Below are 99,892 nucleotides of genomic sequence, written 5' to 3'. Positions count from 1 at the left end.
CCGAGCATGCGCATCAGCCTGCGAAGGCTGACGATGCGGCGAAGGTGGCCCAACCCGCCGCCGCCGAAAAGCCTGCCGAGCCCGCGAAGGACGCTGCGAAAGCCGACGAGGCGAAAAAGCCTGTGGCCGAGGCGGTAAAGGCGGAAGAGCCGAAGAAGCCCGAGCATGCGCATCAGCCTGCGAAGGCTGACGATGCAGCGAAGGTGGCCCAGCCCGCCGCCGCTGAAAAGCCTGCCGAGCCCGCGAAGGAAGCCGTGAAAGCCGACGAGGCGAAAAAGCCTGTGGCCGAGGCGGTCAAGGCGGAAGAGCCGAAGAAGCCCGCTTCCGAAGCTGCCAAGGCTGAAGGCGAAAAGAAGGAAAAGCCTGCGGAGCCAGCCAAGGCCAAGGAAGCCGCGAAAGCCGCGCCCGAGAAGAAGGTGAAAGCAGAAGACGGCGAGAAGAAGCAGAAGGCCAAGGCTGCCGCGAAGGAAGAAGAAAACGCCAAGCCGAAGAAGCGCAAGGGCGAAGACGAGGCGGGCTCCGGTCCGGCAAAGGTCAGCGTCGAAAAGCCGAAGCGCGGTCAGTTCGCCAGCGAGCGTGAAGCGGCGGCCAAGTGCCCCGGTTCGGTTGTGTGGGTGGACAAGAGCGGGTTCAACCACTACCCGGGCACGAAGGAATATGGCCGCAAGCCCGGTGGTTTTGGCTGCGAAAGCGGGCTGTAATCGAACGCTGCCCCAAGGCGGCATTTCATTCTGGAGCGGCGGATTTGAAATCGGCCTCGCTTTTTGACGAGCGCATTGCCGATTTCAAATTCACGAGCCGCTCCAAACTTTAATTTCCGGAGCGCCTTATGAACTTTAAATGCGACCAAAGCCGCCGATTCACCCTTGGTCGCATTTGAAGTCCGGCGCCCTCGTCGGCGATGCCGATACGGATTCGATCAATCCGCGATCAGACGGCTTCGTTTGGGTGCGGGTTGATCGCCTCATCCTGATGAAAGGCAGTTCCGGGCAGCATTCGGCACTCGTTGGGGCGACGGTCGGCGGCTGGGACGGAAGAAATCTGGAAGCCTGTCAGCAAGTCAATCGCTGACGGCAAACCGGATGAAGTGGTTGCTCCTGCGGACAGACAGTTCGCAACACGGCTGCGGCAAGCGTGACGGCTGCGCAGAATGTGAGCGCGCCGGCAGCCGCGATGCCACGCTTGAAAAAAGCTCCAAAACGGCAAACCGCGTCCGCAACAAGTCGTCGAACTTATTTGCGACGTCCGAGCGATGTCGACACGCGCCGCCCCCGTATCCCGAAATCGGCGCGATGAGCGCCGCTTCGCATGCCTTACGGTTCGCTCCACGAAACTGAACGATGCCACCCTGGAGTGAGATTATGTAAGCGTCATGGGAGGCAGACCTATTCCACGATTCTGCCGGAATGCGCGGAAGCCGGGGACTATCGCTGCTCGCCCTCGCAAGGCGCGCTTTTCTCGGAGATGTCAGGGGGATGGATGGTGCTGCAAGAGAGGATTGAACTCTCGACCTCTCCCTTACCAAGGGAGTGCTCTACCACTGAGCTACTGCAGCGATGCGGCGGAAACTGCCACAGCCGCCGCCAAGGTGCAAGACCTCATAAGCGATCATCTCAGGCAATTCGACGCGATATCGTTCAATGAGCGGTTTCAGCGGCTTAAAAGACGCGCAGGAACCGCTATGACGGCGTTGCAGCTCCGCTCGCCTCGGCCGCTTGACGCCTTGCGCCTTATCAGCCGGCGAAAAACAGCGCTGTCATCAGCAGGAGCGGTGGAATCATGAAGGCCCCCGACCACACCATGAAGCCGAAGAAACTCGGCATCTTGACGCCTTGATGCTCGGCGATGGCGCGAACCATGAAGTTCGGCGCGTTGCCGATATAGGTGAGCGCGCCCATGAAGACCGCGCCCGCCGAGATGGCGGCCAGCGTCGAAGCGAGCGGACCGGAGAGCGCCGCCGCGTCGCCGCCCGCCGCGTTGAAGAAGACGAGATAGGCCGGCGCATTGTCGAGGAAGCTCGAAAGCAGCCCGGTCAGCCAGAAATAGGCGATGTGATTCGGAGCGTCGGCGGTGCCGAGGGCGGCGAACAACGGCGCAGCCGCACCGTGCTCGCCCGCCTTCAGGATGGCAATCGCCGGCACGATGGTCACGAAGATCGCAGCGAACAGTTTCGCCACCTCGATAACGGGGCCCCAGCTGAATTCGTTCTGTCGGCGCGCCTTGAGCGGGGTCAGCGCCAACGACAAGAAGGCGAGGGCGACAAGCGCCGCGTCGCGCACAAGGCTTTCGCCGCGCACCTCGACACCCGCGATGTCGACAGGTCCGATAAAGGTCGTGCCGCTTGCCGCAACCGCGAACACCACGCCCGCGATCAGCGGCAGGTTCACCACGCCCCAGATCTTCAGGCCCTCGCCGCCGAGCCGGTGCTCGCGCGGCGTCTCGGTTTTGTAATAGCGGCGGTCGATCAGATAGAACCAGCCGAGAAGAATGGCCGCGAGCAGAAGCGTATGCGGCCACAGATGCTGGAACGGCCAGGAAAACGGCACGCCCTTCAGATAGCCGAGGAAGAGCGGGGGATCGCCGAGCGGGGTCAACGCGCCTCCGACGTTGCAGACGAGGAAGATGAAGAAGATCACGAGATGAGCCTGATGCGTCCGGCTGCGATTCGCGCGCATCAGCGGGCGGATGAAGATCATCGCAGCGCCGGTCGTTCCGACGAAACTTGCGATGCCCGTTCCGGCGGCCATGATCGCCGTGTTCTGGCCGGGCGACCCGCTGAGGCTGCCGCCGAGCCAGATGCCGCCCGCGATGATGTAAAGCGAGCCGATCAGCACGATAAAGGGGATGTATTCCAGCAGCGCCACATCGAGCAGTTGATGCAGCGTTGCGGATAAACCGAAGGCGCCTGCAAACGGCACGAGGAAGAGAAGCCCCCAGACGAGCGCGACCAGTCCCTGCCGCCGATGCCAGAAATGCGGCGCGATCATCGGCAGGAGCGCAAGCGACAGGAGCACGCCAGCGAAAGGCAGACACCACAGGAGGCTCAGGCCAGCGCCATCCGGCGAAGGTCCGGCGGCCATGGCAGGCGTCGAGCCTGTCAGCACGGCGAGGGCCGCGATACCAAGACGGAGAGATCTGAAGGACATGATCATTGCGGTGATTCTCGGAGGCCGGACGGATGACGCCGTTGTGAGCGGAAGGGCAGGGTGACTGCGGGGGCGCCCTCTTCAAAAAGGCTACCGGCCTCCACATAACACATTCAAGAAGAATGCGAGAGGAGGTCGGGTCAATGACCGAGCGCATGATAAAGAGCGATGCGGAGTGGCGAGCGAAACTGACGCCCGAGCAATACAAGGTCACGCGTCAGCACGGGACGGAACGAGCGGCGTCCAGCCCGCTGAACGACGAAAAGCGCGAAGGCGTGTTCGCCTGCGTCTGCTGTGGCGCGCCGTTGTTCGCCTCGGATGCGAAGTATGATTCGGGGTCCGGCTGGCCGAGCTTCACGAGCCCCGTGGATAAGGATGCCATCACGACGCACGAGGATCATTCCTTCATGATGAACCGCACGGAGGTGCGTTGCGCACGCTGCGACGCTCATCTTGGGCACGTGTTTCCGGACGGGCCGCGTCCCGCGGGCTTGCGCTACTGCATGAACGGGGTGGCGCTCGATTTCAGGCCGTCCTCGGCGAAGTAGGCGGCGGCGATCCCCGCGCTGCATCTAACCGGCAGCGCGGGTTGCAATTTATCCGTGTACGTCCGGATCAGCCCGAGGACCCCACGCCGCAAACGCGCCTGCGCCGAATTTTCCACACCGGCCGCCGCACACCCGATCCATTCGGACGCGGCTTCGCTGCCGATACAAAAAATCATGTTTTTCAATGATGTGTAAAATCCGGGGAGAGACGTTTCTCGTCGTTTGTGGACACGTAGCCGCAACTGCCCGACAATTGTCCCCAGCTTGTAGACAGCGGCGACAGGCGGCTTGTTAAGCTCGCGGCTATGCCACAAGATGGGCACCAGTTCGGGTTGAAAGCAACAAGCACAAGGCACTTTGCAACCGTGCGACAGTGCCGTTCCCGAATGCGAAAGCCTCCTACTGCCGCTTAGCGGGGAGCATCCTCGCGACTGGGATGCGGCGGCAGTCTTTTCGCTGGCGGTCTATCGGAAGATCGGTCCTGTGCCGCATCCGTGGACGCATGCAGCGCGCCAGTGGATGGAGCGTTTTTGAGCAAGGTGCATACTGGATCGTGCATGAAAACGCGTTCAGGGCAGCAAGCTTGGGGGGGCCGTCGTCACGCGATGGCCCCCAAAGTCCGATCATGCGCGAACTGACAGGCAAGGAACAAATCCTGGGGTGGCGGAAGCGCGATGCGATGTATTTCTTCGGCCCGGCCTCTCCAGCACGCCCGCGTCGAATTTCCGGTCTGCGCATTGACGCGGCTCCCATAGCCCGGCGAAGATGGACGAGAGAGGCGCGCCCTCCAAATCTCCGCGTCTCGTTGCCATCTCCAGCAAGCCGGCAAGCGAACGAAGTGCAGCCGAACTCCCACCGGTGACAGTCATGGCCAAACCGCGCTCATCATCATCCGCACCGTACGAAGGCGCAACGCTGTTTGAAAGCGTGCCGCCGTCGCCCGCCGTGCTGGCGTCGCGACCGCTTCCCGACCGGCTGCGTCCGGCTTCGCTCGGCGAGGTGATCGGGCAGGAGCATCTCCTCGGCGAGGGTGGCCCGCTGCGCCGCATCGCGGATGGCGAAGCTCCGCGATCCATGATCTTCTGGGGGCCGCCCGGCACCGGCAAGACCACCGTCGCGCGGCTCATGGCGAAGGGTGCGGGCGCGCATTTCGAGCAGATCTCCGCGATCTTTTCCGGCGTGGCGGACCTGCGCAAGGTGTTCGACGCCGCGAAGGATCGCCAGCGCTTCGGTCAGGGCACGATCCTTTTCGTGGACGAAATCCACCGCTTCAACCGCTCGCAGCAGGACTCGTTTCTGCCCTTCGTCGAGGACGGGACCATCATCCTGATCGGCGCGACGACGGAAAACCCCTCCTTCGAACTCAACGGCGCTCTTCTGTCGCGCGCCAAGGTGCTCGTCTTCAGGCGTCTGACGGATGAGAACATCGGGCAGCTTCTCGCGCGCGCGGAAAGCGTGCTCGGCAAGACACTGCCGCTGACGGCGGACGCGCGGGCCGCGCTGATCGGCATGGCGGACGGCGACGGGCGCACCGCGCTCAATCTCACGGAAGACGTGTTCGCCATCGGCCGCGATCCGTCGCAACCCATCGACGCGCCCGAACTGACCGAAATCGTGCAGCGCCGCGCGCCGCTTTACGACAAGAACCGCGACGGCCATTACGATCTCATCAGCGCGCTGCACAAGGCGGTGCGTGGCTCCGATCCCGACGCGGCGCTCTACTGGTTCTGCCGCATGATCGACGGCGGCGAGGCCCCGCTGTATCTCGCGCGGCGCATGGTTCGCATGGCGGTGGAGGATATTGGGCTTGCCGATCACAACGCGCTCGTGCAGGCCATCGCCGCGAAGGACGCTTACGACTTCCTCGGTAGCCCCGAAGGCGAACTCGCGCTCGCGCAATGCGTCGTCTATCTCGCCACCGCGCCGAAATCGAACGCGGCCTACAAGGCCTATGGCGCGGCGATGCGCTATGCGAAGGAAAGCGGCTCGCTGCCGCCACCGAAGCACATCCTCAACGCGCCGACGAAGCTCATGAAGAGCGAAGGATATGGCGCGGGCTATGTCTACGATCATGAGACGGAAGAAGGCGTCTCGGGTCAGAATTACTTCCCGGACGGGCTGGAGCGCGCCGAGTTTTACCATCCGAGGGGGCGCGGCTACGAGGTCCGTATCGAGGAACGGCTGCGCGCATGGGCCGAGATTCGGCGCGACGTGGCGCGGCGGGGCGGTCGATAGAGCGCAAGCGGTTTTACGTACGGCGCCCCAGCAGCATGCGGCTCACGTGGCTGCCCCGATGGAGCTGGCGGGGAAGCCTCCGGCGAGACTTCATGGACCGATGAGCATGCGCTGATCGGCTCCTCCGCGCGAAAGGCCTCGCTTCAGGCGTTCGATTCGCTCGCTTCGCCGCCTCCAGAGACCGGCGACTGCGGCCCCAGCCGCTCGCTATAAAGCGCGGCGGCTTCCTCGGGAGGCCCGCGCCGCTCGCCGATGCCGCGTATCTCGATCACGCGAACACGCCCGAACAGACTCGCCGTCAGCACGTCGCCGCACTTGATGCAGGTGGCGGCTTTCACGACGCGTTGACGGTTGACCCGGATGCAGCCCTCCTCGATGAGCTTCGCGGCGAGGCTGCGCGATTTCACGAACCGCGCATGCCAGAGCCACTTGTCGAGGCGCTGCTCGTCCGGTGCTGTCAAGCGGTCTGATCCTCGGTCTGTTTTTCGAGGCGCTCCTTGAGCTGGCTCAGTGCCGCGAAGGGTGAATCGGGATCGACCGCACCGGAAGCCCGTTTTGGTGCCGCGCTGGCGGCGATGGGCTGCCTGCCCTGCGGACGTGGAGGCCGCGCATCGCGATTGCGGTCGTTCGGCCGGTCGGAGCGCTGATGCTGAGGCCGGTTCGGCTGGCCGCCGCCCGAACGGCGTTCGGCATTGTCGGGGCGTGGTCCGTCGCCCTGACGTTCGCCTTGCGGGCGATCGCGATTGCCATCGGAGCGCGGCTGGTGGCGGTTACGGTCGCCCCGCTCGCGGTTCTGATCGCGCGGGCCGCCGCGGTCGCGCGAGAAATCGCGGCGCGGCTCTCTGCGGTCGCCACCCGCGGCAGCGCTCTCATTCTGTCCTGCCTGGGCCTCCGCGCCAGCGGCGGCTGCCGGCTGGTGTGGGGTATCGGAACGGTGACGCGGGCCGCGTTCTCCGGGCTGCCGCTGACCGCCGCGCTCGCCCTGTGGGCGATCGCCATGGCCTGCGCCGCCATGGCGGCGATGCTGCGGGCGACGGTCTCCCTGTCCTTCGCCGCGCTCGAATTTCGGCTTCGGCCGACGGAAACGCCAGACTTCCTCAAACTCCGGCTCGGCGTTTTCGGCGGCAGCGGAGGTCGCTTCCGAAACAGCGGGCTCGTCCGCCGACGCCTCGGCGTGCGGCTCGGCCACGCCCCGCGCGACGGTTGCGGCTGCTTCGGCAGCTTCTTCCTGCGCAGGTTCGATGGAAACGCCGTCCTGGTGTTCGGCCTGCGAGAAAGCTTGCGGCGCGCCTTCCGGCGCGAGTTCGCCTTCCGGTCCGGCGGTCTGGGCTTCGGCTGCTGCTTCCGTCACGACCGACGGTTCGGCGCCCGTTGCGGCCTGCGCGACGTCAGTGGCCGGGGCCTTCTTGACGGGGCGCTTCTCGCGGCGGAATCCGAGCGATTCGAGGATCGCCCCCAGTTCTTCGGCCGAACAGCCCATGATGGACATCATCTCGGGCCGGATGCGGAAAGCGCCGCCGCCCGCCGCGCCAGCCGGCGGCTCGGCGCTGGTGTCGGTCGGCTTCCACGTGGTGAGCGGCCGGATGATGTCGGCGAGCCGTTCCAGCATGTCGATGCGCACGGCGCGCGGTCCGCATACGTGGAAACCCGCCGCGCGATAGAACGCCTCCGGCAACTCGGCGGTCTTCGGCACCGACGTCAAACCCTGGCGTGGAGCCTCGCCGATGGATGCCGGCGTCAAATTATGCTCGGCGCCACTTTTCAGGAGCCAGAACAGCAGCAGCAGATCCGCCGAGGCAGGCTTCAAAAGCAGCGGGAAATAGATGTGATGCGCGCCGAAACGGACGCCATATTTGCGAAGCTGGGCGCGGCCATCTTGGTCGAGCGACTTGATTTCCTCGGCCACGGTATCGCGCTTGAGGATGCCGAAACTTTCGCGCAGGCGAAACGCGATACCGCGCGCAAGGCCGGTGATTTCCTCGGCCTTGGCGATCTCGACGAGCGGCTTGAGACGCACCTCGATATAGTGCTGGAGCCACGTATCGACGCGCTTGCCGATATTTTCCTTGTCGATGGCGGCGAGATGCTCGTCCGAGTTCAGCACGAAGGCCGGCTTAAGCGGATCTTCGCTCGCGGCGAGCTTGCCGATCTCCTGGTTTTCCCAGACGATCCGCCCCTCGCGTGTCAGCGTGAAACCCGTATCGGGTGCCGATGCGAGACGATCCGCGCGGGCGGCAAGTTCATGCACCAGCACCTTCGCTGCGGCGTTGCGCGCGGCCTTGCCGTTGATGCCGGACGTGGCTTCGAGGTCGGGCGTGAAGCAGAATCCTTCGAGCTTGCCGACGTAATGCTTCTCCACGACGACGCGGCCGTCCTTCTCGATCTCGGCGAAGAGGCTGTCCTTGTCGCGCATGCTCTTCATGAGCACGCTCGTTCGCTTGTCCACGAAGCGCTGCGTCAACTGCTCGTGCAGCGCGTCGGAGAGCCTGTCCTCGATCTCGCGCGTCTTGCCCTGCCAGTGCTCGGGGTCCTTGAGCCACTCGGAGCGGTTCGAGACGAACGTCCAGGTGCGGATGTGCGCGATGCGGTTCGACAGCGTGTCGATGTCGCCGTCGGTGCGGTCGGCCTGTTCGACCTGCTGGGCGAACCAGTCTTCCGGAATCAGGCCCTCGCCTGTCATGATGTGCTTGTACAGGATGGCGACGAGATCGCCGTGCTGGTTCGGGCCGACCTTGCGGTAGTCCGGCACCTGGCAGACATCCCAAAGCCGCTTCACCGCGCCGGGGCCGGTCGCGAGTTCCGCGATGCGAGGATCGCTGGCGGCGAGATCGAGCGCTTCGACATCATCTGCCGTGCGCACGCGCGTAAGACGCGGATGGTCCGGCAACTGGCGCAGACTGTCCTTCAGACGATCGACGCTGTCGAAATCGAGGCGCGTATTGCGCCACTGCAGCAGCTTCACCGGCTCGAAATCGTGATTTTCGAGCTTGTTGACGACATCCTGATCGAAGGGGTCCACATCGGCGGTCACGCCGAAAGTGCCGTCGTTCAGATGGCGGCCCGCGCGGCCCGCGATCTGGCCGATCTCGGCGGGCGTAAGGTCACGGTGATTCCGCCCGTCGAACTTGCGGGTTCCGGCGAAAGCGACATGATCGACGTCGAGATTGAGGCCCATGCCGATGGCGTCGGTCGCGACGATGAAATCCACATCGCCGTTCTGATAGAGCGCGACCTGCGCGTTGCGCGTACGGGGCGAAAGCGCGCCGAGCACGACGGCAGCGCCGCCGCGCTGGCGGCGGATCAGTTCGGCAATGGCGTAAACGTCGTTCGCGGAGAACGCCACGATGGCGGAGCGGCTTTGCAGCCGCGTGATCTTCTTCTGGCCGGAGTAGGTCAGCTTAGACAGACGGGGGCGCGCGATGAAGTTCGCGCCGGGGATCAGTTCGCGGATCGCATCCGTCATGGTCGAGGCGCCGAGCAGCAGCGTCTCGCTTGTCCCGCGTGCGTGGAACAGGCGGTCGGTGAAGACGTGGCCCCGGTCCGGATCGGCCGCAAGCTGAATTTCGTCGACGGCCAGGAAGTCGACCTCCACATCGCGCGGCATTGCCTCGACGGTGCAGACGTAATAACGCGGACGTTCGGGCTTGATCTTCTCTTCGCCCGTGATGAGCGCAACGTCGCGCGGGCCGATCTGCGCGACGATCTTGTCGTACACTTCGCGGGCGAGAAGCCTGAGAGGCAGGCCGATCAGTCCGCTTTCGTGTCCGAGCATGCGCTCGATGGCCAAGTGCGTCTTGCCGGTATTGGTCGGACCCAGCACCGCCGTAACATGACGGGACTGGGATGGCTTGATGGAAGCCGTCTGCGTTGATGCGCTCATGAGCGGACTTTCTGATAAACCGCACGCTGTTGGTGGTTATGTATCAGGCTTCGGCGCGATGCGTGTGCGAAGAGGTGCGCCTGCGGCAATAAAGCGAGCCCGCCGTGATTTCGTCGGCAGCTCAGCCTATCGTCGCGAATGGTAGCCCGTGTCTTTCCCCTCTTCACTCGGCGAGTGCATGACGCCCCCCGACCGTTTCCACGTTGAATGTCGCTGTCACAAGGGAAGCGGTGCCTGCGGGGGTCGGCACATGCACATAGTAGGGTACTATTAAACCTGCTTCCGGCAACGGTACAAGCCAAACTTCTATACCGGTATTTCCGGTTGCATAATCATTTTCGCCGGGTTTGCCCAGCTTGTAGCCCGCAATCGGAACATAACGCACGCTGCAGACATAGGCCGGCCCCCTGAGTTTGCCGGCTCCCGAGACCGATCGCGTCCCCTTCGGCGACAGCACAAGGTCATAACGGATCTTGCCGTCGAAGATCGGCAGGCGCTTGTTGCAGGCACCTTCGCCCGTATTTTTCGCGAGCCGCGCCTGCGAAAGAAGGACGAGCGCGCTCAAGGGATCGACCACGTTCTGCAGATGCGCCGCCGTGATCGGGGCATTGCGCGGGCCCGGCCGCGCGGGCGGGTTGATCAGAATGTCGCGCACCATCCTCTGCTGGAAGCGCAATTCCACCGTCTCCCCGCGATTGCCCGTCTGGTAGCGGAAAATGTAGTTTTGCGGAACAGGTCCGTTGGCCGTCATGAGCCCGCTGCTCGATGTCACGCCCTGCCAGCTCACGCTGCCGAACAAGACGCTGATATTGGCGTCGGCCTGCAAGGAATATTGGCGGTTCGTGATCGACGAGCGGATGCGGAAATCGCCGATATGCGCGCCGATCCAGTGGATGCGGTAGAGGGCGTTGATGGTGGAACTGCGCACGGCGAGGTCGCCATTGCCGCCGTCGATTCTGGGCGTGAGGCTCTTCGGCTGGTCGGCAGCCTTCTCGGCGGCACGTTCGCGCTCTGCCGAAGACTTCTCCGCGGCTTTATCTGCGGGGCGCGCTTCCTTGCCGTCGCCGCCGGTCTTGGCATTGCCGGAAGCGCTCGTCTGGGTCTGGGAAGGTCGCTTCGCTTCCGGGGCGTCGGCTGCCTTGGGAAGCGGCTTGTCGCTGTCGGACCTTGCATCAGGCGCCGCCTCGGCCTTTTTTTCCGGTGGCTGAGAGGCTTCGACTTTTTCCGCACGCTGCGGAGCTTCGGCTTTCTGTTCCGGTGAGGGGGAAGCCTCGGCCTTCTCCACGGGCTTGACAGCCTCTGAATGCGGGGGAGCCTCGGTTCTTTTTTCCTCCGCCTTCTTTTCCGACGGGGCATCGCTCGCGGGGACGCTGCCTTGCGGCGTCTCCTCCGCGCGCGCCCTGACTATGGAAGCAGAGGCGAAAAGCAGAAGCAAAAGGAAGAAAACAGCAGCGGGGCCCGCCCTATCGCTGCCAAGCAACGGTCGCTTTGCCATTAAGGAGGCTCTTCCTTTCGCAGGCATCGTTTGCCACTCCTTTGCCGGTAGTGGCGGATTTCGTCAATTATGTGTTGCAGAAGGCAACGGGGCGTTAACGCCCCGATCAGGTGACAGATAAACCCGCGAGATGAGGCGAAGCTTGCGTTTCCTTCGCGGGATCAGGATGCCCCGCCGATGAGCGCAAGCGCCGCCTTGGGATCGAGCCGCCCGTCGTAAAGCGCACGGCCCGCGATAGCGCCCGCGATGATGGCATGGGCCGGGGACAGAAGCCTTTCGATGTCGGCGATGCCGGCAAGTCCGCCGGACGCGATCACGGGAATGTGCACGGCGCGGGCCAGTTCGGCGGTCGCTTCGAGATTGAGGCCGGTCAGCATGCCGTCCCGCGCGATGTCGGTGTAGATGATCGCGGCGACGCCCACGTCGGCAAGGCGCTGCGCAAGGTCCACAGCCGAAAGCTCGGACGTTTCGGCCCAGCCCTGTACCGCAACGCGGCCATCCTTCGCATCGATGCCGACCGCGATCTTTCCCGGAAAGCGGGCGCACGCTTCCTTCACGAGATGAGGATCGCGCACGGCGGCCGTGCCGAGGATCACCCGCGACACGCCCCGGTCGATCCAGTGCGACACGCCTTCGAGCGTGCGTATACCGCCGCCGAGCTGCACCGGGATCGTGACCGCCGCGAGGATGTGCGTCACGGCGTCGGCGTTGACCGAGCGGCCTTCAAACGCGCCGTTCAGGTCCACGACATGCAACGCGGAGAAGCCTTGCGCCTGGAACTGCCTCGCCTGATCCGCCGGGTCGTCGTTGAACACCGTGGCCTGATCCATCAGACCTTGTTTCAAGCGCACGCATTGCCCGTCTTTGAGATCGATGGCGGGATAGAGAATCATTCAAGTTGTCCCCAGGATTAAACACACGTGGATCAACACCACGAGCGCAGGCTGTTTTCTTTGACCGGACGCGTCGGCTTTCCTTTAGTATCAGTCCGAGAGGCCCCGTTCAAACCGAGTTATGCGAAGAGTGTGCGATGCGCCGTTATCTCGTCTGCTGGGAGTTTCACCGTGAGAAGCGCGCCGCGAAGGCAGCCGATACCCTCCGCAGGCTCGCAACGGAATGGGAACACCCGATGACGGGGGTCTGGTTCATCCGCACCGAGGCAACGGCTGACGAAATTCGCGCGGCCCTGATGCAGGACCTTACATTCCGGGACCGCCTGCTTGTCTGCGAGACGGGCGAAGAGGCCGTGGCGTTCAATACGAGCGACGCGTTTGGCGAGAAGGTCTCGCAGATCGCCGACGCGCGATCGAAAAGCCAGATCCTCAAGGCCATCTTCAGCCGCAACGGGCAGACTTCGCGTCACCTCAAGGCCGCCACCGCAAGAAATTTGAAATCAGCCTGAGGCCGAGCTTCTGGCTTTTCTCCGGGTGGAACTGGCTGCCCGCGATGTTGTCGCGAGCGACGAGCGCCGTGATCGGGCCGGCGTAATCCGTGCGCGCCACCACGTCGGCCGTATCCGTCGGCTTGAAGTGATAGGAATGCACGAAATAGGCGTGCCAGCCCTCCTCGCCGCCGGGAATGCCGTCCAGCAGCGGATGCGGGCGCGCCATGTCGAGCGTGTTCCAGCCCATATGCGGGATCTTGAGGCGCGCGTCGGACGGCGCGATGAGGGCCACCTCGCCGCCGATCCAGCCAAGCCCCCTGTGCTCGCCATGCTCAAGCCCGCGATCCGCCAGCATCTGCATGCCGACGCAGATGCCAAAGAACGGTCGTCCGCGGTCGAACACGGCTTCCTTCAACGCCTCGATCATGCCGGGCGTTTCCGAGAGCCCGCGATAACAGTCCCCGAACGCACCGACGCCCGGCAGCACCACGCGGTCGGCGCGGCGCACGGCTTCGGGGTCCGAGGTTACGCGGATGTCGGTGTCGAAGCCGCCTTCGCGCGCCGCGCGCTCGAACGCCTTGGCCGCTGAGTGAAGGTTTCCCGACTGGTAATCGACGATTGCGACGCTCATGTCAGGCCGTCGCCTCCGGCCAGGTGCCCACGGAGTGCGGCGTCTGCCATGCGCCCTTGACCGGGCCGGAAGCCCTTCCGCCGCCGATCCCGGCCACGGGAGGCATCCATGCCGCGAAGAAGCGGTGCTCGCATTCCTCGCGGTCGCGCCCGGCAACGGATGAAATGAAGGTGTACCCCTTACGCTGGAGCCGCCAGCGGATGAGGTCGTTGCCCTCGAAGCCGATGATGAGCGCCACAAGCAGATTGACGATTCCCGCGGTCTGTTCGCCTGCGCCGAATTGGATCAGGATTGCATAAAGCCCCGCCGCCAGCGCCGCCACGGCGATGGCTTCCAGCCAGAGGCGATTCCAGAGCAGCCAGAACGGGCCGAACAGAAAGCCCCAGAACGTGAAGCCCTCACGCACGAAGGCAACGTGTTCGGAGCGCTCCTCGACATTGCCGGTGGAGTGCGGCGGCTCGTGCACAGTGTAAATGATCATGGGCGGTTCCAGCCAGGCGTCACCCGCCGAGCTGCCCTTTCGTCGATGGAATTTCGCCGCGCGCGGCCTCGTCGATCAGAATGGCCTCGCGCAGCGCCCGCGCCAAGCCTTTGAAGCAGCTTTCGGCGATATGATGCGCATTTTCGCCGTAGAGCGTCTCGATGTGAAGCGTGATCCCGGCATTCTGTGCCAGCGCCTGAAAGAACTCGCGGAAAAGCTCCGTGTCCATCTGGCCGATCTTCTCGGTCGGAAACGTCACGCGCCAGATCAGGTAGGGGCGGCCCGAAATATCGAGCGCCACGCGCGTCAGCGTTTCGTCCATGGGCAGATAGGCGTGCGCGTAGCGGCCGATGCCGCGCTTGTCGCCCAGCGCCTGCGCGATGGCTTGCCCCAGCGCGATGCCGACGTCTTCAACCGTGTGATGCTGGTCGACATGCAGGTCGCCCTCGGCCGAGAGGGTGATGTCGATGCGGGAGTGCTTAGAAAGCTGCTCCAGCATGTGGTCGAAAAAGCCGACACCCGTCGCTATTGAAAAAGCGCCGGTTCCGTCCAGATTCACCTCGACAGCGATCCCGGTTTCCTTTGTCTTCCGTTCGATCCGCGCTTTTCTCACAGCTCAGTCCTCGTTGGCCACGCAAGCCGCTTCTTGACGGTTTTAGCGCGCGCGCCATATCCGCTTCGATAAAGCAGGTACGACAAATGACGCATTTTGCGCAATCCCCTCACGACCCCACAGGCTGGCACGGCACCACAATTCTTACCGTTCGCAAGGGCGGCCGGGTGGTCGTAGCCGGTGACGGACAGGTGTCCCTCGGCCAGACGGTTATCAAGGCCAACGCGAAGAAGGTCCGAACCCTCGGCAAGGGCAATGTGATCTCAGGCTTCGCGGGAGCGACCGCCGACGCGTTCACGCTGTTCGAGCGCCTCGAATCCAAGCTTGAAATGTATCCCGACCAGCTTGTCCGCGCTTGCGTCGATCTCGCGAAGGATTGGCGCACCGACCGCTATCTGCGCCGCCTCGAAGCCATGATGATCGTCGCCGACAAGAACGCGACGCTGGTGCTCACCGGCACGGGCGATGTGCTGGAACCCGAGCGCGCCGTCATGGGCATCGGCTCCGGCGGCAATTATGCGCTCGCCGCCGCCCGCGCGCTCCTCGACACTGACCTCTCCGCGGAGGACATCGCGCGCAGATCCATGGCCATCGCCGCCGACATCTGCGTTTACACGAACAACAACATCATCGTCGAAAGCCTGCCGTCCAATGTCTGAAGTCAATTTTTCCCCGCGCGAGATCGTCTCCGAACTCGACCGCCACATCGTCGGCCAGAACGACGCGAAACGCGCCGTCGCCATCGCCTTGCGCAATCGCTGGCGCAGGCAGCAGCTCAAGGACGACATGCGCGAGGAGGTGCTCCCGAAGAACATCCTCATGATCGGCCCGACGGGCGTCGGCAAGACGGAGATTTCGCGCCGCCTCGCCAAGCTCGCCAATGCGCCGTTCCTCAAGGTCGAAGCCACGAAATTCACCGAAGTCGGGTATGTCGGCCGGGACGTGGACCAGATCATCCGCGACCTCGTCGAAAGCGCGATCAGCCTCGTGCGCGAGACGAAGCGCAAGGAAGTGCGCGCAAAGGCCCATCTTCTGGCGGAAGACCGGGTGCTCACCGCGCTCGTCGGGCCGCATGCCAGCCCCGCCACCAAAGACGCGTTCCGCAAGAAGCTGCGCGATGGCGAACTCGACGAAAAGGAAATCGAGATCCAGGTGGCCGATACGGGTGGCCCGATGGGCGGCTTCGAGATCCCGGGCATGCCCGGCTCGTCCATAAGCATGATGAATCTCAACGATGTGCTCGGCAAGGCGTTCGGCCAGCGCACCAAGACGCGCCGTCTTTCCGTGCGCGATTCTTACGAGGTGCTGATCAACGACGAAAGCGACAAGCTGCTCGACAACGAGGCCGTGGTTCAGGATGCGATCACGGCGGTGGAGGAAAACGGCATCGTCTTCCTCGACGAGATAGACAAGATCACCGCGCGGTCCGAACGCATGGGCGCCGACGTCAGCCGCGAGGGCGTGCAGCGCGACCTGTTGCCGCTGATCGAGGGAACGACCGTCAGCACCAAATACGGCCCGGTGAAAACCGACCATATCCTGTTCATCGCGTCGGGTGCGTTCCATGTGGCGAAGCCGTCGGACATGTTGCCCGAGTTGCAGGGCCGTCTGCCGATCCGCGTCGAGCTTCAGGCGCTGACGGGCGACGATTTCCGCCGCATCCTGCGCGAGCCGAAATCGAGCCTCATCAAGCAATCCATCGCGCTCATGGCAACCGAGGGCGTGGAACTTGAGTTCAGCGAGGACGCCATCGACGCCATCGCCGATGTGGCAGTGGAAGTGAACGCGAATGTCGAAAATATCGGCGCGCGCCGTCTCTCTACTGTCATGGAGCGCGTGCTGGATGAAATCAGCTTCGAGGCGGCAGACAAGGCGCGGACGAAGTTCGTCATCGACGCGGCATATGTCAAGGCGCAGGTCGGAGATCTCGCGAAGAACGCGGACCTGTCGAAATTCATTCTTTAGAGTTTGCGCGAGAAGAGCGCCGCAAGTCTTGCGCACGTTTCATTCAGCATTCGAGCGAGCGCTCGAATGCTCCAAAGGTAGAATAACGCCGAGCGCAGATGCGCTAAAGGGAGACGCCGCAATGACAAACCTGACGCCCGAGGGCGAACGCCTCGTCGCCGCCATCGCCGACCGCTATCAGATCGCCATCGACTCCGTGAAGATCATGTTCGACGCCGTCATTCGCGGCGGCGGAAGCATGGCGCAGTTCAACTTGTCCGAGTTCGGCGGCGGCGGCCAGTGGATGCGGGGCGGCATGACCATGGTAGGCGACATGTTCAACAATTCCGCCAAGGTTACGGTCGACAATCTCTGCAATGAGTTGTCTAACCTGATGTTCCAGCCGGGTATCTTCGCGCCGCAACCGCAGCAGCAACCTTACGCCAACCAGAATCACTCGAATCAGCAGCAGCAACAATCGGGCGGTTTTCCGGGGCAGCAACAGCAGTCGGGCGATTACGGACAGTCGCAATATCAGGGCGGCGGCTTCGGCCAATCCTCGTCGGGCGGCTGGTGGCCGTCGGAGCTTGGCAACCCGTCGTCGACGGGCGGGCAGAACACGACGCGTTATGCCTATTTCCCCCACGCAAATCGCCTCGCCATCGATTACGGAAATGGGCGCGTCGAAATTTACGACACCACGGGCTACTCGGTCTATGGCTTCGGGCAGCAGCAGGGCGGCGGCGAGAGCATGACGTTTTCGAGCCAGAACGGCACCGTGCGCATCGACACGCTGCCGCGCGTCGGCGGCGCTGCCGGGCAAAACGCGCCCGCTGCCGTGTCGCATGGCGGCGAACACGCGTCGCCCGCAGCGGTAACGACCTCCGGCGCGACCACGGTCAGCGAGCTGCAAAATGCGGGGCTGGCCCTTCTCGAACAGCTCGGCGGCTTGCGCGACAAGGGATATATTTCCGAAGAAGAGTTTGCTGCGAAGAAAGCGGAAATTCTGAAGCGGCTGTAGCGGGCCGCAACGTCGCAGGCGTGTTCGGACGCCGTCAATAAATCGATTCCACGAGGCGCGGCGCATCGGCGTGGCGCCTTTTTTGCATCCGCTGCACACGCGGAACGCGACTGATTCGAACGGTCGCCCCATCGCTTGTGCGTCCCGGTTTGGATGCGATGCGTATTATATTTGGCGGAATTTCAGCCGTTTGGCTGATAAAAAAATCCGTCTAATGAAAAAAGAAGAGCCATGTCATTGTTAAAAGCCCACTTTTTACGTAAAATTAAACACAACCATAGATTGCTAAGGGAGAAGCCGGCCGCGGGGGCCGGTTCAAACCGAAAGCAAAAACAATGGCCTCTCTCTCTCCCAACACTATTGCGATCAACACGATCGCCCATAATCTCGCCAATGCAGCCGATGCCGTTGCAGCTCTGGACGTTGCGATTTCCGAAGAGCTGCGCGCGCTGATCCGCCTTGCGAATGCCGAAGTCGCCCGTGTGCGCAAGGCCGCCCGGAAGGCCGCCGCCACGGCCAAACGCGCCGCCGCCGCTGCCGCCTCGATCGCTGTCGAGCCGAAGCAACCCGCGCGCCGTGGCCGCAAGCCGAAGGCGAAGGTCGAAGCCGCCGCCGTCGTCGAATTTCCGGCTGTTATCGACGTCGTGGCTGAAGCGGTCGAAACTCCGGCTGAAAAAGTCAAGTCTGCGCCGATCGAAATCCCGTCGGAAGCGCTTGAAATTTCCGCCGTTCTCGCCACCGCCGCGCCGAAGGCACGGGGTCGCCGCCGCAAGACCGTCGCCAACGGCGTGACCGCCCATTAAGACCTGTCGTCATCAAGCAGAGGTTCAGACAGCCACCGGGTGCAGTCCGGGCCGCAAGTTCAGAGCGAGTGCTGCGTAACGGAATGGAGTTACACCGCGTGATGAAGCGTCCAGTGTTTTCCGCATGCGACGAGGAGCAGGGGAGCGCGCCCCCGCGCACCGCAGACGGCGGAAGGTCCAGTGCAACAAGCCGGTAGCAGGCGTCGACGGTTTCGTCGTCGCCCGAGCGCCGGCTTCTTTGTCGTGATGCGATCCGGGCGCGGAAATATGTTTAGGGCCTATCCCTCTGATTGATAGGGGAAAACAGCTTCACCTAACGGCGCAAACCGAGAGCGCCGATGGCGAAAGCCAGCCAGGCGCCGATGAGGGCCGCGCCGCCAGCGGGAACCACGCCGAACGGCGTCGCGAAGATCTCCGTATGGCGCGCATAGATGCCGCCCGAGAACAAGACGATCCCGACGACGAACAGCAGCGCCGCGAGGTTCAGGAAGATCGTGCCGACACGCGTCCGCCAGCCCTGCGAGATGAAGAGCACGACGCCGACGCCGAGCAGCGCAAGCGAATGCAGCGTGTGATAAAGCGCCGCCGAAGCGAACGCCTGACGCGACGCATCGGCCGTCACCTCGTGCGCGCCGATGGCTCCGGCCGCGACCGAGAGCGCGCCAAGAACCGCCGCGATGAAAATCCAGAAACGCCCCATGTCTTTACCCCCGAATATCCGCCGGTCGGCTTCATCCTCCGGCTCAAAACAACACGAGATACGCGGACAGGCCGCGCGAGAAAATTCCGTCAGCCAGCGGACGCGTGGCATCGCGCCCGATCCTGGAAGCCTGACCCTTGCCGCACCGTCCTACGCCAACGCGGCCCTTCCGTCATCCCCAATCGAGGGAAGCGATTAACGGGCCACGAACGGTGTCAGGCGCTCCTTCTCACGGCCGCGCCATCGAAAAGCACCACGCTGTCCGTGCGTGCGACCGCCGCCACCCCGTCTTTCAGAAGCTTGAAATTGATGGAATCGAGCAACGCCTCGAACGACGCATCTACAATATTGGGCGAGACGCCCACCGTGAACCAGCGCACGCCCGATGATTTTTCCCGGCACTCGATGAGCACGCGCGTGATCGCGTCCGTGCCGCCGGTCAGGATACGCACGCGGAAATCCACAAGTTCGAGATCCTGTATGCTCGGCTGATAGGCGCCGAGATCCTTTCTCAACGCCTGGTCGAGCGCATGCACCGGGCCATTGCCTTCGCCGGCATTCATGAGAACGTCGTCGCCGATACGCACCTTGACGACCGCCTCGGACACCGTGACAAGCTCGCCCTTCGCGTTGTGGCGGCGTTCCACCATGACGCGGAACTGATCCACGTCGAAGAAATCGGGCACCTCGCCAAGCGCCCGCCGCGCGAGAAGCTCGAAAGAGGCGTCGGCCGCTTCATAGGCGTATCCTTGCGCCTCGCGCGTCTTCACATCGTCGAGGAGCGCGGCGAGGCGCGGATCGTCCTTGTCGACCTCCATGCCGATGCGCGCGAGTTCCGCCAGGATGTTCGACCGTCCCGCCTGATTGGAGACGAGCAGCTTCCGCGCGTTGCCGACACTCTCCGGCGGCACGTGCTCGTAGGATTTCGGCTCCTTGTTCACCGCCGAGGCGTGAATGCCGCCCTTGTGCGCGAAGGCCGATTCGCCGACATAGGGCGCGTGGCGGTTCGGCTGGCGGTTCATGAGTTCGTCGAACTGGCGCGACACGGAGGTGAGCGTCTTCAGCGCGGAGGGCGTGACACGCGTCTCGAACGCGCCCCCGAAATCGTCTTTCAGCAGCAGCGTCGGGATGATGGAGGTCAGGTTCGCGTTGCCGCAGCGCTCGCCGAGGCCGTTCAACGTGCCCTGCACCTGACACGCGCCCGATAGCACGGCGGAAAGCGAATTCGCCACACCCTGCTCGGTGTCGTTATGCGCGTGGATGCCGATGTGGTCGCCGGGGAGCACGCTTGTCACCGCCGCCACGATCTTCGCGACCTCGTGCGGAAGCGTGCCGCCGTTCGTGTCGCACAGCACCACCCAGCGCGCGCCCGCCTCGTACGCCGCCTTCGCGCAGGCGAGCGCATAATCCGGGTTTGCCTTGTAGCCGTCGAAGAAGTGCTCGCAGTCGATGATGGACTCGCGCCCGCGCTCGACCACCGCGGCAACCGATGCGCGGATGGCGTCGAGATTTTCATCGAGCGTGATGCCGAGTTGCAGGTCGACATGAAAATCCCAGGACTTCGCGACGAGACAGACCGCGTCCGCCTTCGCCGAAAGAAGCTGCTGAAAGCCCGGGTCGTTCGAGGTGGAGCGGCCCGCGCGCTTCGTCATGCCGAAGGCGACGAGCTTCGCGTTGAGCTTCGGGGGCGCCTCGAAAAAGGCCGTGTCCACCGGGTTCGCGCCGGGATAGCCGCCCTCGATATAGTCGATGCCGAGCGCGTCGAGGCGCTTCGCGATGAGATGCTTGTCTTCGAGCGAGAAATCGACGCCGAGGGTTTGCGCACCATCGCGCAGCGTGGTGTCGAAGAGATACAGCCGCTTTTTCATAACTTGCCCAATCAAAAAGAATGCGCTCCGCGCCTGCCGGGAGCGCTGAAAATCGCGCGCGCTTTGCAAGCTTCGCCCCGTTTCCGGTCGGCAGGTTTTGCTACCGCGCGATTTCCCAGGTCGTCTCGATTTCGCCTGTCGCCGGGTTCTTCGCGTCCTTCAACGCGACGCCCATCGCGGCCAGCTCGTTGCGGATGCGGTCAGCCTCCGCCCAGTCCTTCGATTTGCGGGCCGCCAGCCGCGCGGTAATTCGCGCCTCGATCGCGTTTTCGTTCACCGCCTTCAAACGCGGATCTTCCGCAGGTTCGCCGAGGCCGAGCAGATCGAGCGCGCGAAATTTGTCGCCCGGCTCCATCTGGTGGATCGCCGAGATGGCGAGCGGCGTGTTGAGGTCGTCGGCGAGTGCATCGAGAAACGCGCTGTCGTCGAAATCGCCATCGCTCACCACGCCGTCTTCGTCAATGGCCGCGCGCCAGCGCCTGAGCAGCGAATCGCTTTCCGCGAGACCCTTCGCCGTCCAGTCCATCGGCTGTCGGTAATGCGTGCGCAGCATGTTGAGACGGATCACATCGCCCGGCCAATCCTTCAGCAGGTCGCGGATGGTGATGAAATTGCCGAGCGACTTCGACATCTTCTGTCCCTCGACCTGAAGATGGCCGTTGTGCACCCAGTAGTTCGCCATGACTTCGGTATCGTGCGCGCAGGTCGATTGCGCCAGCTCGTTCTCGTGATGCGGGAAGAGCAGGTCGATACCGCCGCCATGGATGTCGAACACGGTGCCGAGGTGCTTTTCGGCCATGGCGGAGCATTCGAGATGCCAGCCGGGACGGCCGAAGCCCCACGGGCTTTCCCATCCGGGTTCCGCGCCCGTGCTCGGCTTCCAAAGCACGAAGTCCATCGCGTCGCGCTTGTAAGGCGCGACCTCTACGCGCGCGCCCGCCCGCATGTCGTCGACGGACCGGCGGGAAAGCTCGCCATAATCGTCGTCGGACGGCACGTTGAACAGCACATGACCTTCCGCTGCGTAGGCGTGGCCGCGTTCCACCAGACGTTCGACGAGCGCAATCATCTCCGCGATATGCTCCGTTGCGCGCGGCTCGATGGTGGGCGGCAACGCGCCGATGGCGGCCACGTCTGCGTGAAACTGCGCGGCGGTGCGCTCGGTCAGTTCGCGGATCGATATGCCCTCGGCTGCCGCCCGCGCGTTGATCTTGTCGTCGACGTCGGTGATGTTGCGCGCATAGATGACGTGCTCGGCGCCGTAGATATGCCGCAGCAGTCGGAACAGCACGTCGAACACGATCACGGGGCGCGCATTGCCGATATGCGCGAAATCGTAGACGGTCGGACCGCAGACATACATCCGCACGGCCTTCCCGTCGATGGGCCGGAAAATTTCCTTGCGTCGTGTCCGCGTATTGTAAAGCTTAAGCTTCATAAGCCCTGGCCCTTGCTGGCGGGGCTTGTCTCTGAAACAAAAATCCTGTGCCGCGCCAGCGTTTTTCTAGCTCGCGTTGATAATGCACCGGCTGCAGATCGAAACATTTTGTCTCATGATCAGAACATCGCCGCAAATTTGTGCGAGGTCAAGCCGGACAGTGCGTGACTCGCCGATTTTGCAGTGAAATTTCGCGTGAGTGTTAAGGGCTGGTTTGCGAACGGCGGCAATCGGGGCTAATAGTTCGAGGCAGGGGCCGCCCGGCCCCGATCGGCGGCAGGTGATATGACGACTTTCTTTCGCAGTGTGAGCCTTGTTTGCGCGTTGGCGGCGACGCTCGCCTTCGGTGTCACGGAGAGCGCGGCGCAGTGGGGCAGTTCAGGCCGTTACGATTCGTCGCCTTACGGGCAGCAGCAGCCGGTTTATGGGCAGGGGCAGGCACCTTACGGGCAGACACCCTACGGGCAGGGCCAGCAGCAGGCGCCTTACGGTCAGCCCTATGGGGCGCCGCCTTACGGCAATCAGAACCCGCGCTGCCGCGACCTTGAAGCGCAGCTCTCTGGCGGTGGCGCAAGCACGGGGCAGGACCAATTGCCGAGGATCGACGCCGACATGCGCACGGCCGATATGATATTCCGCCGCGCGCAGGCCGACGCCGACCGCTCCGACTGCTATGAGGACATGTTCCTGTTCGGCAAGACGCTGCGCCGCACGCCGCGCTGCCTCGACCTCGACCGCCAGGTGCAGGATGCGAAGGCCAATCTCACGCAGTTGAAATCGCGCCGCGACGCCATCGTGCGCGGCAGCGCGCCGCGCGCCCGCCATGACGACATCGTGGCCGAACTCGCCCGCAACCGTTGCGGGGATCAGTATTCGCGCGAATACGACGCGCAGCGCAGGCGCGACAGCTCGATCTTCTCGTTCTTCAGCAATGAGGAAGATTCCGAGCCCGCCGCGCCGCGTTCGCCGTGGACCACGACGCCGACCTATGGCAGCGCGTCCACCTACCGGACGCTCTGCGTGCGTGAATGCGACGGCTTCTATTATCCGATCTCCACCGCCACGACCGAAAGCCAGTTTCAGGCCGACGCGGAGCGCTGCCAGTCGCAATGCGCGTCTCCGGCAGAACTTTATTATCACCGCTCCGATCAGGACGTGGATCAGATGGTTTCGCTCTCGGGGCGGCTCTACGTGACGCAGCCTTTCGCCTTCCGGAACCGCAAGGTCTACGTGAAGGGATGCTCGTGCAAGGCGAGCGAATATTCGCGCGAGGAAATCGCGAAGTTCGAGGAATCGCAGCGGACATCGAAGCGCGCGGATGCGAGCGGCAACAAGGCGAGCAAGGCTGCCGCTGCGGCGGCTGCTGCTCCTTCTCCGGCGGCGCCTGCGACGACCACGGCACCAAGCGCAGGCGGCGATCCGAACTTCGCTCAGCGCATCTCGCAGGCGGTGCAGAATGCGCCCGCTACGCCGCCCGCGAACGCCGGATCGACGCAAACCCTGCCGTCGACATCGTCGAGCGTCGCAACCGATGGCGATCTGACCGTGACCCCCATTCCGCGGAACCGCTGACCGCGCGAAATTCGCGCGCGTTGCCTGTTCGGAGCGTGCTCAGGCCGCCTGCCAACAGGTATGCCTGAAGTGGATATCGGCGCGGCCAGCAATGCACGGCGTGAGGTGTCAGCGCGGTGCGAAAAGAGCCGAATGCCACGCTTGTGGCTGTTATTCTTCTTCCTCGCCGAGCCCATCGCGGGCCTTCCCGCGATAGCCGGTCGCGAGCACATATAGCTCGGGGCTTTCGGCGCGGCTCGCCTTCGGCTTGATATGGCGCACGGTCGCGAAATCGCGCTTCAGCACATCGAGCAGGCTTTTCTCGCTGCCGCCCTGGAACACCTTTGCGAGGAAAAAGCCGCCCGGAGCCATCACGCGCACGGCGAAGGCCAGCGCTTCCTCGGCAAGCCCCATGATGCGCAGATGGTCGGTCTGACGGTGGCCTGTGGTCGGCGCGGCCATGTCGGACAGCACCGCGTTCGGATGGCGTCCCGCCAGCACGTCGAGCAGGCGGTCGTCGGCGGCGGGATCAGTGAAATCCTGCTGGAGAATGGTCACGCCGGGAATGGCATCGAAGTCGAGATAGTCGAGCGCGACAACCGCGCCCCGCCCCTCGGCCGCCTTCACGCGCTCTGCGGCAACCTGGCTCCAGCCGCCGGGCGCGGCACCGAGGTCGACGACGAGGTCGCCTGGTTTCAGAAGACCGTATTTGTCGGCGATCTCCTCCAGCTTGTACGCGGCACGGCTCCGGTAGCCGTCGCGCTTCGCCGCGGCGACATATGGGTCGTTCAACTGCCGCTCAAGCCATTGCCGCTGCGAGGCCGTGCGCCCGCGCGTCTTCTTCAGCTTGACCTTAAAGGATCGGTCCGGATTTTGCTCTCGCTTCGTCATGCGCCGATAATGCCGGATCGAGACGAAGTTTGCCGACATTTTTTTCGGCAAGCCCACGCTCGCGGATGGCGTCTTCGGCGATCAGCGTTGCGAGGATACCCTCGCGCAGGCCCCGGTCGGCGACGCGCAGCGAGTTCACGGGCCAGACACGGATCATGGCTTCCATGATCGCGCAGCCCGCGAGGATGAGATCGGCCCGTTCCGCCCCGATGCAGGGCTGCGCCGCGCGCTCCGCCCAGTTCATACCGGCGATTCGCGCGGACACTTCGCGGATGCTGTCGGTCGAGAGCCAGCAGCCGTCCACCTTTGCGCGCGTATATTCCGCAAGGCCAAGATAAACGCCTGCAATGGTGGTCACGGTGCCGGACGTGCCGAGCAGGTGCGTATCGGCGCTGGCGATCTTGGCGCCGATACCGTTCGCGCGGCTGAAAGGTTCGAGTTCCGCCTGCACGAAACGCACCATGTCCTCGAACTGGAAACCCTCTGCGCGGCTTGACCCGAAACGCTCGGCGAGCGTCACCACGCCGAAGGGCAGGGATGTCCACGCCTCGATGCAATCCTGAATGCGGAGCCGGTCCTCGATGGAGATCCGCCGGGCGCGCCGCCCGGTCCTGAGGTTGAGCCAGACGAATTCCGACGAGCCGCCTCCGATATCGAAGATGAGCGCATAGTCGCTCTGCTTGTCGATGAGCGATGCGCAGCCCGAAACGGCAAGGCGTGCTTCCGTCTCCCGGCCGATGATTTCGAGCGAAAGACCCGTCTCGCGCTTCACGCGGGCGATGAAGTCCGGTCCGTTCTTCGCGATCCGGCAGGCTTCAGTCGCGACGAGGCGCGAGCGCGTCACACCGCGCCGGTTCATCTTCGCCGAGCACACCTTGAGCGCCTCGATCGTACGGGCGATAGCCTCTTCCGACAACACGCCCGACATGCTGACACCTTCGCCGAGCTTTATGATGCGCGAGAAGGCGTCGATCACGAAAAAGCCCCGGCGCGAGGGACGCGCGACGAGCAGGCGGCAATTGTTTGTTCCCAGATCGAGCGCGCCGTAAATCGCGGAGGACGAGGCTTCCGGCGCGTCGGCTGAGCGCGACATTTTCCCGGAGCGATAGACCGGCGGAGTAACCTTTATGGCCGAACGCGGGGAGGCCGTGGACGCGCAAGGGGCAACGGGAATAGCAAAAGCAGTTTCGACCGTTTCGTCGCAGACGGCGGTGTCTTGCTCTCCGAAAATGGCGCCGCCTCTTTCTCCGATGGCCAAACGAACCTCCGTCTGCGTTATTTTTCGCAGATTGTGTCTTGCCGCCCCACTAACAGAGAAGACTAACAGTTTTTTTAGCATCCGCAAACGAAAGACATCGCTTCTTCGAGCGCGCGCGAAACGCTGCGGAAAGGCCGCCGTAAAAACTTCCTTACAATTTATCGATTGAGCGAATCGCCGCCCTCGATGCAGGAGGGGAGGGTAAATCAATCCCGGCACGGAGGCTACCATGGCGCGCGTGTTCTCTTGCGTCGCGATTTCGCTCATTCTGTCCGCATGCGCAGCAGAAGCGCCACGGACATCTGTTGGCACCGAAACCCAACCATCCGCGTCAGCTTCAGCGGAAGGCCAGAAGACGACCGGAACGACTGCAACGCAGGAACCGCCCAAAAGCATTCTTGCATGCACCGGGCTGCCACTCGCGGGCCGGAAGTGCGGTATCCCGAACATCTAGCTAGCGGGCCTGGCGTGTGCGAGGCTTGCGGTCCGGGTGCATCGTATCCCTTGGTCTGATGCGCCGAGGTTTCGGTTTTTCGGCCGGACGATTTACGATAAAAGCCGCAACATATGTTGAAGAAAGCGTCATCGCGGGCGCACCGCTTCCGGTCGGCTCCTTCAGGGACACCGGACTTCTCGCGCTGACGGCGCTGCTCCGAGGGCCACCATGACCGCCGCCTACACGCAAAATCTCGACAAGACCCCGGCCAACCATCAGCCGCTGACACCGCTCGGATTTCTCGCCCGCGCGGCGCGGGTCTACCCGAACCATCCCGCCATCGTGCATGGCGCGAAGACCTATACCTACGCCGAGTTTTACGCTCGCTCGCGCAGGCTGGCCTCGGCGCTGTCGAAACTCGGCATCGGCAAGAACGACACCGTCTCCGTGATGCTGCCGAACGTGCCCGCGATGCTCGACGCGAAGTACGGCGTGCCGATGACGGGCGCGGTGCTGCACTCGATCAATACGCGCCTCGACGCGGCGAACATCGCGTTCATGCTCGATCACGCCGAGACGAAGGTGGTCATCACCGACACCGAATATGCGAAGGTCATGGCGGAGGCGCTGAAGCTCTCGGAGACGAAGCCCGTCGTCATCGACTATGCGGACACGGAGTTTCCGGGGCTCGGCGCGCGCCTTTCCGAAGTCGAATACGAGGATTTCATCGCAGGCGGCGACCCGGAATACGACTGGCAGCCTCCGGCGGACGAGTGGGACGCGATCACGCTCAATTATACGTCCGGCACCACCGGCAACCCGAAGGGCGTCGTCTATCACCATCGCGGCGCGTATCTGACGAGCCTCGGCAACACGCTCGCAGGGCAGATCGGCAAGCATCCGAACTATCTCTGGACGCTGCCGATGTTCCATTGCGACGGCTGGTGCTTCGGCTGGACGATCCCGCTCGTGGCGGGCACGCAGGTTTGCCTGCGTTACGTGCGCCCCGACGCGATCTGGACATCGCTTTACGAGAACGAGATCACCCATCTCTGCGGCGCGCCCATCGTGATGTCCACGATCCTCAACGCGCCCGCGGAAGTGAAGCGCAAGCTGAAGCAGAAGGTGCAGTTTCTCACCGCCGCCGCCCCGCCGCCGGAAGCCGTGCTCGCCGAAATGCGCGAGGCGGGCTTCAACGTCACCCACGTTTACGGCCTCACGGAGACCTACGGTCCCGCCGTGGTGAACGAGTGGAAGACCGAGTGGGATGCGCTCGACGGGGCGGGGCAGGCGCAGAAGAAGGCGCGGCAGGGCGTGCGCTACGTGCCGCTCGAAGACCTCTCCGTAATCGATCCGCTCACGATGCAGCACGTGCCCGCGGACGGCGAGACGCTCGGGGAAGTCATGTTTCGCGGCAACGTGGTCATGAAGGGCTACCTCAAGAACAAGGAAGCCACCGAGGACGCGCTCGCGGGCGGCTGGTTTCATTCGGGCGATCTCGGCGTGATGCACCCCGACGGCTACATCCAGCTCAAGGACCGTTCCAAGGACATCATCATCTCGGGTGGCGAGAACATCTCGTCCATCGAGGTGGAAGACGTGCTGTTCAAGCACCCCGCCGTGCAGGCGGCGTCCGTGGTGGCGAAGCACGACGAGAAGTGGGGCGAGACGCCCTGCGCGTTCATCGAACTGAAGCCCGGTGCGACCGCGACGGCGGAAGAGATCATCGCATGGTGCCGCCAGCATCTCGCGGCCTACAAATGCCCGCGCCACGTGGTTTTCAACGAACTGCCGAAGACGTCCACCGGCAAGATCCAGAAATACATCCTGCGCGAGATGGCCAAGACGTCCTGAGCCACAAGAAAAAACCCTTCCGCCGGGCGGCGGAAGGGCGATTTCTGGGCCATCGGTCGCAAAAGCCGGAGATAGCAGCTACCAGCGGCGCCAATAATGGCGGCGATAGTAGTGGCGGTGTGGCCGGTGATAGTAGCGATATCTGTACCGTGGATAGTAATAATAGCGGTAACGAGGATAATAGTAATACCTGCGATAGACGCGGTGTCGCGGGTAATAGCGGCGGTGGCGGTAATAACGGTAATGGACGGCAACCGCCTCCGACGCCACGGCTTCCGTCGCAATGCCCGCCGGCGTCGCCGGTGTCGCCTGTGCAGGCGCGAACAGCGCAGCGGCGACAAGCGTCAGAGCGGCAAAGATAGCTTTGATCATGGTGCCTCACCTGAAGTCTGGAATTTCAGACGTGGCAGAGTTTACCTTTTCAGGCAGTTTTATTCAAACTTTCCAGATCGGGGTTAAATCGGCCTCGATCGATGCAGAAAAGCGGATCGGCACCCAGGACTCACAGCGTCGTGCCGCGTGCGATTTACCGAACGACGCCGGTAATCGGGCGCTGAGAGCGAACCGCGACCTCGAAGGGCTGGTGTCAGGGGCTGTCAGTTGCCTCAACTCAGTGTGAAAACGACACGCTCGCGCCCCGATCCGCCGCGCGTCCAAGCCTCTTCACCGTCCGCCATCGGAACCGGACTGACGTCGACGGTGAGACCGAGCTTCGTCGCCACCTTGAACGCCTCGCCGATGTCGGCGACGAGAACGCGGTCGGGAACGCTGCCGAGGCCGCTGCCCATGAGTTCGAGCGTTGTGCTGCGGAGCACCGCCGCCGGAAGCGTGATCGTCTGTCCGCTGATCGAGCCGATCTGAACGAAGCGGATAGGATCCTGTCCCGCCGCATGACGTCGGCCAAGCCGTTCGACTGCGCCGAGGATCAGCGAAGCCGATGCGCCCCAGACATAGTCGAGCACGACGGTCACACGATCCCGCTCGATGATGCGCTCGAAGGAGGCCGCGAGCGCGTCGGGCGCCTGGGTCAGCGAGATCGCCTCATCGGCGCCGAGACCGACAAGAGCGGCGAGCGAAGCCCCGTCACGCCCCGTGACGATGACGCGCGCCGCTCCGAGATGCCTGGCGATCATGACCGCAAGCCGCCCCGAGGCGCCGGTGGCGCCGTTGATGAGCACCGTCTCGCCCGCGCGAAGCCCGGCGCGTTGCACGAGGGCTGCCCAGGAGGACATGGCGGGGTTTGCCAGCGCCGCGGCAGTCACGTCGTCGAGATCGTCGGGGACAGGAACGCAAAGATCGGCAGGAGCCACGCACCGCTCCGCGAACGCACCAAAGGGGCGCCGGCCTGCGAAGAAATACACCCGGCTTCCGTCGTCGAGCCGTCCCACGCCGTCGATACCGGCGACGAAAGGCACTTCCTTCGGGCTTGCGTAGTGGACGCCGCTCGCCTGGATGCGCGCGAGGTTGCTGAGGCCAGCCGCCGTCACGCGGATGAGCCGTTCGCCTATATCCGCCGAAGGCTCGGCGAAGTCGCTCCACCTTGGCGGTTGCTTGAAGTCGCTTACGATCAGCGCTTTCATCGTGTGCCCCTCCCGGCCCTATCGGCAACGCATCGAGTGCCCCGATGGTGGCGAAAATGCGGAACCATGGCCTCACCCTAACGCCGCGCTGCTGTGACACGGCATCGCGCTGCGGTTCAGATCGCGACCTGCCGGCCGATCTCCACGACCCTGTCCACGGGCAGGCGGAAGAAATCCGTCACCTGAGCGGCGTTGCGCTCCATGATCGAGAAAAGATTTTCCTGCCAGCGCGGCAATCCCTGGCCGTCCTCCCGGGGTACGACCGTCTCGCGTCCGATGTAGTAGGTCACGTCATCGAGATTGATATCGTAGCCCCGATTCTTGATGAGTTCGAGGATGGGCGGGATGTCCGGTCGCTCCATGAAACCGTAATACACCATGGCGCGCCAGAAATTATCGTCTTCCGTTTCCACCTGAAGGCGGTGTTCGGGGTTGACGAACGGTACAGGTTCGATCGAGACGTGGATCACCACCACACGCTCGTGCAGCGCGCGATTATGCTTCACGTGCCAGGCCATGACCGGCGGAACCCCTTTCTTCGAGCGCGTCATGAAAACGGCGGTGCCGGGCACCCGGGGAATGCCGCGCTCCTCGATCTCGGCGAGAAACTCGTGGATCGGCAGATATCTTGAAACGAGGACGGCCATGACCGCGCGCCGCCCCGAATGCCATACCCACATCAGGCCCGCTATGAGGGCGGCGAGCGTCAGGGGAACCCAGCCGCCGTCCAGCATCTTCGCCGAGTTGGCGATAACGAAGGCGCAATCGACGATGATGAAGCACGCCGCGAGCAGCGCGGAAAGCCGCGGGTCCCAGCCGAGATATTCGCGCATCGCGATATAGAGCAGGAACGAATCCATGAGCATGGTGGCGGATACGGCGATGCCGTAAGCGGCGGCGAGATTGTCGGCCTCGCGAAACGAGATCGTCAGGCCGATGGTGATCACCATCATCGTCCAGTTCACCACGCCGATGTAAATCTGACCGTAGCCGAGCGCCGAGGTCTGCGTGATGTTGAGACGGGGCAGCCAGCCGAGCTGGATTGCCTGCCGTGTCATTGAGAACGCGCCTGTGATGACCGCCTGACTGGCCACGATGGTCGCAATCGTCGCGAGGATGACCAGCGGGATGAGCAGGTCCCGGGGGCACAGCGCATAGAAGGTGTTCTCCGCGATGGGCGTTCCGTCGAGCACGAGCGCGGCCTGACCCGCGTAATTGAGCACGAGGCAGGGGAAGACGATGAAAAACCACGCCATCTGGATCGGTCGTCGCCCGAAATGTCCCATATCGGTATAGAGGGCCTCCGCGCCCGTGACGCAAAGGAACACGCCGCCAAGGATCAGAAACGACGTGAGACCGCCTTCCAGGAGGTAGTAAAGACCGTGCGCCGGGTTGAGCGCGGCCAGCACCGAGGGATTTTCCCAGATGCCGCCGATGCCGAGCAGTCCCAGCGTCGCGAACCAGACGAGCATGACCGGCCCGAAAAGGCGGCCGATGGTGGCCGTTCCGCGCGGCTGCACGAGGAACAGCAACACGAGAATGACGATCGTCGCGGGCAGGATGTAGGGCTCGAAACTGTGCGCCTTGATCGCCAGTCCTTCGAGCGCGGAGAGCACCGATATGGCGGGCGTTATGACGCCGTCGCCGTAGATGAGGGCTGCTCCGGCGAGGCCGACAATGACAACGAAGGTTCGCTTCTGCCGCGGGCTGCCGAGGCCCTTGCGGCCGCGGCTCAAGAGCGCCATCAAGGCCATGATGCCGCCTTCGCCGTGGTTGTCGACGCGCATCGCCACGGCGATGTACTTCACCGACGTCACGATGATGAGTGTCCAGATGATGAGCGAAAGCGAACCGAGCACCATGGCGCGGTCAACCACCTGGTGGCCGCTCGCGCCGAGCACGATCTTGAGCGTATAAAGCGGACTCGTACCGATATCGCCGAAGACGACCCCAAGGGCTGCGAGAGCCATGGCTTTCGTCTGCCCTTGCGGCACTGCCGCCACGCCTTGTGGCTCAGCAGCGACCTGACCCTGGATATTCATCACCACCCGAGCTCTTTCGAATCCTCCACGAGCGGCGCAGCTTTAACAGGGATTTGAGCCTCGTGCATCGTCAACTTTGCGAGCAGGCCGCCGTCGCCGATTTACGGCGCCGCCACGACAAGTGCCCAGAACCGCTTGAACTTCGTGTCGGGCTTGTATTCGAACGCGATGCCCATGTGTTTCGCGTCGGCGAGCAGCAGGTTTCGGCTATGGGGCGGACTGTTCTTCCAGCCTTCGATGATCTGGGCGACCGATGTCTGCCCCGCGCCGATGTTTTCGGCTGCGAGCCGATACCGGTAGCCCGCCATGGCCAGGCGCTTGCCGACATCGGCGCCGCCGGGGCCGACATGGGACATCTTGTCGGTCTTCGCCATGTTTTTCGCGAGGATCTGGGCGGCTTCGGTCGCGTGCGTCTCCAGCGAGAGCTGAGAGAGCCCCTGCGACGCGCGGTAGTCGTTCACAAGGCGAAGGGCCTCGTTCGGATCGAGATTGTCCGGCTGCTGCCCGACTGGCGGCTTCGACGCCGCGTCGCCCGAACTGAATGCCGACGAGAAGTTCGACCATATCCCGGAAATACCGGTCGACGATCCCGAAACAGGGGCGGTGGACGCAGCGACCGGCTGCGCGGCCAACGCGGCGTTGGGCGCTTCCGTATCGGAAAGACTGCCGCCAAACCCTGACAATGACGGCAAAGCGCTCGTAGCTGCGCATCCGCCGAGACTCGCGCAAAGCGCGAACAAACCAAGAGTACGCCACATGACATCGGCCCCCGGAACAATGCCGATTATGTCAAATCGTGGTTAACGAACGCTTGACCCCCCACCGGCAAATTCCGCGTATCGCGCGATAAAGACAATATCGTGATGATTTGATCGAAAGGGGCGGCTGGCGGTCGAAACCCGGCGCTCGCGCGGTCGATGCCGCACTCAGTCGTCATGGTCGTGCCTTTGTTCGGCCGCCCGTGCGACGCGCCTCTCGCTTGTGAGTTCGCCCGCGCGGTTCGCCAGATCCTGAAGGTTCTGGATGAACTGGCCGCACACGAACAGCAGCGCGTAGATACGCTGCGTGTCGGCGCTGGCCGATGACAGACGGCCATCCTTGATCGCCTTGTCGAGCGTCGCCCGATAGTCTTCGAGCGCGGCCTGGACGGCTGCGGGAGAGGTCGGTTGTTCGCCCTGCGGAAGGGATTGGGAAACAGCCGTAAGCCAACCCGCCAGCGTTCCGAGGAGCGTCAGAAGCGGCGGTTCGAGCGCCTCGCGCAGCGTTTCGGGAAACGGCTCGCGCAACACGCGTCCGAGCATGGCGATATCGTGACGAAGTCGCCTCAGGGTGCGCACGAGCGATTCCGTATCGGGGCCATCGGCGAGACGGTTCTGTCTTTCCACGCTGGCCTCCGCCGCGCGTGCCTCGGTCTGGGCGATCTGAACGCGGAGGTCGTTGTGAAGCACCCTGAGCGCCTCGACGGGCACGCCGCGCGCGCCTGAGGTCTGAAGCAGGCATACGATCGCCGCCATGTCCGCGATGGACTTGCTCGCCGAGGTAACGAGAAGCGCATGCGCCCGCGCGGGCAACACGACGAGCGCGACGAGGACGGCCGAGAGGCTGCCGACGCTGATTTCAAGGACGCGCTCTATCGCGGCGTCAAACGGGTCCGTCGGCGGTAGGGTCGATCCCATGAGCACGATGATGGCGGTGATGGGGGCGACGCGCCAGTCGGGACGGAACGCGGTCAGGAGCGCGAGCGGCGCCACAGCCGCAACCAGCGCCAAAGCGAGCGCCGCCATCGTGCCGTGCGGGATCAGAACCGCCACGACCGCGCCCCAGAACGCGCCGCCGACGGTGCCGAGCAGCCGGTACATCCCGGCGCGATACGAGCCGCCGATGCTCCCCTGAATGACGATGACAGCCGAAAGCGCCGCCCAGTAAACCTGAGATAGATTGAGTATCGCACCGACAAGGATGCTGAGCAGCGCAGCGATCGTCATGCGCAGGCTGAACTTGAACTTGCCCCTGTTTGCCAGAAAGAACGCCACCATCTCTTGCCGTCGCCTGTCACCCGTCGATGCCGCCGAAAAGACGCGAGCCGGAACCTCGGCTTCAGAGCGCCGCGACCGGCGAGACAGCACGCCGCTCGCATGCGCGCGTCATCGGTGGTAAATTGAAGTCCCTATAACCGGACCCGTACATCATTCCATGCACAGACTCATCGACGGCGTTCTGCGTTTTCAGACAGAAATCCACGGTAAGCGCAAGGAACTGTTCAGCGAACTCGGCGAGCGCCAGAAGCCTTTTGCCGTGTTCATCGCCTGCTCCGACAGCCGCGTCGTGCCCGAGCTGCTGACGCAATGCGATCCGGGCGATATCTTCGTGATTCGCAACGCGGGCAACATCATCCCGTCCTATGGACCCGCGTCGGGGGGCGTTTCCGCCAGCATCGAATACGCCGTTCAGGGGCTCGGCATTCCGAACCTCATCGTATGCGGCCATTCGGATTGCGGCGCGATGAAAGCCATCCTGCGCGAAGACAAGCTGGACAAGATGCCGGCTGTGGGCGCCTGGATCAAACACGCAGCCGCCGCGAAAGAGATCGTCGAAGCGCGTTTTTCGCCCGAGGAGGCCGAAAAGAAGCGTCTCGATGCTCTCGTGCATGAAAACGTGCTGTGTCAGCTCCGCAATCTGGCGACGCACCCCGCGGTAGCGGCGAAGCTTGCGGCGGGCCAGCTCAGTCTGCACGGGTGGGTCTACAATATCGACAGCGGAACCGTGGACACGTTCGACGCCGAAAAGCAGGAGTTCGTGACGTTGACGAGAGATTCGACCGCGCAGGCGACCCCGAAGCTCATCGTGCGGTACGCGCAGTCCGGGAAGTAGCGAAAGGGCACCGGCCCGGAGCGGCTACCTTTGCCGGGTTGTGGGGTGATCCCACAGCCCGGCCGAAACGTTTAGGCCACATCGCCTTTGTCGAGGCCGCCGATGTGGTACTGCGAGTAAAGCTCAAGTCCGAGCTTCTCGACGAGGCCGAGCTGCGTCTCAAGGAAGTCGATGTGCTCTTCCTCGTCGTGCATCAGTTTCTCGAACAGATCGCGCGATACGTAATCCTTCACGGAGTGCGAGTATGTCGCGGCTTCCTGATAGAGCGCGCGCGCGCCGATTTCGGACTGAAGGTCGGCTTCGAGAATTTCCTTCACCGTCTGGCCGATCCGCAGCGGATCGAGAACCTGCAGGTTCGGGAAGCCGTCGAGGAAAAGGATACGCGCGGTGAGCTTGTCGGCGTGCTCCATCTCCTCGATCGATTCCTTGCGCCAGTACTTGGCAAGGGAGAGGAAGCCCCAATTGTCGAGCATGCGATAATGCAGCCAGTACTGATTGATCGCGGTCAGTTCGGATCTGAGGCCCGCGTTCAGATATTCGATGACTTTTGGGTCGCCCTTCATTCTGTTCTCCGAGTGTGAGGCAGGCTGGCTGCGGTGGGAATCGCGACGCGATCATGCAGCAGAATCTCGGAAGGGCCGTTTCAAAATCAATGCTGGAAATGGACTAATTCTAAACAGCTCACAGAAAATTCAACGGCGTGGCAAATACCTAGCCGCGAAGGAAGCCCGATCAGGCGACTTTCGCGACCGCCGTTTGCTCCATCGCATGACGCTCGGCCTTGCCTTCGTCCATCGCATCGCGGAGCGACCGCGTGCAGCGACCGCACTTCGCCGTGCAGCCGAAATGCCGATGGACCTGGCATGGCGTGCGCGGCGGGTTCGGACTCGACATCGCCGACCGAACCGCTTCATCACTCAACACGTTGCAGGAACAGATGATCATTGTGCCGGTTAACTTCGTTTTCACTTGCCCATACCGATTAAATACGCAAGCGATCCGATCTTCGCAATAAAAATCAGATATTATAATCGTTCTAAGAAATCAATACTCCGAACACGGCAAAACAAGACTGCCGGTCGAGATAGAAGAAACGAAATTATAATAATTCTAAGTTTGGAAAGCTGCCGACATCTTCACTGTAGCCTTCGCGACAAAAGCCGACAAAAGCCATTCGACGGCGGCGCAAGGCGGGCGTCCACCCGGAGACATGCAAGGGCCGCACCGCGCCCGCGTCGGCGTGGGAAGGCGGTGTCTCGGCAGGAGCGAAAGGGCGGCGTCGGAAAGGGCGATCCAGCGCCCGCCGTCAAGCGTCGGCGGCCGCCTCTTCATAGGCGAGCGATGCCTCGAACCAGGCATCCTCGGCGGTCTTGAGATCCTTCAGCAACGCCGCTCGGTCGAGCGTCAGCGCGCGGGCCTTGTCCGGCTCGCGTTGGTAAAACGTGTGATCGGCGAGGCGCCCGTCAATCTCGGCCATCTTCTTCTGGAGATCGTGAACCCGCTTTTCGAGATCGGTCATCTGCTTCTTGAGCGGCGCCAGTTCGGCGCGGCGCTGCGCGGTCTGGCGGCGCTCTTCCTCGCGGCTTTTCTTCGCCTCCGCCGGGCGTTCGCCGCCGCTGGCCTTGGCGGCCTGTTTCGCCGCCGCGAGGCTTTCAGCGCGATAGCTTTCGAGGTCGCCATCGTAAGGCGCTACCGTGCCGTTGCGGACCACCCAGAGACGATCCACCGTCGCTTCCAGCAGATGCCGGTCGTGGCTGATGAGGATAACCGCCCCTTCGTAATCGTTCAGCGCATGGATCAGCTCCTCGCGGCTGTCGACATCGAGATGGTTCGTCGGCTCGTCGAGGATGAGAAGATGCGGCGCGTGGAACGTGGCGAGCGCGAACAGAAGCCGCGCCTTCTCGCCACCGGAGAGCTTTTCCGACGCCGTGTCGGCCTTGTCGGCGCCGAAGCCGATGGACGCCACCCTCGCGCGCTTCTGCGCCTCGGTCGCGTCGGGCATGAGTTCGGCGATGTGATCGTAGGCCGAGAGCTTCGGCCGAAGCTCGTCGAGCTGATGCTGCGCGAAATAGCCGTATTCCAGCTTGTTCGACGCGCGCCGTTGGCCGTCGATGGGCGCGAGCTTGCCGCAAAGCAGCTTCGCGAGCGTGGACTTGCCGTTGCCGTTCGATCCGAGCAGCCCCACGCGGTCGTCGGCATCGAGGCGCAGGTTGATGCCCCGCAAGATGGGGCGCGCCGGATCGTAACCGACGCTCGCGCCCTCGATGCGGATCAGCGGGTTGCCGAGCGGGCGCTCGGGCGACGGGAAGCGGAACGGAACCACCTGAGCGTCGACCTCGGCGGCGATGGGCTGTAGCCTCGCCAGCGCCTTGAGGCGGCTTTGCGCCTGTTTCGCCTTCGTGGCCTTCGCGCGGAAGCGCTCCACGAACGCCTCCATGTGGCGGCGCTGGTCGTCCTGGCTTTTCTTCAGCTTCAGTTGCAGGCGTTGCTGCTCGCGGCGCGTCTCCTCGAAGCGGTCATAACCGCCCGTATAGAGGGAAAGCCGCTTGTCGTTGAGATGAAGGATGCTGTTGACCGCGTTGTTCAGCAAATCGCGGTCATGGCTGACGATCAGCACGGTATAAGGGTAGCTTGCGATGAAGTCTTCGAGCCAGAGCACGCCTTCGAGGTCGAGATAGTTTGTCGGCTCGTCGAGCAGAAGGATATCGGGCGCGGCGAACAGCGCGCCCGCGAGCGCGACGCGCATGCGCCATCCGCCCGAGAATTCGCTGCACGAGCGCTGCTGAGCCGCCTCGTCGAAGCCGAGCCCCGAAAGGATGCGCGCCGCGCGCGAAGGCGCGGAATGCGCGTCGAGGTCGGCAAGGCGCGTGTGGATTTCGCTGATACGATGCGGGTCGTGCGCCGTCTCGGCCTCGGCGGTCAGCGCCGCAAGTTCCGTATGCGCGGCGAGCACCGTTTCAAGCAGCGTTTCCGGGCCGCCCGGCGCTTCCTGCGAGACATGAGCGAGGCGCGCGTTCCTTGGCAAGCCGATGCTGCCGCCGTCGGGCGCGATCTCGCCGGCGATCAGGCGCAGAAGCGTCGTCTTGCCGGTGCCGTTGCGCCCGACGAGACCGACCTTGTGCCCTTCCGGTATCGCCGCCGTCGCGTTTTCGAACAGCGGCCGTCCCTCGATGCGGAATGATAATTCATTGATATGCAGCATGCGCAGACCATGCTGCGGTTACGGCGCTTTCGCAAGCCTTCTGCGCGCGGGGCGGCGCCTGGTTGTTCGCGCGTCGGCAGGATCGCTTCCGCGCAGGGGAGAGCGGCGTGAGGCGGGGCTTGAACTCACCGTCATGAAAGTGGTTTATTGGCCACAGCTAGAAGCCCACAACACGCAAGTTTCGCCGCCGGGCGAGCAAAAACGTCCGGCCCTCACAATATTGAGCGGCATGTTATCTCAGTCTCTCCCCATAGAAACGACCTCCCGCCGCGAAACGGCATCCAGCGGCGAGAGTTGGAAAAGCTTCGAGGTCTTGCCCGGCGATCCGCAAACGCGCCTGCTTGTCCTTTGCGATCACGCGACGAACCTGATGCCCTCCGAATACGGGACGCTCGGTCTCGACGACGTGCAGCTCAACCGGCACATTGCCTATGACATCGGGGCGCTCGGTGTCGCGCGCGAGATCGGCCGCCGCCTTGGCGCCACCGTCGTCTCGACGCGCTTCTCACGGCTGCTCATCGATCCCAATCGCGGCGAGGACGATCCGACGCTCATCATGCGCATTTCCGATGGGGCGCTCGTTCCCGGCAATGTGCGCGTCGACGAAACCGAGAAGGAGCGGCGCATCCGTGCCTTCTTTCGGCCCTACCATGCCGTCGTCGCCGCCGAGATCGACGCCGTGCTCGCGCGCGGGCAGATCCCCGTCATTTTCTCGATGCACAGCTTCACCAATGTCTGGCGCGGGGTGCCGCGCAAATGGCACGCGGCCGTCTTGTGGGACAGAGACCCGCGCCTGCCGGTTCCTGTGCTGAAGCAGCTTCGCGAGCGGACTGGCCTCGAAATCGGCGACAACGAGCCCTATTCCGGGCACCTGCGCAACGATACGATCTTCCGTCACGCGACGCTGCGCGGCCTGCCGAACGTGCTCGTCGAGGTTCGCCAGGATCTCATCCGCGAGGAGGCCGGGCAGATCGAATGGGCCGCGATCCTCGCCGACAGTCTCGCCGCCATTTTCGCCGATCCGGCACACGCGGAGCCGCTCTCGCGCCTCGAATATCATGAATCGCGCTCGGACGCGGAAGCCGACCGCGTTATGGAGCGCGTCGAAAAGGGCGACGTGGAAGCGGCAAGCGGCGAGGAAACCGCAGGCGGAGACTAGCCGGCCTGCTGAGTCGTGCGATGACGCAACCCTGTATGTTGCGCATGTCCACAGCCGCGACCGGGAGGTGGACGGCTGGCGCTGCCACGTTGAACGCAAAGTCTCACGGTTATAGTGTCGCGCCTCAAAATCGGTTCGGGCGCGCGGGGTGTCCCGGGCCTTGAGACAATGCGAATCTCGCCGTGGCCGAATGGCTTCGGCGGGAAGAACAGGAGAGCGGCGTGGACGACGCATCAGGGTTCGACGGCGGAGCGGATATCGGGTTGAGCGGCGGCAGCATCGACAAGTCGGCGAAGGAGCAACTCCGTACGGTCGTCGAGCGCATCGAGCGCCTTGAAGAAGAAAAAGCTGCGCTCGCGGGCGACATCAAGGACATCTATGCCGAGGCAAAGGCAAACGGCTTCGACACCAAGGCGCTGAAGAAGATCATTTCGCTGCGCAAGAAGGACGCGCAGGAGCGGCAGACCGAGGAAGCCATCCTCGCGACATATATGCACGCGCTCGGCATGCTCGAATAGCTGCGCGCGGGCTTCGGTCCGCGCTCCGGAACGAGGATCGTCTGGAGTGCGTCCGGTAGAACGTGAGACGATTTCGGTCGCGCGTCGAACAGGGAGATGGGTCGCGCCTCCGGTTCCATCGAAGGCCGAATTCTATGGCCGCCGTTCGCCGCCGGAGAACACGGCTTTCGCGATGATGCGGCCCGCATTCGCCGCTTGCGTTCGAAGTTTCCGCCAGTCGAAACCCTTGTCGATGTCCTGAAGCGTGCGCACGAGTTGCGCGCGCTGCGCCTCGGGCATCTTCTCCGTGATCGCGGCCCAGATGGCATCGACATTATAGAGGCCCACCCCGGTATCGAGGCAGGCGGCGATGGTGTCCTCGTCGGAAAAGCCAAGGTCGGCGTCCGCCGCTTCGAGCGCGCCGCGGATCGAGGCCGCTTTCGCGTTCGACGCTTCGTCGAGGTCGTAGGGCGGCGACCACTCGCGCGCGGGCCGCAAGCGATCCACGTGGCTCAGCACCAACAGCATCGGCGGGCGGCGGCGGTTCGGCCGTTCGGCGAAATGTGCCCGGATGGCTTCGAGTGCGCGCGCGTCGAGGTCGCGGTCGGGGCGCATCGCGCTCGCCACCCAAACGACGAGATCCGCGTTCGCCGCTTCCTCCACCAGCACCTGCAAGGGCTCGGCGGTGCTGTCTAGGCCGGGGCTGTCGAGAAGCAGCGCCTGCGGCACGCCTTCGCGTTTCAGTTCATAAGCCGTGAAGCCGTTCGTCAGCGGAAGCACGTCTGAGCCCGCGCGGATTTCGGAAAGAAGCGCGTTCACGAGGCTCGACTTGCCCGCGTTGACCTGCCCGCCGATGAGGAGGCGCAACGGCTCGGCCTCCACCTTCGCGGCGGCGCGGCGGTCGCGTTCCGTGGCCTCGGTCACATGCGCCTGAAGGTCTTCCGGTTCGACACGCAGGCGTCCGCCGTAAAGGTCGATGGCGGCGCGTCCAACCTCTTTGACATAGGCCCGCGCGAGCCGCTTCGCGAGTTCCTCGCGCCCCCAGCGATACATCTGGTTCGACATGCGTTCGCGCAGTTCCTGCGTGACGGCGGTCGCCGGGTTCAGCATGCGGATGATGCGCCAGATGTCGTAACCCTTCTGCGCCACATCGATCAGGGAGCGATACTCATAGATACGGATCATCTGCCCGATGGTGAGCTTGTCTCCCAGCGGGATGTTGTTCGCAACCACGGGCTTGAGGCGCACGGCAACCTGCTCGACGATGGTCAGGGCTTCCGGCGCGGTAAACTCCCACAGCGGCTTTTCCTGCTCGGGGTGGAGTTTCCGCGCGACCGCGTCGATGGTCCGCTTGCCGAGCGCCCAGAACGCGGACCAGCTCGTCAGATCGTCCACCTTCACCGTGTCGGCGACATCGAGCACAGCATCCCACGCCTGCGTCTCGCGCGGGCTCCAGCTATCGGCTGCGGCATCTTCTGGAAGCTCCACGTCGCGCGGCCCGCGCAGCGGAATGTCGAGGCGGCGGAACATGGCGAGCTGGAACAGAAAGGCGAGGCCGACAAAGGCGAAAGCGCCCGCGACCCAGTAAAGCGCATACCCCTTTTCCCATAGCCACAGGCCGCCAAGCGGGATCAGCGTCAGCGAGGGCAGCGCGAAACACAGCGCGACGAGGGCGACGCGAAGCCAGAGCAGATTATCCTTGCCACCGCTCATGCGCGAGCGCCTTCCGGCTTGCGGTCGTCCTCCGACTTCGCACGAAACCGGAAAGCTTCCGACAGCGCGGCGGCATAGGCTTCGGCCACGCCTTTCGGGTCGCTTTGCCCGAGACGGCGACGCGCGAGGAAATAGCAGGCCGCCTTGCCGATGGCGAATGTGGTGGCGAAGCTTGTGGCGGCTGCTGCCGCCGCGCCCGCCGTCTGCCCGTAGCCCGGAATGAGTTTCGCGAGCTGGCGCGCGCCGAACGCCGCCGCCATGCGCGTCACGACCGCCGCGCCGAGGCATGCGCCGAATTCCGACAGCGTGCGCCGGTTCCATTCCACATCGTAAATCCGGGCAAGGCTGTGCAGCATCTTGGCTTGAACCACGGGAACGGCGACCGCGCCTGCCAGCGGAACCACGTCGGCGGCGGCAGCGGCGCTTGAATAGCCGACGATATGAGGATGAGCCTCGCGCGACAGCGTGTCTCCTGCCCTGCTGCTGCTATCCTTCAGGGCCGCGACGATGCTGGCGGGCGCGGCTTTTTCGAGCGCTGCCAGAAGCTGGGGCAGGCCGTAATTCACCGGCTCGAAACCGTCGCCCTGCTGTGTGAAATCGATGGGCACGAACAGCACGAGACCGTCGCCCGGCAGACCGGCAAACAGCCCGCGCTGGTGCGCAAGGCTTCTGGCGAGGTCCGGGGGCACCGGACCAAGCACCTCAAGCGCGGCGCCCGGTTCGCCGTAGGGATATGCAGCGGGATGGCCTTCACCCGTCTTGTAGCCATCGTGCAGCGTGGTCTGCGCGACGACGACGGGCCAGCCGGGATGACGCGCGCGCGCCGCCGTCACCGCGCTCAAGACCGCATCCTGCTGTGGATCGAGCGCCTTCATCACCGCAAGAATCAGATGCGACTGGCTCTCATGCACCGCGATGTCTTCGGCGGGATCGTACCCCGTTTCACCGAGGCCGCGCGTATCGAGGAAACGAATCACCGGGGCATCGGCGGGAAAGTCGAAGATCTGCGCGGTCCTCGTGCAAGGCTTGTAGCCTTGCCCGATCTCCGCCGCAGTTACGCCCGTGAGCGCGCGGACGATGGACGTCTTGCCGGACTGTACCTTGCCGATGAGCCAGATGACCGGTGCCCTGCTCTTCGCAAGCTCCGCCACCCTCTCGTCGGACGGGCCACCCGCTGCCTGCGGCGTGAGCACATTGTCGCGCACGACATTCCAGCTTCGCGCCAGGGTGCCTTCAAATTCTTCTCGCCAGGTCATCGCCGCCGATTCCGCTCATAAAACGAGCTATCATTTTGCCCCGTAAACACCGGCGAAGCGGTGTTTTCTCAAGGATGCGCGATATTATATAGGGACTAACGACGCCGTTACAGGTCCGGCCGCATCGGTTCGCCGGCCGGTCGTTCGCCCGCTGGCGCGGCGGAGTTTCGCCAGCCTTGCGGGACATTGCAGACTTGTCACGGTTCTAAAATTCTGGCACGCTTCAACCCGTTGGCGCGATAGCCTGGGCAATGCTCGGCCCGTGAACCATTTGTTCAGGAAACAAATGCGTTTCGGGATCGAGCTTTTGCGTGCCTGAATGACAACTGGGCAGGGGACGACACGAAATGACTACGGGCGGCATTGACAGCGGAAAATACGGTAGCGAAGCGGCAAAGACCGCGACGCGAAAACATCGCCGCTAGAAGCCGCGCGCGCGGTACGGTTCGATAGCGCGCCCGACGAACGATATAGAACCGACTCCTCATTAAAAATCCCTTGCGAATTCCTAGAGCCATGACCGATACCGCGATGCCTTTCTGTAACAGCTCCCATTCCGCCCACGGTTTTCCCGAGCCGCAGGGGCTTTATCATCCTTCGCGCGAGCACGATGCCTGCGGTCTCGGCCTCATCGCCAATATCAAGGGCGTGAAGAGCCACGCAATCGTGCAGGACGCGCTCAAGATCCTGCTCAACCTCGAACATCGTGGCGCGGTGGGCGCGGACCCGCTCGCAGGCGACGGCGCGGGTATCCTCGTGCAGCTCCCGCACGATTTCTTCGTCGCGGAAGGCGAAGGGCTGGGCTTCAAGCTGCCGGAGCCCGGGTATTACGGCGTCGGCCAGCTCTTCATGCCGCAGAACCCCGAGGTTCGCGCAAAGTGCGAAACCGTTGTCGAGACGGTGCTCGCCGAGCAAGGCTTGCCGTTCATCGGCTGGCGCGATGTGCCGGTCAACAATGAGTCGCTGCCGGAGATCGTGACCGCGACCGAGCCGTTCCAGCGGCAGGTCTTCATCGGTCGCCCGCATTGCATCTCGGACGAAAGCGCCTTCGAGCGCGCGCTCTACGTTGCGCGGCGCATCATCTCGAATCGCGTGCGCGCCGAAATCGGTGCCGACATCAACTTCTATCCCGTGTCGTGCTCCTGCCGGACCATCGTCTACAAGGGCATGTTCCTGTCGTATCAGCTCGGCGAATATTACAACGACCTGCATCATCCGCTGTTCGCGTCAGCGCTCGCGCTCGTGCATCAGCGTTTCTCCACCAACACCTTCCCGTCCTGGAAGCTCGCGCACCCTTACCGCATGGTCTGCCACAACGGCGAGATCAACACGCTGCGCGGCAACGTGAACTGGATGGCGGCCCGGCAGGCGAGCGTTTCGTCGCCCCTGTTCGGAGGCGAGATCCAGAAGCTCTGGCCGATTTCGTATGAGGGCCAGTCCGACACCGCCTGCTTCGACAACGCGCTCGAATTCCTGACGCAGGGCGGCTACAGCCTCGCGCACGCCATGATGCTGCTCATTCCCGAAGCCTGGGGCGGCAACACCCTCATGGACGAGAAGCGGCACGCCTTTTACGAATATCATGCCTCGCTCATGGAGCCGTGGGACGGCCCGGCAGCGATCGCGTTTACGGACGGCCGGCAGGTCGGCGCGACGCTCGACCGCAACGGCCTTCGCCCGGCCCGTTACGTCGTCACGACCGACGACCGCGTCATTCTGGCTTCCGAGGCAGGCACGCTGCAGGTGCCGGAAGAGAAGATCGTCCACAAGTGGCGGCTTCAGCCAGGCAAGATGCTGCTGATCGACCTCGACGAAGGCCGCATTATCTCCGACGACGAGATCAAGACCGAACTCGCCAGCATGCGTCCGTATCAGGAGTGGCTGAAGCACGGGCAGGTGCGCGTCGAAAGCCTGCCAGCCGTTACGTCGTCGCAGCCGAAGACGAACGTTTCGCTGCTCGACCGTCAGCAGGCGTTCGGCTACACGCAGGAAAGCTGGAAGTTCCTGCTCGCGCCGATGATCGAGACGGGACAGGAAGCCATCGGCTCGATGGGTACAGACACGCCCATTTCCGCGCTGTCGTCGCGGCCGAAGCTGCTCCATACCTATTTCAAGCAGAACTTCGCGCAGGTCACGAACCCGCCCATAGACCCGATCCGCGAGGAACTGGTGATGAGCCTCGTGTCGTTCATCGGCCCGCGCCCGAACATCCTCGACCTTCAGGGCACGTGGAAGCTGAAGCGGCTTGAAGTCTCGCAGCCGATCCTGACGAACGAAGAGCTGGAGCGCATCCGTCACATCGCGGATCACCCCGACACGCCGTTCCGCACGGTCACGCTCGACGCGACTTACGGCGCGGACCTTGGCGCACCGGGCATGGAGCGCGCGCTAGACCTCCTGTGCAAGCGCGCGGAGACCTCAGTCCTTCAGGGCTGGAACATCATCATCGTATCCGACCGCGAAGCCAGCGCCGACCGCATTCCGATCCCGAGCCTGCTCGCGACGAGCGCGGTGCACCATCACCTTATCCGCAAGGGCCTGCGCACGTCGGTCGGCCTTGTGGTCGAAACGGCCGAGGCGCACGAGATCCATCAGTTCGCGGTGCTCGCGGGCTTCGGCGCGGAGGCCATCAACCCTTATCTCGCCTTCGAAACGATCGAGGCGAAGCTCGGCGAGCTTTCAAAGCCGATATCGAAGAAGGAAGCCGAGAAGCGCTATGTGAAGGCCATCGGCAAGGGCCTGATGAAGGTGATGTCCAAGATGGGCATCTCCACCTATCAGTCCTATTGCGGCGCGCAGATCTTCGACGCCGTGGGCCTTCGCTCGGACTTCGTGAACAAGTATTTCACCGGTACGCAGACGGCCATCGAGGGCGTCGGGCTGGAAGAGATCGCGCGCGAAACCGCCGAGCGCCACCGCCTTGCGTTCTCCGACGCGCCGGTCCTCAAGGACACGCTCGATGTCGGCGGCGAGTACGCCTATCGCGTGCGCGGCGAGGATCACGCCTGGACGCCCGACACCGTCGGCGACCTTCAGCACGCTGTGCGCGGCAATCTGCCGGAGAAATATCGCTCTTTTGCGAAGAACCTCAACGAACAGGCTGAGCGCCTGATGACCATTCGCGGCCTGTTCCGCATCAAGGAAGCGGGCGAACTCGGGCGCGCGCCTGTGCCGGTCGACGAGGTTGAGCCGGCGAGCGAGATCGTGAAGCGCTTTGCCACGGGCGCGATGTCCTTCGGCTCGATCAGCCGCGAGGCGCACACCACGCTCGCCATCGCCATGAACCGCATCGGCGGCAAGTCGAACACGGGCGAGGGCGGCGAGGAAGCCGACCGCTTCAGGCCGCTCCCGAGCGGCGACAGCATGCGTTCGGCCATCAAGCAGGTCGCCTCGGGCCGCTTCGGCGTGACGACGGAATATCTCGTCAACTCCGACATGATGCAGATCAAGGTGGTGCAGGGCGCGAAGCCGGGCGAAGGCGGCCAGCTTCCGGGCCACAAGGTGGACGAAACCATCGCGAAAGTGCGCCACTCGACGGCGGGCGTGGGCCTCATCTCGCCGCCGCCGCACCATGACATCTACTCCATCGAGGATCTGGCGCAGCTTATCTTCGACCTGAAGAACGTGAATCCCGAAGCCGACGTCAGCGTGAAGCTCGGTTCCGAAGTGGGCGTGGGCACAGTTGCGGCGGGTGTCGCCAAGGCGCGCGCGGATCACATCACCATTGCGGGCTTCGAGGGCGGCACGGGCGCGTCCCCGCTGACATCGATCAAGCATTGCGGCAGCCCGTGGGAAATCGGCCTCGCCGAAACGCAGCAGACGCTGGTGCTCAACCGCCTGCGCGGCCGCATCGCGCTGCAAGTCGATGGCGGCATCCGCACGGGCCGCGACGTGCTCGTGGGCGCGCTTCTCGGCGCGGACGAGTTCGGCTTCGCGACCGCTCCGCTTATCGCGGCTGGCTGCGTGATGATGCGCAAGTGTCATCTCAATACCTGCCCCGTGGGCGTCGCCACGCAAGATCCGGTGCTTCGCGCGCGCTTCAAGGGCACGCCGGAGCATGTGATCAACTATTTCTTCTTCGTGGCGGAAGAGGTGCGCGAATACATGGCGGCGCTCGGCGTCCGCTCCTTCAATGAGCTTGTCGGCCGCACCGACTGGCTCGACAAGGAGAGGGCGATCCAGCACTGGAAGGCGCAGGGCCTCGACTTTACGAAGATGTTCCACAAGCCGGAAGTTCCGGCCGGTGTCGCCAGCTACCGCACCGAGCGTCAGAACCATCCGATTGCGCATGTGCTCGACCGGAAGCTGATCGAACTTGCGAAACCCGCGCTCGAAGAGGGCAAGGCCGTCAAGCTCGAAGTGCCGATCGTGAGCGCCGACCGCTCGACGGGCGCGATGCTGTCGGGCCGTGTCGCCAAGGCTTACGGATATGCGGGCCTGCCGGAAGACACCATCTGGATTTCGCTCAAGGGCACGGCCGGGCAGAGCTTCGGCGCGTGGGTCGCGAAGGGCGTGACGCTCGATCTCGAAGGCGAGGGCAACGACTATGTCGGCAAGGGGCTTTCGGGCGGCAAGCTGATCGTTCGTCCGCCGTCGAACACGTCGGTTGTGCCGGAAGAAAGCATCATCGTCGGCAATACCGTGCTGTATGGCGCGATTTCCGGCTCGTGCTACTTCCGTGGCGTTGCGGGCGAGCGTTTCGCGGTGAGGAACTCGGGCGCGGTGGCGGTCGTCGAAGGAACCGGCGATCACGGCTGCGAATATATGACGGGCGGCTGCGTTGTGGTTCTCGGCAAGACGGGCCGCAATTTCGCGGCGGGCATGTCGGGCGGCATCGCCTATGTGCTCGACGAGGACGGCTCGTTCCCGAAGCGGTGCAACATGGCGATGGTGGAGCTTGAGCCCATCGATCCCGGCGACGTCTCGCCCTTCAACCAGGCGAGCGGCGACACGCTGGAGCGCTTCAACTTCGTGCATCTCATGCAGGACATGACGCTCGACGACGAACTTCGTCTTGTCCGCCTCATCGAGAACCACCGCCGTTATACGGGGTCCGAACGCGCCAAGACCATTCTCGAAAACTGGTCTTTGTACCTGCCGAAATTCGTGAAGGTGATGCCGACCGAGTATCGCAAGGCGCTCGAAAACCAGAAGCGGCTTAAGGTTGCGCCGACGCCGCCGGAGCAGGCGGAGATCTCCATCGGCGTGACCGCCGCAGGTTAGCAACGCGAGCGGGCGCCTTGGCGTCGCCCGCCCGTACGTTAGCATGATCCAGACTGTCGCGAAGGCATCATCGCCGGACGACGAAACAGGACTTCAGGATTTCGGCTGTTTTCGCATAGGCAGCCGAAATTCATCACCGCAGTGCCGGCGCCGGATGGCGACGGAAGTCTGCGACGGGTTGGCGGCAACGCCGGGCAACAGGATAGACGGCTGGCGCGTGCGCGCCGACAGCATGCAGCGCGGGTAAGACAATGGGAAAGATCACCGGTTTTCTTGAGATTGAGCGCGAAGAGCGCGATTACGCACCCGTCGCGGAGCGCACGCGGCATTTCCGCGAATTCGTGCTGCCGCCGACGAGCGAGGACGTAAGCCGCCAGGCCGCGCGCTGCATGGATTGCGGCGTGCCCTATTGTCATCGTGGCTGCCCGATCAACAACCAGATCCCGGACTGGAACGATCTCGTCTATCACGGCGAATGGGAAGCGGCGGCGCGAAACCTCCATTCGACGAACAATTTCCCCGACGTGACGGGGCGCATCTGCCCGGCGCCTTGCGAGGCTGCCTGCACGCTCAACATCGACGACGTGCCTGTGACCATCAAGAGCATCGAATGTGCGATCGCCGACCGGGCGTTTGACGAGGGCTTCATCGTGCCGGAAGCGGCCGAGGTGAAGACCGGCAAGCGCGTTGCCGTGGTCGGCTCCGGCCCTTCGGGACTTGCCGCCGCGCAGCAGCTTGCGCGTGCGGGGCACGATGTGCATGTCTACGAAAAGAACGCAATGCCGGGCGGGCTTCTGCGCTATGGCATCCCGGATTTCAAGCTTGAGAAGCAGGTCATCGAGCGGCGTGTCGCGCAGATGCAGGGCGAGGGCGTGACCTTCCATTGCGGCGTCCATGTCGGCGTGACGCTTCCCGTTGCTGAACTCGAACGTGACTTCGACGCCGTGCTGCTGGCTGGCGGTTCCGAGCGCCCGCGCGATCTTCCCGTGCCGGGACGCGAACTGAAGGGCGTCGAGTTCGCCATGAGCTTCCTCACGCAGCAGAACCGGCGCGTTTCCGGCGAGCCGCTCGGCGATGTCGAGCCGATACTCGCCACGGGAAAGCGCGTTGTGGTGATCGGCGGCGGCGACACGGGCTCTGACTGCATCGGCACGTCGATCCGGCAGGGCGCGGCCTCGGTGACGCAGATCGAAATCATGCCGAAGCCTCCGGTCAAGGAAAACAAGGATCTGACCTGGCCGCAATGGCCGCTCAAGTTGCGGACCTCTTCGAGCCAGGAAGAAGGCGCCGTCCGCGACTTCAGCGTGATGACGACCCGCTTCGAGGGCAACGACAAGGGCGAGGTCGCGCGCCTTCATTGCGTGCGCGTCGACGAAAAGATGAAGGCCGTTCCCGGCAGCGAGTTCGTGCTCGATGCAGACCTCGTGCTGCTTGCCATGGGCTTCGTTTCGCCTGTCAAGGAAGGGCTGCTCGCCGACCTCGGCGTGGAACTCGACGGGCGCGGTAACGTCAAGGCCACCGACCGCGACTATGCGACGTCGCGCCCGAAGGTCTTCGTGGCGGGCGACATGCGGCGCGGGCAATCGCTTGTCGTCTGGGCGATCCGCGAGGGCCGTCAGGCTGCGCACGCGATCGATCTCGCGCTGATGGGAACGACGCTTCTGCCGCGATAGGGAATTGATCCGGGCCTCTCTCGGTTGAGGCATTCGCGGCGATCTGATCGGATCACAATCCGGTCGGTAAGAGGGTCGTTGTTGAAGAGGCGGATTCAACCCGATCGGATCCGGCTCCGATCTGTCGGTCGCCACCCGGGAAACTGCGACGCCGTTTTCAAGCGGCCGCGGCTCGCCGCGCGGCGGCAACCTCGCCCCGGAGGCTCAGCGCTTCGGCGACGTGAATCGCATGAACGCCTGCGCTTGCATCGAGATCGGCAACGGTGCGGGCAAGCCTGAGCGTGCGGTGATAGCCGCGCGCGGAGAGACCGGCCACGTCCGCGGCCTTTTCGAGCAGCGCAAGGCCCTCCCGGCTCAGGGCGCAAAAGTCGTCGAGCAGGGCCGCCGGACAATCCCCGTTTGTCGCGATCGCGTCATTGCCAACGATGGCATAGCGCTTGATCTGGATGGAGCGGGCCGCAGCCACCCGCGCAGCGACCTCTTGGCTTCCTTCCTGCGCCGGCGGCAAGGCCAGGTCGGTGGCTTTGACCGGCGCAACAGGAATCTGGATATCGATCCTGTCCCAGAGCGGCCCGGAGATGCGTCCTCGGTAGCTCTCCTCGCAACGGGGCCCGAGCTTGCACGTCATTCCGGGCGTCCATGCGTGGCCGCAGCGGCAGGGGTTCATTGCCGCCACAAGCTGGAAGCGCGACGGATAGCGAATGCGATGGTTGACGCGCGCAATGATCGTCTCGCCGCTTTCGATGGGTTGCCTGAGCGCATCGAGCACATGCGGCGGAAATTCGGGCAACTCGTCAAGAAAGAGCACGCCGTGATGGGCGAGCGCGACCTCTCCAGGCTTCGGCTTCGCACCGCCGCCCACCAGCGCGGCCATGCTCGCCGAGTGATGGGGTGCCCTGAAGGGTCTGGTCGCCGTCAGTGCCCCGTTGACAATGGTCCCCGCGATGCTCTGCACCATCGCGACCTCAAGGAGTTCGTGAGGTTCGAGAGGCGGCAAGATGCCGGGCAGCCGTTGCGCCAGCATGGATTTGCCCGCGCCCGGGGGGCCGATCATCAGCATATGATGCCCGCCAGCGGCCGCAACCTCCAGCGCTCGTTTGGCGCTCTCCTGCCCTCTCACGTCCTTCAGATCGCAGGAGGAGCCGGCGCCGCGCTCGAGATAGGGTTTTGGCCGCGCGAGCGCGGAGGTGCCCTTGAGGTGATTAACAAGTTGCGTCAGATGTGCGGGGGCGACGATGGGCATGTCTGCCGACGCCCATGCGGCCTCGGGGCCGGAGGCGGCGGGGCAGATCAGTCCCTTGTCGAGGCCGCTCGCGCCGAAAGCCGCCGGTAACGCGCCCGCGATCGGGCCGAGGGAGCCGTCGAGGCCGAGTTCGCCGATAACGATGAAATCTTTCAGCAGGTCACCGGGAATCGCGCCGGCCGCAGCCATCACACCGAGCGCGATTGGCAGATCGTAATGCGTCCCCTCCTTCGGCATGTCGGCGGGCGCGAGATTGACGGTAATGCGCTTCGCCGGCAGGCCGAGACCGATGGCGGTCAGGGCTGCACGAACCCGCTCGCGGCTTTCGCCCACAGACTTATCGGGTAGGCCAACGATGGAAAAAGAAGGGAGACCCGGCGCGATCAGCACCTGGACATCGACCCGTTTCGCGTCGATGCCCTCGAACGTTACGGTCGAAACTTGCGCGAACATTTACGCCACCCACTCGCCTACCTTCAACAAGTGGAATGGATATTATCGCCAGAATTTACGAAATCAAGAACATTCAAGGAACTTTAGCGGAACAAACCTTCTCTTCCACAACATCCCATATCAGCGCCGCGATGTCGGCTCCGCCGAAGCGTTTCACCTCGCGGATGCCGGTTGGAGACGTGACGTTGATCTCGGTGAGATAGTCGCCGATGACGTCGATGCCGACGAAAATGAGACCGCGCCTTTTCAGTTCAGGGCCGATGGCGGCGCAGATATCGCGCTCGCGCGGCGTCAGCGCCGTCGCTTCGGGACGGCCGCCCACATGCATGTTGGAGCGCGTTTCGTTTGCCGCTGGTACCCGGTTGATTGCGCCCACCGGCTCGCCGTCGACGAGGATGATGCGCTTGTCGCCCGCCCGCACGTCGGGAAGGTAGCGCTGCACGACGAAAGGTTCGCGGAACACAGTCTGGAACAGCTCCACGAGCGAGCCCGTGTTCGTGTCATCCGGCTTGATCCGGAACACCGCCGCGCCGCCATTGCCGTAGAGCGGCTTGACGATGATGTCTCCGAACTCTTCCCGGAACGCGGTGACATCGTCGAGCGTGCGCGCAATGAGAGTGGGCGGCATGAGGTCGGGGAACTGCGTGACGAACAGCTTTTCCGGCGCGTTGCGGACGCTCGTCGGGTCGTTCACCACGAGCGTCTTCGGATGGACGCTGTCGAGGATGTGCGTTGTCGTGATGTAAGCCATGTCGAACGGCGGGTCTTGCCGCAGGTGGATCACGTCGAGTTCGTCGAGCGCAAGCTTCTGCCTTGGGCCGAGTTCGAAATGCGCGCCCTCGATATCGTGCACACGCAGTTCATGCCCTTCGGCAAAGGCGCGGCCTTCGCGCAGCACGAGTCGATCCGGCGTATAATAAAAGATGGAGTGATGGCGGTTCTGCGCTTCGAGAAGGAGCGCGAAAGTCGAATCGCCCCTGATGTTGATTTTCTCGATCGGGTCCATCTGGACCCCGGTTTTCAGACGCATCCGGTCCTCGCTGAAAGAGGGTTCGGAGGAGACTTAAAGGGCAGGGACGATTTAGGCAAGAAAGGCTTGCTCGATATGCGAAAGGCCCTGCGTCGGGCTCACCAGAATGACGTCGAAACTGGCGGAGTCATGAGAAAGCCCCGGGTTCTCTCCGAGAAAAACTTCGGCGGCGGTCGCAATCCGCGCCTGCTGTCGAGGCAGCACCGCGTAGGCCGCTTCATCCTGCGTGCGGCGGCACTTCACTTCCACGAAAGCGAGATGATCCCCGCGCTGGGCCACGAGGTCGATCTCGCCGCCCTTGGTCTTGTAACGCTCCGCGATAATTCGATAGCTCTTCGCCTCGAGAAGCTGCCTCGCGCGTTTTTCTGCGGCGACGCCGACCTTGTAGGAGGTTGGCGCACCCCTGGCATGGCTGGCTGCGATCATGACGCCTCACCCTTGATCTTCAATGCCAAGTTGTAGGCCGTTTTCCTTGCGACACCAAGCCCTTTCGATACGTCTTCAACAGCTTCCTTGAGCCTCGCCGTCTTCAAGGCGGCGCGAAGCGCGCTTTCGATGTCGGCTTCGGTTGCGGTCGCGGCTTCGCCGGGAGCGATGAGGAGTACGATTTCGCCCTGGGGCGGATCGACTTCGAAGGACGCCGCCAGCTCGCGCGCGGTGCCCTTCATGATCGTCTCATGCAGCTTCGTCAGCTCGCGGGCGACCGCGAGCGTCCTTTCCGGATAGACGGTTTCGATTGCGGCGAGCGCGGCTCCGATGCGGGAGGGCGTTTCATAGAAGACGAGTGTCCCCGGCACCGTTCGCACGGCTTCGAGAGCATCCAGCCGAGCGCCGTCCTTCGGCGGCAGAAAACCGCCGAAGAAGAAGCGGTCGGTCGGCAGCCCGCTCGCCACGAGCGCCGACAGGATCGCCGATGCGCCCGGCACCGGAAAGACGCGTATACCCTCGGCGGCTGCATCGCGCACGAGCTTGTAGCCAGGGTCGGCGATGAGCGGCGTGCCGGCGTCCGAGATGAGCGCGATCGCCTTTCCTTCGCGCAGCGCGTTCATTATGCGCTCGCGGTCCGCCTCGCCTGAAAAGTCGTGATAGGTTTCGAGCTTGCGGCCGATGTCGAACGCTGAAAACAGCTTCCGGCTGTGGCGTGTGTCTTCGCAGTAGACCCGGTCGGCGGATGTCAGCACAAAGAGAGCGCGGATCGAGATATCGGAAAGATTGCCGATGGGCGTCGAAACGAGGTACAGCCCGGGATCGAGAGGGGAGGCGTCCAGCCTTTCAAACTGCCGCGACACCGCGGCCAGAAGCGCCGCCGCGCGTTCCGGCCCGATTGTCGATGTCTCGTCGCCGACTGCATCGGTTTGTGGAATTTTCGGCGCCCGTCGCTTCGTCATCACCAATCAGCCACAGTTGCCGAACACGGTAAGCGTGCTCGAAGCGCTTCGCGTCAGACGCGACTCGTAACAAGGTGGTCTTGCCTTCATAACCGGCGCAGGTCAACGGAAAGCTGATATTCGATCCCGATGAAACTAACGAGTGAACACGCCTTCGCGCGATCCCGCATCTTTCTCGGATTCGCTTTTCTGATCGTGTGCCTGGGGCTCACCGCTTGTTCGGTCGGCGGCACCGGGAGCGGCAGTCTGGCAACCTCGACGCCGCCGCGCGGCGCACCGGCAGGCGGCACGGTGAAGGTGGCGCTGCTTCTGCCGCTCACGGGCAACGTGAACGCGCAGCAGGTTGCCAAGGCCATGAAGCAGGCGGGCGAACTCGCGCTCTTCGATTTCGACAAGCCGAATGTCCAGCTCATTCCCAAGGATACGCGGGGAACGCCGGACGGTGCGCGCCGGGCGGCGGATGAGGCCATCAGGGACGGCGCCGAACTCATCATTGGCCCGCTGTTCGCCAACGAGGTGACAGCGGTTGCGCCCGTGGCCCAAGCCGCCCGTGTGCCGGTGCTCGCCTTTTCGAGCGACCGCAACGTTGCCGGAAACGGCGTCTATCTCCTCAGCTTCGTCGCGGGCAGCGACGTGCCGCGCATGGTGTCCTACGCCGCCGCGAACGGAAAGAAGCGCTTCGCCGCCTTGTTCCCGCAAAACGACTATGGCCGTATCGTCGAGCAGGCGTTCAATCGCGCCGTGCAGGCGAATGGCGGGCAGGTGGTGCTGACGAAGTCTTTCCCGCCCGAAGCGAACGGCATGCTGGCCTCGGTGAAAGAACTTGCGCCGCTCGCGAAGAAGGGGGCCGCGCCGCAGGTCGATGCGATCTTTGTGCCCGCGGGTGGCGACACACTGCCTTCGCTCGCGCCGCTTTTCCCCTATTACGAGATGGATACGCAGGCAGTGAAGATGATCGGCCTGTCGGGCTGGGATTATGTCGGCGTCGGCAAGGAGGCTGCCTTGCAGGGCGGATGGTTCCCCGCGCCCGATCCGAAGGGCTGGGAGGATTTCACGCGCCGCTATTCCGAAACCTATGGGGAGATGCCGCCCCGGCTCGCAAGCCTTTCTTATGACGCCGTCAGCCTCGCGATCTCGCTCTCCAATAACCCACCTGAGCGGCGTTTCGCGTCCTCCGAGCTGATGCGCGCCAGCGGCTTCAACGGCGTCGACGGGCTGTTCCGTCTTCGCGCGGACGGCACAGCCGAACGCGGCTTCGCAATCATGGAAGTACGCTCGACCGGCAACCAGACCATTGATCCCGCGCCTGCAAGCTTCGGGACCGCCGTTGCGCAGTATTAGCAGCCGCTGAACGGGAGACGGCTCAAATCGTTTCGAGGCTCGACGCGACGGCCTCGACCACGGCGTTCAGCACGAGGCGGCCCGCCGCCGTTGTGATGATGCGGCCATCCCCGCGCACAATCAGCGCCTCGCCTTCGAGCATCTCGATCACGGATGCGGCGGGGCGAAACCCGGTCCGCGCCTCCATTCGGCGGGCGTCCAGGCCCTCGCTGAGGCGAAGCCCCATCAGCACCGCCTCTTCGGCTTCATCGCGGGCTGAAAGCTCGACATGCTCCTCGCGGCCATGCCCCAACGCTTCCACTTTCTCCGCCCATGCGAGCGGCGACTTCAGCGCCGCCGTGGCGATCTTGCGCCCTGACGCCCCGCAATATCGCCCGTGCGCGCCGGGCCCCACGCCGAGATAATCGCGATAGCGCCAATAAGCGAGGTTGTGGCGGCTTTCCTCGCCGGGCGCCGCGTGGTTGGAGACTTCATAGGCGCGAAGCCCCGCCGCCTCGCAAAGCTCCTGCGTGAGCGCATAGAACTCGGCCGCGAGTTCCGCCTCGGGAAGGCGCAGCCGTCCACGGCGTTGCAACGCGAAGAAAGCCGTCTCGGGTTCGACCGTGAGCTGGTAGAGCGAGAGATGGCCCCTGGCGAAGGAAAACGCCTCCGCCAGTTCCGCGCGCCAGGCGTCGAGCGTCTGGCCGGGGCGCGCGTAGATCAGGTCAAAGCTCATGCGATCGAAGGTGCGGGCGGCGATGCCGAGCGCGGCGCGCGCTTCGGCGGCGTCGTGGATACGGCCAAGCGCTTTCAGCGCCCCATCGTCGAGAGACTGGATGCCGAGCGAAATGCGGTTCACCCCCGCCGCGCGATAGCCCGCGAAGCGGCTCGCCTCGACGCTCGACGGGTTCGCTTCGAGGGTGATTTCGCAGCTTTCGGAGACCGGCCACAGCGCCGCGATGCGGTCGAGCACCGTGCCGGCTGTTCGCGCCTGCATCAGCGATGGCGTGCCGCCGCCGAAAAAGACGCTCGCGACCGGTTGGCCGGCGGTTTCGTCCGCATAAGTCTCAAGCTCGCGCAGGATTGCGGCAAGCCAGCGGGCTTCATCGATGCTGCGGGCGGCGTGGGAATTGAAATCGCAGTACGGGCATTTCTTTTCGCAGAAAGGCCAGTGAACGTAGACCGCAAGCGGCTCGGCGGCGCGCACCTCAGAGCGGGGAGACGAGGGCGGCCTTGAAAGCGGCAAAAGCGTTGGCGCGGTGGGAGATCGCATGTTTCGCGGCCGGGTCCATTTCGCCGAAGGTCAGATCGCGGCCATCGGCGACGAACATGGGATCGTAGCCGAAACCGTTCGTTCCGCGCGGCGGCCACACAAGATGGCCCGCGACGGTTCCCTCGAAGAATTGGACCTCGCCCGCCGGATTGGCAAGACAAAGGACGCAAACGAAGCGCGCGCGGCGTGCTTCGGGCGCGGTCGCGCCGCGAGCGCCAAGCTCGGCCTCGACCTTCCTCATGGCAGCCCCGAAATCGCGAGACTCGCCCGCCCAGCGCGCCGAATAGATGCCCGGCGCTCCGTCGAGCGCGTCGACGGCCAGCCCCGAATCGTCGGCGAGCGCAATCTTGCCTGTCGCGACAGCGGTCGCCACAGCCTTCAAGCTCGCGTTTTCCGCGAAGGTCGTGCCCGTCTCTTCCGGCTCCGGCAAGCCAAGCGCAGCCGACGAGACCACGCTCACGCCTATCGGCGCGCACAGGTCTTCGAACTCGCGAACCTTGCCCTTGTTGTGCGTCGCGATGACGAGGCAATCGCCGTGTTTCAGCGTAAGGCTGGTCAACGAACCGCCCTCCTCGTTGCGTCGAGGCAAGAGAAAGCTTTCGCGCGGCAGCCGAAGCGCGCGCGGAAAACCATCGGGCGGAGGCCGATCAACCCTGGCGAGCCTTGTAGCGGCGGACCTTCTTGTTGATGATATAGAGGCGGCCACGGCGGCGAACGACGCGATTGTCGCGATGGCGCGTGCGAAGCGTCTTGATTGAATTCTTGATCTTCATGGTCAAATTCCAAGCGCTCCACTCAGTCGCCATCAGGCCGGTGGCAAGCGCAAGCCAATAAGGTTGAGGTTTACGAACGCGCGAAGACGAAATGCGCTGTCGAAGGCTTTTGCTAGCATGCTTTTTTACGCTTTCCAACCCCTCTCCGGCGTTGGACAATAGGAGAAGCGCCCGCGTAACCGGCAAAAGGCCGCCAAAGCGCCAAAAAAAGAACCCGCGTTGGCTGGTCGTTTAAGCGTTCAGTGAAGATTTTGCGTGAATTCTATGCGTATGATCCATTTTCGTGTCCTCGCCATCAGCCTGATTGCCGGAGCGGCAACCGCGCCGGTCGCTCTTGCCTTCCCGGCGCATTCGATTCCCGGGGTGCGTTCCGTCGACGGCGGGCTTCTGCAACGCGTTGCCATAGGCTCGGGCGCGAACGCCGCCATCACTCCGTGCTCGACCGCTATCCCGGCGTTTCAAAATGACGGACTCAGATCCTCATATGGCGGCGAAGGCACGCAGCTTTCCGGTGCCGGCCTCGGTCCGGCGGCGGGTATCACCCGGTATGTGGTGAGAAATCCCTTCCTTGCGTTCAACGGCGCGCATGTCGACGCCGCCCCGGACAGCGGATGGAGCGTCCGGGTCATCTCCGTCAAGGGCGCCGCCTGCATGCGATAGGCTACCGGCGCAACGTTCTTTACCGGTCGTCTCCTAAGGCTCCGCCTTGTTCGGCGCACGCTCGCGGAGCGTCTTGCGGCGGATGGCGCGCGTCACGAGCCGCCCCGATTGCCGCGCGGCCTCCTGAAACTCGGCGCGGAATTCGTCGCGCATGTCGTGAATCGACGCGATGGCCAGACCCGCCGGAATGCCGAGCGCCACGAGCGACGCTTCCGAAAGCTGAAGGCTTGCTTCGATCGTCTCCGGCACCGCATCGGTCACGCCGATGGCGTAGAGCTGATGGGCATGCGTCGCGTCGCGAGCGCGCGAAAGAATGACAAGGTCGGGCCTGAGCTTGAGCGCGGTCTTCACGATTTCGATGATTTCGTCGCCTGCCGTTATGGTGATGATGAGCGCGGAGGCACTTTGCAGGCCGCAGGCGCTCAGGAAGGCGGGATTGCCGGCGTTGCCGTAATAGACTTCGCGGCCAAGGCGCCTGTGTTGCGACACGACATCCGGATCCTTGTCACTCGCGATGAACGGAAAACGGTGGCGTTCGAGGAGCGAGCAGAGCACCTGTCCGACGCGGCCATGGCCGACGACGATGGCGTGGTCCTTCAGTTCCGTTTCCGGCAGCGCGAGAAGAGCTTCGTCGATGTGCGGCCGCTTTGCCGACGCGCGCTCCGCCAGTCTCCGCCCCGCGAAGTCGAGAATGGGTATGAACGCCATGGAGAGAGAGACGACAGCCAGCGCGGGGCCGGATATCTCGGTTGGAATCAGTTTCAGTCCGGCCGCAAGCCCGAGGCCGACGAAAGCGAACTCTCCCGCCGGGCCAAGGAGCAGCGCCGTTTCGAGGGCTGCCGGACGGGGCACGTTGAAGAGCGGCGCAATTCCGAGGACGATCGCGGCCTTCACGATCACGAGAGCAACGATCGCGCCGAAGACGAGGTCCGGGTAGTTGAGAATTTCGCGGAAATCGATTCCCATCCCGACAGTGAAGAAGAACAGGCCGAGCAATACGCCCTTGAAGGGCTCGATGGCGATTTCGACGGACTTTCTGTATTCCGTTTCCGCAAGCAGGAGTCCGGCCACGAAGGCGCCGAGAGCCATGGAAAGCCCTGCGCGGCTCGCTGTTACGCCTGTGGCCACCACCACGAACAGCGTTGCCGCCATGAACGGCTCGCTCGACCCCGCCGACGCCACGAGGCGGAACAGCGGCCGCAGAAAAAGCCGCGCCACGATCAGGATGAAGCTGAGGCCGAGGGCCGCTTTCATGAGCGCCAGCGCGAGCGCTTCGTAAACGGACGCTTCGGCGCTCGAACCGAGGATCAGCAGGAAAAGGAGAAGCGGCACGACCGCGAGATCCTGGGCGAGCAGGATCGAAAAGCTCGCGCGTCCGGTGGCGGTGGAGAGGCGGCGCTGGCAGGCGAGGACATCGACGACTATGGCGGTCGAGGATAGCGCCAGGCACCCGCCCAGAATGATGGAAAGCCGGAGGTCGAGCCCCGCCGCAGCGCAGATCGCGGCGATGACCGCCGTCGATGCGACCACCTGAAGCGAGCCAAGCCCGAAGACGAGGCGGCGCATCGTCAGCAGGCGATTATACGAGAGTTCGAGCCCTATGGTGAAAAGCAGGAACACGACGCCGAGTTCGGCGATGCCGCCGAGCGCCTTCGTGTCGGTAATCGTGATCCACGGCAGGACGCCATATTCCGCGCGCAGCGAGCCGAGGCCGTAGGGGCCGAGGATGGCGCCCGCGCCGAGATAGCCGAGCACGGAACTGACTCCCAGCCGACGGAGCAGCGGCACGACGATGCCCGCGGTGCCGAGCACCACGAGAGCATCGCCGTAGATGTCACCGCCCATGGGCGTGGTCATGCCATGCCTTTCAACCTCGTCATCGGGAGCTTCCGAACAGCCAGCCGACGGAGGATGCGCTTGCTTTCTGCTTTCGGTAAACCCTTGCAAAGGCGAGCATAGCAAGAAACTTGCCGATCCACGAGCGAGGGATAAGGGATTGTTCCGATGCGGATCTTGAACCGCTACGACGGTCTGGCGGCATTCAGCGCGCGCTATGCCGGTATCGCGGGCTCGGGCTCCGGTTTTTGCGCGCCTGCGAAACCGCTCCGCACATTCGGGCCGTAACGCACGTTGAAGAGGCGCACGAAATTCGGCTCCTGCGAGGAATGCTTCGGGACCGTGACGCCGAGCGCCTCGCGCACATAGCGGTCGTGCATATGCTTGAATTTCATCGGATAGCTGCAAATCTCGCCGTCGATATGCACGACGAGTCCGTCGCCCTGGATGAGGTCTTCGTCCGAATCCTCGATGGCGAGGCGCGTATAGCCCGAGACGCCGGAATTGCTCTTCCACATGAATTCGATCTCGGAATCCTTTTCGGACGGGAAGCGCACATAGGACGAGCTGAAGGAGGCAAGCTCCGTCCCATCGGCGGCGTAGGCGCGGCCAGCGGCCTCGTAGCGACGCCGCCGCCAGTTGAAGAAGATATTCACGAAGGCGTAGCGCAGGTCGCCTTTTTGCCAGACGGCCTGAAAATAGCGGCCCGCATAGCGCTCTTCGGGCTTGAGCCTGCGGCGGATCGTGCGGGAGCGATAGGCGAGGTCGCGCCAATAGAGGCTGATCCAGGTGGCAAACACTGAAAAGCCGATCAGGAACAGCAGCCTGAACGCCTCGCCGCCCTGAGGCGGCTTGTCCAGAACCCAGCTCATGAGCCAGATGAGCGCGTCGCGGATGACTTCGAACATGGCGTCCCCAACAGTTGAGACGGATTTTCTTAAAATTGGAGAAGCACGCAAGCGCAATTTGCGCAGGCCGGGTTTTCGTCCCGCTTTCGATTCACCGAAGGTTAAAGCGCTTTCTTCTATTACCCGTATCAGTTGTTGCGAGTTCGGGAGACACTCCGTGGGCGTGACGAATGAGTCCCTCGACGCGGAGGAGATGAAGCGGCGCAAGGCGCTGGCCTATCTTCTCGGCATTGGCGAAATCGAGGCGGGCGACACCAGCCTCAAAGGCCGTCTGTCCATCATTGCGCAGCTCAAGGCGGCGCGGAAGATCGAAATTGCGCGTGGGCATGCCGGTTCGTGGCTCTACGACGTCAATCGACACCTGAATATCTGCGCATTTCTGCGCCGTGAATACGAAGCGCTGGAAGAGATGATTGCGGCTGAGGCGGGGGAAGCGGCCCCTTCGAGTGGCGCCATCGCCCGGAGCGCGTTCGACAAGCGCATCTCGCGAGCGGGCAGACCGTGAAGAAGGCGATGGTAACCGACCGTCAGTTGATGAATGCCATCAATTTCGACGGAAAGAGCGCCGCCGAGCTTCGCGCGCGTATCGAGCGCGCGCTCATCGCGGAAGGCAAGGTGCGCCGCGTGAAGGCGCTCGCAATGAAAGCCGTGTCCGATCTGCCGATTGCGGGACAGGAGCGCGAGGCCTATGCGAGCGAGGCTTACGCGGAAGCCGTGGCGGAGGAGGCGAGCGCAGCGGCCGCCCTCGAAGAACTGAAGGCGGCGCGGGCGCATGCCCGGCTCACGATCGACATCTGGCGCACGCTCGAAGCGTCGCATCGCGTGGTGTCGAGCTATCCGTGACGTGCCGGCCCGAGGCGCGCACCTGTCGCGCCTCACCTGATCAACCGCGTGGGAGCCATGAGAGGGAAGGCCCCTTGATGCGTCGTGCCGCAAATCGAGCGCGGCTCGACGCTTTACGTTCAAGTGCCGGTCAGCCTGTCTCGGTCAAATCGATGCCGATGCTGCCGATGCTAATGCCGGTGGTGGTGGCGAACGCGATCTTCGAGGTCATAACGGTTGAGGCCGATGTCGCGAAGCGCGCGGTCGTCGAGCTGTTCGAGTTCGGCGACGGCGTTGCGTATCTCGGCTTCCGCGTTCCAGCGACGTTTGACGGACGACAACAGGCCGAGCGCCTTATCGAAGAAGCCGCCCGTCGCCATGGTCGAAGCCGCATCGCTAAGAGGTTGAGCGTGTTTCATCGTTGTCATCGTACTCGTCTCCAGTATCCCGCGCCGCTATGCCGCCGACGCTGGCGGACACCAGATATGCTCCCCTTCCTTCGATAAATGAAATCGATTATCGTTTGCGTAACGATAAGCATTCCTTTGGTTCCTAAAATGCGCGATCTCAATCTCGATCAGGTGCGGACGTTTCTTGAGGTCGTGAAGCGGGGGAGCTTTACGGCGGCGGCGCGCGCGCTGAATTTGACGCAGCCCGCCGTAAGCCAGCAGATCAAGGAGCTTGAGGCGCGACTTGGCGTGCAACTGGTGGCACGTCTCGGCAAGCGCGCCTTTGCGACCGACGCCGGAAAGGAACTCGTCGCGCGCGGGGGGAAGCTCATCGGCGACGCTGAGGAGGCCGTGCTTGCCGTGGGGCGCTATCGCGACGGCTGGATGAGCCCGATCCGGCTCGGCGCGACCATCACCGTCTGCGTTTATCTTCTGCCGAGGCTGCTTGGCGAACTGCGCCTGACGCATCCCGAACTCGAAATTTCCATCGAAATCGACCTGTCGCATGTCATCGTGGAAAAGGTGGCGGCAAACGAACTCGACATCGGCCTCGTTGCGCTGCCCATCGACAAGGCGGCGCCGGTATCGGTGACGAAGGTCCGCGAAGATCCGCTCATGGCCGTCTTCCCGATGCATGAAGGTGCCGGCTTGCCGTCCGCGATACCAGCGGACTACCTCAAGAAACGCGCTCTCCTTCTGGACCTGCCGACGACGCAGATGCACCGCCTCGTGGTCGGCTGGTTCGAGGCGCAGGGCATCCACCCGAAACCGACGCTCTATCTCGGCAATTCGGAGGCGCTGAAGGCGATGGTGGCGGCGGGCGTCGGGGTCGCCATCCTCGCCATCGAGAACAGGGAAGACCTCTATCTCGGGCGCAGCATCGTGGCGCGGCCGCTTTCGCCTCCGCTTGTGAGGCAGCTCGGATTGATCGTGCACAAGGACAAGCCGCCACATCCGGCGATGCCGGAAATCCGCGACCGGCTGACGAACATCAGTGCCTGAGAGAAGGCGCGGCCTGCGCGTGCGGCGATACCGTTGCGGCTTCAACGAAAGCGGAAAAGCGCGCGATGAAAGCGGAAAAGCGCGCGATCAGTGCGCGCGCTCCGGGTTCGCCTCGACGGCGGCATCGAGCCAGCTTGCGGATTTGTCGTCGAAATCAGGGGCGGCAAGCACCTGCTGCTCGCCCGCAGAAGCCGACCTTTCGAGGTAGCGAACGCATTGTTGCTCGCGGTCGTAGCCGAGGAGAATGCCGAGCATGAAATCATGCTCGGGCGAGAGATCGCAAAGCGGCCGGGTCAGGAACCGTCGTGCGGCTTCAACAGCCGCCGGGCGCCCGAACACGACGTTGAGTTTCGTAGGGCAGGCTTCGTGCACGTAATACGCAACACCTTCGCGGACGAGCCGTGCCTCTACGAAAACCGACGCCGCCTTCGTCATGGTCAGCATGCTGAGCGGCCTGATCCCTCTCGACAGCTCGTAGAGGTGGTGATTGAAGACGCGGATGACGCCCTCGTTTAGGTCAGACGGCTGATCCAATCCGTGATCCTCTTGTCTGTCTTGGAAGACTGCGTGTCCTGGTCGAGGGGCAGGCCGACGAACTTGCCGTCGCGCTCCGCGGTCGATCCGGAATAGTTGTAGCCCGCCGTATCGGTGAACCCGACGACTTCCGCGCCCGCGTCGACCGCGTAGTCGTAAAGGATGCCGATCGCGTCCACGAAGCTCTCGGGATAGCCTTCCTGATCGCCGGTGCCGAAGATGGCGACCTTCTTGCCCGCGAGATTGGCGGAGGTCAGCTTTTCGATGTTGTCTTCCCAGTCGGTCTGAAGGGTGCCGTTGCCGTAGGTGGGCGAGCCGAGAATAAGAAGGCTTGGGCTTTCGAAATCAGCCGCCGTCGCGTCCTTGATGTCGATGGCTTTGCCGGAAAGCTTTTTGGCGATCTTGGAGGCAACCGCTTTGGTCGCGCCGCCGTCGGAGCCGAAAATGACGTTCACACTCATGGTCTGGACTTTTCACCCTGTCGCAAAGCAGAAGGAAAGCGGCAGCAAGACCCCGCAGCCGCGTGTGTTCAACCGCGAACACCAACGCCTAAGAAGTTAGCGCATGGCGAAAGGCGCATCAAATATAAAACCACGATATTTGGCGGATATCTGCGATTATTTCATCGAAATATAACAGTTCTAATTCGCATTCTTTTGAAGTGCACTGCGCCCGCATAATCATTCTAAAGAACAGCTCTGAAGAACAATTCTAAATTGGCGCCGTTTTCTCCCGTCGTGCCGTATATAAGGGGAAAGGCGAGTACGGTTTTCCGAGCCGGTGGGATATTCCCTTTCACATGCGCAGGCATGCGGGGAACGGCTTTCGCGCGCCGCGCGCCGACGGAGTGCATCGCTTTTGGTGGACGAAATCGTCAGCCGGTCAGGCTGCAACATCCCGGCAGAAGGGACGCAGGCGCCCGCCTTCCAGTGCGTGACTGAGCGCCTTGTCGAGGGACGCGAAGCTGTGCACGAGGACATGCGCCCCCGCCCGCGTCAGTTCCGTCACGGAGTGATAACCCCATGTGACGCCGACGCCGGCGCAGGCCGCCGAGCCCGCCATCTGCATGTCATAGGACGTATCGCCGATCATGATCGTCGACTGCGGCGGGATGCCTGTTTCGCGCATGGCCTGGAACAGCATGGCGGGGTGGGGCTTGGAGGGGGCGTCGTCGGCAGTCTGCACCGTCGAAAACATCGCCGAAAACCCGTTTTCCTCGATGAAACGGAGCGCGCCGCGGCGCGATTTGCCCGTTGCCATCCCGAGAACCACGTCATCGCGCGCGGCAAGGCTGCCCAGAAGCTGCGCCGCGCCGAGGAACATCGGCTCGCTCTGGCGGGCATTGCGAAGCTGCATGCACTTGTTGCGATAGGCGGCGATGACGTCGTCGCGCGTGGCCTCGCACAGGTCCGGGGCGAGACAGGCGATGGCCTCCGACATCGAAAGGCCGACGGTGCGCAGGATCGCATGGCGTGAAGGCAGGGCCAGCCCGAGGTTCTGGAAAGAAAACCTCATCGCCTCGACGATGATATGCTGACTATCGGCAAGTGTACCGTCACAGTCGAAAACAATGAGCGTAGGAGTCGATGCCATATTTCGCACCTGCGAAGGTTCGGTTTCCGCCCCGTTCGGATAATCATTCCCACAATGCACGATCTACATTATGCCGGGCTAACGCCGCGTGAAGCTAAACGTTAGACTCATGTCTGTTATGCACAATTATTCCCCGTAACGGGCTGAATCGAATCCGAGAAGCTCGAACGTCTGCGCGATATGCGACGGAAGGGGCGCGGAAATATCGATTTCGCCGAGCTTCGGATCCTTGAGCGTCAGCCGGCGCGCATGCAGATGAAGCTTCCGTTCGATGCCTTCGATGGGGATTTCGGTCCCGTCGCCATATTTCTGATCGCCGAGAATGGGCGTGCCGAGAATGTCCATATGCGCGCGAAGCTGATGCTGGCGACCGGTCACCGGCTTCAGCGATACCCACGCCATGTTCGCGGCACGGTCGATGACGGAATAAAACGTCGTCGCGTGCTGCGCGAGATCCTGCTCGCCGGGACGCGCCTTGCGCACGCGGTCGCCCTCCGGCCCCGCTGCCTTGACCAGCGCGGCCTCGACCTTGCCCTGTGGCGGCTTCGGGATGCCGCGCGTGATCGCCCAGTAGATCTTCTGTACCGAGCGTGTCTGGAACAGCCGGCCGAGGCGGGCCGCGGTCTGGCGGTCCTTCGCGACAACGAGAATGCCGGTGGTATCGCGGTCGAGCCGGTGCACGAGGCGCGGACGTTCGCCGCCGAAGCGGTCGGCCATGCCCGCGAGCAGTCCGTCGATGTGACGCGTCGTCTTCGTGCCGCCCTGAACGGCGATGCCGAAGGGCTTGTTGAGAATGAACATCTCGTCGTTCTCGAACACGATCATCCGCTCGATGAAATCGCGGTCGGCCTTGGAGAGCCCCGGAGGCGGTTTCAGCGAAGGCTGCGGCGCGTTTTCAGGCTCGGCGAAATGCGTGGGCACGCGAACTTCCTGCCCTGCCGAAAGGCGGCTGTCCGCCTTCACGCGTCCGCCGTCGACGCGGACCTGTCCGGTGCGGACAAGTTTCTGCACGAGCGTATGGGGCAGTGCCGGGTAATTCTTTTTCAGCCAGCGATCGACACGAAGGCCGTCGTCGTCGGTGCGGACCGCACGCTTTTCGATGGTCATCTGAAACTCCTCGCGCGCATTTGGCCGCGCAGCGGGGATAAAGTAAAGCGGCAACTTGGGTCAAAGGTCAGGCGCGTGAAGGCGGACGATGGCGACGCCGCTAATCGTATTCGACTGGGGCGGGCATGTACGGGCCGACAGGCTTGACCGCGCGGGCCCAACGAGCGGCAAGCGACGGTCGCGCCCAAAAGACAGCGATCGCAAGCCGCTTCGGCAAAGAGCCAGCGACGCGTCCGTTAATGATCTATCAACGATACAACTCGACTTTTATTGAAATTGCATCAAAGGCAAATAGGGTGTCTTGACCCCATCCCCTCCTGAAAACGGGCTTTCACCCCTAGGATAATGACATTGCTCCGCACCCTGATTTTGACCGCGCCTTTCGTTCTGGCCTTGGGTGAGCCGGTGGCTGCTCAAGCCTTGCAGGCGGCGTCCGGTGGGGGCAACTGTGCGTTTGGAGCTTGTTCTCCCGCCACGGGTGAGGGCGCGGAGGCCTACCGGTCCCGGGGCTACGACGCGTTCAGCCGCACGCCACGGTATTATGAGGACTTTCGCGGCGATGCGGACGAGCGAAGGCGGTTCGACAGGCACAGAAGTGATTCCGTGGACGATGTCGTGGTGGAGGCTTCCAGGCGCTTCGGCATTCCGACCGTGTGGATCCGCGCCGTGATCAGTCAGGAAAGTGGCGGCGACGTTTACGCGGTTTCCTCGAAGGGCGCGATGGGGCTGATGCAGATCATGCCGCAGACGTGGCGCGAATTGCGCGCGCGATACGGTTTCGGGCGCGATCCGTTCGACCCGCGCGACAACGTTCACGCAGGGACAGCCTATCTGCGTGAACTCCACGACCGCTACGGCATGCCGGGGTTTCTCGCGGCATACAATGCAGGGCCTGCCCGCTACGAAGACTATCTGACGGCCGGCAGGCCGCTTCCGACCGAGACGGTCAATTATGTTTCGGCGGTCGCGCCTCGTCTTGGCGTTTCGGTGTCGCGGCGGCGCGCGACGGGGTGGGAATAAGGGAGTCAAGGTTCGATGCGTCTGCTGAAGCGTCCTGCCGAACGCTCACTCGTTTGAATCCGCGGCCCGTCGCGAGCATCACATCGGGCGGCTCGCTGCGGGCAGCGTCTCGCGTCCGTGCGGCGCGGCATAATCGATTTCTGGTCCTACCGGCACGATGCCCGTCGGGTTGATGGTCTTGTGGCTTTGATAATAGTGCCCCTTGATGTGCTGAAAATTGACCGTCTCCTTCACACCGGGCCACTGATATAGTTCGCGCGTAAAGCCCCAGAGGTTGGGGTAATCGGCGATGCGGCGTATGTTGCACTTGAAGTGACCGACATAAACGGGATCAAATCTAAGCAGCGTCGTGAACAGCCGCCAGTCTGCCTCCGTTATTCGGTCGCCGCACAAATAGCGGTTTGTGGCGAGCCGCGCTTCGAGCTTGTCGAGCGTCTCGAACAGGGGCCGCACGGCCTCCTCGTATGCCTCCTGCGACGTTGCGAAGCCTGCCTTGTAGACGCCGTTGTTGACGCGGTCGTAGATTTCCGCGTTCAGCGTATCGATCTCTTGCCTCAGTTCTTCCGGGTAGTAATCGCCAGGCTTCGCGCCTAGACCGTCGAAGGCCGAGTTGAACATGCGGATGATCTCGGACGATTCGTTGCTGACGATGGTTTCACGTTGCTTGTCCCAGAGCACGGGAACGACCACGCGACCGGAATAGGACGGATCGGCCTTCGTATAGATTTGATGGAGGCGTGTGGCGCCGTTGACCGTGTCGGGGATGACGCCCGGACCAGGTTCGAACGTCCACCCTTCCGCGCCCATGTACCAGTTCACCGCCGATATCGGGATGAAGTCTTGGAGCCCTTTCAGCGCCCGGAAAATCAACGTGCGGTGCGCCCAGGGGCAGGCGTAGCATACATAGAGGTGATAACGACCGGCCTCTGCTGCGAAGCCCGCCTCACCGCTTGGTCCGGCGCTTCCATCGGGCGTGATCCAGTTGCGAAACCGGCTTTGCTGGCGCTCGAAGCGGCCGCCGGTCGACTTGGTATCGTACCACTGATCCTGCCATACGCCGTCGACCAGAAGCCCCATGGTTCACTCTCCTCCGCCGCGTTTCCATTTCACGCCGACCGACTCGACGCGGTTCGGAACAACGTTCTCTTGTCTTCACATTGGATGCGTACCGCGTCCCAGCCTGTTCAGGGAAAACCACCGGGGTGCGCCGGGTTCCTGAAGTCGGCGGTCGAATCTCCAAGGCCCGGTTTTCGAGCCGCTTTTCTGCGTCGGATCGGTTCGGGAGGTGATTTAGTTGGCGTCTCGTCTGCGGTTTGCAGGCTTGGACTGCGGCTTTGCCTTTTCTTTTTCTTCCGCCTGACGGGCCGCTACGACACGCTCCATGCGTTCGAGACGTTCCAGCGCGGCGAGGCGGTTTTTCACTTCCGTCATGAACCTGCGAACGCGCTCGGCATTGCGGCCGAGGTCGTGCTGGCCGAAACGCGACGACGAGCGAATATCCACGCGCGCCGATTTCGCGTTACCGGTCACGCGGATCGCAATGTCCTCCACGAAGCCGAACAGGAGGGTTTTATCCACGGCCTCGATATGGCCGGCCTTGGTCGCTTCGGGGGCCTGTTCCTCAAGGATCTTCCAGTTCAGCGTCTTCACGACATCACGCACCGAGGTGTAGACGTCGATGAGCGGGCGCTGGACCACAAGGGGTTTGATGTCGGGATAGGCTTGTGCCTGAAGCGGCGCGAAAGCGGCGTCGTAACGTATCGGGTTCGCCTGTCCTTGCCGAATTCGGGCGACACGATCGAAGGCCGGAGGTGCGCCCGGATCGCTCGTCACTTCATAGATGCGGGGGAGGGTAAGCAATGCGGGAAGCGACCAAAGCGGAACCGCAAGCACGAGCGCGGCCAGAAAAAGCGCGGCGGCCGCGCGCTCGGCGCCCCGGTCGCCATTGTTCCAGATCGCGACGAGCCCTGCGATCGCGACGAAGACTGCGATGATGGCTCCCGCAATCGCCGCCCCCATGATCTTGAGCGCGAGCGGTGTCGTGAGGCCGAAGAAGCGATGCCAGACGAATGCGCCTCCAAAAACAAGGACAGAAAGGACGGCTATCCGGTAGCTCCACGCCGCCCGCTTCGAAAGATTTTCGTAAAGACGCAAGGTTCTCTCCGCCGTGCCGCCCGAGATTGGTCTGGCTGAAGCGCGGCCGCTTCGCCGTCCTTCTTACCATCGCTCGCGCCTGCCTCCGCGATCGTCGGCGTCGCAACACGCCATTGCGCAAAAGCTCAGGCTAGTGGTCCGATTCCGACATTCGCATCCGTTTGCAGCACGCTCGCGAGCAAATGCCGGGAGCTGTCACCTTATCGCACCAAGGTTCAAGTGCCTTAGACTGCGTCTGGAAAATGTGAAGCGGTTTTCCGACAAGACGCACGATAAAGGCTGGAGCGCGCTTTTGATGACATCAAGATAGATACGTCCTGAAGCATCATGCCGCAATCGGATGCCGCCCACGCTCTATTTCGGGTGTCGTCAACGCAACGCGCCATGGAACGGCAAATCCTCCATCCAATTGCGCCGCGCAATCCGCACACGTCTTTCGAAAATGTAACAAGAATTTCGCTTGCACTGTCGCAATTATGACGACGAATCGACAAACACTGACCGGACAGTATGAGTGTGACGTAGTTTAGTAAACGACGGAGTACGACTGTGGCTGAAGAAATTCAATGGCGGCAGCTTGGTTCAATCGTCAATACTGTGCTTCTCGATGCAAGGGCGAAAGCTGTCCGGAACGGCGCCATGTCGAAGCCCGTGCCTCGTTCCAGCATGACCGCTGCGCCGGAAGCAGTCGCGAACCTCGCCCGTGAGGAAAGCGGCAATGGCTTCCTGTGCAGGCCCGCTGAGCCCGCGACGGCCGAACAGCTCGAACTGCCATTTGGTCTCACCGACATGCCGCCAGCCGTGCCTCTGCGCGTCCGGTCGCGCGTCCGCCTGATGTAGGATCTGCTTCGGCGCCGATTTCCCGGTCTGCGCCGCCTCGGCTTCAGTCCCACATGGCGTTCCGCAAGAGCGCTGAAGAATCGCCCAAATCAAGCCCGGCACCAGGGCGGTGTCCGCTTTCGCATCGTGCTGCCGTCGCGCGCCGGAGCGCGCGCCCGGATCAGCGTTGCGTATAGCCCAGCATGATCGGGGGGGAGGCGGAAATCATGTTTTCCGGCGCGTCAGGCTGAGACGCCAGCTTTCCGCCCTTGCCGGAACGGTTGGTCTTCTGCAAAGCGTCGGGATCGGTTACGGCGGCAGTCTGTTGGCCTGCGGCCTGCTGCGCGGAAGCCTGTTGCACAGCGGGTGCCGTAGCCGAAGCCTGCGTTGTGGTGCCAAACTGATATTGCGTCGGCTGTGGGCCGCTGTCGGGCTCCTTGCGAGCGGAGGCAAAGGCTTGCCCCGATGCGGGCGCTGCGCCGGAAGCTGCGGGGTGCGTTGCCTGCATGCTTGCTATCGACACGGGTCTGCTTGCCGGTGTCCGAACAACCGGCGACGCGGACATCGAGGCGAACGCGGCGGTTTCAGCCGGTTGAGTCGGGGCGGCCGAAGCGGTCGCCGGCTGTGTGTAGGTTGGCGTATACGACCGCATTGGCGGTTGCGGTGCCATGGCGGCCACGGCAACCGGCTGGCTGGCTTGCGGCTGGGCGGTGTCGGGTGCGCGGTTCAGATTCGCCAGAACGGTCTGCGGCACACCATCGACCCCCGGAAGCATCCTTGGATCGACCTTGGCGAAGATCGGGCACGGACCGTCCGGCGCGGGATCGCCGGGGAGGCCGGGAAACTGGACGTTCACCTGATATTGCTTGCCGCAAACCTTGACGATCGGCGGCTTGCCGGTGGCCTCGAACGAGTCGTAGCCCTCCTTGAGGCGCCCCCAGAACGAATACCACGGACTATCGCGATGCTTCGCCATGTTGGCTGCCGTCATGCGGAAGGGCAGGGCCTGCACATGGAATTTCGTCTGGCCCGCGTCGAACGCCTCACGCGCGAGGATATAGATCTCCTCGATATAGGCATCGGTCATCGCGTAGCAGCCGACAGACTTGCAGTTGCCGTGCACCATGAGCGCCGACCCCGTATGGCCGTTCACCTGATCGTGCGTGTTCGGGTAGCCGAGATTGAAAGCCAGATAGTAATTGCTGCGCGGGTTCATCTGGGCGCGCGTGACGGTGTAGAAACCCTCGGGCGATTGCCGGTCCCCGGTCTGAATCTTGGGGCCGAGTGTGCCGGACCAGGCGCAAATCGGATAGGTGCGGAAATGCTGGAACCGGCCTTCCTTGAACTTCCAGACTTCCAGCTCCGACTCTTCCTTGAAGATGCGGATGAAGATCGGCGCGTCGGGCCTCATGCCCTTGATGGCGAGCATCGCCTGGGTGGATGCCGGGAGCTGGCGCTCGGCCGGGGGCACCGTGTTTTCTGGATCGCCACCGAAACCGAAGAGGTTAAGACACCCTGTCAAGCCCAGCAGAAGCGGAGCGACCGACGCGAAACGCAACACAACTCTCATCAAGCCTTTCCTCTGCGCGGTGGCGCTGTCGGGGGAGCATCGGCCGTCTGGGTTAAAAAGAGGTTGCATTTCGCGAGTGCTTTTTAGAGATCGCATCCTCAAGTTGTAAGCCTTCGATTCCTTTTCTGCAACAGAGACTTGGCCGCGCTATTGAGGCCAAAATGCGACCCATTGTCGTGACGATCCTACCGCGCGGCCGGCAAGGTGCGGCCGATAGCCAGGAATTTGTCCTGACGCTGCTTCTTGATCGCTTGCTTTTCCTGCGACTCGAATTCGGAAAGAGCGCGTTCGAGCGCTTCGCGCACGTTGCGAATCGCGGCCTCCCGATCGCGATGGGCGCCGCCGACGGGCTCGGGAATGATCTGATCGATAACCCCGAGTTGAAGAAGATCCTGCGCGGTGATCTTCATGTTCGTCGCGGCATCGCGCGCCTTCGAACTGTCGCGCCAGAGGATCGAGGCCGCCCCTTCGGGCGAGATCACGCTGTAGATGGAGTGTTCGAGCATCAGCACGCGGTTTGCTGCGGCGATCGCGATCGCGCCGCCGGAGCCGCCCTCGCCGATTACGACTGCGATCATCGGCACGGAAAGCGACAGGCAGCAATCCGTCGAGCGCGCGATAGCCTCGGCCTGACCGCGCTCCTCCGCCTCGATGCCGGGATAAGCGCCCGCCGTGTCGACGAGGCTGACGACCGGAATGCCGAAGCGATCGGCCATCTGCATGAGGCGCACGGCCTTGCGGTAGCCTTCGGGCTTTGCCATGCCGAAATTGTGGCGCAGGCGGCCTTGCGTATCGGCGCCTTTTTCGTGTCCCAGCACCATCACGGTGCGGCCGTTGAACCGGCCCAGCCCGCCGATGATGGCAAGATCCTCGCCGAAATAGCGATCCCCGCCCAGCGGTGTGAAATCGGCGATAAGCTCGCGGATGTAGTCGACGGAGTGCGGCCGCGCGGGATGGCGCGCCACCTGCGTCTTCTGCCAGGGATCGAGGCTCTTGTAGGTTTCTTCGAGCGCCGTTTGCGCCTTCTCGCGAAGCTTGGCGAGTTCATCCTTGATGGACACGCCGCTGTCTCCTTCGCCGAGCGCGCTCAATTCCGCGATCTTGCTTTCGAGTTCAGCGATAGGTTTTTCGAAGTCGAGATAGGTGCGCATGGCCTTTGGAGCTTGGAACGGGATCGGGTTGTTTTGCCCTGCCTAGCATGGGCGGCAGGCAAGGGCTAGTGCGCGTTCCGGCGCTCCCTTCTCATTTCCGGGGACTGGGCGCGTCGAGAACCCCGTAGACGATGCGCCATGTGACGCAGCCTCCGTGCCGGCGGTCGAATACCGCCAGCGCGCGCCGCAGCGCCGTCGCCGAAAGCGGTCGATATCCGGGTCTCGGCTGGCGCGCCCCGGTGTCGCGTAGCGCCCTTAGAAAGCCTGTCGCATCGCCGTATCGGGCGGTGATGGACTCCTCCCGCACCACGCCGTCGAGCGCGGGCACGTCCAGGAGCCCGACCGGCTCGCCGAGGTTTTCGAGCGTCTCGCGCCATTCGGGAAAATTGCCGGGGCCGATGGTGGCGAATACGACGCGGCCGCCCGGATTCAGCAGCCGCCGCCAGTTTTCGAGGGTTCGGCGCGGATCGTCGCACCATTGCAGCGTCATGCTCGACGCCACGAGGTCGAAGCCTTGCGCAACGGCCGGGCGGTCGCCGTCCATCGTGGCGAACGTCGTTTCCGCGCCCCGGCCGCTCGCAGCCGCCAGATTTTCACGGCAGCGGAACACCATATCGAGGCCGATGTCGGTGAAGAGGAGCCGGCCCCGAGGGTATCGCGTGAGGACATGGCGCGAAAACAGTCCCGTGCCGCAGCCGATTTCGAGCACGCGCGGCTCGCCGGCGCCGGGCAGGAACGCGGCAAGGCGCGCCGCGACCGTCTCCTGAAGAGCCGCGTTGGCGTCATAGGTCAAGACGCTGTTTGAGAAGCGGCGCGCTATTATGTCCTTGCGGGACATGAGAGTTTCACCTGATTCCTGAATGAATGCGCGCTTCACCGCAGGGACGAGCGCGCCAGACAAGCCCTGTTTCCCCCTCTCGGGGCCAAAGTGCAAGGCTCCTTGCTCGTTCATCGCCGTCGAGCAAAATGCGCGGGAAACCAGCGCGCCCGGTTGCTTTTCACCCGACGCCTCCAGATGACGCAAGCTGGACTGCTTGTGATTGTCCGTCGCCCAAGGTTGCGAAACGGCGGATTTTCTATTTAATTCGCAGATATTTTCGAGGGGTGTTTCTTGGATTCTCGTATCGGCTCGATTGCCAATGAACTTCGCGCGGGGCAGACCCCGCCCGAAGTCAGCGTCCGCACGTTTCTCGGGTGGTTCGACGCCCAGCGTCGCCGCTACAGGATCGTTCAGAACATCCGCGACGAACTCGCGAAAGAGGGCGTGCGCACGGTTCCTGATTTCGAGACGGTCTGGATCGACGCGCCGATCAGGTTCGTCCTTTCCGAAGGCGACGGCGTTTCCGCCAGTTTCGAGCCGAAGACGCCCGGCGAAAGCCCGCCGAAAGCACCGGAGACGGTCGCTCCCAACCGATGGGAATCCCGCGAGGTGACCTACAAGGTTGGCAGGCTCGCCGCCGCCAACCAGGGCATCGTCTCCGTTCCGCCTGACAAGCCCGTCGCCCAGGCTGTCACGATCATGATGCTGCGCGGCTTCTCGCAACTCCCGGTGATGACGGACGACGGCGCCGTGCTCGGCATGCTGAGCTGGCGGTCCGTTGGCACCCGCATGGTCCTGAACAGGGCGGCTCCCCTCGTCCGCGACGCGATGGAGCCGCATCATGAAGTGCGGTCGGACGTTTCCATTTTCGATGCGATCCAGGCTATCGTCGCGAACGATTACGTTCTTGTGCGCGGCGCGGACGGACGCATCACCGGCATCGTCACGGCGAACGATCTGAGCCTTCAGTTTCACGACCTGACCGAGCCTTTCCTGCTCCTCGGCGAGATCGAAAATCTCGTCCGCAACTTGATCGGCAACGTGTTTTCGGCGGACGAACTGAAGACGGCCTGCAATCCGGCCGACGCGTCGCGGGTCGCCTATGTCGAAACCGTCGCGGACCTCTCCTTCGGCGAGTATATCCGTCTTCTGCAATTGCCGCCGAACTGGAGCAGACTCGCGATCAACATAGAGCGCGACGTCTTCTGCCAGTCGCTCGACGCGGTGCGCAAGATCAGGAACGACGTGATGCATTTCGATCCGGACGGCATCGAACCGGAAGAACTCCAGCAGCTTCGCCAGTTCACGCGCTTCATGCGGCAGTTGGCGAGCGCACGTGGATAGATCGGCGATGTCCAGGACCGGCCGAGCGGGCATCCATCCTGATCATCATGTTCACGTTAATGTAACCGTCAGCGCACGTGCGATAACGGCAAAGTTGGAACGTTCCCTTCGAGGACAGGTTAAAATCATTTAGAATGATGCAAAGCGGCCGATGAAGACGCGGTCCGGGAGAAAGGCACTCGCGGCCCGCACAAACAGCGTCCGGCTTGCTGGCTAACCTGTTCGACCGGAGTTTGACTTGGCTGCGCATCCCCTTTCCCATCATGAAATACTGGGCCTCGTCGCGCCCTTCACGCGGCGCGGACTGCATCCGGACTTGCAGGCCACCAACCGACAGGAACGGCGCCTGGTTTTCAAGCCCGTCGAACGCGTCGGCGAGACCGAGGACGCGCCCACCTATACGGAAACGCTCGAACTCCATTGCGCCAGCGGTCCCGCAACCACGCACAAGCTGAAACGCACGACCGTCTGCTCTTGCGCGCCGGAGAATTTCGAGGCGCGCCTCGAAATCGAAGGCCGGGATCTCTCCGACATGCTGGCTTGCTTCGACACAGTGCCGTCGGCAAGCCAGTTCCGTTTCGGGCCCGGATTCAAGATGGTGAAATGCTGGCGCCTTCTCCGGGGCAGCGGCCTGACGCCAACCGGCATGCCCGCGACGCAGAAGGCCCTGACCCACATGGCCGCGACGCTCGGCGACCTTACCGTGACGGCGACAGCGCCGACCGTGAAAGCCGATCCCGAAACGGTGATCGAGATCCTGCCGCCCGAAGGCGCGCACATGCGCTTGCCGGACGATCTGCTCGCCGTGCTCGGCTGGAACTGGAGCCTCATCCGCAGGCGGCGGGACACTTGGCGCGGCATTCTGAAAACATCGGGCCGCGAGCCAGACCGCAGCCGCCGCGCCGAGCTGAACCTCGACAGGATGGTCGAGCATCTCGTGCAGACCTTCGGCGATGCGCCCGCGCGCTTCCACGACCGGCTCTACCGGGCTCGCTGGGGCGTCGCCTTCCGGCGCTCGCTGCCGTTGCTGGTAAGCCTCACGCTGATCACGCTTGCGGCGCTGTCCTCGCGTCTGGAACTGTCGGAAGACTCCGTGCTGCGCATGCTGATCTTCAACGCGCCGCCTCTCCTCATGGCTTCGGTGTTCTGCATGCGAAGGCTGCCACAGATCGAGATTCCGCCGATGCCGCGGCGCCTGAAAGCCTCCCGATGGATTCAGCTTGACCCCGAGCCAGCCTGACCTGGCGAGAAGAAAGATCAAGTCATGATAACTAGGCGTTAAGTTTTTTAAATCCGGCGGAACAAGAAAACCATTCGCGCATTGCGGGTATACTGAACAACATTATGCTGAAGGGTGAGGAATGGCCGGAAACCCGATGAACGTGCCCCCCGTCTCGATCGCGACCGCGAAAGCGGCGTTGATCGAGCAGTTCGCAAACCCCGTCCTGCGCCGCAGGGCGACGATGCTGTGGGGGACGCGCGGTGTCGGTAAATCGTCCATCGTGCGCCAGGTCGCCGCTCACTACGGCGTGCCGCTCGTGGATCTTCGTCTCACCACCATCGAGCCGGTGGACATTCGCGGCGCCATCTATGCGGACGACTCGCTCGCGAAAACCGTCTGGTTCCCGCCCGAGTTCCTGCCCGGCCGCGACCAGCCGCAAGGCATCCTTTTCCTCGACGAACTGACGGCTGCCGACCAGCGCCTGCAAATCTCGGCCTATTCCCTTATCCTCGACCGCCGCGTGGGACATTACGAACTGCCGGACGGCTGGCAGGTGATCGCGGCCGGCAATGCCAGTTTCCACGGCGCCGTTTGTCACGACATGGGCACCGCGCTCGCCGATCGCATGTTCCACTTCCACGTGCAGACTGTGATCGACGCCTTCCTCGATCATGCGATGGCGAACGATTTCGCCCCGGAGGTGATGGCCTATCTCAAGGTGCGCCCCGACAAGCTCGACGACACCGACGCGCAGCTTTCCAACGATCACCTCATCGGCTCCAGCCCGCGCGGCTGGGAAGACATCTCGAACGTGCTGAAGTCCGAGATGTCCGAGCACGCCAAGCGCATTTTCGTGCAGGGCCGAATCGGAGCGTCGAACGCGGCGGAATTCTTCGGCGTGCTGCGCGAAATTCAGGCGAGCGTCGACGTTTTCAAGCTCATGGAGGCGAGGCCAGGCGCGGAGACGGCGGCGCTGCTGCCGCGCTCGCTCGACGGGCTTTACGGCATGACCTATGGGCTTCTCGCGGCTTGCACCGACAGCGACAGCGTGGCGCGCGCGCTCGAAATCGTGGAGCAGCTGCCCGAGGTGAAGGCGGAAATCCGCCTGCCGCTTCGCGAGGTGCAGACGCTGGCCATGGAACTCATCATGCAGAAGGCGCTTTCGATCGGGCTTGAGGGCGCGATCCTCGAAAGCCCGGCCTATGGCCGCTATGCCGAGGCGCGCGCCAAGGAGCCTAGCTATGCCTGACGGCAGTGCCGCAATCGACTTCGGCGCGGGCGGCGGTCTCCCGCCCGGCCATCGCGGCACGCGGGCCATACAGCGCATGGTGGAGTTCGCGCCCTCGACCGGCGGCCTCGCACTTTGGGTGAAGCATCTCGACGTGGCCGACCCCGCAGCCCCTGTCGTTTCGACGGATGGGACCACGCTTCGCTACGGGCCGTCCTTCACGGAAACGCCGCTGGCGGAACAGGTCGGCCTCGTGGCCCATGAGGTGCTGCATATCGCGCTGCGGCATCCGCAACGCTTTCTGGAATTGCAGCAACTCGTCGGAGACGTCGACCTCGACCTCTTCAACATCTGCGCCGACGCCATCGTCAACAGTTCACTGTCGCATCTCACGTGGCTCAGGCTGCCGCACCGCTCGGTCTATCTCGACGAGCTGCTGCGCAACGCGCTGAATATCCGCGAGGACGTGCAGAAATCGCTGCTCGAATGGGATGTGGAGCGGCTTTATCGCGCCGTCGACGACCGTCAGCAGGCGGAGAAAGGCGGCAAGCGCGACCAGCGCCGCGAGAAGCAGGGCGGCTCGGAGGAAAGTCGCGACGGCAAGAACGGCCGGGAGACGCAGCAGGCGCAACAGACGAAGCCCGACGAGCGCAAGGATGGCCCCAAAGCGGCGACGGCCCGCGCGATGGGCGCGGGCAGCCTTCGCGACCTCGTGCCGATGCCCGATCCCGAAGCGCCCCCCGAAGCGGAGGCGCAGGCCGCGCGGCAATGGAGCGAGCGAATCCAGCGGAGCCACGCCAGCGACGGCATGCACTCGATGCTGCGCGCGCTCATCGCCGACCTGCCGAAGATCAAGACGGCGTGGGAGCGCGCGCTTCGCTCGCAGCTGGCCCGCGCGCTCTCGAAAAAGCTCGACCTGTCATGGTCGCGTCCCGCGCGCTCCTACATCGCCAATCAGGGCCGCATGGGCACGCGGCGCATGCCGTTCGAGCCGGGGTTCAGCCTTGCGAAGCCCGTGCCGCGCCTTGTCGTGGTGGTGGACGTGTCGGGCTCGGTCGACGAGAAGCTGCTCGACCGTTTCGCGCTGGAGATCGAGGCCATCACGCGGCGTCAGGAGGCCGGGATGATGCTCATCATCGGCGACGACCGCGTGCGGAAAGTGGTTCGCTACGAGCCCGGGGTGTCGAACCTGCGCGAGATCGAGTTTGACGGGCGCGGCGACACCGATTTCACGCCGCTGCTCATGGAAGCCGACAAATACGCGCCCGACATCGCGGTGGTGCTGACCGACCTCGATGGCCCCGCGCGCTTTCGCCCGCGCTTTCCCGTGCTATGGGCCGTGCCGGAAGCCTTCGCCAGCGCCGCCGCACCCTTCGGGCGAAAGCTCGTGCTGAGCTGAACCCGTCCTGCATTGCTCCTAGGGAACGAAGATCAGGAAGATATAAGTCGCGAAAATGATGAGGTGCAGGAAGCCGAACAGGATGTTCGTGCGCCCGGTACCGAAGGTGTAGACGCTCACGAGCAGCGTCAGGAACAGAAGCACCATCGATTCCGAGCCGAGGCCGAGGATCAGATCCTTGCCCGTGAAGATGGTGATGACGGCGACCGCAGGCACCGTCATGCCGATGGTGGCAAGCGACGAGCCAAGCGCCAGATTGATCGACCGCTGAAGCTCGTTCATCCGCGCGGCCCGCACCGCCGTAATGCCCTCCGGCGAGAGGATCAGCAGCGCGACAAGGAAGCCGAGGAACGGTTCCGGCGCTCCGAGTTGCGTCAGAATGCCTTGCAGCGAGGCGGTGAACGTCTTCGACAGCAGGACCACGGCCAGAAGCGAGGCGACCAGCAGGATCGGCGCGCGGATGCGAAGGCCGTGCCCCTTTTTCCCGGTATCGTCATCCTCGATTTCGACTTTGAAAAACTCAGTGTGCCGAACCGTCTGAATGTACAAAAACAGCGCGTACAGCAGCAGCGTGATGATCGACACGAAGATGAGTTGCGATGAGGTCAGGACCGGCCCGGCTGACGAAACGGTGAAATTCGGCAGCACCATCGTCAGCATGGAGAGCGCGGTCAGCACCGCGAGATAGACGTTCGCACCCTTCGACTCGAAATCCTGCTGGTAATAACGGAGCCCGCCAGCCAGCATGCAGATCCCGACGAGGCCGTTGGCGACGATCATGACAACGGCGAAAACCGTATCCCGCGCCAGCGTGGGATTGCCCTTGTCTTCGAGCATGATCGCCATGATGAGCGCCACCTCGATGACCGTCACCGAAATGGTGAGCACGAGCGTGCCGAACGGCTCGCCGATTTCGTGCGCGATCTCCTCGGCGCTGACGACCGCCGCGATGACGGTTGCGAACAGGATGGGAAAGACGACGAGCGACAGCCACAGCGGCGGCTGATCCTTGATCGCCTGTCCGCCGAGGAAGGTGATGGCTGCGTAGAGCGCCAGCGCCGCGACGGGGATCACGATCCGCATCACATCGACGATGCCGATGCGCTGGGCCGTTGCGGGCGGCCTCATGAGCGGCCCTTGAGCGCGTCGAGCGCCTCGCGAACCGCGAGCAGGTCACGCCAGGCGAGCCGCTTGGCGATGGGCGTGCGCAAGAGATAGGCCGGGTGCAGCGTCGCCATCGCTCGCGTTCCGGGGTGCCCCGGCAGCTCCAGCCATTTTCCGCGCAGCTTCATGATTCCCTCGGTCGCTCCAGTGAGCTGCTTGGCCGCAGCATTTCCTAGAAACATAACGATCTTGGGCGCAATGAGTTCAATTTGTCTTTCTACAAACGGTTGGCAGACCTGCACTTCTTCCGGCGAGGGCGTGCGGTTGCCGGGCGGACGCCAGAACACGATATTGGTGATGTAGAAGTCGGCTTCGGTGAGACCGATGGCGGCGAGCATGCGGTCGAGAAGCTGACCCGCGCGGCCAACGAAGGGCTGGCCCTGCCGGTCTTCATCCTTGCCGGGCGCTTCGCCGATGAGCATCAGCGGCGCCGAGGGCGATCCGCGCGACAGGCAAAGACGGCTTGCGGTGGCCTTGAGGCCGCATCCCTCGAAGTTTTCGAGGAGCGCGTGCAAGTCGTCGAGATTTCGGGCGCTGCGGGCGAGTTCACGCGCCGCCATCACGTCGTTGGAAATCACATCACGCGATGGGACGGCGCTCGGGCTTCGCGCATGCTCATGGGGCACTGTGCGGGAATTCGCTGCGGGCTGCGGCAAATCCGCCCGCTCGCGGGGGAGTGGTTTCCGATTGACGTTAGCGTCAACGTCTATACCTATAGGGAAAGAAGCCGCGCGCGGAATTTCGCTGAACCAGTCGCGTGTTTCCTCGGCGATGGCCTCCTCGACCCCCATTGCCCGATACCATTCGAGCAGAATTGCAGCATTCTCGGAAGACGCGCGCATGCCGGTGAGATTGCCCATGATTTAGACGAATAATCAAGTTGGCGGGGAAGCACTTTTCCCGTAGGACACCAATCTCAGTGCGGTGCAACAAAGATCTGCTCTAACTCTTGATACCAGTCGCGCCACGGCGGGTTCGCCTGATGCGTTGAGCGCGCGATGGAGCGCGGGGCCGCTTCGGCCGGGAGGAACCCATGGAAGAGAACGAAGTCGCGGAAGTCGCAGAAGAGGAAGCCCTTCCCGAGCGCGAGACGATGGAATTCGACGTCGTCATCGTCGGTGCCGGCCCGGCCGGGCTGTCTGCGGCGATCCGGCTGAAACAGCTTGCCGAAAAGGCGGGCAAGGAAATTTCCGTCGTCGTTCTCGAAAAAGGCTCGGAGGTAGGCGCGCATATCCTTTCGGGCGTGGTCATCGACCCCATCGGCCTCAACGCACTCATCCCGGACTGGAAAGAGCGGGGCGCGCCGCTCGAACAGCAGGTGACGAAAGACGTCTTCCTCCGCCTCACGGATACGAAGTCTTCGGGCTTCCCGCATCATCTGCTGCCGCCCGCGATGCGCAACGAAGGCTTCTATATCGGCAGCCTCGGCGCGCTGGTGAAATGGCTCGGCGAGCAGGCCGAGGCGCTGGGCGTCGAAATCTATCCCGGCTTTCCGGCCGCGGAAGTGCTTTACGATGACGACGGCAAGGTGATCGGCGTCGGCACGGGCGATCTCGGCATCGGTCGCGACGGCAAGCCGAAGGACGACTTCGTGCGCGGCATGGCGCTGCTCGGCAAGTATACGCTCATCGCGGAGGGCGCGCGCGGCTCGCTCGCAAAGCAGCTCATCGGCAAGTTCAAGCTCGACGCGAATTCGGACGTGCAGAAATACGGCATCGGCCTGAAGGAGCTGTGGCAGGTCAAGCCCGAACACCACAAGCCGGGTCTTGTGCAGCATACGCTTGGCTGGCCGCTCGACGACAAGACTGGCGGCGGCTCGTTCATGTATCACTACGGCGACAATCTCGTGGCCGTCGGCTTCGTGGTGCATCTGAACTATCAGAACCCCTATCTCAGCCCGTTCCATGAGTTCCAGCGCTTCAAGACGCATCCGGCCATCGCGCCGGTCTTCGAGGGCGGCAAGCGCATCGGCTACGGTGCGCGCGCCATCGTGGAGGGCGGCTGGCAGTCGATCCCGAAGCTGACGTTCCCTGGTGGCGCGTTGCTCGGTTGCAGCGCGGGCTTTGTAAACGTGCCGCGCGTCAAGGGCTCGCACAACGCGGTGCTGTCGGGCATCGCGGCGGCGGAAGCGGCCTTCGCGGCGGTCGATGCCGGTCGCGCCGGCGACGAACTTACGGCTTACGAGCACACGGTGCGTACCGGCCCCATCGCGAAAGACCTGAAGCAGATCCGCAACGTGAAGCCGCTCCTCTCGCGCTACGGCACGATGCTGGGCTCGTTCCTTGCGGGCGTCGACATGTGGCTGAACAAGCTCGTGCCCGCGCTGTCGCCGACGCTCAGCCACGGCAAGCCGGACTACGCCACACTTAAGCCCGCGAAGGACTGCAAACCTATCGTCTACCCGAAGCCGGACGGAAAGCTGACCTTCGACATCCTGTCGTCGCTGCCGCTTTCGGGCACGAACCATGAGGAAGACCAGCCGGTTCACCTCAAGCTCGCCGATCCGAGCATCCCGATTGGGAAGAACCTGCCGCTCTATGCCGAGCCCGCGCAGCGCTATTGCCCGGCGGCGGTTTACGAGGTGGTGACGAGCGCCGAAGGGGAAGCGCGCTTCCAGATCAACGCGCAGAACTGCATCCACTGCAAGACGTGCGATATCAAGGACCCGTCCCAGAACATCAACTGGACGACGCCGGAAGGCGGCGGCGGCCCGACCTACGCTGGGATGTAGGCAATCGCTCCATCAAGGCGGGGCCTTCATGGCCCTTTTCGTAAGCGCAGAAGCTCAAGTCAGCGGCTTGGGCGTATCGTCGAGGCCGAGATTATACCAGGTGTCGGCCTCGATCACGATCGGGTTTTCGCCGATGGCGTACACCCAACTGTCGACGGCCCAGCGCGACTTGGTGTCGTTCTGTGTGAGGATCGCCGTCCAGTGCGGCCAGCGGTTCAGGCTCTTGAGGGTGTCGCCCCTCGCGAACGGGCGCCCGACGGTGTGATGCTTCAGAAGGCCGTGATACTGGAGCACGAGCAGGAAGCTCGTCGTATTCGTGGAGTGGTCCACGCAGTCCATCTGCGTCGGATCGCCGGACCCGTCGTAATCCATCCCCGGCCGGTCCTTGATGGTGCCGACGATGTTGCCTGTCCACACGTACATTGAAGCGATGGCGTAGGCGATGGCGCGGCGCTCCTCTTGCGACGTGTCGGCCTTTTTCGTTTTCGCCATCAGCGCGGCGATCTCGTTGATTTGCCTTGCGCCGAAAGTCACCTTCGTCTTCTGCTGGCAGCCATAGGCGTGACACAGCCAGACAGAGTTCTTTCGCGGCGGTTCGCTCTTGAAGTCGGCGAAGTGAAGTTCAGGTGAGCCCTCGCGATCGAACGTGCAGGCGGAAAGGCCGCCAAGCATCGCGAACACAAGTGCCATGGAGAAGGCGCGCATGAAAACTCCATTCCGCCGATGGCCGCAACCTAACTTATGGCTCGAACGGAGCAAGGCTCGCCGTTGAGTGGCGCCGGATTTTCACCTAGGTTGTCGCGACACAGCCACAAAAAAGAAAACATGACCTCGAAATCAACACTACACATCGTCGGCGCGGGCCTTGCCGGCTCTGAAGCGGCATGGCAGGCGGCGGAGCGCGGCGCGCACGTGGTGCTGCACGAGATGCGGCCCGAGCGTCAGACGCAAGCGCACAAGACGGGTGGCTTCGCGGAACTCGTGTGCTCGAACTCCTTCCGCTCCGACGATCACGAGACGAACGCGGTCGGCCTCCTGCATGAGGAGATGCGGCGCGCGGGCTCGCTCATCATGGACGCGGCCGCGCGGCACAAGCTGCCCGCGGGCGGCGCGCTGGCGGTAGATCGCGATGCGTTCTCCGCCGAGGTGACAGAGCGGCTGCGCGCGCATCCGAATGTCGAGATCGCGAGCGGCGAAGTGGATGCGCTGCCTCCCGCCGAATGGGGAGCGACGATCATTGCAACCGGCCCGCTGACCTCGCCCGCGCTTTCCGCCTCGATCATTGCGGCGACCGGCGAGGACGCACTGTCTTTCTTCGACGCCATCGCGCCCATCGTGCTGGCAGACAGCATCGACATGGACGTGGCATGGATGCAGTCGCGCTACGACAAGCCCGGCCCCGGCGGCACGGGAAAGGACTACATCAATTGCCCGCTCGATCGCGACCAGTATGAAGCGCTGATCGACGCGCTGCTCGCCGCCGAGAAGACGAGCTTCAAGGAATGGGAGAAGACGCCCTATTTCGAGGGCTGCCTTCCCATCGAGGTGATGGCGGAACGCGGGCGCGATACGCTTCGCTATGGGCCGATGAAGCCCGTGGGCTTGATGGATGCGCGCACCGGCAGGCAGCCTTGGGCCGTGGTTCAGCTTCGGCAGGACAACGCGCTCGGCACGCTGTGGAACATGGTCGGCTTTCAAACCAAGCTGAAGCACGGCGAACAGACGCGCGTATTCCGCATGATCCCCAGCCTCGAAAACGCGGTTTTCGCCAGGCTTGGCGGGCTTCACCGCAACACCTTCCTCAACAGTCCGAAGGTGCTCGACGGAGCGCTTCGCCTGAAGGCCGCGCCGCATGTGCGTTTCGCGGGGCAGGTGACGGGCGTTGAGGGCTATGTCGAATCGGCGGCCATCGGCCTTCTCGCGGGCCGCTTCGCCGCCGCCGAACTTGGCGGAAGCGATCCGCTTCCCCCGCCGCAGACGACCGCGCTCGGGGCGCTTCTCGCGCATATCACGGGCGGGCATCTCTCCGACACCATCGAAGGCGGACCGAAAAGCTTCCAGCCGATGAACGTGAATTTCGGTCTGTTTCCGCCGCTTTCGGAGCCGCAGAAAAAGGTGCGAGGCGAAGCGAAAGGCGCGGCCCGCAAGAAAGCGTTATCGAAACGCGCGCTCGCCGAGCTTGATCTTTGGCTTGAGAAGGATATGGTCGCGGCCCGTGGTGGGCACGCGGCTTGATTTACTCTAATCTGATGGTGCATAAACCAAGCGGCAGCTCGGCCGTGCGGCATATGTAGACCTTGCCTCTCGCGGCGTTGGCTGCCACATATCACCAACCGCCGAAATTTCGCATCCCGTCTGGAGCCGCCATGGTTCAGCTCACGCTGCCGAAAAACTCGAAAATTCGCAAAGGCAAAACCTGGAATTCTCCGGGGGCGGAGGCGAAAGACTGGAAGCGGTTCGAGATTTATCGTTGGGATCCGACCACGGGCCACAATCCGAGCATGGACACCTACTGGGTGAACCTCAAGGAATGCGGCCCGATGGTGCTCGACGCCATCCTCAAGATCAAGAACGAGATCGATCCGACGCTCGCCTTCCGCCGCTCCTGTCGCGAGGGCATTTGCGGGTCGTGTGCGATGAACATCGACGGCACCAATACGCTGGCCTGCACGAAGCCCATCAAGGAAATTTCCGGCACCGTGAAGATCTATCCGCTGCCGCATATGAGCGTCAGCAAGGATCTCATTCCCGACCTCAGCCATTTCTTCGCGCAGCATCGCTCCATCGAGCCGTGGCTTCAGACCGATTCGCCGCCGCCGGAGACCGAATGGCTTCAGAGCCGTGACGACCGCGCGGTGCTCGACGGCCTCTATGAATGCATCCTTTGCGCTTGCTGCACGACGTCTTGCCCGTCCTATTGGTGGAATGGCGCGCGCTTCCTCGGCCCCGCTTCGCTCCTTCAGGCGCGCCGCTGGATCGCGGACAGCCGCGACGAACGCACCGGCGAGCGTCTCGACAACCTCGAAGATCCGTTCCGCCTCTATCGCTGCCACACGATCTTGAACTGCGCGCAGGTCTGCCCGAAGGGCCTGAACCCGGGTGAGGCCATCGCCGAGCTGAAAAAGCTCATGGTCGAGCGTCAGCTCTAGAACCATGCACTTCAACTGCGCCCCGCCGATGAGTCGGCGGCTTTGGTGGCTTGAGGTGCGGAAGGGTGCGACCAAGATGGAGTGCGCTTTTAATCCAGCCAAAAGCGCACCGTTCGCCTGTTAAATCGGCGTCGATCTGACGACACGAATCCACAGCGTCGTGCCGCGCTTCGAGACGCTGCGACCGGATGGGAATGCCGCCGTCGCGATCAGGAGACGGGGGGCACAAATTCATCAAGCGGATAGGAGGCGCGGCTTTTCAGCAAGCCGGCGGCTCAGCCCGCGTTTGCGTGCCATAGATCGGGCTTTTCTTCCCGCCGCGCCACAGAAATGCCCGGCAAGGTCAACGCGTCCATGATCCATGGATAGTCCGGCGCGATTTTTTCGCTCATGCGCCGGGCAATCGCCGCCTTCGCAGTGTGAGCCACCTGGCGAGGAATATCGCCAAGCTCTCTTTCCCGGGCGAGAACGTGGATCTCTCGGGACGCGATCATGCTCGGCATGGGGGCGAAGGTCACGCTCCGCCAGAAAGCCTGCCCTCGCAGCACGCAAAGCGGGGTCAGGATCGACCACCCCATTCCCGACGCCACCATGGCAAGCACGGTTTCGGAATCGTCGAACTCCGCGCGCCCAGTGGTCTCGATGCGAAGGCGGCGCAACAGCCGGTCCACCTCGCGTCCGAGCATGGTTCTGGAACTGAGACGGACGATGTCCCGCTCTCGGGCGAGCGCACCGAGATCGTCGATGTTGGTATTGATGCCGCGCGGTACCGCGAGAATGAGCGGTTCGCGCAGAATTTTATGCCGTTCGAGATTGGATTGGTCTTCGAGAGGGTCCGGTGAAATGATGACATCCACCTCGCGGCCGAGAAGCGCACGGCGATGCTGGCTATGAAGGCCGATCTGCACGGACCAGAGCGCGGCGATGCCGCGCAGACTCGAAACCAGTTCGAGCCCGATGGTGCCCGCGAGCGAGTCGACGAGACCGATATTGAGCTTGGGCAACGCCGCCATGGCGGGCGCTCTTGCAGCCTGAATGGCCTCTCTCGCCCCAAGAAGCACGCCCCGCGCCTTTTCCAGAAGGACCGCGCCCGAGGGCGTCAATGCGATCGGCCGCACCTGACGGTCGAAAAGCTGCACGCCGATCGACTGTTCGAGATTGGCAACGATCTGGCTTACCGCGGACTGGGTAAGTTGCGCTCTGCGCGCAGCCTCGCTTATGCCGCCGCATTCCGCGACTAGGACAAAAATGTCCAACGAGCGAAGATTGATTTCCAGAGTATCATGTCGTCCCCGCTCCGTCTGCGAAGGGTTCGGCCTGCGCTCTATCACATCTAACCCGGCGATTGATTGTCCTGCGGGATTGGGCCGCACGGATGGTCTGCCCCCAAGGTCAAAGTCATATTACAACCTGGGGCGCAACGTAAGAGATTTCATGTATCTGAATGTTCCACGTCAGGATTTCCACGTATGATTGAGCAGGTGGCGCTTTCTGCACCTCGCCAACAAAAAATTAACGATAAACTAACACTCGACTCGGCATATGTGCGAATTGCCAGTCCGTCCCCGCGGGAGAAAACGATGCGAGATTTCCGGGTATGGTACCGGCGGGCAGCGGGGGTAGCCGCGGTTACCTCGTGCTGGCTTGCGCTGTTCCACGGTACCGCGACGGCCGCGACTGACGCGGCGCCCGTGTCCTGTCCGTTCGGAAGCGCGGATCTGCTGCTGATCGTCGCCCTGCTCGGCGGCGTTGCCGCCGCCTTCGGTGTGCTGGCTTTCATCTTCCGGGAACAGTCGCGTCACCGCGCGAAGCAGCTCCTGCGCCAGAGCGCAAGGCTCGACGCGCTTTTCACCATCGAGGGAAATTTCCGGGCGCTTGCGGCGCTTGAACCGCAGGTGTTCGTGATCTGGAGCGACAGTCACGCCCGGCTCGCGCTGCACACCATGCAGGGGACAGTCGGCGTACCGTCAAAGCTCACGCAATTGCTCAGATTCGGTTCGTGGCTGCATCCGGACGACGCGAGCCTTGCCGCGGAGAATCTGGCGCGGCTGCAATCGCGCGGCGAAGGGTTCGTTTCCAACGCAAGCACGCTTGAGGGCCATGTGATCGAGATCGCGGGCGCGGTTTCCGGCGCTGACACCGTCATGCGCATCCGGGCATTTTCGCCGGTCAACAAGGAACTCGTCCGGCTCATCGGGGACAACAAGCGGCTCAAGCAGGCCATCCAGGATCGCGAGGGCATTCTCGACGCCATCCAGACGCCCGTTTGGCTGCGCGATGCGAGGGGCACGCTGACATGGGTCAACACGGCCTATGTCTCAGCCATCGACGCGAAGAACCGCGAGGAAGCCATCGACAAGCAGATCGAGCTTTTCGAGACGCGGCAGCGAACCGACTTGCACCGCATGAGCCAGGCCAAGAAGCCGGGACGCATCAAGCTTCAGACGATCGTCAACGGCGGCGTGCAAACCTACGAGGCGATAGCGGCCCCGATCGAACGAGGCAGCGGAGGCGCGGCGCTCGACGTCTCAATGCTGAAGACGCAGCGCGACGAGCTTGAACGGCAGATCGCCGCCAACGCCCGGACTCTCGACAAGGTGTCGACCGGCGTCGCGGTATTCGGCGTGGACCGCTCGCTTTTTTACTTCAACGAGGCGTTCGCCAAGATCTGGGATCTCGAAATCGCGTGGCTCGCCGCGAAGCCTGCGGCGTCCGAGTTCTTCGATCAGCTTCGCCAGCGCCGCCTCCTGCCAGAGCAACCCGACTACCGCAAATGGCGCGACGGCAAGATTCTCGCCTTCGACCGCACCCGGACGCTCGACGAATTGTGGCATCTCCCCGATGGCCGCACCGTGCATGTGGTGAAGGATTGCCGCGACGATGGCGGCCTGACCTACCTGTTCGATGATGTGACGGAGAAGCTTGCGCTCGAACGCCAGTTCCATACGCTTATCGAAAGCCAGCGTGAGACGCTCGACCACCTGAGCGAAGGCATCGCCGTGTTCGGTGCGGACGGGCGGCTCGACCTCCACAACCCTTCCTTCCAGTCCATCTGGGCGCTGCCTGAGGAGATGCTCGGGGACCAGCCGCATTTTGAGGACATCTGCAAGGCGAGCGACACGCTCGCACCCGACCCCGATTTCTGGCACACGCTGCGCGAAGCCATCACGGGCATGCCGGAAGCGCGCGACACTTTCAGCGGCACGGTTGCGAAAAGCGACGGCGTCCATCTGGCCTATGTGGTGACGCCGCTGCCCGATGGCGGTACGCTCGTCACCTTCGCGGACGTCACCGACAGAAAACGCTTCGAAGAGGTGCTGCTTGAAAGGAACGAGGCGCTCGAAGCCTCCGACCGGCTGAAAACGGCCTTCCTCAGCCACGTGTCCTACGAGCTGCGCACACCGCTCACCACGATCATCGGCTTTACCGACATGTTGGCCGAGCCTGCTTTCGGTTCGCTCAACAACAAGCAGCGCGAATATCTCGACCACATCAAGACGTCGAGCGAGGTGCTGCTCAACATCATCAACGACATCATCGACCTCGCAGCACTCGACGCGGGCGCGCTCGACCTGAAGCTCGCGCCGGTGGAGATCGAGACCCTCATCGAGGCGGCGGAATTGGGTGTACGCGAACGCCTAAGCCGCGCGAACGTGAATCTTGACGTGCATATCGCAAGCGGCGCGGGGACGGTGATGGCGGACTCGAACCGTCTCATTCAGGTCCTCTACAACCTCCTGTCCAACGCCATCGGCTTCTCGCCGGAAGACGGCACGATCACGCTTGCCTGCCGCCGGGAGCGGAACGGCGTTGCGATCAGCGTTCAGGATACGGGGCTCGGCATCCCGGAGGAAGAACAGGCGAGTGTGTTCGATCGCTTCGAAAGCCGCAGCAAGGGCTCACGGCATCGCGGCGCGGGGCTTGGTCTCACGCTCGTGAAAAGCATCGTCGAATTGCACAAGGGCCGCATCGATTTGCGTTCGACGCCGGGCGCGGGCACCACGGTCACGGTGTTCCTGCCGGACAATCACCCGGCACTGCATAAGGGGAAAGGGGGCGCCGACCGGAAGGGCGCGCGCGCCATCCCCGCGCAGTAAGGAGCGCCACGGCGCGGCGCCCCCATCGCCTTGCAAGCCAAGGGCATGCGCAGGCGAGCGCCAGCGTCACGCGGCGTCGCCATCCGATGGCGAAGAACCGCCAGCGCGGCCGAGGATCTCCTTCGCCTTTGCCACGTCGATAGCCATCTGCTGGGCCAGCGCCTCCGGCGACTTGAACTTGGCGTCGTCCCGGATGTAGGCGATGAACTCGATTTCGATGGTCTTGCCGTAGAGGTCGTCATCGAAGTCGAAGAGGAAGGTTTCGAGCAGCGGCTGCCCGGCGTCGAAGGTCGGCCGCGTGCCGAGATAGGACGCGCCCTGCACCTTGCGGCCGTCCACATAGGCGTTGACCGCGTAAATGCCGTGCTTCAGCGACACGCCCTCTTCGAGGCGAATGTTCGCGGTCGGGTAGCCCAGCACCTTGCCGCGTCCTGCCCCGCCCTCGACGGGCCCGGAAATCCGCCACCACGAGCCGAGCATCTCAGCCGCAGCGGCCACATCGCCTTCCGCGAGCAGTTCGCGGATGCGCGTCGATGAAAACACGTCGCCTGCGTAACCCTGTGCCGACACCACCGTCACCCCAAATCCATGTTTCCGGCCGAGCGCGGCAAGCACGTCTGGATTGCCGCCACGGCCCTTGCCGAAGAAGAAATTATAGCCAACGCTCGCATGCCTGATGGCGAAGGCGTCGACCAGAATTTGCGCAACGAAGGCTTCCGCCGAGAGCGCCGCGAGGTCCGCGTCGAACGGGATAACCGCCGTGAAGCCGCACCCATAGGCCGCAAGCAGGTCGAGCTTGCGCTGAAGCGTCGTAAGGCGGAACAGCTGCTTTTGCGGCTGGAAGAACTTGCGCGGATAAGGCTCGAAGATCATCGCTCCCATCGGCAGGCGGCCTTCCTGGGCCTTTTCCTGCGCGGCGTGGAGCACGGCGCGGTGGCCGCGATGAACCCCGTCGAAGGTGCCGATCGCGAGCGACGCACCTTTCGCGGAGGCGGGAACTTCATGCCACCCGTGGACGATGTCCATTCCACCTCACTCGGAGCTTGCCGCGTGCCGCGCGGGAGCTCCCGCTGCGGCCGCTGGAAAAAGCTACTTCTGCCTCGGTTCGCGCGACGGAACCATGATTACGGCCTCGCCGACGAGAACAACTTTCCCTGCCACTTTGCACTCAGTGTGGAAGATTGCCCGTCTCTTTTCCGTGATCAAGTCCGTAATCCGCACCGTGGTGACGACTTCGTCGCCGATATGAACCGGCGCCTTGAAGTTCAGCGTCTGCGAGATGTAGATGCAGCCGGGGCCGGGCAGCTTCGTGCCGAACACGGCGGATATATAGGCCGCCGACAGCATGCCGTGCGCGATGCGCTGCTTGAACGGCGTCGTCGCGGCAAACGCCTCGTCGAGATGAACGGGATTCGTGTCGCCGGAAATTTCCGCGAAGGCGGTGATGTGCTCGTCCTTCACCGTGCTCGTGAGGCTGGCTTCCTGCCCGACGGACAGATCCTCGAAATAAAGCCCCTGCTGTGCCGTGCCCGTCATGTGTTCCTCCGTGACGCCGAAACCGAGGCGCCGACAGCCCCGTGTCGATGGCCTTTTCATAAGCTCTGGGCTTACCTTGTGCAACCGGGCGAAGAGATGAAGCGGGAGGCTTGGTAATCGCCTCGCTTTTTTCTATGCTTGAGGCATGCATGAGATCGCACGCCCGCTTTCCCGCGATGAGCTTCCCGCAGGCACGGCGGACCTCGCCCGCTTTCTCATCGGCAAGCTCGTGCTCCGTGCGCTTCCCGATGGCCTCGCCGTGGCGCGTATCGTGGAGACCGAGGCTTACCTTGCCGATGACGCCGCGTGCCATGCCTTTCGCGGGCCGACGCCGCGCAATCGCACGATGTTCGGGCCGCCGGGCCACGCCTATGTGTATCGCGCCTATGGCGTCTGCTGGATGCTGAACGTGACGAATGCGGTCGTGGGCGTGGGCGAAGCGGTGCTCATCCGTGCGGCCGAACCCATTGCGGGGCTCGACGCGATGAAGCGCCATCGCGGGGACGTTCCGACGCGTGATCTCCTGCGGGGGCCGGGGCGGCTTGCCAGCGCGCTTGCCATAGACCGCAGCCACGACGGCGCCGATCTTTGCGTAAGCGGTGCTCTCTGGCTCGGGGCGGACGGGGCGGCGGGTGGCGACATCGGCACGAGCACGCGCATCGGCATCACGCGGGACGCGGACCTTCCCCTCCGATTTTACGAGAAGGGCAGCCGGTTCGTGAGCGGTCCCGCCGCGCTCAACGGGCAGGGAAGGGCGCTCATCGAGAGGACTGTTCAGCGCCCGCCGCGCTCAACCGCGACATAACAGGCGAAAACCGCGCTCATGATCGCGAGGCTTATGGCGAAGACCCACTCGACCGCTGACGCGCGCGCTTCCACGCAGGACGCGATATAGGCGCCTGTTGTCATACTTTGCAGGACGGACAGCAAGGCAAGGGTACGCATTACAACCTCGGCACAGAGCCGGCAGAATAGTGCGAGGTTGACGAGGATCAACCTCACGTTTTGGTGTAGCCGTTTCCGCACGTGCGCAGGGTCAAAAGGAAATCACTTCGAGATAAGCCGCTGGCGGAAGACGATTTCGGATAAGGCGGCTTCAGGAAAACGCGCGGAATGTCGCCTGCGTGACATTCTTCCGATTTCGGTTGTTGTATGGTGAAAAAGGCCCGGCGTCCCTGGAACGGGATGGCGATCGGATGCAGACGTTCCCTTCGAAGGTCGGTTCATCTAGATTGCGGCCGTAGCGCGCCTGTGCGGCTTGACGGGTTTGGCGCGTTTTCTTCAGGCAGACCGGTGTTTGCCGCACCGCGTTGCGCATAGATTCAGGCAGGAACAGGACCGGATGTCAGAGCAGATCGACCGCTACGTGAGTTTCAAGAACATCGATTGCAATGCACGCGCCGAGAAGATGATGGACGCGTTGCAGCCTTATATCGAAGCGGCGGAAAATCCCTTCTGGGCCTATTTCCAGCAGAAACGCGCCGAGTTCAACGCAAAGGGCTACGACGATCTGCGCGTGCTGCACAACTATCTGCCGACGCTCAAGGAGTTGATCGAGGACGACGAACTTCTCTCGCAGTTGGAGGATCTCGAATACACCTGCATGTGATAGGCGGGATCGCCGACGCACGCCTAAATTGCCAGCATCGGTGTTTGCCCTCTGATTGGAGATATCCCATGCAAACGAAAGCTTACGCGGCGCACACGCCCGCCGCGCCGCTCGCGCCGTTTTCCCTCGAACGGCGCCAACCCGGCGCGCATGATGTCGCAATCGACATCCTTTATTGCGGCGTATGCCATTCCGACCTGCATGCCGCGCGCGGCGAATGGCCGGGCATCCGCTTCCCGCTCGTTCCCGGCCATGAGATCGTCGGTCGCGTGACGGCGGTCGGCGATCATGTGACCGCGTTCAAGCCGGGCGACATCGTCGGCGTCGGCTGTATGGTCGACAGTTGCGGCGAGTGTCCGTCCTGCAAGGAGGGCGATGAGCAGTATTGCGAGGGCGAGCACGGCTTCATCCAGACCTATAACGGCGCAATGAAGGGCGGCGTCGAAAATACCTTCGGCGGCTATTCGGCGTCCATCGTGGTGAAGGACGGCTTCGTGCTGAAGATCCGCCACAACGAGGCCGACCTCGCCGCCGTGGCGCCGCTGCTCTGCGCGGGCATCACGACCTATTCGCCGCTGCGCCACTGGGGCATCATGCCGGGCGAAAAGGTCGGCATCGTGGGTATCGGCGGCCTCGGCCATATGGGCATCAAGCTGGCGCACGCGATGGGCGCGCATGTCGTGGCCTTCACGACGTCTCCCTCGAAGCGCGAAGCAGCGTTGTCCCTCGGCGCCGACGAAGTGGTGGTCTCACGCAATCCGGCCGAGATGGCAGCGCATGCCAACTCCTTCGATTTCATCCTCAACACCGTCGCCGCGCCGCACGACCTCGATGCGTTCACGGCGCTGCTGAAACGCGACGGCACCATGACGCTCGTCGGCGTGCCGTCCGAGCCGCATCCGTCGCCGAACGTGGCGAACCTCATTTTCAGCCGCCGCGCCATCGCGGGCTCGCTCATCGGCGGTATTCGCGAGACGCAGGAAATGCTCGATTTCTGCGCCGATCATGGCATCGTCGCCGATATCGAGATGATCTCGATGCAGGACATCGACGCCGCGTTCGACCGGATGCTGAAAAGCGACGTGAAATATCGCTTCGTCATCGACATGGAGACGCTGAAGAAGGCGGCGTAATTCAGCTTTCTGTGGTCGCGATCCGAAACAGGATCGCGGCTTTTTCTTCGATTTTGTCTCTCCATGCGAGGCGCTCAAGCCAATTTTGGGGGATGCCATCCGCCCCGTAAAGCGCCCCGGCCAACTGCCCTGTGATTGCGGCGGTCGTGTCGGCATCGTGGCCAAGATTAGCGGCGAGCAATACGGCGTCGCCGAAGTTTTCCGTCTGATCTACGCACCAGAGCGAAGCTTCAAGCGAGTGGGCGACATAGCCGCTCGACTTGATTTCCTCGCGACTTTTTCTCCGCCACTGCCCGCTCATGATCGACTTGATCTGTCCGGCATAGTCGCCGGACCTGGGCTTGAGGACTTCTTCCTTTGGCATGCCATTGATGGCATCGGCAATGAGTTCGCAGTAAGCCACGCATGCTGAAACGGCTTCCGGCGCGGCGTGGGTGGTCTTGCTCTGCCGCGACGCCACGTCGTTCAAGCGGACGGGATCGTTGAAATACCTTATGGGGACGGGTGCAAGACGCATCAGTGAACCGTTACCTGCCGTATCAGGATCGGTCGACCCGCAGTGAGCGGCTTTCTCGGCCAACCATTTCCGGAGCGCTTGCTGCGTGGTTATGCCGATATCGAAGCAGGTTCCAGTGCACGAATAGGTGCCGTTCAGCCACCAGTCCGTGAAGCGTGCCAACAGATCTTGTTCGTCAAAGTTCGTCGCCTGAGCGAGCGTGTCGGCGAGGGCAAGCGCCATCGCGGTATCGTCGGTCCATTGTCCGGGGCTGAGCCGGAACGGACCTCCGCCGACCATATCCGATAGAGGAGGGTAGCTGTCTCGCGGCCGGAATTCCAAAGTGGTTCCTACTGCGTCCCCTGTCGCTAGTCCGAGAAGTGCCCCAATAGCCCGGTCCTTCGCCGCCGCGTGCCTGTAAGCCATATGATGAATTTCCCCGATTGCCCATAGGATTTGCGTATACAAACCTTTGCATGGGTGCAATACGAGACAGGACAGCCGGGCATTTGACCCGGCCTTTTCATTCGGCGGGAGTGGCATTGTAGACAGATGCGGTGCCCCGCTTCAGCCGCCCCACGAAAAGGGCGATCGCCGCGCACATCGCCACGATGAGCAGCATGGCCGCCGGTACGCCCAGGCCGTGCGCGAGAAAGCCGATCACCGACGGCCCGAGCAGCAGGCCGCCATAGCCGAGCGTCGAAATCGAGGCGACGGCAATGCCCGGATCGACGCCCGGATGATTGCCCGCCGCGCTGAAGAGCGCCGGTGCGATCACCGAGAGACCCAGTCCGGCGAGCCCGAAACCGGCGATTGCCAGCGTGGGATGGGGCGCGAGCATCGCCACCGCCATGCCGACTGTGGCGACGATGGCCAGCGCACGCACGAGCGCGGTCATCTCATAGCGGGCGCGCAGGCCGTCCCCCGCGAGTCGCCCGACGATCATCGTCGCCGAAAAGGCCGCAAACGCCAGGGCGGCAACGGTGTCGGTGCTTCCATGCGCGGCCTTCATGAGGAGTGCGCCCCAATCGGAGATCGCGCCTTCGGAGAGGAACGCGCACAGGCACAGGAGCGCGAGGCCGAGGATCGGCAGCGGCGGCAGCCTGAGGCCGCCTTTCTCCGCGCTTTCGGTTTCGGCGTCGGGGAGGAGAGGGCGCATCGCAAAGGGCAGGAGCGCGAGGAAAAAGGCGGCGAGCGCGGCATATTGAGCGGCGGGGGGAATGTCACTCGCCGCGGCCGAAATGAGCGCACCGGCAAGGCAGCCCGTGCTGAACAGCGCGAAGAAGCCCGACATCGCCGGGCGGCCGAGCGCGCGCTCCACCATGACGGCTTGCACGCCGGCGCCGACTTCGAGCGTGCCACAGGCGTATCCGAGCGCGAAAAACGTCAAAGCGAGTTGCCACCACTCCGCGGCGAGGCCGATCAGCGGCCACGTCGCGAGCATAAGCGCGGTTCCGGCCCCGACGAGCATCTTCGAGCCGATGCGCCCCTGAAGGACGCCCGCGACGGGAAACGCACATAGCCCGCCTATGCCGAGACAAAGGATCGCCTGCCCGAGTTGCGCGTCGTTCACGCCCGTCTGCATCTTGAGCGCGGGCATGCGCGCGACGACGCTGCCATAGGCAAGGCCGTTGACGAGAAAGAAATAGGCGCAGCCGAGGCGGGCGGCTTGTGCGCGGGCGAAGGCTTTCATCGGGCTGAAGCTTTCGAACGAAGTTGAGGAAATCGCGACCGGGGCGAGACGAGCGCTTTTCGCGCACGGATGGTGCGCGGAAAAAGCTTTAACGCTCTTTGATGTCGAGCGTGAAACGATCCTCGTTCATGAGGAAGTATTAGTCGAATGCTTCCATGCGGTCAACGCGGGCGCTCCCGGTGAGCGGCGACCATGAGCCGCCTCGGGGGGATTCGGATCGGAACGGGCTCCGGCGCGACGTCCGCTCATTTACGAATTGTTCACGACCTTCGGCTCATAATGAAAAGTGGATTGAAGTGATGTCTTAACCATCGCCTGTGTGTGTTCCTTAACCGCGAGTGCTCAGAGCCGATGCGGCAAAGTCGGGCTTTGAGCGTGATGTAACGAAGGAGGGCGTCGATGGCCCAGGTCTCGGTTCTCGTTAACGGGCGGAGTTTCAAACTGGCCTGCCGCGACGGGGAAGAATCCCGCGTTCAGGAGCTGGCTGCCCAAATCGATGCGCTGATCCAGAAATTCAAGGGCAACTCCAGGGCTGCGCAGGACGACCGCCTGTTTCTCATGGCGGCGCTGTTGCTGGCCGACCAGCTTTCCGAGGCACAGGCCGAATTGCAGCGCACGCGCCAACCCGTGGACAGCCGCGCCTATCAGGTGATCGAAGGCGGCGCGCATGCGATGCAGCGCGACCTGTCGCGGGCGCTCGAAGCCGCGGCTGCACGGGTTGAACCGTTGCCGCGGATCTCGAACGGCTCGTAAGTGTTCGCTGGCCGCGCCTATCTCGGGCGCCGGTGTGTCAGAGCGAGGCCGCCTGAACCGAAGGCGAAGACCTGAATGAGGCCGCCCGCGAGCGCGATGTTCTTCATGAAATGCTGAAGCTGGTTGGCGTCGGCGAGGTTGCTGTGGAACCCGATCGCGGCCACGAGCGTGTAGATGGCGAGGATGAGCGCCACGTAACGGGTGCCGAGGCCGAGCGCGAGGAAAATACCGCCGAAGATTTCGACCGATGTCGCGAGGTAATAGACCGTCACCGGCTCGATCATGTTGATGGAGGCGAACCGGGCAATCGTTTCGTCCTTCGTGAGCAGATGGAAAAAACCGTAGGCAATGAATATCAGCGCCATCATGATGCGGCCGATGGCTGCCATATAATTGATGCTCGTCATTGCGGCTCCTTCTCGAAACAGGGACGTCGAAGCGAGAACACGTCATCAAAAGCGCGCGCCACGCGAATTGCGCAAATGCGCCATGTTTTTTAGCTTTTGGCCGATGTCGGGGCTAGCATTTTCAGCTGCGTCATTTATATCTTGAGGGCTGCGGGGTGCGTTAGGGGCTCACTGAATACCCGGGCCCTATAAGATCCTTAAGGGAGCTGACCCTGACCGGGGCTTTGGCCTCGGATATTCGGCGCCCACCTGCTAGCCAGGGACCCAGGGGATCGAAACGCCCCGACGGCCTTCGCGGCTCTATTATTCAAGACCGGTTTTCGTGCTGACAGAAGCGACTTACGACCTCGACGCGGTATCAGGGCTGAAGGTCCGGCTCCGTGAAGAGGCTTCCGCGCGCCGCTCCCGGGCGTGGACGCAGGCAGGCGAAAGCGCGGCCGCCACTGTCGCGGAGGCAGGGCTTCGCCTCATCGAGAACCTTGAAGGCGAGCATGTCGTCGCCGGTTATCATCCTTTCCGTTACGAACTCGACATATTGCCGCTTCTCTCCACGCTTGAGGCAAGGGGCTACCCGATAGCGCTGCCGCGCTCTCGTCCGGATCGACGGCTTTCATTTCACGTGTGGACTTCCGGCGCGCCCCTCGAACGCCGAAAGCTCGGGATGCTGGAACCGCCTGAAAACGCCGATGAGCTTCAGCCAACCGTGCTTTTCGTGCCGCTTCTCGCCTTCGACGCGAGAGGCAATCGCCTCGGTTACGGCGCCGGATTTTACGACGTGGCGCTGAGCGCGATGCGTGCCGAACGACGCGTGCTGGCGGTCGGCGTCGCCTTCGATGAACAGGAGTTTCCCGCCATACCTACCGAACCTCTGGACCAGCCGCTCGACATGGTGTTGACGCCGACGCGCCTCCTTACCTGCGGGGCTTCCTGATGCGCCTTCTGTTTCTAGGCGATGTGCTCGGTCGCGCCGGCCGCAATGCCGTCTGCGAGGCGCTGCCCGGTCTTCGCGCGCGGCTTGCGGCGGATTTCGTGGTCGTGAACGGTGAAAATGCGGCGGGAGGCTTCGGCATTACCGAAGTCATCTGTCAGGACCTGCTCGACGCGGGCGCGGACGTCGTCACCACCGGCAACCATGTGTGGGACCAGCGCGAGGCACTCGTCTTCATCGGCCGTCAGCCGCGCATGCTGCGCCCGCTGAACTTTCCCTCGGGCACGCCCGGCCTCGGCGCCGGGCTTTTTCGCGCGGCCAACGGCGCCGACGTGCTCGTGCTCAATGTCATGGGCCGCGTTTTCATGGACGCGCTGGAAGACCCGTTCAAGATGGTCGAGCGCGAGATAATGGCGTGCCCGCTGAAGCGCGGCGCGGACGCGATCTTCGTCGACTTCCATGCCGAGGCGACATCCGAGAAGCAGGCGCTCGGCGCTGCGTTCGACGGGCGCGTGAGCGCGGTCATCGGCACGCACACGCATGTGCCGACGGCGGATGCGCGCGTGCTTCCCGGCGGCACGGCCTATCTCACGGACGCCGGCATGTGCGGCGATTACGACTCCATCATCGGCATGGAGAAGGACGAGCCGGTGCATCGCTTCCTGACGCGCATCCCGTCGGGACGGTTCACGCCGGCGCTTGGCCCCGCCACGATCTGCGGCGCGTTCATCGAGATCGACGATGCGACGGGGCTTGCGGCGTCCATCGTGCCGGTGCGCGACGGCGCGCCGCTCGGCGGCAAGCGCGAGGATGAACTCACGAGCCGCGCCATCGCCGAGTGGCTTGAGAAGAACCGCTAAAGTTTCTTCCTCGATTTTCCTGTTCTATTTCTTCGATGTGGGCGCCTGAATCAGGACGTTTGACTGAGGCGAGGGCTGCGCGGGCGGGTTTCCAGACACTGCGAGTCCGAAGATCCGCCAGCGTCCTCCCGCAGGTTCGAGGATGAGAGTGAAGTTGATCTGGATCGGTTGAGTCGGGAAAGCACCCTTGAGGTGCAGCCTCTGCTCCTGCCCCACTATCTTCGCTTCGGTCAGTTGCGGCGTGAGCACGGCCACGGCAGCGAGGTCAACATTCTGGACTTCGAGATGCCCGAAGATGCGAGAGAGTTTCGAAGCCGTGTTGGCCTGTTGGAAGGATGGCGCGGACTTGTCGCGCAAGACCGTATAATTTCCCGTCTCGATCGCATCGTTAAGGGTTAAAAGCGACGATCGGATGAGAAGCACGAGCTTTTCCGCAGAGGGCAGCGCAAGTTGAGGTGCCGCCGCTTGAGCCTCGGGGCGTAACGTCGGCTTGTTCTGAGCGCCGGCCGATGTGATCAAGCCCACGAGAAATGAAACGCTTAGGACAAAGGCGCGGACTGGCGAAACACGGAAAAGCATCGTTCGGGGATCTCGTTCGCATCGCGAAAATAGGTACGCTGACGGCGACCAGATAGCCCCCGTCAGCTCTATCAAAACTGTAAGGGTTACCAGCCGAAGGTCACGCCCGCTTTTCCAGCAACCACGCCCTCTTTCGAACCGACGCCGAAACCTCCGTCGAGAACCACCGACGTACCGGAGCCGAAGGTTCCACGGTCGATTACACCGGCGGCCGTCAGACCGAACGCGCTAGAACCGTCGAAATTG

The 99,892-nt window shown here is 63.3% G+C and carries 91 protein-coding genes, 1 tRNA gene, 1 other RNA gene and 2 pseudogenes (1 of these 95 running past the window's edge); 39 read left to right on the top strand and 56 right to left on the bottom strand.

Features of this window, described 5'->3' with window-relative positions; genetic code table 11:
* Together EK416_RS17605 and EK416_RS00740 are read left to right on the top strand one after the other, a co-directional pair.
* Nucleotides 1–701: pseudogene (locus tag EK416_RS17605) on the top strand (hypothetical protein); the annotation flags it as partial.
* A gap of 139 nt (nt 702–840) precedes the next feature.
* Nucleotides 841–1,071, top strand: coding sequence for a hypothetical protein (locus EK416_RS00740; RefSeq protein WP_127075335.1), 231 nt, complete (start codon nt 841–843; stop codon nt 1,069–1,071).
* Nucleotides 1,072–1,480: 409 nt separating this feature from the next.
* Here EK416_RS00740 and EK416_RS00735 read toward each other — a convergent pair.
* Nucleotides 1,481–1,555: transfer RNA gene (locus tag EK416_RS00735), tRNA-Thr, on the bottom strand.
* 178 nt (nt 1,556–1,733) lie between these two features.
* Entirely contained in the window at nt 1,734–3,152 is a 1,419-nt protein-coding gene (locus EK416_RS00730) for a sodium:proton antiporter (RefSeq protein WP_210210956.1), read from the bottom strand.
* A 137-nt stretch (nt 3,153–3,289) separates the two neighbouring features.
* On the opposite strand from EK416_RS00730, the gene msrB reads away from it, so the two are divergent.
* Nucleotides 3,290–3,694: a peptide-methionine (R)-S-oxide reductase MsrB gene (msrB, locus tag EK416_RS00725; RefSeq protein WP_127075331.1), complete on the top strand. Its 405-nt coding sequence runs from the start codon at nt 3,290–3,292 to the stop codon at nt 3,692–3,694.
* On the opposite strand, the gene EK416_RS00720 is transcribed toward msrB, so the two are convergent.
* Entirely contained in the window at nt 3,643–3,879 is a 237-nt protein-coding gene (locus tag EK416_RS00720; RefSeq protein WP_127075329.1) for a hypothetical protein, read from the bottom strand. The two genes, msrB and EK416_RS00720, sit on opposite strands and share 52 nt — an antisense overlap.
* A 682-nt stretch (nt 3,880–4,561) precedes the next feature.
* Between EK416_RS00720 and EK416_RS00715 the strand changes: the two genes are divergently transcribed.
* Nucleotides 4,562–5,929, top strand: coding sequence for a replication-associated recombination protein A (locus EK416_RS00715; protein WP_127075327.1), 1,368 nt, complete (start codon nt 4,562–4,564; stop codon nt 5,927–5,929).
* Between the two features lie 143 nt (nt 5,930–6,072).
* On the opposite strand, the gene EK416_RS00710 is transcribed toward EK416_RS00715, so the two are convergent.
* The 4 genes from EK416_RS00710 to hisA form a co-directional block, all read right to left on the bottom strand.
* Nucleotides 6,073–6,390 carry an RNA-binding S4 domain-containing protein gene (locus tag EK416_RS00710; RefSeq protein ID WP_127075325.1) on the bottom strand — a complete coding sequence of 106 codons (318 nt, stop codon included), beginning with the start codon at nt 6,388–6,390 and terminating at the stop codon, nt 6,073–6,075.
* A complete protein-coding gene (locus EK416_RS00705) occupies nt 6,387–9,809 on the bottom strand; it encodes a helicase-related protein (protein ID WP_127075323.1) in 3,423 nt (1,140 codons plus the stop codon). The genes EK416_RS00710 and EK416_RS00705 overlap by 4 nt, the downstream gene beginning before the upstream one ends.
* A 163-nt stretch (nt 9,810–9,972) precedes the next feature.
* Nucleotides 9,973–11,304, bottom strand: coding sequence for a DUF3108 domain-containing protein (locus EK416_RS00700; RefSeq protein ID WP_164729788.1), 1,332 nt, complete (start codon nt 11,302–11,304; stop codon nt 9,973–9,975).
* 161 nt (nt 11,305–11,465) lie between these two features.
* The gene (gene hisA / locus EK416_RS00695; RefSeq protein ID WP_127075319.1) at nt 11,466–12,197 is read right to left on the bottom strand and encodes a 1-(5-phosphoribosyl)-5-[(5-phosphoribosylamino)methylideneamino]imidazole-4-carboxamide isomerase; all 732 of its coding nucleotides are present in this window, start codon (nt 12,195–12,197) and stop codon (nt 11,466–11,468) included.
* A gap of 137 nt (nt 12,198–12,334) precedes the next feature.
* Between hisA and EK416_RS00690 the strand changes: the two genes are divergently transcribed.
* The gene (locus EK416_RS00690; RefSeq protein WP_127075317.1) at nt 12,335–12,706 is read left to right on the top strand and encodes a hypothetical protein; all 372 of its coding nucleotides are present in this window, start codon (nt 12,335–12,337) and stop codon (nt 12,704–12,706) included.
* On the opposite strand, the gene hisH is transcribed toward EK416_RS00690, so the two are convergent.
* The 3 genes from hisH to hisB are packed head-to-tail and all read right to left on the bottom strand — an operon-like array spanning nt 12,669 to nt 14,413.
* Complete coding sequence (hisH, locus tag EK416_RS00685; RefSeq protein ID WP_127075315.1) at nt 12,669–13,319, bottom strand: imidazole glycerol phosphate synthase subunit HisH; 651 nt, start codon at nt 13,317–13,319, stop codon at nt 12,669–12,671. The genes EK416_RS00690 and hisH overlap by 38 nt on opposite strands.
* A gap of 1 nt (nt 13,320) precedes the next feature.
* Complete coding sequence (locus tag EK416_RS00680) at nt 13,321–13,800, bottom strand: DUF2628 domain-containing protein (RefSeq protein ID WP_127075313.1); 480 nt, start codon at nt 13,798–13,800, stop codon at nt 13,321–13,323.
* A 19-nt stretch (nt 13,801–13,819) separates the two neighbouring features.
* Nucleotides 13,820–14,413 carry an imidazoleglycerol-phosphate dehydratase HisB gene (hisB, locus tag EK416_RS00675; RefSeq protein ID WP_127075311.1) on the bottom strand — a complete coding sequence of 198 codons (594 nt, stop codon included), beginning with the start codon at nt 14,411–14,413 and terminating at the stop codon, nt 13,820–13,822.
* Between the two features lie 86 nt (nt 14,414–14,499).
* Here hisB and hslV point away from each other — a divergent pair, with 86 nt between their 5' ends.
* The 4 genes from hslV to EK416_RS00655 all read left to right on the top strand — a co-directional run bounded on the left by hslV (nt 14,500) and on the right by EK416_RS00655 (nt 18,181).
* A complete protein-coding gene (gene hslV / locus EK416_RS00670; protein ID WP_127075309.1) occupies nt 14,500–15,072 on the top strand; it encodes an ATP-dependent protease subunit HslV in 573 nt (190 codons plus the stop codon).
* On the top strand, nt 15,065–16,378 hold the full coding sequence (hslU, locus tag EK416_RS00665) for an ATP-dependent protease ATPase subunit HslU (protein WP_127075307.1): 1,314 nt from the start codon (nt 15,065–15,067) through the stop codon (nt 16,376–16,378). The genes hslV and hslU overlap by 8 nt, the downstream gene beginning before the upstream one ends.
* A 121-nt stretch (nt 16,379–16,499) precedes the next feature.
* Nucleotides 16,500–17,378, top strand: coding sequence for an SHOCT domain-containing protein (locus tag EK416_RS00660; protein ID WP_127075305.1), 879 nt, complete (start codon nt 16,500–16,502; stop codon nt 17,376–17,378).
* Nucleotides 17,379–17,713: 335 nt separating this feature from the next.
* Entirely contained in the window at nt 17,714–18,181 is a 468-nt protein-coding gene (locus EK416_RS00655) for a hypothetical protein (RefSeq protein WP_127075303.1), read from the top strand.
* Between the two features lie 313 nt (nt 18,182–18,494).
* Here the strand turns inward: EK416_RS00655 and EK416_RS00650 are convergent, their stop codons facing one another.
* The 3 genes from EK416_RS00650 to cysS form a co-directional block, all read right to left on the bottom strand.
* A complete protein-coding gene (locus EK416_RS00650; RefSeq protein WP_164729787.1) occupies nt 18,495–18,881 on the bottom strand; it encodes a DUF423 domain-containing protein in 387 nt (128 codons plus the stop codon).
* Between the two features lie 215 nt (nt 18,882–19,096).
* A complete protein-coding gene (gene cimA / locus EK416_RS00645) occupies nt 19,097–20,749 on the bottom strand; it encodes a citramalate synthase (protein WP_127075299.1) in 1,653 nt (550 codons plus the stop codon).
* 100 nt (nt 20,750–20,849) lie between these two features.
* Nucleotides 20,850–22,187: a cysteine--tRNA ligase gene (cysS, locus tag EK416_RS00640; protein ID WP_127075297.1), complete on the bottom strand. Its 1,338-nt coding sequence runs from the start codon at nt 22,185–22,187 to the stop codon at nt 20,850–20,852.
* A gap of 285 nt (nt 22,188–22,472) precedes the next feature.
* On the opposite strand from cysS, the gene EK416_RS00635 reads away from it, so the two are divergent.
* Nucleotides 22,473–23,759, top strand: coding sequence for a DUF2865 domain-containing protein (locus EK416_RS00635; protein ID WP_127075295.1), 1,287 nt, complete (start codon nt 22,473–22,475; stop codon nt 23,757–23,759).
* Nucleotides 23,760–23,909: 150 nt separating this feature from the next.
* Here EK416_RS00635 and EK416_RS00630 read toward each other — a convergent pair whose 3' ends face one another.
* Nucleotides 23,910–24,629, bottom strand: a complete 720-nt coding sequence (locus EK416_RS00630; RefSeq protein ID WP_127075293.1) for an RlmE family RNA methyltransferase — start codon at nt 24,627–24,629, stop codon at nt 23,910–23,912.
* Nucleotides 24,592–25,722, bottom strand: coding sequence for a Ppx/GppA phosphatase family protein (locus tag EK416_RS00625; RefSeq protein ID WP_245433891.1), 1,131 nt, complete (start codon nt 25,720–25,722; stop codon nt 24,592–24,594). The genes EK416_RS00630 and EK416_RS00625 overlap by 38 nt, the downstream gene beginning before the upstream one ends.
* 829 nt (nt 25,723–26,551) lie before the next feature.
* On the opposite strand from EK416_RS00625, the gene EK416_RS00620 reads away from it, so the two are divergent.
* Entirely contained in the window at nt 26,552–28,177 is a 1,626-nt protein-coding gene (locus EK416_RS00620) for an acyl-CoA synthetase (RefSeq protein ID WP_127075289.1), read from the top strand.
* 78 nt (nt 28,178–28,255) lie between these two features.
* Here the strand turns inward: EK416_RS00620 and EK416_RS00615 are convergent, their stop codons facing one another.
* The gene (locus tag EK416_RS00615) at nt 28,256–28,549 is read right to left on the bottom strand and encodes a hypothetical protein (protein WP_127075287.1); all 294 of its coding nucleotides are present in this window, start codon (nt 28,547–28,549) and stop codon (nt 28,256–28,258) included.
* A gap of 31 nt (nt 28,550–28,580) precedes the next feature.
* Here EK416_RS00615 and EK416_RS00610 point away from each other — a divergent pair, with 31 nt between their 5' ends.
* Entirely contained in the window at nt 28,581–28,796 is a 216-nt protein-coding gene (locus EK416_RS00610) for a hypothetical protein (RefSeq protein WP_127075285.1), read from the top strand.
* Here EK416_RS00610 and EK416_RS00605 read toward each other — a convergent pair.
* The 4 genes from EK416_RS00605 to EK416_RS00590 all read right to left on the bottom strand — a co-directional run bounded on the left by EK416_RS00605 (nt 28,783) and on the right by EK416_RS00590 (nt 33,835).
* On the bottom strand, nt 28,783–29,757 hold the full coding sequence (locus EK416_RS00605) for a quinone oxidoreductase family protein (protein ID WP_127075283.1): 975 nt from the start codon (nt 29,755–29,757) through the stop codon (nt 28,783–28,785). The genes EK416_RS00610 and EK416_RS00605 overlap by 14 nt on opposite strands.
* 116 nt (nt 29,758–29,873) lie before the next feature.
* On the bottom strand, nt 29,874–31,799 hold the full coding sequence (locus EK416_RS00600; RefSeq protein ID WP_127075347.1) for a potassium transporter Kup: 1,926 nt from the start codon (nt 31,797–31,799) through the stop codon (nt 29,874–29,876).
* Between the two features lie 101 nt (nt 31,800–31,900).
* Entirely contained in the window at nt 31,901–32,557 is a 657-nt protein-coding gene (locus EK416_RS00595; protein ID WP_127075281.1) for a CAP domain-containing protein, read from the bottom strand.
* A 168-nt stretch (nt 32,558–32,725) separates the two neighbouring features.
* On the bottom strand, nt 32,726–33,835 hold the full coding sequence (locus tag EK416_RS00590) for an FUSC family protein (protein ID WP_127075279.1): 1,110 nt from the start codon (nt 33,833–33,835) through the stop codon (nt 32,726–32,728).
* Nucleotides 33,836–33,992: 157 nt separating this feature from the next.
* On the opposite strand from EK416_RS00590, the gene EK416_RS00585 reads away from it, so the two are divergent.
* Nucleotides 33,993–34,670 carry a carbonic anhydrase gene (locus EK416_RS00585; protein WP_127075277.1) on the top strand — a complete coding sequence of 226 codons (678 nt, stop codon included), beginning with the start codon at nt 33,993–33,995 and terminating at the stop codon, nt 34,668–34,670.
* 71 nt (nt 34,671–34,741) lie between these two features.
* Here EK416_RS00585 and bfr read toward each other — a convergent pair whose 3' ends face one another.
* The 3 genes from bfr to EK416_RS00570 form a co-directional block, all read right to left on the bottom strand.
* Entirely contained in the window at nt 34,742–35,233 is a 492-nt protein-coding gene (gene bfr, locus EK416_RS00580; protein ID WP_127075275.1) for a bacterioferritin, read from the bottom strand.
* A 169-nt stretch (nt 35,234–35,402) separates the two neighbouring features.
* Nucleotides 35,403–35,615, bottom strand: a complete 213-nt coding sequence (locus tag EK416_RS00575) for a (2Fe-2S)-binding protein (protein WP_127075273.1) — start codon at nt 35,613–35,615, stop codon at nt 35,403–35,405.
* 361 nt (nt 35,616–35,976) lie between these two features.
* The gene (locus EK416_RS00570; RefSeq protein ID WP_127075271.1) at nt 35,977–37,872 is read right to left on the bottom strand and encodes an ABC-F family ATP-binding cassette domain-containing protein; all 1,896 of its coding nucleotides are present in this window, start codon (nt 37,870–37,872) and stop codon (nt 35,977–35,979) included.
* Nucleotides 37,873–38,101: 229 nt separating this feature from the next.
* Here EK416_RS00570 and EK416_RS00565 point away from each other — a divergent pair, with 229 nt between their 5' ends.
* Together EK416_RS00565 and EK416_RS00560 are read left to right on the top strand one after the other, a co-directional pair.
* On the top strand, nt 38,102–39,031 hold the full coding sequence (locus tag EK416_RS00565) for an N-formylglutamate amidohydrolase (protein WP_127075269.1): 930 nt from the start codon (nt 38,102–38,104) through the stop codon (nt 39,029–39,031).
* Between the two features lie 257 nt (nt 39,032–39,288).
* On the top strand, nt 39,289–39,549 hold the full coding sequence (locus EK416_RS00560) for a DUF2312 domain-containing protein (RefSeq protein WP_181952103.1): 261 nt from the start codon (nt 39,289–39,291) through the stop codon (nt 39,547–39,549).
* A gap of 132 nt (nt 39,550–39,681) precedes the next feature.
* On the opposite strand, the gene EK416_RS00555 is transcribed toward EK416_RS00560, so the two are convergent.
* Both EK416_RS00555 and EK416_RS00550 read right to left on the bottom strand, forming a co-directional pair.
* Nucleotides 39,682–41,241 (bottom strand): GTPase family protein, encoded by a 1,560-nt coding sequence (locus EK416_RS00555; RefSeq protein WP_127075267.1) that lies wholly within the window; start codon nt 41,239–41,241, stop codon nt 39,682–39,684.
* The gene (locus EK416_RS00550) at nt 41,238–42,497 is read right to left on the bottom strand and encodes a GTPase family protein (protein ID WP_127075265.1); all 1,260 of its coding nucleotides are present in this window, start codon (nt 42,495–42,497) and stop codon (nt 41,238–41,240) included. Before EK416_RS00550 ends, EK416_RS00555 begins: the two co-directional genes overlap by 4 nt.
* A gap of 516 nt (nt 42,498–43,013) precedes the next feature.
* Between EK416_RS00550 and gltB the strand changes: the two genes are divergently transcribed.
* Together gltB and EK416_RS00540 are read left to right on the top strand one after the other, a co-directional pair.
* A complete protein-coding gene (gltB, locus tag EK416_RS00545; RefSeq protein ID WP_127075263.1) occupies nt 43,014–47,720 on the top strand; it encodes a glutamate synthase large subunit in 4,707 nt (1,568 codons plus the stop codon).
* A gap of 251 nt (nt 47,721–47,971) precedes the next feature.
* Entirely contained in the window at nt 47,972–49,393 is a 1,422-nt protein-coding gene (locus tag EK416_RS00540; protein WP_127075261.1) for a glutamate synthase subunit beta, read from the top strand.
* A gap of 157 nt (nt 49,394–49,550) precedes the next feature.
* Here the strand turns inward: EK416_RS00540 and EK416_RS00535 are convergent, their stop codons facing one another.
* From EK416_RS00535 to rsmI, 4 genes are all read right to left on the bottom strand, one after another.
* The gene (locus EK416_RS00535) at nt 49,551–51,089 is read right to left on the bottom strand and encodes a YifB family Mg chelatase-like AAA ATPase (RefSeq protein WP_127075259.1); all 1,539 of its coding nucleotides are present in this window, start codon (nt 51,087–51,089) and stop codon (nt 49,551–49,553) included.
* A 73-nt stretch (nt 51,090–51,162) separates the two neighbouring features.
* Nucleotides 51,163–52,119, bottom strand: a complete 957-nt coding sequence (gene gshB, locus EK416_RS00530; protein WP_127075257.1) for a glutathione synthase — start codon at nt 52,117–52,119, stop codon at nt 51,163–51,165.
* A 51-nt stretch (nt 52,120–52,170) separates the two neighbouring features.
* Nucleotides 52,171–52,545: a YraN family protein gene (locus EK416_RS00525; protein ID WP_127075255.1), complete on the bottom strand. Its 375-nt coding sequence runs from the start codon at nt 52,543–52,545 to the stop codon at nt 52,171–52,173.
* Nucleotides 52,542–53,507: a 16S rRNA (cytidine(1402)-2'-O)-methyltransferase gene (gene rsmI, locus EK416_RS00520; protein WP_127075253.1), complete on the bottom strand. Its 966-nt coding sequence runs from the start codon at nt 53,505–53,507 to the stop codon at nt 52,542–52,544. Before rsmI ends, EK416_RS00525 begins: the two co-directional genes overlap by 4 nt.
* Nucleotides 53,508–53,636: 129 nt before the next feature.
* Between rsmI and EK416_RS00515 the strand changes: the two genes are divergently transcribed.
* Entirely contained in the window at nt 53,637–54,848 is a 1,212-nt protein-coding gene (locus tag EK416_RS00515; RefSeq protein ID WP_127075251.1) for a penicillin-binding protein activator, read from the top strand.
* A 22-nt stretch (nt 54,849–54,870) separates the two neighbouring features.
* Here EK416_RS00515 and hemW read toward each other — a convergent pair whose 3' ends face one another.
* From hemW to ykgO, 3 genes are all read right to left on the bottom strand, one after another.
* The gene (hemW, locus tag EK416_RS00510) at nt 54,871–56,100 is read right to left on the bottom strand and encodes a radical SAM family heme chaperone HemW (protein ID WP_127075249.1); all 1,230 of its coding nucleotides are present in this window, start codon (nt 56,098–56,100) and stop codon (nt 54,871–54,873) included.
* Nucleotides 56,036–56,659 carry an RdgB/HAM1 family non-canonical purine NTP pyrophosphatase gene (rdgB, locus tag EK416_RS00505; protein ID WP_127075247.1) on the bottom strand — a complete coding sequence of 208 codons (624 nt, stop codon included), beginning with the start codon at nt 56,657–56,659 and terminating at the stop codon, nt 56,036–56,038. The genes hemW and rdgB overlap by 65 nt, the downstream gene beginning before the upstream one ends.
* Nucleotides 56,660–56,747: 88 nt before the next feature.
* Complete coding sequence (gene ykgO, locus EK416_RS00500) at nt 56,748–56,873, bottom strand: type B 50S ribosomal protein L36 (protein ID WP_127075245.1); 126 nt, start codon at nt 56,871–56,873, stop codon at nt 56,748–56,750.
* Nucleotides 56,874–57,128: 255 nt separating this feature from the next.
* Between ykgO and EK416_RS00495 the strand changes: the two genes are divergently transcribed.
* Nucleotides 57,129–57,533 (top strand): hypothetical protein, encoded by a 405-nt coding sequence (locus EK416_RS00495; RefSeq protein ID WP_127075243.1) that lies wholly within the window; start codon nt 57,129–57,131, stop codon nt 57,531–57,533.
* A 33-nt stretch (nt 57,534–57,566) separates the two neighbouring features.
* Here the strand turns inward: EK416_RS00495 and EK416_RS00490 are convergent, their stop codons facing one another.
* Together EK416_RS00490 and EK416_RS00485 are read right to left on the bottom strand one after the other, a co-directional pair.
* Entirely contained in the window at nt 57,567–59,390 is a 1,824-nt protein-coding gene (locus EK416_RS00490) for a cation:proton antiporter domain-containing protein (protein WP_127075241.1), read from the bottom strand.
* 194 nt (nt 59,391–59,584) lie between these two features.
* On the bottom strand, nt 59,585–60,277 hold the full coding sequence (locus EK416_RS00485) for a hypothetical protein (RefSeq protein ID WP_127075239.1): 693 nt from the start codon (nt 60,275–60,277) through the stop codon (nt 59,585–59,587).
* Between the two features lie 157 nt (nt 60,278–60,434).
* Here EK416_RS00485 and EK416_RS00480 point away from each other — a divergent pair, with 157 nt between their 5' ends.
* A complete protein-coding gene (locus EK416_RS00480; RefSeq protein ID WP_127075237.1) occupies nt 60,435–60,782 on the top strand; it encodes a hypothetical protein in 348 nt (115 codons plus the stop codon).
* Between the two features lie 8 nt (nt 60,783–60,790).
* Nucleotides 60,791–61,120 carry a hypothetical protein gene (locus EK416_RS00475; RefSeq protein WP_127075235.1) on the top strand — a complete coding sequence of 110 codons (330 nt, stop codon included), beginning with the start codon at nt 60,791–60,793 and terminating at the stop codon, nt 61,118–61,120.
* Between the two features lie 170 nt (nt 61,121–61,290).
* Here the strand turns inward: EK416_RS00475 and EK416_RS00470 are convergent, their stop codons facing one another.
* The gene (locus EK416_RS00470; protein ID WP_245433889.1) at nt 61,291–61,527 is read right to left on the bottom strand and encodes a DUF1127 domain-containing protein; all 237 of its coding nucleotides are present in this window, start codon (nt 61,525–61,527) and stop codon (nt 61,291–61,293) included.
* Between the two features lie 129 nt (nt 61,528–61,656).
* Between EK416_RS00470 and EK416_RS00465 the strand changes: the two genes are divergently transcribed.
* Nucleotides 61,657–62,550, top strand: coding sequence for a LysR family transcriptional regulator (locus EK416_RS00465; protein WP_164729786.1), 894 nt, complete (start codon nt 61,657–61,659; stop codon nt 62,548–62,550).
* An 87-nt stretch (nt 62,551–62,637) separates the two neighbouring features.
* Here the strand turns inward: EK416_RS00465 and EK416_RS00460 are convergent, their stop codons facing one another.
* The 4 genes from EK416_RS00460 to EK416_RS00445 form a co-directional block, all read right to left on the bottom strand.
* Nucleotides 62,638–63,084, bottom strand: coding sequence for a DUF2023 family protein (locus EK416_RS00460; RefSeq protein ID WP_127075231.1), 447 nt, complete (start codon nt 63,082–63,084; stop codon nt 62,638–62,640).
* The gene (gene fldA / locus EK416_RS00455) at nt 63,063–63,545 is read right to left on the bottom strand and encodes a flavodoxin FldA (RefSeq protein WP_127075229.1); all 483 of its coding nucleotides are present in this window, start codon (nt 63,543–63,545) and stop codon (nt 63,063–63,065) included. Before fldA ends, EK416_RS00460 begins: the two co-directional genes overlap by 22 nt.
* Before the next feature lie 421 nt (nt 63,546–63,966).
* Nucleotides 63,967–64,677, bottom strand: coding sequence for an HAD-IA family hydrolase (locus EK416_RS00450; RefSeq protein ID WP_127075227.1), 711 nt, complete (start codon nt 64,675–64,677; stop codon nt 63,967–63,969).
* A 126-nt stretch (nt 64,678–64,803) separates the two neighbouring features.
* A complete protein-coding gene (locus tag EK416_RS00445; protein ID WP_127075225.1) occupies nt 64,804–65,784 on the bottom strand; it encodes an RluA family pseudouridine synthase in 981 nt (326 codons plus the stop codon).
* A gap of 615 nt (nt 65,785–66,399) precedes the next feature.
* On the opposite strand from EK416_RS00445, the pseudogene EK416_RS17900 reads away from it, so the two are divergent.
* A pseudogene (locus tag EK416_RS17900) lies at nt 66,400–66,765 on the top strand (lytic transglycosylase domain-containing protein); the annotation flags it as partial.
* 117 nt (nt 66,766–66,882) lie between these two features.
* Here EK416_RS17900 and EK416_RS00435 read toward each other — a convergent pair.
* Both EK416_RS00435 and EK416_RS00430 read right to left on the bottom strand, forming a co-directional pair.
* Nucleotides 66,883–67,881 carry a glutathione S-transferase family protein gene (locus tag EK416_RS00435; RefSeq protein WP_127075221.1) on the bottom strand — a complete coding sequence of 333 codons (999 nt, stop codon included), beginning with the start codon at nt 67,879–67,881 and terminating at the stop codon, nt 66,883–66,885.
* 213 nt (nt 67,882–68,094) lie between these two features.
* Complete coding sequence (locus EK416_RS00430) at nt 68,095–68,958, bottom strand: DUF1499 domain-containing protein (protein WP_127075219.1); 864 nt, start codon at nt 68,956–68,958, stop codon at nt 68,095–68,097.
* 549 nt (nt 68,959–69,507) lie between these two features.
* On the opposite strand from EK416_RS00430, the gene EK416_RS00425 reads away from it, so the two are divergent.
* The gene (locus EK416_RS00425) at nt 69,508–69,798 is read left to right on the top strand and encodes a hypothetical protein (RefSeq protein ID WP_127075217.1); all 291 of its coding nucleotides are present in this window, start codon (nt 69,508–69,510) and stop codon (nt 69,796–69,798) included.
* 160 nt (nt 69,799–69,958) lie between these two features.
* On the opposite strand, the gene EK416_RS00420 is transcribed toward EK416_RS00425, so the two are convergent.
* The 3 genes from EK416_RS00420 to EK416_RS00410 form a co-directional block, all read right to left on the bottom strand.
* Nucleotides 69,959–71,347, bottom strand: a complete 1,389-nt coding sequence (locus tag EK416_RS00420) for a L,D-transpeptidase family protein (RefSeq protein WP_127075215.1) — start codon at nt 71,345–71,347, stop codon at nt 69,959–69,961.
* 185 nt (nt 71,348–71,532) lie between these two features.
* Nucleotides 71,533–72,498, bottom strand: coding sequence for an acetyl-CoA carboxylase carboxyltransferase subunit alpha (locus EK416_RS00415; protein ID WP_127075213.1), 966 nt, complete (start codon nt 72,496–72,498; stop codon nt 71,533–71,535).
* A gap of 91 nt (nt 72,499–72,589) precedes the next feature.
* Complete coding sequence (locus EK416_RS00410) at nt 72,590–73,399, bottom strand: methyltransferase (protein ID WP_164729785.1); 810 nt, start codon at nt 73,397–73,399, stop codon at nt 72,590–72,592.
* 210 nt (nt 73,400–73,609) lie between these two features.
* Here EK416_RS00410 and EK416_RS00405 point away from each other — a divergent pair, with 210 nt between their 5' ends.
* The 4 genes from EK416_RS00405 (at nt 73,610) to EK416_RS00390 (ending at nt 78,511) form a co-directional block, all read left to right on the top strand.
* Nucleotides 73,610–74,662, top strand: coding sequence for a CBS domain-containing anti-phage protein (locus EK416_RS00405; protein ID WP_127075209.1), 1,053 nt, complete (start codon nt 73,610–73,612; stop codon nt 74,660–74,662).
* A gap of 238 nt (nt 74,663–74,900) precedes the next feature.
* Nucleotides 74,901–75,902, top strand: coding sequence for a hypothetical protein (locus tag EK416_RS00400; protein ID WP_127075207.1), 1,002 nt, complete (start codon nt 74,901–74,903; stop codon nt 75,900–75,902).
* 121 nt (nt 75,903–76,023) lie between these two features.
* Nucleotides 76,024–77,133, top strand: a complete 1,110-nt coding sequence (locus EK416_RS00395) for an AAA family ATPase (RefSeq protein ID WP_127075205.1) — start codon at nt 76,024–76,026, stop codon at nt 77,131–77,133.
* Complete coding sequence (locus tag EK416_RS00390) at nt 77,126–78,511, top strand: vWA domain-containing protein (RefSeq protein ID WP_127075203.1); 1,386 nt, start codon at nt 77,126–77,128, stop codon at nt 78,509–78,511. Before EK416_RS00395 ends, EK416_RS00390 begins: the two co-directional genes overlap by 8 nt.
* A gap of 18 nt (nt 78,512–78,529) precedes the next feature.
* Here EK416_RS00390 and EK416_RS00385 read toward each other — a convergent pair whose 3' ends face one another.
* Together EK416_RS00385 and EK416_RS00380 are read right to left on the bottom strand one after the other, a co-directional pair.
* A complete protein-coding gene (locus tag EK416_RS00385) occupies nt 78,530–79,639 on the bottom strand; it encodes a calcium:cation antiporter (protein WP_127075201.1) in 1,110 nt (369 codons plus the stop codon).
* The gene (locus EK416_RS00380) at nt 79,636–80,535 is read right to left on the bottom strand and encodes a uracil-DNA glycosylase (protein WP_127075199.1); all 900 of its coding nucleotides are present in this window, start codon (nt 80,533–80,535) and stop codon (nt 79,636–79,638) included. The genes EK416_RS00385 and EK416_RS00380 overlap by 4 nt, the downstream gene beginning before the upstream one ends.
* Nucleotides 80,536–80,708: 173 nt before the next feature.
* Between EK416_RS00380 and EK416_RS00375 the strand changes: the two genes are divergently transcribed.
* Nucleotides 80,709–82,406 carry an electron transfer flavoprotein-ubiquinone oxidoreductase gene (locus EK416_RS00375; RefSeq protein WP_127075197.1) on the top strand — a complete coding sequence of 566 codons (1,698 nt, stop codon included), beginning with the start codon at nt 80,709–80,711 and terminating at the stop codon, nt 82,404–82,406.
* Between the two features lie 54 nt (nt 82,407–82,460).
* Here the strand turns inward: EK416_RS00375 and EK416_RS00370 are convergent, their stop codons facing one another.
* Complete coding sequence (locus EK416_RS00370) at nt 82,461–83,111, bottom strand: hypothetical protein (protein ID WP_127075195.1); 651 nt, start codon at nt 83,109–83,111, stop codon at nt 82,461–82,463.
* Nucleotides 83,112–83,231: 120 nt separating this feature from the next.
* Here EK416_RS00370 and trmFO point away from each other — a divergent pair, with 120 nt between their 5' ends.
* Complete coding sequence (gene trmFO / locus EK416_RS00365) at nt 83,232–84,641, top strand: methylenetetrahydrofolate--tRNA-(uracil(54)-C(5))-methyltransferase (FADH(2)-oxidizing) TrmFO (protein WP_127075193.1); 1,410 nt, start codon at nt 83,232–83,234, stop codon at nt 84,639–84,641.
* 131 nt (nt 84,642–84,772) lie between these two features.
* A complete protein-coding gene (locus EK416_RS00360; protein ID WP_127075191.1) occupies nt 84,773–85,555 on the top strand; it encodes a succinate dehydrogenase iron-sulfur subunit in 783 nt (260 codons plus the stop codon).
* A 275-nt stretch (nt 85,556–85,830) separates the two neighbouring features.
* Here the strand turns inward: EK416_RS00360 and EK416_RS00355 are convergent, their stop codons facing one another.
* Complete coding sequence (locus tag EK416_RS00355) at nt 85,831–86,811, bottom strand: LysR family transcriptional regulator (RefSeq protein ID WP_164729783.1); 981 nt, start codon at nt 86,809–86,811, stop codon at nt 85,831–85,833.
* Between the two features lie 324 nt (nt 86,812–87,135).
* Between EK416_RS00355 and EK416_RS00350 the strand changes: the two genes are divergently transcribed.
* Nucleotides 87,136–89,652, top strand: coding sequence for a sensor histidine kinase (locus EK416_RS00350; RefSeq protein WP_164729782.1), 2,517 nt, complete (start codon nt 87,136–87,138; stop codon nt 89,650–89,652).
* 66 nt (nt 89,653–89,718) lie between these two features.
* Here EK416_RS00350 and EK416_RS00345 read toward each other — a convergent pair whose 3' ends face one another.
* Nucleotides 89,719–90,678 carry a bifunctional riboflavin kinase/FAD synthetase gene (locus EK416_RS00345; protein WP_127075185.1) on the bottom strand — a complete coding sequence of 320 codons (960 nt, stop codon included), beginning with the start codon at nt 90,676–90,678 and terminating at the stop codon, nt 89,719–89,721.
* A 63-nt stretch (nt 90,679–90,741) separates the two neighbouring features.
* Nucleotides 90,742–91,188 carry a MaoC family dehydratase gene (locus EK416_RS00340; RefSeq protein ID WP_127075183.1) on the bottom strand — a complete coding sequence of 149 codons (447 nt, stop codon included), beginning with the start codon at nt 91,186–91,188 and terminating at the stop codon, nt 90,742–90,744.
* Nucleotides 91,189–91,333: 145 nt separating this feature from the next.
* Between EK416_RS00340 and EK416_RS00335 the strand changes: the two genes are divergently transcribed.
* Complete coding sequence (locus tag EK416_RS00335) at nt 91,334–91,993, top strand: DNA-3-methyladenine glycosylase (RefSeq protein WP_127075181.1); 660 nt, start codon at nt 91,334–91,336, stop codon at nt 91,991–91,993.
* Here the strand turns inward: EK416_RS00335 and EK416_RS17600 are convergent.
* Nucleotides 91,963–92,133 (bottom strand): hypothetical protein, encoded by a 171-nt coding sequence (locus tag EK416_RS17600; protein WP_164729781.1) that lies wholly within the window; start codon nt 92,131–92,133, stop codon nt 91,963–91,965. The genes EK416_RS00335 and EK416_RS17600 overlap by 31 nt on opposite strands.
* A 397-nt stretch (nt 92,134–92,530) precedes the next feature.
* Here EK416_RS17600 and cowN point away from each other — a divergent pair, with 397 nt between their 5' ends.
* Together cowN and EK416_RS00325 are read left to right on the top strand one after the other, a co-directional pair.
* On the top strand, nt 92,531–92,797 hold the full coding sequence (gene cowN / locus EK416_RS00330) for a N(2)-fixation sustaining protein CowN (RefSeq protein ID WP_127075179.1): 267 nt from the start codon (nt 92,531–92,533) through the stop codon (nt 92,795–92,797).
* A gap of 68 nt (nt 92,798–92,865) precedes the next feature.
* Complete coding sequence (locus EK416_RS00325; RefSeq protein WP_127075177.1) at nt 92,866–93,930, top strand: NAD(P)-dependent alcohol dehydrogenase; 1,065 nt, start codon at nt 92,866–92,868, stop codon at nt 93,928–93,930.
* Nucleotide 93,931: 1 nt separating this feature from the next.
* On the opposite strand, the gene EK416_RS00320 is transcribed toward EK416_RS00325, so the two are convergent.
* Together EK416_RS00320 and EK416_RS00315 are read right to left on the bottom strand one after the other, a co-directional pair.
* Nucleotides 93,932–94,852, bottom strand: coding sequence for an ADP-ribosylglycohydrolase family protein (locus EK416_RS00320; RefSeq protein ID WP_210210955.1), 921 nt, complete (start codon nt 94,850–94,852; stop codon nt 93,932–93,934).
* Between the two features lie 97 nt (nt 94,853–94,949).
* Nucleotides 94,950–96,119, bottom strand: a complete 1,170-nt coding sequence (locus EK416_RS00315) for an MFS transporter (RefSeq protein WP_127075173.1) — start codon at nt 96,117–96,119, stop codon at nt 94,950–94,952.
* A gap of 399 nt (nt 96,120–96,518) precedes the next feature.
* Here EK416_RS00315 and EK416_RS00310 point away from each other — a divergent pair, with 399 nt between their 5' ends.
* Complete coding sequence (locus EK416_RS00310) at nt 96,519–96,872, top strand: cell division protein ZapA (protein ID WP_127075171.1); 354 nt, start codon at nt 96,519–96,521, stop codon at nt 96,870–96,872.
* A 17-nt stretch (nt 96,873–96,889) separates the two neighbouring features.
* Here EK416_RS00310 and EK416_RS00305 read toward each other — a convergent pair whose 3' ends face one another.
* On the bottom strand, nt 96,890–97,279 hold the full coding sequence (locus tag EK416_RS00305; RefSeq protein ID WP_127075169.1) for a DoxX family protein: 390 nt from the start codon (nt 97,277–97,279) through the stop codon (nt 96,890–96,892).
* Nucleotides 97,280–97,421: 142 nt separating this feature from the next.
* On the opposite strand from EK416_RS00305, the gene ssrS reads away from it, so the two are divergent.
* From ssrS to EK416_RS00290, 3 genes are all read left to right on the top strand, one after another.
* Nucleotides 97,422–97,584: non-coding RNA, 6S RNA (gene ssrS / locus EK416_RS00300), on the top strand.
* Between the two features lie 17 nt (nt 97,585–97,601).
* Nucleotides 97,602–98,210 carry a 5-formyltetrahydrofolate cyclo-ligase gene (locus EK416_RS00295; RefSeq protein WP_127075167.1) on the top strand — a complete coding sequence of 203 codons (609 nt, stop codon included), beginning with the start codon at nt 97,602–97,604 and terminating at the stop codon, nt 98,208–98,210.
* Nucleotides 98,210–99,067 carry a TIGR00282 family metallophosphoesterase gene (locus EK416_RS00290; RefSeq protein WP_127075165.1) on the top strand — a complete coding sequence of 286 codons (858 nt, stop codon included), beginning with the start codon at nt 98,210–98,212 and terminating at the stop codon, nt 99,065–99,067. Before EK416_RS00295 ends, EK416_RS00290 begins: the two co-directional genes overlap by 1 nt.
* 24 nt (nt 99,068–99,091) lie before the next feature.
* Here EK416_RS00290 and EK416_RS00285 read toward each other — a convergent pair whose 3' ends face one another.
* Together EK416_RS00285 and EK416_RS00280 are read right to left on the bottom strand one after the other, a co-directional pair.
* Nucleotides 99,092–99,646, bottom strand: coding sequence for a hypothetical protein (locus EK416_RS00285; RefSeq protein WP_164729780.1), 555 nt, complete (start codon nt 99,644–99,646; stop codon nt 99,092–99,094).
* Nucleotides 99,647–99,732: 86 nt separating this feature from the next.
* Nucleotides 99,733–99,892: the end of a hypothetical protein gene (locus EK416_RS00280; protein ID WP_127075161.1), read on the bottom strand. It continues 932 nt past the right edge of the window; only the last 160 of its 1,092 coding nucleotides appear in the window; its start codon lies beyond the right edge, outside the window; it ends in the stop codon at nt 99,733–99,735.

Source organism: Rhodomicrobium lacus, assembly GCF_003992725.1.
GTDB classification, from domain to species: Bacteria; Pseudomonadota; Alphaproteobacteria; order Rhizobiales; family Rhodomicrobiaceae; genus Rhodomicrobium; species Rhodomicrobium lacus.
Note: the sequence above shows the minus strand (reverse complement) of the source record. Positions and strands in the feature narration are given on the sequence as shown.

Coding starts and splice junctions, on each gene's coding strand:
- EK416_RS00740 (WP_127075335.1), top strand. CDS start 841: ATGCGACCAAAGCCGCCGATTCACCCTTGGTCGCATTTGAAGTCCGGC.
- EK416_RS00730 (WP_210210956.1), bottom strand. CDS start 3,152: ATGATCATGTCCTTCAGATCTCTCCGTCTTGGTATCGCGGCCCTCGCC.
- msrB (WP_127075331.1), top strand. CDS start 3,290: ATGACCGAGCGCATGATAAAGAGCGATGCGGAGTGGCGAGCGAAACTG.
- EK416_RS00715 (WP_127075327.1), top strand. CDS start 4,562: ATGGCCAAACCGCGCTCATCATCATCCGCACCGTACGAAGGCGCAACG.
- EK416_RS00705 (WP_127075323.1), bottom strand. CDS start 9,809: ATGAGCGCATCAACGCAGACGGCTTCCATCAAGCCATCCCAGTCCCGT.
- EK416_RS00700 (WP_164729788.1), bottom strand. CDS start 11,304: ATGGCAAAGCGACCGTTGCTTGGCAGCGATAGGGCGGGCCCCGCTGCT.
- hisA (WP_127075319.1), bottom strand. CDS start 12,197: ATGATTCTCTATCCCGCCATCGATCTCAAAGACGGGCAATGCGTGCGC.
- EK416_RS00690 (WP_127075317.1), top strand. CDS start 12,335: ATGCGCCGTTATCTCGTCTGCTGGGAGTTTCACCGTGAGAAGCGCGCC.
- hisH (WP_127075315.1), bottom strand. CDS start 13,319: ATGAGCGTCGCAATCGTCGATTACCAGTCGGGAAACCTTCACTCAGCG.
- EK416_RS00680 (WP_127075313.1), bottom strand. CDS start 13,800: ATGATCATTTACACTGTGCACGAGCCGCCGCACTCCACCGGCAATGTC.
- hslV (WP_127075309.1), top strand. CDS start 14,500: ATGACGCATTTTGCGCAATCCCCTCACGACCCCACAGGCTGGCACGGC.
- hslU (WP_127075307.1), top strand. CDS start 15,065: ATGTCTGAAGTCAATTTTTCCCCGCGCGAGATCGTCTCCGAACTCGAC.
- EK416_RS00660 (WP_127075305.1), top strand. CDS start 16,500: ATGACAAACCTGACGCCCGAGGGCGAACGCCTCGTCGCCGCCATCGCC.
- EK416_RS00655 (WP_127075303.1), top strand. CDS start 17,714: ATGGCCTCTCTCTCTCCCAACACTATTGCGATCAACACGATCGCCCAT.
- EK416_RS00650 (WP_164729787.1), bottom strand. CDS start 18,881: ATGGGGCGTTTCTGGATTTTCATCGCGGCGGTTCTTGGCGCGCTCTCG.
- cimA (WP_127075299.1), bottom strand. CDS start 20,749: ATGAAAAAGCGGCTGTATCTCTTCGACACCACGCTGCGCGATGGTGCG.
- cysS (WP_127075297.1), bottom strand. CDS start 22,187: ATGAAGCTTAAGCTTTACAATACGCGGACACGACGCAAGGAAATTTTC.
- EK416_RS00635 (WP_127075295.1), top strand. CDS start 22,473: ATGACGACTTTCTTTCGCAGTGTGAGCCTTGTTTGCGCGTTGGCGGCG.
- EK416_RS00630 (WP_127075293.1), bottom strand. CDS start 24,629: ATGACGAAGCGAGAGCAAAATCCGGACCGATCCTTTAAGGTCAAGCTG.
- EK416_RS00625 (WP_245433891.1), bottom strand. CDS start 25,722: ATGTCGCGCTCAGCCGACGCGCCGGAAGCCTCGTCCTCCGCGATTTAC.
- EK416_RS00620 (WP_127075289.1), top strand. CDS start 26,552: ATGACCGCCGCCTACACGCAAAATCTCGACAAGACCCCGGCCAACCAT.
- EK416_RS00615 (WP_127075287.1), bottom strand. CDS start 28,549: ATGATCAAAGCTATCTTTGCCGCTCTGACGCTTGTCGCCGCTGCGCTG.
- EK416_RS00605 (WP_127075283.1), bottom strand. CDS start 29,757: ATGAAAGCGCTGATCGTAAGCGACTTCAAGCAACCGCCAAGGTGGAGC.
- EK416_RS00600 (WP_127075347.1), bottom strand. CDS start 31,799: ATGAATATCCAGGGTCAGGTCGCTGCTGAGCCACAAGGCGTGGCGGCA.
- EK416_RS00595 (WP_127075281.1), bottom strand. CDS start 32,557: ATGTGGCGTACTCTTGGTTTGTTCGCGCTTTGCGCGAGTCTCGGCGGA.
- EK416_RS00590 (WP_127075279.1), bottom strand. CDS start 33,835: ATGGTGGCGTTCTTTCTGGCAAACAGGGGCAAGTTCAAGTTCAGCCTG.
- EK416_RS00585 (WP_127075277.1), top strand. CDS start 33,993: ATGCACAGACTCATCGACGGCGTTCTGCGTTTTCAGACAGAAATCCAC.
- bfr (WP_127075275.1), bottom strand. CDS start 35,233: ATGAAGGGCGACCCAAAAGTCATCGAATATCTGAACGCGGGCCTCAGA.
- EK416_RS00575 (WP_127075273.1), bottom strand. CDS start 35,615: ATGATCATCTGTTCCTGCAACGTGTTGAGTGATGAAGCGGTTCGGTCG.
- EK416_RS00570 (WP_127075271.1), bottom strand. CDS start 37,872: ATGCTGCATATCAATGAATTATCATTCCGCATCGAGGGACGGCCGCTG.
- EK416_RS00565 (WP_127075269.1), top strand. CDS start 38,102: ATGTTATCTCAGTCTCTCCCCATAGAAACGACCTCCCGCCGCGAAACG.
- EK416_RS00555 (WP_127075267.1), bottom strand. CDS start 41,241: ATGAGCGGTGGCAAGGATAATCTGCTCTGGCTTCGCGTCGCCCTCGTC.
- EK416_RS00550 (WP_127075265.1), bottom strand. CDS start 42,497: ATGACCTGGCGAGAAGAATTTGAAGGCACCCTGGCGCGAAGCTGGAAT.
- gltB (WP_127075263.1), top strand. CDS start 43,014: ATGACCGATACCGCGATGCCTTTCTGTAACAGCTCCCATTCCGCCCAC.
- EK416_RS00540 (WP_127075261.1), top strand. CDS start 47,972: ATGGGAAAGATCACCGGTTTTCTTGAGATTGAGCGCGAAGAGCGCGAT.
- EK416_RS00535 (WP_127075259.1), bottom strand. CDS start 51,089: ATGTTCGCGCAAGTTTCGACCGTAACGTTCGAGGGCATCGACGCGAAA.
- gshB (WP_127075257.1), bottom strand. CDS start 52,119: ATGCGTCTGAAAACCGGGGTCCAGATGGACCCGATCGAGAAAATCAAC.
- EK416_RS00525 (WP_127075255.1), bottom strand. CDS start 52,545: ATGATCGCAGCCAGCCATGCCAGGGGTGCGCCAACCTCCTACAAGGTC.
- rsmI (WP_127075253.1), bottom strand. CDS start 53,507: ATGACGAAGCGACGGGCGCCGAAAATTCCACAAACCGATGCAGTCGGC.
- EK416_RS00515 (WP_127075251.1), top strand. CDS start 53,637: ATGAAACTAACGAGTGAACACGCCTTCGCGCGATCCCGCATCTTTCTC.
- hemW (WP_127075249.1), bottom strand. CDS start 56,100: ATGCGATCTCCCACCGCGCCAACGCTTTTGCCGCTTTCAAGGCCGCCC.
- ykgO (WP_127075245.1), bottom strand. CDS start 56,873: ATGAAGATCAAGAATTCAATCAAGACGCTTCGCACGCGCCATCGCGAC.
- EK416_RS00490 (WP_127075241.1), bottom strand. CDS start 59,390: ATGACCACGCCCATGGGCGGTGACATCTACGGCGATGCTCTCGTGGTG.
- EK416_RS00485 (WP_127075239.1), bottom strand. CDS start 60,277: ATGTTCGAAGTCATCCGCGACGCGCTCATCTGGCTCATGAGCTGGGTT.
- EK416_RS00475 (WP_127075235.1), top strand. CDS start 60,791: ATGGTAACCGACCGTCAGTTGATGAATGCCATCAATTTCGACGGAAAG.
- EK416_RS00470 (WP_245433889.1), bottom strand. CDS start 61,527: ATGACAACGATGAAACACGCTCAACCTCTTAGCGATGCGGCTTCGACC.
- EK416_RS00465 (WP_164729786.1), top strand. CDS start 61,657: ATGCGCGATCTCAATCTCGATCAGGTGCGGACGTTTCTTGAGGTCGTG.
- fldA (WP_127075229.1), bottom strand. CDS start 63,545: ATGAGTGTGAACGTCATTTTCGGCTCCGACGGCGGCGCGACCAAAGCG.
- EK416_RS00450 (WP_127075227.1), bottom strand. CDS start 64,677: ATGGCATCGACTCCTACGCTCATTGTTTTCGACTGTGACGGTACACTT.
- EK416_RS00445 (WP_127075225.1), bottom strand. CDS start 65,784: ATGACCATCGAAAAGCGTGCGGTCCGCACCGACGACGACGGCCTTCGT.
- EK416_RS00435 (WP_127075221.1), bottom strand. CDS start 67,881: ATGGGGCTTCTGGTCGACGGCGTATGGCAGGATCAGTGGTACGATACC.
- EK416_RS00420 (WP_127075215.1), bottom strand. CDS start 71,347: ATGAGAGTTGTGTTGCGTTTCGCGTCGGTCGCTCCGCTTCTGCTGGGC.
- EK416_RS00415 (WP_127075213.1), bottom strand. CDS start 72,498: ATGCGCACCTATCTCGACTTCGAAAAACCTATCGCTGAACTCGAAAGC.
- EK416_RS00395 (WP_127075205.1), top strand. CDS start 76,024: ATGGCCGGAAACCCGATGAACGTGCCCCCCGTCTCGATCGCGACCGCG.
- EK416_RS00390 (WP_127075203.1), top strand. CDS start 77,126: ATGCCTGACGGCAGTGCCGCAATCGACTTCGGCGCGGGCGGCGGTCTC.
- EK416_RS00385 (WP_127075201.1), bottom strand. CDS start 79,639: ATGAGGCCGCCCGCAACGGCCCAGCGCATCGGCATCGTCGATGTGATG.
- EK416_RS00380 (WP_127075199.1), bottom strand. CDS start 80,535: ATGGGCAATCTCACCGGCATGCGCGCGTCTTCCGAGAATGCTGCAATT.
- EK416_RS00375 (WP_127075197.1), top strand. CDS start 80,709: ATGGAAGAGAACGAAGTCGCGGAAGTCGCAGAAGAGGAAGCCCTTCCC.
- EK416_RS00370 (WP_127075195.1), bottom strand. CDS start 83,111: ATGCGCGCCTTCTCCATGGCACTTGTGTTCGCGATGCTTGGCGGCCTT.
- trmFO (WP_127075193.1), top strand. CDS start 83,232: ATGACCTCGAAATCAACACTACACATCGTCGGCGCGGGCCTTGCCGGC.
- EK416_RS00360 (WP_127075191.1), top strand. CDS start 84,773: ATGGTTCAGCTCACGCTGCCGAAAAACTCGAAAATTCGCAAAGGCAAA.
- EK416_RS00350 (WP_164729782.1), top strand. CDS start 87,136: ATGCGAGATTTCCGGGTATGGTACCGGCGGGCAGCGGGGGTAGCCGCG.
- EK416_RS00345 (WP_127075185.1), bottom strand. CDS start 90,678: ATGGACATCGTCCACGGGTGGCATGAAGTTCCCGCCTCCGCGAAAGGT.
- EK416_RS00340 (WP_127075183.1), bottom strand. CDS start 91,188: ATGACGGGCACGGCACAGCAGGGGCTTTATTTCGAGGATCTGTCCGTC.
- EK416_RS00335 (WP_127075181.1), top strand. CDS start 91,334: ATGCATGAGATCGCACGCCCGCTTTCCCGCGATGAGCTTCCCGCAGGC.
- EK416_RS17600 (WP_164729781.1), bottom strand. CDS start 92,133: ATGCGTACCCTTGCCTTGCTGTCCGTCCTGCAAAGTATGACAACAGGC.
- cowN (WP_127075179.1), top strand. CDS start 92,531: ATGTCAGAGCAGATCGACCGCTACGTGAGTTTCAAGAACATCGATTGC.
- EK416_RS00325 (WP_127075177.1), top strand. CDS start 92,866: ATGCAAACGAAAGCTTACGCGGCGCACACGCCCGCCGCGCCGCTCGCG.
- EK416_RS00320 (WP_210210955.1), bottom strand. CDS start 94,852: ATGGCTTACAGGCACGCGGCGGCGAAGGACCGGGCTATTGGGGCACTT.
- EK416_RS00315 (WP_127075173.1), bottom strand. CDS start 96,119: ATGAAAGCCTTCGCCCGCGCACAAGCCGCCCGCCTCGGCTGCGCCTAT.
- EK416_RS00310 (WP_127075171.1), top strand. CDS start 96,519: ATGGCCCAGGTCTCGGTTCTCGTTAACGGGCGGAGTTTCAAACTGGCC.
- EK416_RS00305 (WP_127075169.1), bottom strand. CDS start 97,279: ATGACGAGCATCAATTATATGGCAGCCATCGGCCGCATCATGATGGCG.
- EK416_RS00290 (WP_127075165.1), top strand. CDS start 98,210: ATGCGCCTTCTGTTTCTAGGCGATGTGCTCGGTCGCGCCGGCCGCAAT.
- EK416_RS00285 (WP_164729780.1), bottom strand. CDS start 99,646: ATGCTTTTCCGTGTTTCGCCAGTCCGCGCCTTTGTCCTAAGCGTTTCA.